This window comes from Nesterenkonia sandarakina (assembly GCF_003003175.1).
Classification (GTDB): Bacteria; Actinomycetota; Actinomycetes; order Actinomycetales; family Micrococcaceae; genus Nesterenkonia; species Nesterenkonia sandarakina_A.
In genome coordinates this window covers 56,432-164,656 of the sequence record NZ_PVTY01000009.1, presented here as the reverse complement: position 1 = coordinate 164,656, position 108,225 = coordinate 56,432, and the positions used below count along the sequence as shown (strand labels likewise).

Annotated in this window: 127 protein-coding genes, 1 tRNA gene and 2 pseudogenes (2 of these 130 only partly in view); 84 read left to right on the top strand and 46 right to left on the bottom strand. The window is 67.1% G+C overall.

Translation table 11 applies throughout. The annotated features are described in order from the left end of the window. A protein-coding gene (gene map / locus BCL67_RS09345; RefSeq protein ID WP_106123174.1) for a type I methionyl aminopeptidase crosses the window boundary here: on the top strand, positions 1–254 show its 3' portion. Its footprint begins 532 nt before the window's first position; only the last 254 of its 786 coding nucleotides appear in the window; its start codon lies off the left edge, out of view; its stop codon occupies positions 252–254. Here map (BCL67_RS09345) and BCL67_RS09340 read toward each other — a convergent pair. Both BCL67_RS09340 and BCL67_RS09335 read right to left on the bottom strand, forming a co-directional pair. Continuing rightward, complete coding sequence (locus BCL67_RS09340) at positions 251–595, bottom strand: SdpI family protein (RefSeq protein ID WP_106123173.1); 345 nt, start codon at positions 593–595, stop codon at positions 251–253. The genes map (BCL67_RS09345) and BCL67_RS09340 overlap by 4 nt on opposite strands. A gap of 162 nt (positions 596–757) precedes the next feature. Beyond that, the gene (locus tag BCL67_RS09335; RefSeq protein ID WP_258174929.1) at positions 758–1,387 is read right to left on the bottom strand and encodes a class I SAM-dependent methyltransferase; all 630 of its coding nucleotides are present in this window, start codon (positions 1,385–1,387) and stop codon (positions 758–760) included. Between the two features lie 179 nt (positions 1,388–1,566). Between BCL67_RS09335 and BCL67_RS09330 the strand changes: the two genes are divergently transcribed. Next, positions 1,567–1,986: a DUF302 domain-containing protein gene (locus tag BCL67_RS09330; RefSeq protein WP_106123171.1), complete on the top strand. Its 420-nt coding sequence runs from the start codon at positions 1,567–1,569 to the stop codon at positions 1,984–1,986. Between the two features lie 41 nt (positions 1,987–2,027). On the opposite strand, the gene BCL67_RS09325 is transcribed toward BCL67_RS09330, so the two are convergent. The 4 genes from BCL67_RS09325 to BCL67_RS09310 form a co-directional block, all read right to left on the bottom strand. Then, positions 2,028–2,855, bottom strand: a complete 828-nt coding sequence (locus BCL67_RS09325) for a cytochrome c oxidase assembly protein (protein ID WP_106123170.1) — start codon at positions 2,853–2,855, stop codon at positions 2,028–2,030. 17 nt (positions 2,856–2,872) lie between these two features. Beyond that, on the bottom strand, positions 2,873–3,337 hold the full coding sequence (locus BCL67_RS09320) for a DUF2243 domain-containing protein (RefSeq protein ID WP_308737996.1): 465 nt from the start codon (positions 3,335–3,337) through the stop codon (positions 2,873–2,875). A 281-nt stretch (positions 3,338–3,618) separates the two neighbouring features. Continuing rightward, entirely contained in the window at positions 3,619–4,533 is a 915-nt protein-coding gene (locus tag BCL67_RS09315) for an alpha/beta fold hydrolase (protein WP_106123168.1), read from the bottom strand. Between the two features lie 91 nt (positions 4,534–4,624). Then, a complete protein-coding gene (locus BCL67_RS09310) occupies positions 4,625–5,272 on the bottom strand; it encodes a GyrI-like domain-containing protein (protein WP_106123167.1) in 648 nt (215 codons plus the stop codon). Positions 5,273–5,554: 282 nt separating this feature from the next. Here BCL67_RS09310 and BCL67_RS09305 point away from each other — a divergent pair, with 282 nt between their 5' ends. The 4 genes from BCL67_RS09305 to BCL67_RS09290 all read left to right on the top strand — a co-directional run bounded on the left by BCL67_RS09305 (position 5,555) and on the right by BCL67_RS09290 (position 9,315). Next, positions 5,555–6,586: an aldo/keto reductase gene (locus tag BCL67_RS09305; protein WP_106123194.1), complete on the top strand. Its 1,032-nt coding sequence runs from the start codon at positions 5,555–5,557 to the stop codon at positions 6,584–6,586. Between the two features lie 98 nt (positions 6,587–6,684). Next, positions 6,685–7,077 carry a GNAT family N-acetyltransferase gene (locus BCL67_RS09300; protein WP_106123166.1) on the top strand — a complete coding sequence of 131 codons (393 nt, stop codon included), beginning with the start codon at positions 6,685–6,687 and terminating at the stop codon, positions 7,075–7,077. A 92-nt stretch (positions 7,078–7,169) separates the two neighbouring features. Next, positions 7,170–8,474, top strand: a complete 1,305-nt coding sequence (locus BCL67_RS09295) for a glutaminase (protein WP_106123165.1) — start codon at positions 7,170–7,172, stop codon at positions 8,472–8,474. Beyond that, a complete protein-coding gene (locus BCL67_RS09290; RefSeq protein ID WP_146131122.1) occupies positions 8,452–9,315 on the top strand; it encodes a hypothetical protein in 864 nt (287 codons plus the stop codon). The genes BCL67_RS09295 and BCL67_RS09290 overlap by 23 nt, the downstream gene beginning before the upstream one ends. Positions 9,316–9,331: 16 nt before the next feature. On the opposite strand, the gene BCL67_RS09285 is transcribed toward BCL67_RS09290, so the two are convergent. From BCL67_RS09285 to BCL67_RS09265, 5 genes are all read right to left on the bottom strand, one after another. Further along, the gene (locus BCL67_RS09285) at positions 9,332–9,718 is read right to left on the bottom strand and encodes a DoxX family protein (RefSeq protein WP_106123163.1); all 387 of its coding nucleotides are present in this window, start codon (positions 9,716–9,718) and stop codon (positions 9,332–9,334) included. 69 nt (positions 9,719–9,787) lie between these two features. Further along, a tRNA-Val gene (locus tag BCL67_RS09280) sits at positions 9,788–9,860 on the bottom strand. 67 nt (positions 9,861–9,927) lie between these two features. Next, positions 9,928–10,791: a polyphosphate--glucose phosphotransferase gene (ppgK, locus tag BCL67_RS09275; RefSeq protein ID WP_106123162.1), complete on the bottom strand. Its 864-nt coding sequence runs from the start codon at positions 10,789–10,791 to the stop codon at positions 9,928–9,930. Positions 10,792–10,832: 41 nt separating this feature from the next. Further along, positions 10,833–11,735 carry a type I methionyl aminopeptidase gene (gene map, locus BCL67_RS09270; RefSeq protein ID WP_106123161.1) on the bottom strand — a complete coding sequence of 301 codons (903 nt, stop codon included), beginning with the start codon at positions 11,733–11,735 and terminating at the stop codon, positions 10,833–10,835. A gap of 47 nt (positions 11,736–11,782) precedes the next feature. Beyond that, complete coding sequence (locus BCL67_RS09265; protein WP_106123160.1) at positions 11,783–13,009, bottom strand: MFS transporter; 1,227 nt, start codon at positions 13,007–13,009, stop codon at positions 11,783–11,785. A gap of 77 nt (positions 13,010–13,086) precedes the next feature. On the opposite strand from BCL67_RS09265, the gene BCL67_RS09260 reads away from it, so the two are divergent. Further along, positions 13,087–13,266: a hypothetical protein gene (locus BCL67_RS09260; RefSeq protein ID WP_106123159.1), complete on the top strand. Its 180-nt coding sequence runs from the start codon at positions 13,087–13,089 to the stop codon at positions 13,264–13,266. A gap of 48 nt (positions 13,267–13,314) precedes the next feature. Here BCL67_RS09260 and panB read toward each other — a convergent pair whose 3' ends face one another. Beyond that, the gene (gene panB, locus BCL67_RS09255) at positions 13,315–14,133 is read right to left on the bottom strand and encodes a 3-methyl-2-oxobutanoate hydroxymethyltransferase (protein ID WP_106123158.1); all 819 of its coding nucleotides are present in this window, start codon (positions 14,131–14,133) and stop codon (positions 13,315–13,317) included. A 137-nt stretch (positions 14,134–14,270) separates the two neighbouring features. Between panB and glnA (BCL67_RS09250) the strand changes: the two genes are divergently transcribed. Both glnA (BCL67_RS09250) and BCL67_RS09245 read left to right on the top strand, forming a co-directional pair. After that, positions 14,271–15,611 (top strand): type I glutamate--ammonia ligase, encoded by a 1,341-nt coding sequence (gene glnA / locus BCL67_RS09250; RefSeq protein ID WP_106123157.1) that lies wholly within the window; start codon positions 14,271–14,273, stop codon positions 15,609–15,611. A 2-nt stretch (positions 15,612–15,613) separates the two neighbouring features. After that, the gene (locus BCL67_RS09245) at positions 15,614–18,730 is read left to right on the top strand and encodes a bifunctional [glutamine synthetase] adenylyltransferase/[glutamine synthetase]-adenylyl-L-tyrosine phosphorylase (protein WP_258174927.1); all 3,117 of its coding nucleotides are present in this window, start codon (positions 15,614–15,616) and stop codon (positions 18,728–18,730) included. Between the two features lie 18 nt (positions 18,731–18,748). Here the strand turns inward: BCL67_RS09245 and BCL67_RS09240 are convergent, their stop codons facing one another. Further along, complete coding sequence (locus BCL67_RS09240; RefSeq protein ID WP_106123155.1) at positions 18,749–19,585, bottom strand: helix-turn-helix transcriptional regulator; 837 nt, start codon at positions 19,583–19,585, stop codon at positions 18,749–18,751. A gap of 179 nt (positions 19,586–19,764) precedes the next feature. Here BCL67_RS09240 and BCL67_RS09235 point away from each other — a divergent pair, with 179 nt between their 5' ends. Together BCL67_RS09235 and BCL67_RS09230 are read left to right on the top strand one after the other, a co-directional pair. Further along, complete coding sequence (locus BCL67_RS09235) at positions 19,765–20,721, top strand: SDR family oxidoreductase (protein WP_219886474.1); 957 nt, start codon at positions 19,765–19,767, stop codon at positions 20,719–20,721. A 113-nt stretch (positions 20,722–20,834) separates the two neighbouring features. After that, positions 20,835–21,764 (top strand): hypothetical protein, encoded by a 930-nt coding sequence (locus BCL67_RS09230; protein ID WP_106123154.1) that lies wholly within the window; start codon positions 20,835–20,837, stop codon positions 21,762–21,764. A 76-nt stretch (positions 21,765–21,840) separates the two neighbouring features. Here BCL67_RS09230 and BCL67_RS09225 read toward each other — a convergent pair whose 3' ends face one another. Next, positions 21,841–22,521, bottom strand: a complete 681-nt coding sequence (locus BCL67_RS09225) for a type 1 glutamine amidotransferase domain-containing protein (RefSeq protein ID WP_106123153.1) — start codon at positions 22,519–22,521, stop codon at positions 21,841–21,843. 53 nt (positions 22,522–22,574) lie between these two features. After that, positions 22,575–23,606 (bottom strand): LLM class flavin-dependent oxidoreductase, encoded by a 1,032-nt coding sequence (locus tag BCL67_RS09220; RefSeq protein ID WP_106123152.1) that lies wholly within the window; start codon positions 23,604–23,606, stop codon positions 22,575–22,577. A 307-nt stretch (positions 23,607–23,913) separates the two neighbouring features. On the opposite strand from BCL67_RS09220, the gene BCL67_RS15820 reads away from it, so the two are divergent. Next, on the top strand, positions 23,914–24,042 hold the full coding sequence (locus tag BCL67_RS15820; protein ID WP_258174926.1) for a hypothetical protein: 129 nt from the start codon (positions 23,914–23,916) through the stop codon (positions 24,040–24,042). Here BCL67_RS15820 and BCL67_RS09215 read toward each other — a convergent pair. Further along, positions 24,039–24,443 (bottom strand): hypothetical protein, encoded by a 405-nt coding sequence (locus BCL67_RS09215; protein ID WP_106123151.1) that lies wholly within the window; start codon positions 24,441–24,443, stop codon positions 24,039–24,041. The genes BCL67_RS15820 and BCL67_RS09215 overlap by 4 nt on opposite strands. 149 nt (positions 24,444–24,592) lie before the next feature. Between BCL67_RS09215 and BCL67_RS09210 the strand changes: the two genes are divergently transcribed. After that, positions 24,593–25,024, top strand: a complete 432-nt coding sequence (locus BCL67_RS09210) for a VOC family protein (protein ID WP_106123150.1) — start codon at positions 24,593–24,595, stop codon at positions 25,022–25,024. 141 nt (positions 25,025–25,165) lie between these two features. On the opposite strand, the gene glnA (BCL67_RS09205) is transcribed toward BCL67_RS09210, so the two are convergent. Further along, positions 25,166–26,590, bottom strand: a complete 1,425-nt coding sequence (gene glnA / locus BCL67_RS09205) for a type I glutamate--ammonia ligase (protein ID WP_106123149.1) — start codon at positions 26,588–26,590, stop codon at positions 25,166–25,168. 238 nt (positions 26,591–26,828) lie between these two features. Between glnA (BCL67_RS09205) and BCL67_RS15630 the strand changes: the two genes are divergently transcribed. The 4 genes from BCL67_RS15630 (at position 26,829) to BCL67_RS09185 (ending at position 29,335) form a co-directional block, all read left to right on the top strand. After that, a complete protein-coding gene (locus BCL67_RS15630; RefSeq protein ID WP_106123148.1) occupies positions 26,829–27,260 on the top strand; it encodes an RDD family protein in 432 nt (143 codons plus the stop codon). Positions 27,261–27,280: 20 nt separating this feature from the next. Next, positions 27,281–28,144 carry an EamA family transporter gene (locus BCL67_RS09195; RefSeq protein WP_258174924.1) on the top strand — a complete coding sequence of 288 codons (864 nt, stop codon included), beginning with the start codon at positions 27,281–27,283 and terminating at the stop codon, positions 28,142–28,144. 127 nt (positions 28,145–28,271) lie between these two features. Continuing rightward, entirely contained in the window at positions 28,272–28,964 is a 693-nt protein-coding gene (locus BCL67_RS09190) for a hypothetical protein (RefSeq protein WP_181255956.1), read from the top strand. After that, positions 28,961–29,335 carry a hypothetical protein gene (locus BCL67_RS09185; protein ID WP_106123147.1) on the top strand — a complete coding sequence of 125 codons (375 nt, stop codon included), beginning with the start codon at positions 28,961–28,963 and terminating at the stop codon, positions 29,333–29,335. Before BCL67_RS09190 ends, BCL67_RS09185 begins: the two co-directional genes overlap by 4 nt. On the opposite strand, the gene BCL67_RS09180 is transcribed toward BCL67_RS09185, so the two are convergent. Together BCL67_RS09180 and BCL67_RS09175 are read right to left on the bottom strand one after the other, a co-directional pair. Continuing rightward, positions 29,328–30,689, bottom strand: coding sequence for an ASCH domain-containing protein (locus BCL67_RS09180; RefSeq protein ID WP_106123146.1), 1,362 nt, complete (start codon positions 30,687–30,689; stop codon positions 29,328–29,330). The genes BCL67_RS09185 and BCL67_RS09180 overlap by 8 nt on opposite strands. After that, a complete protein-coding gene (locus BCL67_RS09175; protein WP_106123145.1) occupies positions 30,686–32,209 on the bottom strand; it encodes an acetyl-CoA hydrolase/transferase family protein in 1,524 nt (507 codons plus the stop codon). Before BCL67_RS09175 ends, BCL67_RS09180 begins: the two co-directional genes overlap by 4 nt. 118 nt (positions 32,210–32,327) lie before the next feature. On the opposite strand from BCL67_RS09175, the gene BCL67_RS09170 reads away from it, so the two are divergent. Both BCL67_RS09170 and BCL67_RS09165 read left to right on the top strand, forming a co-directional pair. Further along, a complete protein-coding gene (locus tag BCL67_RS09170; protein ID WP_106123144.1) occupies positions 32,328–32,885 on the top strand; it encodes a flavin reductase family protein in 558 nt (185 codons plus the stop codon). 58 nt (positions 32,886–32,943) lie between these two features. Then, positions 32,944–33,477, top strand: coding sequence for a GNAT family N-acetyltransferase (locus BCL67_RS09165; protein WP_106123191.1), 534 nt, complete (start codon positions 32,944–32,946; stop codon positions 33,475–33,477). A 707-nt stretch (positions 33,478–34,184) separates the two neighbouring features. On the opposite strand, the gene BCL67_RS09160 is transcribed toward BCL67_RS09165, so the two are convergent. The 7 genes from BCL67_RS09160 to BCL67_RS09130 form a co-directional block, all read right to left on the bottom strand. Then, a complete protein-coding gene (locus tag BCL67_RS09160; protein WP_106123143.1) occupies positions 34,185–34,928 on the bottom strand; it encodes an MBL fold metallo-hydrolase in 744 nt (247 codons plus the stop codon). Between the two features lie 152 nt (positions 34,929–35,080). Continuing rightward, complete coding sequence (locus BCL67_RS09155; protein ID WP_181255955.1) at positions 35,081–35,500, bottom strand: ATP-binding protein; 420 nt, start codon at positions 35,498–35,500, stop codon at positions 35,081–35,083. Next, positions 35,490–35,822, bottom strand: coding sequence for an STAS domain-containing protein (locus BCL67_RS09150; RefSeq protein ID WP_106123141.1), 333 nt, complete (start codon positions 35,820–35,822; stop codon positions 35,490–35,492). The genes BCL67_RS09155 and BCL67_RS09150 overlap by 11 nt, the downstream gene beginning before the upstream one ends. Next, complete coding sequence (locus BCL67_RS09145) at positions 35,819–37,777, bottom strand: glycosyltransferase family 2 protein (RefSeq protein ID WP_258174918.1); 1,959 nt, start codon at positions 37,775–37,777, stop codon at positions 35,819–35,821. Before BCL67_RS09145 ends, BCL67_RS09150 begins: the two co-directional genes overlap by 4 nt. Further along, positions 37,774–38,922, bottom strand: a complete 1,149-nt coding sequence (locus tag BCL67_RS09140; protein WP_106123140.1) for a PP2C family protein-serine/threonine phosphatase — start codon at positions 38,920–38,922, stop codon at positions 37,774–37,776. The genes BCL67_RS09145 and BCL67_RS09140 overlap by 4 nt, the downstream gene beginning before the upstream one ends. Positions 38,923–39,049: 127 nt before the next feature. Further along, entirely contained in the window at positions 39,050–40,477 is a 1,428-nt protein-coding gene (locus BCL67_RS09135) for a DEAD/DEAH box helicase (protein ID WP_258174917.1), read from the bottom strand. 213 nt (positions 40,478–40,690) lie between these two features. Then, positions 40,691–42,076: a cryptochrome/photolyase family protein gene (locus BCL67_RS09130; RefSeq protein ID WP_106123138.1), complete on the bottom strand. Its 1,386-nt coding sequence runs from the start codon at positions 42,074–42,076 to the stop codon at positions 40,691–40,693. A 100-nt stretch (positions 42,077–42,176) separates the two neighbouring features. Here BCL67_RS09130 and BCL67_RS09125 point away from each other — a divergent pair, with 100 nt between their 5' ends. The 11 genes from BCL67_RS09125 to BCL67_RS09075 all read left to right on the top strand — a co-directional run bounded on the left by BCL67_RS09125 (position 42,177) and on the right by BCL67_RS09075 (position 53,178). Then, complete coding sequence (locus BCL67_RS09125; protein ID WP_106123137.1) at positions 42,177–42,515, top strand: biopolymer transporter Tol; 339 nt, start codon at positions 42,177–42,179, stop codon at positions 42,513–42,515. Between the two features lie 40 nt (positions 42,516–42,555). Further along, on the top strand, positions 42,556–42,906 hold the full coding sequence (locus tag BCL67_RS09120; protein WP_106123136.1) for an ArsR/SmtB family transcription factor: 351 nt from the start codon (positions 42,556–42,558) through the stop codon (positions 42,904–42,906). Continuing rightward, positions 42,899–43,063: a zinc transporter permease gene (locus BCL67_RS09115; RefSeq protein ID WP_106123135.1), complete on the top strand. Its 165-nt coding sequence runs from the start codon at positions 42,899–42,901 to the stop codon at positions 43,061–43,063. Before BCL67_RS09120 ends, BCL67_RS09115 begins: the two co-directional genes overlap by 8 nt. 342 nt (positions 43,064–43,405) lie before the next feature. Next, on the top strand, positions 43,406–44,893 hold the full coding sequence (locus BCL67_RS09110) for a fumarylacetoacetate hydrolase family protein (RefSeq protein ID WP_106123134.1): 1,488 nt from the start codon (positions 43,406–43,408) through the stop codon (positions 44,891–44,893). Continuing rightward, positions 44,890–45,552, top strand: coding sequence for a GntR family transcriptional regulator (locus tag BCL67_RS09105; protein WP_258174916.1), 663 nt, complete (start codon positions 44,890–44,892; stop codon positions 45,550–45,552). Before BCL67_RS09110 ends, BCL67_RS09105 begins: the two co-directional genes overlap by 4 nt. A gap of 16 nt (positions 45,553–45,568) precedes the next feature. Then, positions 45,569–47,074, top strand: coding sequence for a 5-carboxymethyl-2-hydroxymuconate semialdehyde dehydrogenase (hpaE, locus tag BCL67_RS09100; RefSeq protein WP_106123133.1), 1,506 nt, complete (start codon positions 45,569–45,571; stop codon positions 47,072–47,074). 60 nt (positions 47,075–47,134) lie between these two features. Beyond that, positions 47,135–48,244: a 3,4-dihydroxyphenylacetate 2,3-dioxygenase gene (gene hpaD, locus BCL67_RS09095; protein ID WP_219886472.1), complete on the top strand. Its 1,110-nt coding sequence runs from the start codon at positions 47,135–47,137 to the stop codon at positions 48,242–48,244. A gap of 31 nt (positions 48,245–48,275) precedes the next feature. Then, complete coding sequence (hpaH, locus tag BCL67_RS09090; protein WP_106123131.1) at positions 48,276–49,061, top strand: 2-oxo-hept-4-ene-1,7-dioate hydratase; 786 nt, start codon at positions 48,276–48,278, stop codon at positions 49,059–49,061. Continuing rightward, a complete protein-coding gene (locus tag BCL67_RS09085) occupies positions 49,046–49,831 on the top strand; it encodes an HpcH/HpaI aldolase family protein (protein ID WP_106123130.1) in 786 nt (261 codons plus the stop codon). Before hpaH ends, BCL67_RS09085 begins: the two co-directional genes overlap by 16 nt. Positions 49,832–49,841: 10 nt before the next feature. Beyond that, positions 49,842–51,758 (top strand): FAD-binding monooxygenase, encoded by a 1,917-nt coding sequence (locus tag BCL67_RS09080; RefSeq protein ID WP_106123129.1) that lies wholly within the window; start codon positions 49,842–49,844, stop codon positions 51,756–51,758. Continuing rightward, complete coding sequence (locus tag BCL67_RS09075; protein ID WP_106123128.1) at positions 51,748–53,178, top strand: NAD-dependent succinate-semialdehyde dehydrogenase; 1,431 nt, start codon at positions 51,748–51,750, stop codon at positions 53,176–53,178. The genes BCL67_RS09080 and BCL67_RS09075 overlap by 11 nt, the downstream gene beginning before the upstream one ends. Before the next feature lie 84 nt (positions 53,179–53,262). On the opposite strand, the gene BCL67_RS09070 is transcribed toward BCL67_RS09075, so the two are convergent. Then, positions 53,263–53,613: a DUF2200 domain-containing protein gene (locus tag BCL67_RS09070; protein ID WP_106123127.1), complete on the bottom strand. Its 351-nt coding sequence runs from the start codon at positions 53,611–53,613 to the stop codon at positions 53,263–53,265. Between the two features lie 298 nt (positions 53,614–53,911). Here BCL67_RS09070 and BCL67_RS09065 point away from each other — a divergent pair, with 298 nt between their 5' ends. The 3 genes from BCL67_RS09065 (at position 53,912) to BCL67_RS09055 (ending at position 56,522) form a co-directional block, all read left to right on the top strand. Continuing rightward, complete coding sequence (locus BCL67_RS09065; protein WP_219886470.1) at positions 53,912–55,534, top strand: ATP-binding cassette domain-containing protein; 1,623 nt, start codon at positions 53,912–53,914, stop codon at positions 55,532–55,534. Positions 55,535–55,746: 212 nt separating this feature from the next. Continuing rightward, positions 55,747–56,244 carry a BON domain-containing protein gene (locus BCL67_RS09060; protein ID WP_106123126.1) on the top strand — a complete coding sequence of 166 codons (498 nt, stop codon included), beginning with the start codon at positions 55,747–55,749 and terminating at the stop codon, positions 56,242–56,244. After that, positions 56,241–56,522, top strand: coding sequence for a PLD nuclease N-terminal domain-containing protein (locus BCL67_RS09055; protein WP_106123125.1), 282 nt, complete (start codon positions 56,241–56,243; stop codon positions 56,520–56,522). Before BCL67_RS09060 ends, BCL67_RS09055 begins: the two co-directional genes overlap by 4 nt. A 22-nt stretch (positions 56,523–56,544) precedes the next feature. On the opposite strand, the gene BCL67_RS09050 is transcribed toward BCL67_RS09055, so the two are convergent. Further along, a complete protein-coding gene (locus tag BCL67_RS09050) occupies positions 56,545–57,003 on the bottom strand; it encodes a pyridoxamine 5'-phosphate oxidase family protein (RefSeq protein WP_106123124.1) in 459 nt (152 codons plus the stop codon). 13 nt (positions 57,004–57,016) lie between these two features. Continuing rightward, positions 57,017–58,063 (bottom strand): universal stress protein, encoded by a 1,047-nt coding sequence (locus BCL67_RS15815; RefSeq protein WP_106123123.1) that lies wholly within the window; start codon positions 58,061–58,063, stop codon positions 57,017–57,019. Between the two features lie 248 nt (positions 58,064–58,311). On the opposite strand from BCL67_RS15815, the gene BCL67_RS09040 reads away from it, so the two are divergent. From BCL67_RS09040 to BCL67_RS09030, 3 genes are all read left to right on the top strand, one after another. Then, a complete protein-coding gene (locus BCL67_RS09040) occupies positions 58,312–59,355 on the top strand; it encodes an NAD(P)-dependent alcohol dehydrogenase (RefSeq protein WP_106123122.1) in 1,044 nt (347 codons plus the stop codon). 99 nt (positions 59,356–59,454) lie between these two features. Continuing rightward, positions 59,455–60,462 carry a universal stress protein gene (locus BCL67_RS09035; RefSeq protein ID WP_106123121.1) on the top strand — a complete coding sequence of 336 codons (1,008 nt, stop codon included), beginning with the start codon at positions 59,455–59,457 and terminating at the stop codon, positions 60,460–60,462. Positions 60,463–60,472: 10 nt separating this feature from the next. Beyond that, the gene (locus BCL67_RS09030; protein WP_106123120.1) at positions 60,473–61,003 is read left to right on the top strand and encodes a DUF1697 domain-containing protein; all 531 of its coding nucleotides are present in this window, start codon (positions 60,473–60,475) and stop codon (positions 61,001–61,003) included. A gap of 17 nt (positions 61,004–61,020) precedes the next feature. Here the strand turns inward: BCL67_RS09030 and BCL67_RS09025 are convergent, their stop codons facing one another. The 3 genes from BCL67_RS09025 to BCL67_RS09015 form a co-directional block, all read right to left on the bottom strand. Then, on the bottom strand, positions 61,021–61,677 hold the full coding sequence (locus tag BCL67_RS09025; protein WP_106123119.1) for an NAD(P)H-binding protein: 657 nt from the start codon (positions 61,675–61,677) through the stop codon (positions 61,021–61,023). Between the two features lie 66 nt (positions 61,678–61,743). Then, positions 61,744–62,346, bottom strand: coding sequence for a response regulator transcription factor (locus tag BCL67_RS09020; protein WP_106123118.1), 603 nt, complete (start codon positions 62,344–62,346; stop codon positions 61,744–61,746). Further along, positions 62,343–63,488, bottom strand: a complete 1,146-nt coding sequence (locus tag BCL67_RS09015) for a sensor histidine kinase (RefSeq protein ID WP_106123117.1) — start codon at positions 63,486–63,488, stop codon at positions 62,343–62,345. Before BCL67_RS09015 ends, BCL67_RS09020 begins: the two co-directional genes overlap by 4 nt. 148 nt (positions 63,489–63,636) lie before the next feature. Here BCL67_RS09015 and BCL67_RS09010 point away from each other — a divergent pair, with 148 nt between their 5' ends. The 3 genes from BCL67_RS09010 to BCL67_RS09000 all read left to right on the top strand — a co-directional run bounded on the left by BCL67_RS09010 (position 63,637) and on the right by BCL67_RS09000 (position 65,744). Then, positions 63,637–64,521, top strand: a complete 885-nt coding sequence (locus BCL67_RS09010) for an ABC transporter ATP-binding protein (RefSeq protein WP_106123116.1) — start codon at positions 63,637–63,639, stop codon at positions 64,519–64,521. A gap of 32 nt (positions 64,522–64,553) precedes the next feature. After that, positions 64,554–65,276 carry an ABC transporter permease gene (locus BCL67_RS09005; protein ID WP_106123115.1) on the top strand — a complete coding sequence of 241 codons (723 nt, stop codon included), beginning with the start codon at positions 64,554–64,556 and terminating at the stop codon, positions 65,274–65,276. Positions 65,277–65,378: 102 nt separating this feature from the next. Beyond that, positions 65,379–65,744, top strand: a complete 366-nt coding sequence (locus BCL67_RS09000; protein ID WP_106123114.1) for a VOC family protein — start codon at positions 65,379–65,381, stop codon at positions 65,742–65,744. An 87-nt stretch (positions 65,745–65,831) separates the two neighbouring features. Here BCL67_RS09000 and BCL67_RS08995 read toward each other — a convergent pair whose 3' ends face one another. The 3 genes from BCL67_RS08995 to BCL67_RS08985 form a co-directional block, all read right to left on the bottom strand. Beyond that, positions 65,832–66,605: an SDR family NAD(P)-dependent oxidoreductase gene (locus BCL67_RS08995; protein WP_106123113.1), complete on the bottom strand. Its 774-nt coding sequence runs from the start codon at positions 66,603–66,605 to the stop codon at positions 65,832–65,834. A gap of 142 nt (positions 66,606–66,747) precedes the next feature. Beyond that, entirely contained in the window at positions 66,748–67,656 is a 909-nt protein-coding gene (locus tag BCL67_RS08990; RefSeq protein WP_258174915.1) for a DUF5996 family protein, read from the bottom strand. 23 nt (positions 67,657–67,679) lie between these two features. After that, the gene (locus BCL67_RS08985; RefSeq protein ID WP_106123112.1) at positions 67,680–68,420 is read right to left on the bottom strand and encodes a flavodoxin family protein; all 741 of its coding nucleotides are present in this window, start codon (positions 68,418–68,420) and stop codon (positions 67,680–67,682) included. A gap of 286 nt (positions 68,421–68,706) precedes the next feature. Here BCL67_RS08985 and BCL67_RS15810 point away from each other — a divergent pair. Then, positions 68,707–69,431, top strand: a pseudogene (locus BCL67_RS15810) (GOLPH3/VPS74 family protein). Between the two features lie 43 nt (positions 69,432–69,474). On the opposite strand, the gene BCL67_RS08975 reads toward BCL67_RS15810, so the two are convergent. From BCL67_RS08975 to BCL67_RS08965, 3 genes are all read right to left on the bottom strand, one after another. After that, on the bottom strand, positions 69,475–71,301 hold the full coding sequence (locus BCL67_RS08975) for an AMP-dependent synthetase/ligase (protein WP_106123111.1): 1,827 nt from the start codon (positions 71,299–71,301) through the stop codon (positions 69,475–69,477). Positions 71,302–71,491: 190 nt separating this feature from the next. Further along, on the bottom strand, positions 71,492–71,851 hold the full coding sequence (locus tag BCL67_RS08970; RefSeq protein ID WP_106123110.1) for a hypothetical protein: 360 nt from the start codon (positions 71,849–71,851) through the stop codon (positions 71,492–71,494). Between the two features lie 48 nt (positions 71,852–71,899). After that, positions 71,900–72,256: an MmcQ/YjbR family DNA-binding protein gene (locus BCL67_RS08965; protein ID WP_258174914.1), complete on the bottom strand. Its 357-nt coding sequence runs from the start codon at positions 72,254–72,256 to the stop codon at positions 71,900–71,902. Positions 72,257–72,498: 242 nt separating this feature from the next. On the opposite strand from BCL67_RS08965, the gene BCL67_RS08960 reads away from it, so the two are divergent. Beyond that, positions 72,499–72,717, top strand: coding sequence for a hypothetical protein (locus tag BCL67_RS08960; protein WP_106123108.1), 219 nt, complete (start codon positions 72,499–72,501; stop codon positions 72,715–72,717). A gap of 206 nt (positions 72,718–72,923) precedes the next feature. On the opposite strand, the gene BCL67_RS08955 is transcribed toward BCL67_RS08960, so the two are convergent. The 4 genes from BCL67_RS08955 to BCL67_RS08940 all read right to left on the bottom strand — a co-directional run bounded on the left by BCL67_RS08955 (position 72,924) and on the right by BCL67_RS08940 (position 75,287). Beyond that, positions 72,924–73,289 (bottom strand): ImmA/IrrE family metallo-endopeptidase, encoded by a 366-nt coding sequence (locus BCL67_RS08955; RefSeq protein ID WP_106123107.1) that lies wholly within the window; start codon positions 73,287–73,289, stop codon positions 72,924–72,926. 42 nt (positions 73,290–73,331) lie between these two features. Beyond that, positions 73,332–73,826 carry a hypothetical protein gene (locus tag BCL67_RS08950; protein ID WP_146131121.1) on the bottom strand — a complete coding sequence of 165 codons (495 nt, stop codon included), beginning with the start codon at positions 73,824–73,826 and terminating at the stop codon, positions 73,332–73,334. After that, on the bottom strand, positions 73,780–74,619 hold the full coding sequence (locus BCL67_RS08945; RefSeq protein WP_106123105.1) for a hypothetical protein: 840 nt from the start codon (positions 74,617–74,619) through the stop codon (positions 73,780–73,782). Before BCL67_RS08945 ends, BCL67_RS08950 begins: the two co-directional genes overlap by 47 nt. A 92-nt stretch (positions 74,620–74,711) precedes the next feature. Then, positions 74,712–75,287, bottom strand: a complete 576-nt coding sequence (locus tag BCL67_RS08940; protein WP_106123104.1) for a helix-turn-helix domain-containing protein — start codon at positions 75,285–75,287, stop codon at positions 74,712–74,714. Positions 75,288–75,468: 181 nt separating this feature from the next. On the opposite strand from BCL67_RS08940, the gene BCL67_RS08935 reads away from it, so the two are divergent. From BCL67_RS08935 to BCL67_RS08920, 4 genes are all read left to right on the top strand, one after another. Continuing rightward, positions 75,469–75,801 (top strand): hypothetical protein, encoded by a 333-nt coding sequence (locus tag BCL67_RS08935; RefSeq protein WP_106123103.1) that lies wholly within the window; start codon positions 75,469–75,471, stop codon positions 75,799–75,801. Beyond that, entirely contained in the window at positions 75,798–76,082 is a 285-nt protein-coding gene (locus BCL67_RS08930; protein ID WP_106123102.1) for a hypothetical protein, read from the top strand. The genes BCL67_RS08935 and BCL67_RS08930 overlap by 4 nt, the downstream gene beginning before the upstream one ends. After that, entirely contained in the window at positions 76,079–76,333 is a 255-nt protein-coding gene (locus tag BCL67_RS08925) for a helix-turn-helix domain-containing protein (protein WP_106123101.1), read from the top strand. Before BCL67_RS08930 ends, BCL67_RS08925 begins: the two co-directional genes overlap by 4 nt. An 88-nt stretch (positions 76,334–76,421) precedes the next feature. After that, positions 76,422–76,676 (top strand): hypothetical protein, encoded by a 255-nt coding sequence (locus tag BCL67_RS08920; protein WP_106123100.1) that lies wholly within the window; start codon positions 76,422–76,424, stop codon positions 76,674–76,676. Positions 76,677–76,725: 49 nt separating this feature from the next. Here BCL67_RS08920 and BCL67_RS08915 read toward each other — a convergent pair whose 3' ends face one another. Further along, entirely contained in the window at positions 76,726–77,196 is a 471-nt protein-coding gene (locus BCL67_RS08915) for a hypothetical protein (RefSeq protein ID WP_106123099.1), read from the bottom strand. Positions 77,197–77,407: 211 nt separating this feature from the next. Here BCL67_RS08915 and BCL67_RS15805 point away from each other — a divergent pair, with 211 nt between their 5' ends. The 17 genes from BCL67_RS15805 (at position 77,408) to BCL67_RS08850 (ending at position 85,072) form a co-directional block, all read left to right on the top strand. Continuing rightward, a complete protein-coding gene (locus tag BCL67_RS15805) occupies positions 77,408–77,542 on the top strand; it encodes a hypothetical protein (RefSeq protein WP_258174913.1) in 135 nt (44 codons plus the stop codon). Next, complete coding sequence (locus BCL67_RS15470) at positions 77,539–77,676, top strand: hypothetical protein (protein ID WP_181255954.1); 138 nt, start codon at positions 77,539–77,541, stop codon at positions 77,674–77,676. The genes BCL67_RS15805 and BCL67_RS15470 overlap by 4 nt, the downstream gene beginning before the upstream one ends. After that, complete coding sequence (locus BCL67_RS08910) at positions 77,673–78,143, top strand: hypothetical protein (protein WP_106123098.1); 471 nt, start codon at positions 77,673–77,675, stop codon at positions 78,141–78,143. Before BCL67_RS15470 ends, BCL67_RS08910 begins: the two co-directional genes overlap by 4 nt. Positions 78,144–78,351: 208 nt before the next feature. Beyond that, complete coding sequence (gene bet, locus BCL67_RS08905; RefSeq protein ID WP_106123097.1) at positions 78,352–79,269, top strand: phage recombination protein Bet; 918 nt, start codon at positions 78,352–78,354, stop codon at positions 79,267–79,269. Next, positions 79,266–79,847 carry a hypothetical protein gene (locus BCL67_RS08900; protein WP_106123096.1) on the top strand — a complete coding sequence of 194 codons (582 nt, stop codon included), beginning with the start codon at positions 79,266–79,268 and terminating at the stop codon, positions 79,845–79,847. The genes bet and BCL67_RS08900 overlap by 4 nt, the downstream gene beginning before the upstream one ends. After that, positions 79,844–80,176: a hypothetical protein gene (locus BCL67_RS08895; protein WP_106123095.1), complete on the top strand. Its 333-nt coding sequence runs from the start codon at positions 79,844–79,846 to the stop codon at positions 80,174–80,176. The genes BCL67_RS08900 and BCL67_RS08895 overlap by 4 nt, the downstream gene beginning before the upstream one ends. Further along, positions 80,173–80,316 (top strand): hypothetical protein, encoded by a 144-nt coding sequence (locus BCL67_RS15465; RefSeq protein WP_181255953.1) that lies wholly within the window; start codon positions 80,173–80,175, stop codon positions 80,314–80,316. The genes BCL67_RS08895 and BCL67_RS15465 overlap by 4 nt, the downstream gene beginning before the upstream one ends. A gap of 62 nt (positions 80,317–80,378) precedes the next feature. Continuing rightward, positions 80,379–80,876, top strand: a complete 498-nt coding sequence (gene ssb, locus BCL67_RS08890) for a single-stranded DNA-binding protein (RefSeq protein ID WP_106123094.1) — start codon at positions 80,379–80,381, stop codon at positions 80,874–80,876. After that, on the top strand, positions 80,876–81,049 hold the full coding sequence (locus BCL67_RS15460; protein ID WP_181255952.1) for a hypothetical protein: 174 nt from the start codon (positions 80,876–80,878) through the stop codon (positions 81,047–81,049). The genes ssb and BCL67_RS15460 overlap by 1 nt, the downstream gene beginning before the upstream one ends. Positions 81,050–81,471: 422 nt before the next feature. Then, a complete protein-coding gene (locus BCL67_RS08885; RefSeq protein ID WP_106123093.1) occupies positions 81,472–81,942 on the top strand; it encodes a hypothetical protein in 471 nt (156 codons plus the stop codon). A gap of 9 nt (positions 81,943–81,951) precedes the next feature. Further along, positions 81,952–82,242, top strand: coding sequence for a hypothetical protein (locus BCL67_RS08880; RefSeq protein WP_106123092.1), 291 nt, complete (start codon positions 81,952–81,954; stop codon positions 82,240–82,242). After that, a complete protein-coding gene (locus BCL67_RS08875) occupies positions 82,239–82,496 on the top strand; it encodes a hypothetical protein (protein WP_106123091.1) in 258 nt (85 codons plus the stop codon). The genes BCL67_RS08880 and BCL67_RS08875 overlap by 4 nt, the downstream gene beginning before the upstream one ends. Continuing rightward, positions 82,471–83,373, top strand: coding sequence for a hypothetical protein (locus BCL67_RS08870; RefSeq protein WP_106123090.1), 903 nt, complete (start codon positions 82,471–82,473; stop codon positions 83,371–83,373). Before BCL67_RS08875 ends, BCL67_RS08870 begins: the two co-directional genes overlap by 26 nt. After that, positions 83,370–83,792: a hypothetical protein gene (locus BCL67_RS08865; RefSeq protein ID WP_106123089.1), complete on the top strand. Its 423-nt coding sequence runs from the start codon at positions 83,370–83,372 to the stop codon at positions 83,790–83,792. The genes BCL67_RS08870 and BCL67_RS08865 overlap by 4 nt, the downstream gene beginning before the upstream one ends. Before the next feature lie 164 nt (positions 83,793–83,956). Further along, entirely contained in the window at positions 83,957–84,253 is a 297-nt protein-coding gene (locus BCL67_RS08860) for a hypothetical protein (RefSeq protein WP_106123088.1), read from the top strand. Next, complete coding sequence (locus tag BCL67_RS08855; RefSeq protein ID WP_106123087.1) at positions 84,253–84,618, top strand: VRR-NUC domain-containing protein; 366 nt, start codon at positions 84,253–84,255, stop codon at positions 84,616–84,618. The genes BCL67_RS08860 and BCL67_RS08855 overlap by 1 nt, the downstream gene beginning before the upstream one ends. Positions 84,619–84,694: 76 nt before the next feature. Beyond that, the gene (locus tag BCL67_RS08850; protein WP_106123086.1) at positions 84,695–85,072 is read left to right on the top strand and encodes a hypothetical protein; all 378 of its coding nucleotides are present in this window, start codon (positions 84,695–84,697) and stop codon (positions 85,070–85,072) included. Between the two features lie 100 nt (positions 85,073–85,172). Here the strand turns inward: BCL67_RS08850 and BCL67_RS08845 are convergent, their stop codons facing one another. Continuing rightward, positions 85,173–85,538, bottom strand: a complete 366-nt coding sequence (locus tag BCL67_RS08845) for a hypothetical protein (protein ID WP_146131120.1) — start codon at positions 85,536–85,538, stop codon at positions 85,173–85,175. 123 nt (positions 85,539–85,661) lie between these two features. Here BCL67_RS08845 and BCL67_RS15980 point away from each other — a divergent pair. The 4 genes and pseudogenes from BCL67_RS15980 to BCL67_RS08830 form a co-directional block, all read left to right on the top strand. Continuing rightward, positions 85,662–85,757: pseudogene (locus BCL67_RS15980) on the top strand (HGGxSTG domain-containing protein); the annotation flags it as partial. Between the two features lie 42 nt (positions 85,758–85,799). Next, the gene (locus BCL67_RS08840; RefSeq protein WP_106123084.1) at positions 85,800–86,309 is read left to right on the top strand and encodes a hypothetical protein; all 510 of its coding nucleotides are present in this window, start codon (positions 85,800–85,802) and stop codon (positions 86,307–86,309) included. Next, complete coding sequence (locus tag BCL67_RS08835) at positions 86,309–87,175, top strand: polysaccharide pyruvyl transferase family protein (RefSeq protein ID WP_106123083.1); 867 nt, start codon at positions 86,309–86,311, stop codon at positions 87,173–87,175. Before BCL67_RS08840 ends, BCL67_RS08835 begins: the two co-directional genes overlap by 1 nt. A 77-nt stretch (positions 87,176–87,252) precedes the next feature. Then, positions 87,253–87,879, top strand: coding sequence for a DUF7341 domain-containing protein (locus BCL67_RS08830; RefSeq protein WP_106123082.1), 627 nt, complete (start codon positions 87,253–87,255; stop codon positions 87,877–87,879). Between the two features lie 194 nt (positions 87,880–88,073). Here BCL67_RS08830 and BCL67_RS08825 read toward each other — a convergent pair whose 3' ends face one another. Next, a complete protein-coding gene (locus BCL67_RS08825) occupies positions 88,074–88,469 on the bottom strand; it encodes a hypothetical protein (RefSeq protein WP_106123081.1) in 396 nt (131 codons plus the stop codon). Between the two features lie 62 nt (positions 88,470–88,531). On the opposite strand from BCL67_RS08825, the gene terL reads away from it, so the two are divergent. From terL to BCL67_RS08750, 14 genes are all read left to right on the top strand, one after another. Then, positions 88,532–90,043: a phage terminase large subunit gene (gene terL / locus BCL67_RS08820; protein ID WP_106123080.1), complete on the top strand. Its 1,512-nt coding sequence runs from the start codon at positions 88,532–88,534 to the stop codon at positions 90,041–90,043. Positions 90,044–90,058: 15 nt separating this feature from the next. Continuing rightward, positions 90,059–91,615, top strand: a complete 1,557-nt coding sequence (locus BCL67_RS08815) for a hypothetical protein (protein ID WP_106123079.1) — start codon at positions 90,059–90,061, stop codon at positions 91,613–91,615. A gap of 23 nt (positions 91,616–91,638) precedes the next feature. Continuing rightward, complete coding sequence (locus BCL67_RS08810; protein WP_106123078.1) at positions 91,639–92,676, top strand: phage minor head protein; 1,038 nt, start codon at positions 91,639–91,641, stop codon at positions 92,674–92,676. A gap of 185 nt (positions 92,677–92,861) precedes the next feature. Continuing rightward, positions 92,862–94,202, top strand: a complete 1,341-nt coding sequence (locus BCL67_RS08800) for a hypothetical protein (RefSeq protein WP_106123076.1) — start codon at positions 92,862–92,864, stop codon at positions 94,200–94,202. Between the two features lies 1 nt (position 94,203). Beyond that, entirely contained in the window at positions 94,204–94,548 is a 345-nt protein-coding gene (locus BCL67_RS08795; protein ID WP_106123075.1) for a DUF2190 family protein, read from the top strand. A gap of 32 nt (positions 94,549–94,580) precedes the next feature. Beyond that, positions 94,581–95,675 (top strand): phage major capsid protein, encoded by a 1,095-nt coding sequence (locus BCL67_RS08790; protein ID WP_106123074.1) that lies wholly within the window; start codon positions 94,581–94,583, stop codon positions 95,673–95,675. A gap of 125 nt (positions 95,676–95,800) precedes the next feature. Then, positions 95,801–96,103 carry a hypothetical protein gene (locus BCL67_RS08785; protein WP_106123073.1) on the top strand — a complete coding sequence of 101 codons (303 nt, stop codon included), beginning with the start codon at positions 95,801–95,803 and terminating at the stop codon, positions 96,101–96,103. Next, a complete protein-coding gene (locus BCL67_RS08780; protein WP_106123072.1) occupies positions 96,103–96,555 on the top strand; it encodes a DUF6093 family protein in 453 nt (150 codons plus the stop codon). Before BCL67_RS08785 ends, BCL67_RS08780 begins: the two co-directional genes overlap by 1 nt. Further along, on the top strand, positions 96,555–96,899 hold the full coding sequence (locus tag BCL67_RS08775; protein WP_106123071.1) for an HK97-gp10 family putative phage morphogenesis protein: 345 nt from the start codon (positions 96,555–96,557) through the stop codon (positions 96,897–96,899). The genes BCL67_RS08780 and BCL67_RS08775 overlap by 1 nt, the downstream gene beginning before the upstream one ends. Further along, positions 96,896–97,339: a hypothetical protein gene (locus tag BCL67_RS08770; RefSeq protein WP_106123070.1), complete on the top strand. Its 444-nt coding sequence runs from the start codon at positions 96,896–96,898 to the stop codon at positions 97,337–97,339. Before BCL67_RS08775 ends, BCL67_RS08770 begins: the two co-directional genes overlap by 4 nt. Positions 97,340–97,437: 98 nt before the next feature. Continuing rightward, complete coding sequence (locus BCL67_RS08765; protein WP_106123069.1) at positions 97,438–97,632, top strand: hypothetical protein; 195 nt, start codon at positions 97,438–97,440, stop codon at positions 97,630–97,632. 2 nt (positions 97,633–97,634) lie between these two features. Continuing rightward, positions 97,635–98,183, top strand: coding sequence for a phage tail tube protein (locus BCL67_RS08760; protein ID WP_106123068.1), 549 nt, complete (start codon positions 97,635–97,637; stop codon positions 98,181–98,183). A 120-nt stretch (positions 98,184–98,303) separates the two neighbouring features. Further along, positions 98,304–98,909: a hypothetical protein gene (locus tag BCL67_RS08755; protein WP_106123067.1), complete on the top strand. Its 606-nt coding sequence runs from the start codon at positions 98,304–98,306 to the stop codon at positions 98,907–98,909. A 101-nt stretch (positions 98,910–99,010) separates the two neighbouring features. Continuing rightward, positions 99,011–99,298 (top strand): hypothetical protein, encoded by a 288-nt coding sequence (locus BCL67_RS08750; protein ID WP_106123066.1) that lies wholly within the window; start codon positions 99,011–99,013, stop codon positions 99,296–99,298. Here BCL67_RS08750 and BCL67_RS08745 read toward each other — a convergent pair. Beyond that, positions 99,295–99,948: a hypothetical protein gene (locus BCL67_RS08745; protein ID WP_106123065.1), complete on the bottom strand. Its 654-nt coding sequence runs from the start codon at positions 99,946–99,948 to the stop codon at positions 99,295–99,297. The two genes, BCL67_RS08750 and BCL67_RS08745, sit on opposite strands and share 4 nt — an antisense overlap. Before the next feature lie 29 nt (positions 99,949–99,977). On the opposite strand from BCL67_RS08745, the gene BCL67_RS08740 reads away from it, so the two are divergent. From BCL67_RS08740 to BCL67_RS08725, 4 genes are all read left to right on the top strand, one after another. After that, positions 99,978–103,703 (top strand): tape measure protein, encoded by a 3,726-nt coding sequence (locus BCL67_RS08740; protein ID WP_146131119.1) that lies wholly within the window; start codon positions 99,978–99,980, stop codon positions 103,701–103,703. A 137-nt stretch (positions 103,704–103,840) separates the two neighbouring features. Further along, positions 103,841–104,731 carry a hypothetical protein gene (locus tag BCL67_RS08735; RefSeq protein ID WP_146131118.1) on the top strand — a complete coding sequence of 297 codons (891 nt, stop codon included), beginning with the start codon at positions 103,841–103,843 and terminating at the stop codon, positions 104,729–104,731. A 16-nt stretch (positions 104,732–104,747) separates the two neighbouring features. Then, on the top strand, positions 104,748–106,613 hold the full coding sequence (locus tag BCL67_RS08730) for a hypothetical protein (protein ID WP_106123062.1): 1,866 nt from the start codon (positions 104,748–104,750) through the stop codon (positions 106,611–106,613). A gap of 14 nt (positions 106,614–106,627) precedes the next feature. Next, a protein-coding gene (locus BCL67_RS08725) for a hypothetical protein (protein WP_106123061.1) crosses the window boundary here: on the top strand, positions 106,628–108,225 show its 5' portion. Its footprint extends 775 nt past the window's final position; only the first 1,598 of its 2,373 coding nucleotides appear in the window; it begins with the start codon at positions 106,628–106,630; the stop codon falls past the right edge of the window.

Sequence of the window (108,225 nt, the reverse complement as noted above, 5' to 3'; positions counted from 1 at the left end):
GATCGACGATGCATCAGGACCCGCACATCGTCAACACGGGGCATGCCGGGCGAGGGTACAAGCTTCAGCCCGGTCTGCTGCTGGCCCTGGAGCCGTGGGTGATGGCGGATACCGACGAGCTGCGCACCGACGCCGATGGCTGGACCCTGCGCAGCGCCACCGGAGCCCGAACCGCACACAGCGAGCACACCATCGCCATCACCGAGGACGGGGCGGAGATCCTGACTCTGCCGACGCCCCGATCGGGCGATTAGGCGGCAGCGGTGTCCTCACGGGCGGCGCGCGACGCGACGACTGAGGCTGCCAGGATGAAGCCCAACAGCCAGAGCGTCCCGACGAGGACCCAGGCACTGCTTTCCTCTCCCTGAACCATGAGGAACAGGCCGGAGAACACCGGGCCGGCTCCCGCGGTCGCGATCCAGCGCCAGGCGGCGCGGTGGGCGCGAACCCAGGTCTCGGCGTTCATGGTGGTGGAGGGGATCCGAATGCCGACAAACGCGTTCAGCGGCAGCGTCCCGCGACGGCAGGCGAACGCCAGCACCGTGGTCAGCACCCCCACGCCGATGAATACCAGGCCGAAGATCAGCGCGATCACGCGTGAGGCCTCCCGGTCTCAGACTGCCGCACCACCTCGGAGGCCACCACCAGCACCAGACCGACAGCGGAGCCGATCATGAGGTCTTTCTTCCGATGCGCCATGGGTGCCTTTCTGCAGCTGCGTCCGCGGTTCTGACCTGGGCTTGGGCACCAGACTAGTTCATACGCGCAACCGCTTGGCCAGAATGACCAGGTCATCCAGGGTCGCGTCTTCACCATGCGGTCCCTTCGTCGACCGCGTGCGCAGCTCACCGACCCGCACCTCCCACGCCTCCCGCGGGACCAGGGCGGTCAGGTCGCCGTCCAGCGTGGGCATCTCCTCGGGTGCATGCTGATGCGCGGACCACGGTGGTGCGGCCGCATGAGAGACCACCAGCAGGTGTCCTCCCACAGCGACCCGCGCTGCCGCTGTCTGGAGGATCCGCTGCCGATCAAGTGCCACCGGAGACTGCAGGAAGGAGGCGCTGACCAGATCAAAGGGCCCCTCTGGCATGCCTTCAGGGAGCTCTGCAGCGAGGAATTCAGCGCTGCCACCCTGGAGATCCGCAGCCTCCGCGTGAGCCGCCCCGCGCGCCACGGCGGTGGCCGAGATGTCGACGCCGACCGCCTGCCACCCTCGTGCGGCCAGCCAGAGGACATCTCCGCCCTCTCCGCAGCCGAGGTCGAGTGCACGTCCGGGCGCAAGTTCGGCCACGAGGGAGCTCATCGTCGCGTTGACCCTCCCGGACCAGACTCGTTCTGAATCGGCGTAGCGGGTCTCCCAGAAGTCCCTCGGGTTCTCGTCACTCACGGTGGTGCCTTTCGCGTTGATGCATCCGTCTGGACCAGGGCACCTTACCGGTCGCGGCGTCAGTCCCCAGTCAGGATCAGCATCCATGATGGTCCCAGGCGACGCGGTGCAAGCACCGACGGGCGCCGAGCCGTGTCGGCACTTTCAGGTGCCATTCAAGGCTGACGAAGGAGCGCGCAATGAGCTACACCCACACGATCACCGTCCCGATGACCTATGACCAGGCGGTGGAGACCACCCGAGCTGCACTCGCCGATCAGGGTTTCGGAATCCTCACCGAGATCGACGTCAAGGCGACCTTCACCAAGAAGCTCGGCGCGGAGTCCGGCGAGGCGGTCGGGGACTACATCATCCTCGGTGCCTGCAACCCGACGTTGGCCAGCAAGGCCCTCGCCGCCGAGCCGCAGCTCGGCGCGCTGCTGCCATGCAATGTGGTGGTCCGTCGCGCCGCCGCAGAGGACCGGGCCATCGTTGAGACGATCGATCCGCAGACGATGGTCCAGCTCAGCGGGTCGGATGCGGTCCGAGAGGTAGCCGAGGACGCCGAGCAGCGCCTGCGCGCGGCGCTGGACGCGATCCGCGCCGCCGCGAAGAACTGACCGCCGGAACTGCCGGCCGGGTCGACCCCCGGCGTGCAGCGTCATCGCCCGCCGGGTCGAACCGTCTGGCCGCTGCGCGGACCGTTGGCGGAGTACCAGCCGGTGAAGAGCAGCACCAGCAGCGCGACGTCCGCGGCGTCCCCGCCGTAGTACATCAGCTGCGCTCCCGCCCGCGCGTCACCGTCTGCCGCCCCCTCCGGAGGATGCGCATAGAGCCATTTCGCGAGGATCGAATGCGCGGCGATGAACAGGACCAGCACCGTTGAGCGCAGCGCCATCGACGCCCGATGCGGATCCGGATCGACCCCGACCAACGACGCCGAGAACACGTAGCCGACCACGAAGATGTGCAGGTGGACCAGGGTGTAGGCCACTGGGGAGACATGCATGACCTGGAGCAGATCGGTGGCGTAAAGCAGCCAGAGACCGCCCGCGTTCAGCGTGCCGGCGACCACCGGGTGAGTGAGCACCCGGGCGCCGGGGCTGCGCAGAACCCGGGAGAGCACCCGTGCGGCCTGGACCGGCAGCGCGCGCAGCGCCAGAGTGACGGGCGCACTGCGCGCCAACAGCAGAGGGGAGATCATGCCCAGCAGAAGGTGACCGAGCATGTGCGCGGTGAAGCTGCTGTGCGCTGCGCTGGCCACGGGTCCGAGCAGCGCGGCCGCGGCACAGAGCAGTCCCAGATAGAACAGGATGCTGCGGTGCAGCGGCCAGGGGCTGCGGCGGCGTGCCGCCCGCAGCCCCGCGGCATGACCGACTGCGGCGAGCACCAGGATCAGCACGAGGACGACGTCGAGCGCGGCCCAGACCAGCGGATCGGCCGGTGCGATCCCGGTGAGGCCATCGAGGTGCTGCTCCTGATGTCGCATCAGCGGCTCGTCAGCACTCAGGCCCTAAGCCTGGCTGGTCGGGTGCGGCGCAGCATGAGCAGCCCAAACATCAGCAGCATCACAGCTGAGCCGATCCACGTCAGGTCATAGACGAACAGATCCACGCCGTACCGGATCTGATGGATCCCGAGCAGCTTATGGAAGACGACTCCGTCGAAGAGCTGGAAGAACCCGACGCCGGCAAGGACCGCACCGGTCCAGCGCACCCAGTGCACTTCCGTGCGGCGGCGGACGTCGGCCAGCAGGAACAGCCCCCAGACGGTGATGAACCAACCGAAGGCGTGGAAGAAGCCGTCGATGGTCAGCGCGACCTCTGTGGTCGAGAGGTCATAGAAGTGGTGCCACTGCAAGGCCAGGTGGAAGATGAACAGGTCGATCATCGAGGCTGCGATCCCCGATCCGAAGAGCACTCCGGAGAGCACCGTCCGCCGGTCAAGCTGCGACTTCAAGGGTGTGCTCACAGCACCCAGCCTAGACCTCGCTCTCCGACTGGGGGCGGTCTCAGGTCGGCATCGGAACCTGTGGAGCCCGGCATGGCCCTTGATCCGGGTGAGCGGCTCGGCTCGCGTCGAGGGGGTGGCGCTCCGCATTCCAAGGGACTGGAGAGTTGCACGTTCCTCGGGTCGAGCAGCTGAGCAACTATCACTTCGTCCCGAGCGGACGCGGCGCCGGACTGACCGGGCGGCCCGACTCGCGGGCAGGCGCTGATGATCAGTCCGGCGTCCGCCCCCGAGCCCGCCGCTCAGCCTTGCGCCGGAAGCTGCGCCGACTTGGATTCCTCCGAGCCCTCCGAGGCCTCCGACGTCGCAGACGAGGGACCGACCAGGAAGGATCGCAGCGCCGCATTGACGTCGTCCGCATGGGTCCACAGCAGCCCATGCGGGGCGCCTTCGATCTCGATGTACTCTGCGCTTGGCACCGCCTCACGGAAGCGCCTTGCGGTGGCGTCGATGGGCAGGATGTTGTCGGCCGTGCCGTGCAGGATCAGCACCGGCTTCCCGCTGGCGCGGACGGCTTCGACGTCCTGACGGAAGTCTTCGATCCAGGAAGAGACCACCGCGTACGCGGCCACCGGTGCGCTGGCGACCGCGACGTTCCAGCTGCCGGTGACGGCCTCCTGGCTGATCCGGGACCCGAGGGTTTCGTCCAGATTGTAGAAGTCGGAGAAGAACTGTGTGTACCAGGCGTATCGGTCGCCCTTCGCGGCGGCTTCGATGCCGTCGAAGACCTCCTGGGGCACACCTTCGGGATTGTCGTCGCGGGCGACCAGGAAGGGTTCCAATGAGGCCAGGAACGCGAGCTTCGCCACCCGGTCATGTCCGTAGCGGGAGACGTATCGCGCCAGCTCCCCGGTGCCCATCGAGAAGCCCACGAGAACCGCGTCACGGAGATCGAGGGTGGTCATGACGGTGTTGAGGTCAGCGGCGAAGGTGTCGTAGTCATAGCCGGACCCCACCTTGGACGAGTTGCCGAAGCCTCGCCTGTCGTAGGTGATGACCCGGTAGCCGTCGCCCAGCAGTTCGCGGGTCTGCTTCTCCCAGCTGTGTCCGTTGAGCGGGTACCCGTGGATCAGGATGATCGGCTGACCGTCACCCTGGTCCTCGTAGTAGAGGTGGATCGGTGTGGAGTTCTCGTCACCGACGTTGATGTATCCCATGACTGCTCCATTCGTGAAAGGACCTGCGATCCGGCTTGATCGCGGTGGCACAAGGGTCCCAGCGCCGAGGAGCAGCTCGCGTCGGTAGACACTACCTAAGTGGGTGATGGCCGCTGCCCAGGGCAGACCCGACGGGCTGCCGGAGGATGGTGCGCAGCTTCTCAGGGGCCGTCCTGCGCGGATCGCTGAGGTAGATCTCGTGGTGTTGGCCGGTGGGTGCAAGACCGTGTTGAGGGATGAACTCGTCGTGCATCGGTTCCAGGGTCCTGGGCTCCTCGTCAAAAGGTCCCACGTGCAGCGTCTGGACGCAGCGGCCTTCGGTGAGCGTCTCCAGCCGAACATCGTCAAGACGGGCGGGTGAGGACTTCGCACGCACCGCATCGACCGCCGCGGCGAGCATCATGGGGTCGATCCACTCGGGGACCAACATCATCAGCGTCCACTGCCACTGCGACTTGTCACGAGCGCTGGTGAACACCGTCATGTCTTCGGCCCACCACAGTCCTTCCAGCGGCGGGACCACGTAGTCGCGGTCGAGCTCCCGCTTGCTGGTGAACTTCAGCGTGTACGCCAGGGGGTAGAGCGCTTCCAGCGCGGCCGTGTATTCGGGCGAGGTGTTCGGGTCACCGTGTCCATCGATCATCAGATACTGCAATGCGGGCAGGTCGATGACCTGGTGGTGGCCGGGCTTGGCCTTGTAGCCGGGCAGCGTCTTCTTGAAGTCGATCTTCTCGGGCACAGCCTGCTCGCTTCCGAAGATGGCGAATGAACAGCAAGCTAGACGGCTTCGCTCGCCGGCTCAAGACTTCCCTGGACAGCCCCCGACTCGCAACGTGGTCGTGCGGAGACTAAAGGTCCTCAGGTGTTGGGGTTGGACTTTCAGGTTTTACCCAGCTAAAAACATGTTTCTGATAGGGAATGGTTGGTGGAGTCAGAATCTATTCTCCATCACATGGCGTCGGTCCTCATCGATTCGGCGGGACACTCTACTCCTCAAGGACGTGGCATGACTCAGGTTGATCTGACCTACCGAACACTGGGCCGCAGCGGAACTGTCGTCTCAGCTCAAGCGCTGGGCACGATGACGTTTGGTGCGGAGGCTGACGAGGCGACCTCGCATTCTCTCCTCGATGCCTACGTCGCCGGGGGTGGCAACTTCATCGACACTGCCGACGTGTACACCGCAGGTACCAGCGAGGAGATCATCGGTCGTTGGCTCGCCTCCCATCCGACCGAGGCCCGGCAGATGGTCCTCGCCAGCAAAGGCCGCTTCCCGATGGGTCAGGGCCCGAATGATCTGGGAACCTCGCGTCGGCATCTGCGGGATGCGTTGGATGCGTCCCTTCGCCGACTGGGCGTTGACCACATCGATCTGTACCAGTTGCATGCCTGGGATGCGATCACCCCGTTGGATGAGACGCTGCGCTTCCTCGACGACGCCGTCACTGCCGGGAAGATCGGCTACTACGGGTTCTCCAACTTCACCGGCTGGCAGCTCACCAAGGCCGTCCACCTGGCTGACCGGCACGGCTGGTCGCTGCCGGTGACCTTGCAGCCCCAATACAATCTTCTGGTCCGCGGAATCGAACACGAGATCGTCCCGGCAGCCCTCGACGCGGGGATCGGACTTCTGCCGTGGTCGCCGCTGGGCGGCGGGTGGTTGAGCGGGAAGTACCGCCGGGATGAGTCGCCGACGGGTTCGACGCGACTCGGGGAGAACCCCGAACGTGGTATGGAGGCCTGGGAGAAGCGCAATGCCGATGATCGCACCTGGCGGATCCTGGATGCTGTCTCCGCCGTGGCCGAGGAGCAGGGTGCTTCCGCGTCGCAGGTCTCGCTGGCCTGGCTGACGGCCCAGCCTGCCGTCACCTCCGTGATCCTCGGGGTTCGTACGTTTGAGCAGCTCCGCGACAACATGGCGGCTGATTCCCTCGAGCTGAGCACTGAACAGCTTGATCGGCTGACGCTCGCCAGCGCGCCCGAGATGGAGGACTACCCCTACGGGACGGCTGGCATCCAGCAGCGCCACCGCAAGCTCGGCGGGGGACGCTGATTCTCAGATGCGACGGCCTCTCGATGAGCTGGGCCGTTTCGTCACACCAGGTCTCAGCCTCTTGACCATGTTCCGACAACAGGGTGTTGACTCGCTGTATGACACAGGAACTGACCGACAACACTGGTGAGCCGGTCACTGTCGGACGTGAGTCGGCCGACCCCATCAGCGCGTTCACCGTGAATCTCCCCGGCGCCCCGCGCGTCGGCAGGGCCGAATTCATCGACTCTGCCGACGCGGATCGGGAACGGATCTTCTTCCACACGGAAGTCGATGAACACTACGCAGGACGCGGCCTGGCGGGGATCCTGCTGCGCGAGGCCCTCGCCGACAGCATTCGCAGTGGACACACCGTGGTCCCGGTGTGTCCACTGTTTGCTCGACATCTGAAGAAGCACGGCGATGAGTTCATTTCCGAGGGCGGCGCGTGGCGGACACCGACGCGCGCAGACGTCGCCCTGGTGTCGCGCCTCGCTCACGTTGATTCCTAGGCGGCTGTTGCGATGCAGATGAGCGTTCCCGTGAGCGGGCTGCCTCTCGCCGCAGCGCCCGCTTCGCCCGGCACCGGCGCGCAGGAGAACGGATGCGACCGCTGATCCCGGACTACCTCCACGAGGTCCTTGCCGCAGTGGCACCGAAGACCTCAGGAGAGATTGCGAGCTACATCCCTGAGCTCGCAACAGCGGACCCGGAGCGGCTCGGCGCCGTCTTCGCCACTGTCGATGGTGAGGTCTATGGCGCCGGAGACGTCGATGTGGAGTTCATCATCCAATCGATCTCGAAACCCTTCGTCTATGCATTGGCCCTCTCGGACCGTGGCTTCGGTCCGTTGCTCGACAAGGTCGGAGTCGAGCCTTCAGGGGAGGCGTTCAACGAGATCTCCCTGGAACGTGACACCGGGCGCCCTCGCAATCCGATGATCAACGCTGGAGCCATCACTGCGCACTCGCTTGCCGGCCCAGAGGGCCTCCGGGCCGAGGAACGTATGGAGCGCATCGTGCAGGGGCTTTCGGCGTTCGCGGGTCGTCGTCTGGAGGTCGACGCGAGAGTCTGCGCCTCGGAGATGGAGAATGCACACCGCAACCTCGCGATCGCGCATATGCTGCGCAACTACGGAATTCTCAGTGAGGATCCCAGGGGAGTGGTGGACGGCTACATCCGACAGTGTGCCCTGCTCGTCTCCACACGAGATCTCGCGATGATGGCAGCGACGCTTGCCAACCGAGGAGTGAATCCGCTCTCGAACGAGCAGGTGGTGGACCAGGCGGTGGTGCGCCAGGTTCTCAGTGTCATGGCCACCTGCGGAATGTACGACGCGGCCGGGGACTGGGCGACCCAGATCGGCATCCCCGCGAAGAGCGGCGTAGCCGGAGGGCTGATCGGCGCCCTCCCCGGTCAGCTCGGTATCGCCAGCTTCTCGCCTCGGTTGGACGCGCATGGGAACAGCGTCCGCGGTGTCTCTCTGTTTGAGCGATTCTCATCCGACATGGGGCTCCACGTGATGGAGGTGCCACCCACAGCCCGCGAGGTCGTCCGCTCCAACCGTGTGCGAGGAGAAGGCTCGGAGGCGACACGGATTCTCAGACTCCAGGGAGGGATCCGCTTCGCGGGCGCCGAGCGGATTGTTCGCGAAGTCCTGGACAGCGCCCCGTCGGAACCTCGGGTAGTGCTCGACATCTCGCTGGTCCACTCGATCGACGACGTGGCACGGCGCATGCTGCTGGAGGTCGCGCGTCGACTCTCCCTGGACGGCCAGCAGGTCATCCTCGTCGACCCGGAGTCGATCATCCCAGATCCGGATCCTGGCGAGGGCGGTTCGATCACCGTGGTGCGTGAGTCTGAAGAGACGCTGAATCTCATGGCGGTTGACCACGGAAGGCTCCGCTGACGTCATCGGGCGAGCTGCTTCCCGCTTTCTTGACTCAGCGCTATTGTCATCTCAGGGCACGGTGTCCTGCCATGAGGAGGCCGCACGCGCCATGAAGAACAGAAGTGTCGGGTCACGGATCCGCCGAATCTTCCTGTGGACGATGATCGGCTCGTTCTGTCTGGCGGCGGCGGCCGGGATCTTCGTCCTGATCGGCGTGAGCTTCGACGAGACCGGTGCTCGTGTGCTGGGGACGACCCTGACGGTGGGGCTGTTCAGTCTGGCGATGCTGTGCTGCGGCGCGGTCTTCAACCGGCGGACCCAGCTGGTGGGCGTCGCCGGAGTGGTCGTCTGCCTGCTCACCCTCGGTTGGAGCATCTTTCTGATCTGGTCCGATGGGTATCACGAGTGGAACGTCTACCAGGTTCTGCTCACCGGGATCACGTTCACCGTGGCCTTCAGCTTTGCGAGCCTGGTCCTGGCCTCTGCCACCCAGCGCGACAAGCTTGTGCGCAGCCTGCTCGGGTCCTTCCTGGTGTTGCTCATCGCCAGCATCTTCTTGACATTGCTGCTGATCTGGGACGAAGGGTGGGAGGGCGAACTGTTTCCCCGGGCCTACGGCATCGTCCTGATTCTGGCGGTTCTCTGCGGGGTGGTGGCTCCGCTGCTCTCGAGTCTTCGGAACCGGGGCACCCCGCACCAGGCAGCGGGCGACCGGAACCTCCCTGGCAGCACCCTGGCTGCGCCAATGGATGGCGGAGAACTTGATCCAACCCTGGTCGCCGCCCTGCAGCGGGAGGCTTCGAGCCGTGGCATCACAGTCGCGCAGCTGGTCGATCCGCTCCTGCGAGGCCCACGGTAGGGACACGCCAGCAGTGTCAGCGCGGGCGGCGCGTGGACCACACGGCGAGCCCGATGAGCGCCGGCTGGAAGAACAGCCGCACGAGCCGCTTGCGATCGGTGTCCAGCCCGAACCCATCGCGCTTGTGCACGTACTGTGCGATGTTGCCCGGGAAGACCGCGGCGAAGAACACCCCCGCGGCAGTGCCGACCAGCGGACGGTGCTCACGGGAGAACAGCAGCGCCGTGCCCAGTCCGATCTCAGCCACCCCAGATGCCAGGACGGTCGTGTCAGGGTCCAGCGGGAGCGACTTCGGGACCTGGGCGCGAAACTCCTCGCGGGCCCAGGCCAGGTGGGAGATCCCGGCAAATGTCAGTGCTGAGCCGAGGAAGATTCGGCCGGTGGTGCGTGCAAGGGAAGCCATGGTCTCAGAGTAGCGCCGGGACCAGCTGCGGGGGCTGGATGAGGGGCTTGCACTCTGCAAGCGGAACGGTGGGCCCTGCCGGGATCGAACCGACGACACCCGCGGTGTAAACGCGGTGCTCTACCAGCTGAGCTAAAGGCCCGTGCCCAGAGATCGCCGAGTCGGCGCGATCTGGTGCAGCAAGAAGTGTAACAACCCTCGCGCGCGGCTCAGGACCGTCCGCGGGCCGCGTTGAGCCTGGTCTGCTCGGCGGCATAGAGGGCCGCCCCGACGATCCCAGCATTGTTCTGCAGCGCAGCGACCTCGACGTTCGCGCGCAGATCCTTGATCTCGGGCAGGAAGTCCTCGCTGCGCTTCGAGATGCCGCCGCCGATGATGAACAGTTCGGGCGACTGCAGCCGCTCCACATGCTTGAGGAACCGGTTCAGCAGCTGGCCATACTCGTCCCAGGGCATGTCAGCCCGTTCGCGGGCTGCTGCGGAGGCCTTCTTCTCGGCCACCTCGCCCTCGAACTCCAGGTGGCCCATCTCGCTGTTGGGGACCAGCACGCCGTCGTGCACCAGGGCGGAGCCGATGCCGGTGCCCAGGGTGATCGTCATGACCGTGCCCTCGAGTCCCTTGCCGGCGCCGTAGCGCGCCTCGGCGAGACCGGCGCCGTCGGCGTCGTTGAGTGTGTGGACCTGACCCGGCAGGTGGCGCAGCAGCTTTGCGGCGTCGGTGTTGATCCAGGACTCGTCGATGTTCGCCGCGGAGAGCACGATGTTCTTGTCCACGATCGCGGGGAACAGCACACCCACCGAGAGCTCCTCCAGCGCGGGAGCCTTCTCCCGGCTCAGCAGCTCATCGAGGATCTCTCCGATCACCTCGGCCACCGCCTCCGGCGTCGCCGGCTTCGGGGTGGGGATGCGGAACCGGTCACCGGTCAGGGTGCCCTTGTGCAGGTTGACGAGCCCGCCCTTGATCCCGGTGCCGCCCACATCGATGCCGATGGCCCGCTTGGGAAGATCACTGATGGTCTCGCTGGCGGAACCGAGGGACTGGGCAGCCAGTGGCTGCTCGTGAGAAGAGCTCATAGTGGTGCAGTATCTCCGTGCTGTGGGGGAGGGGACCGGACTCAGGCGCCTGAGGGCAGCGTGAGGATCTCGGCGCCGTCATCGGTGACGACCAGAGTGTGCTCGAACTGCGCAGTGCGCTTCCGGTCGCGGGTCACGGCTGTCCAGCCGTCCTCCCACATGTCCCAGTGGCGCGTACCCAGGGTGAGCATCGGTTCGATGGTGAACACCATTCCCGGCTCCATCAGGCGCGCGTGGTTCGGTGCTGCATCGAAGTGCGGGATCACCAGGCCGGTGTGGAACGCCTTGCCCACGCCGTGGCCGATGAACTCGCGTACGACACCATAGCCGAAACGTTTCGCGTAGGACTCGATGGCGCGACCGATCACGTTGATCGGACGGCCAGGCTTCACCGCGCGGATGGCGCGCATCATGGCCTCCTCGGTGCGCTCCACCAGCAGTCGCGACTCCTCGTCGACCTCGCCGACATAGAACGTCCGGTTGTGGTCTCCGTGCACTCCATCGATGAAGGCGGTGATGTCGAGGTTCACGATGTCACCCTCGGTGAGCACCGTGGTGTCGGGGATGCCGTGGCAGATGACCTCGTTGACCGAGGTGCAGATCGCCTTCGGGAACGCGCGGTAGGACAGGCAGGACGGGTAGGCGCCACGGTCGGTGAGGTACTGGTGCGCATAGGCGTCCAGCTCCTCGGTGGTGACCCCTGGGCGGATGAGCTGGGAGGTCGCGACCATGGCGTCGGCGGCGAGCTGTGCGGCGCGTCGGATCCGCTCCACGGTGGCGGCGTCGTAGACGTCCTCGCCGGTGTACTCCGGCGGCGCCTCGAGGCCGACATAGTTGGGCCGTTCGATGTGCGCCGGGACCGGGCGCTGCGGAGACACCGTGCCCTTGGTGAGCGTGCCCATGGGGGCATGGGAAGACAGGGGAGTGGACTGCGGGGTAGCCATGGGATTCATCCTATCGGTCGGGCGTCTGGCCGCTCCGCCCGGCCGGTTCAGCTCGTCGCGGGGCTTCGCCGAGGGCGCAGCTGCAGCGCCAGCGCCACCACCGCGATGCCCACGATCACGCTGATCGCCACGGGCAGCGAGGACCCCTGGGTCATCACTCCGATGGCCGGGGATAGGCTCAGCATCACCGCGCGCATCGCCCAGCTGATCCAGGTCACTCCGCTGTGCGCCGGCAGTCCGGGCACCCGGTCGGCCCGGGCGAAGGCCACCGGCACGGTGATCGCGCAGCCCAGCCCGGCCAGCGCGAGGCCCATCAGGGTCAGCGGGACGCCGGGGGCCCAGGCGGCGCCGAGGAGTCCGATGATCACCGCGGAGAGGCTCAGGATCAGCGAGCTCCGTTCGCCGAGCCGGTCGATCACCCGGTCTCCGATCATCCGTCCGATGAACTGGGCGGAGAGCAGCACCGTGAGTCCGACGCCGGCCGAGGCGGCGTCCATGCCGCGCTCGGTGGAGAGCAGCACGGCGGACCAGTTGTTGCCCACGTCCTCCACCGAGATCCCGGCAAGCGCGATCAGCGTCAGCGGGAGCAGGATCTTGATCGCGGACCAGCCGGAGGGCCGGGCAGGGGTCTCCGCGTCCTGGGGCTCAGCCTCGGGCTCGGGCATGAAGGCCCTGGCCGAGAGCGTCATCGCCAGCACACAGATCAGGGCCCAGACCGCCATATGGGTCACCAGCGGCACTCCCAGCACTGCCGCCAAGACGCCCACGCCGCCGCCGAGCGCAGCGCCGATGCTCCAGCCGGCGTGCATCGAGTTCAACAGCGACCGCCGGTACGCGGCCTGGACGCGCAGTCCTTGAGAGTTCTGCGCCACGTCCACTGCGGCATCGCCGAAGCCGGTGATCAACAGCCCCGCGACCACCACCCAGGGATTGCCCAGCGCCACCCCGGCCGCGGCGAGGGTCAGCCCGCCACCCATCCAGAGTGTGCCGACGCTCGCGGTGCGCGCCACTCCGAGCCACCGGTTGATCACCCCGGGCATGTGCAGCGCCAGCGCGCCGCCCAGGCCGAAGCCCACCACGACCAGCCCGAAGATCGCCGGGCTCAGGCCGAGCGCATCCTTGACCTCGGCGTAGCGGGCCAGCAGCGAGGCCGGGAGGGCGCCGTTGGTGGCGAAGGCCGCCATGGTCGCCAGGCGGCTGCCTCGCAGGGAGGGGGCGCGGCGTCGTCGTCCGGTGGGGGCCGGGGTTGTCGAGGGTGGGGTGCTCGCGTGCATGAGCAGAAGTCTGACACGACACGGCCGCGCGCACCCTTCACGGGGTGAGAGTCCTGGCCGGGGCGTATTCTGAGGCCATGAGCACCGAATACTGGTTCAACGTCCGCACCGGTCAGGTCGAGGAGGGCGCGCAGTCCTCCTGGAGTCAGCTGCTGGGTCCTTATCCCACCCGCGAGGCCGCCTCCGAGGCGCTCAAGCGCGTGCAGGAGAACAACGAGGCCTGGGATGAAGAGACCGAGGAGCGCAAGAAGCGCTGACCTCCGCGCCGTCGGGGGTGGGGCGACCGGTGACGCTGGGGCCGCGGGCTAGCCCTCGAAGCTGTGTTCCGGGGCAGGGAAGGTGCCGGCGCTGACGTCCGCGTGGTACGCCGCGGCGGCCTGTCCGACCACCTCGCGCAGGTTCGCGTACTGCTTCACGAAGCGCGGGAGCCGCCCGGAGCCCAGTCCGAGCATGTCCTGCCAGACCAGCACCTGACCTGTGGTGCCGTTGCCGGCGCCGATGCCGATGGTCGGCACGCGCAGCGCCCGGTCCACCTGGGTGGCGAGCTCGGCGGGCACCATCTCCATCAGCACGCAGAACGCGCCTGCGGCCTCCAGCGCCAGGGCGTCGTCGATCAGCGCCTGCGCAGCCTCTCCGCGTCCTTGGACTCGGTAGCCGCCCAGAGCGTGCTCGGACTGCGGGGTGAAGCCGATGTGCGCGATCACTGGGATGCCGGCGGCGACCATGACGCGGACATGCTCAGCCATCGCCGCGCCGCCTTCGATCTTGACCGCCTGGGCCCCGGCCTCCTTCATGAATCGGACACCGGTGGCCACGGCCTGCGTCGGGGAGGTTTCGTAGCTGCCAAACGGCAGGTCCGCGACGACCAGCGCGCGATGCGCGCCGTTGACCACAGATTTGGTGAACACCAGCATCTCGTCCACGGTGATCGGCAGCGTGGAGGAGTGGCCCATCATCACGTTGGAGGCGGAGTCGCCGACCAGGAGCAGCTCGATCCCCGACTCGTCGAAGATCGACGCGATCTGCGCGTCGTAGGCGGTCAACATGGAGAATCTCTGGCCGGCATCCTTGAACTGCTGAAGGTGCACGGTGCGTACCCGCTTGGGGCTGATCGGCTCGGACATAGGATCAGGCTACCCAATCCTGCGGGACCCCCGGTCAGCGGGCCGCATCGGCGAAACGCGCTGCACACCGTCCACCCAGGAGTAGTTGGGTAGAGTGGTCCCGGCGACACCCACTGCATTTCAGGAGGCTTCAACGTATGGATCGACAGCAGGAATTCGTACTGCGCACCATCGAGGAGCGCGACGTCCGCTTCGTGCGCCTCTGGTTCACCGACGTGGTGGGCTCGCTGAAGTCTGTGGCACTGGCTCCGGCCGAGGTTGAAGGCGTCTTCAACGAGGGCCTGGGCTTCGACGGATCCTCGATCGAGGGCCTCTCCCGCGTCTTCGAATCCGACATGCTGCTGCGCCCGGACCCCTCGTCCTTCCAGATCCTCCCCTGGCGCGGTGAGGAAGAGCCGACCTCCCGGATGTTCTGCGACATCCTCACCCCGGACCAGGAACCCGCTGCCGGGGACCCGCGCAACGTGCTGCGCCGCCAGCTCGACGTCGCCGGGGAGATGGGCTTCACCTGCTACACCCACCCCGAGGTCGAGTTCTACGTGCTCGAGTCCCAGGACCTCAACTCCGACGGCGAGCCCGTTCCGGTGGATCAGGCCGGCTACTTCGACCACGTCACCGGCAGCGTCAGCCAGGACTTCCGCCGCCACACGGTGAACATGCTCGAAGCCGTGGGCATCTCAGTGGAGTTCAGCCACCACGAGGCTGGCCCGGGTCAGAATGAGATCGACCTGCGCTACGCCGATGCGCTGACCACTGCGGACAACATCATGACCTTCCGCACCGTGATCAAAGAGGTCGCGATCATGCAGGGCAAGTACGCCAGCTTCATGCCCAAGCCGTTCTCGCAGCACCCGGGCTCCGGCATGCACACCCATTTCGGGCTCTTCGAGGGTGACACCAACGCGTTCTTCGCCCCGAACACCGAGTACAACCTCTCGACCACCGCTCGGCAGTTCATCGCCGGCGTGCTGCGCCACGCGCCGGAGTTCACCGCGGTGACCAACCAGTTCGTGAACTCCTATAAGCGTCTGTGGGGCGGGGGAGAAGCGCCCTCACACGTCTCCTGGGGCCACAACAACCGGTCCGCGCTGGTCCGGGTGCCGCTGTACAAGCCCACCAAGGGCGGCTCTGCACGCGTGGAGTTCCGCGGCATCGACTCCGGCGCGAACCCGTACCTGGCCTATGCCGCCGTGCTCGGCGCCGGGCTCAAGGGCATCCGCGAGGGCTACGAGCTGATGGATCCGGTGGGCGAGGATGTCTGGTCGCTGACCACCTCCGAGCGCAAGGCGCTGGGCATCAAGCCGCTGCCGGGCACGCTGCACGAGGCGCTGCGCCAGATGGAAGACTCCGAGCTGATGGCTGAGATCCTCGGCGAGCAGGTCCTGGAGAACTTCCTCCGGAACAAGCAGCAGGAATGGGACGAGTACCGGGTGAACGTTTCGCCCTTCGAGATCAAACGGTACCTCGGCCTGATCTGATCGTGGCTGACTCTGCGCTGACCCGCCGGGAGCTCATCGCTGCCGGCTTCCAGGAGCTGGAGCGCGCCTCCGGGTTCCTCGCCGACGAGCATCTCGCCGGGCTGGACCCGAATGTGCTGCTCAAGACCCTGCACTATGCGCCGAACCCGGATCAGGCGCTGCTGCTGCTGATCCGGCTGGTGGAGCGCGCCCGGGACGTCTGCGACCTCTTCGAAGTGGTCACCGACGGGGTCTACCTGCGCGCGGTCCCGCTGGTCCGGCTGCTCGGCGCCTCCCAGGCGCTGGGTGAGTTCCTGGTCCGCCGTTCGGAGAACTGTGACCTGCTCTTCAGCATCGCCGACACCCTGGAGGCAGACCGGGATCAGCAGCAGCACAACCACGCCCCCGACGACGCCGCTGCCATCGCCGTCCCGGAGGTCACCGAACCCGAGGTCCTGCGCTCCCGGCTGATGGACGCCGTGCACGCCGACGCCTCGGCCGATGTGCCCACCGCCGCGCTGGACGAGGAGTTCACCGCCAAAGCCGCCGGCGTCGCGCTGCGCCGGGCCTACCGGCGAGAGCTGACCTCGCTGGCGCTGCGTGACCTCAGTGCGGGCGACCCTGCGGCCTATCAGCCGCTGGTCTCGCGCCAGCTCTCCGACCTCGCCGCCGCCGCCATCGACGCCGCACTGGCGGTCAGCCGGGCCGAGCTGACCCACCGCAACGGGCGCACCGCCGAGACCGTCGAGCTCGCCGTGATCGGGATGGGCAAATGCGGCGCCCGCGAGCTGAACTACATCTCGGATGTGGACGTCATCTTCGTCCACCGCGCCTCCGCAGACATCGACTCCGCCGCCGCGCGCAACACCGCGGTGGCCATGGCCTCTGGCATCTCCAAGGTCATCAACGGCACCGGCCCCGAGCCCGGCCTCTGGGAGGTCGACGCGAACCTGCGCCCCGAGGGGCGCGAGGGCGACCTCTCCCGCACCCTGGAATCCCACCTGGAGTACTACAAGCGCTGGGCCCACGGCTGGGAGTTCCAGGCGCTGCTCAAAGCTCGGCCCATCGCCGGCAGCCGCAGCCTGGGCCAGGACTACATCGAGGCGATCTGGCCGCAGGTGTGGACCTCCTCGGCCCAGGAGAACTTCGTGGAGAACGTCCAGCGGATGCGCCGACGGGTCTTCGACAACATCCCCGCCGACGAGGTGGACCGTGAGATCAAGCTCGGCCGCGGAGGGCTGCGCGACATCGAGTTCACCGTCCAGCTGCTTCAGCTGGTCCACGGCCGGGTCGATGAGTCCCTGCGCGTGCGGGACTCGCTGACCGCCATCGAGATGCTCGAGGCGGGGGAGTACGTGGCCCGCTCCGACCGCGACGCGATGTCGCGCTGCTACCGGATGCTGCGCCTCTACGAGCACCGGATCCAGATGAGCAACATGCGCCGGACCCACCTGATGCCGGTCAAGCCCGACGAGGTGCGCGCGCTGGCCCACGCCGTGCAGCCGCCGAACCGACGTCGTCGTCCCGCCGGGGATGAGGTGCTCCACCAGTGGCGCGAGATCGCCCGGGAGGTCGCCAGCTTCCACGAACGGATCTTCTACCGGCCGCTGCTCTCGACCACCGCGGTGCTCTCCGATGAAGAGGTCCGGCTCACCGCCAAGGCGGCCCAGGACCGACTGGCCGCGCTGGGCTACCACGATCCGGCCGGCGCGATGCGGCACATCTCGACGCTGACCTCCGGGGTGTCCCGCCGGGCGAAGCTGCAGCGCCGGATCCTGCCGATGATGCTGGGCTGGTTCGGCGAGGGCGTGGACCCCGACGGCGGTCTGCTGGCCTTCCGACGGCTCAGCGAGTCCCTGGGGCAGAGCCCCTGGTATCTGACCATGCTGCGCGACTCCTCCGTGGCCGCCGAACGGCTGTGTCTGGTGCTCTCGGGCTCCCGATTCATCTCCGACATGCTCGAACACTCCCCGGAGTCCACCAAATGGCTCGGCGACAACGCCGCCCTGGCCCCGCGCAGCTTCGACGCGCTGTGGAAGGAGATCAGCAACAAGATCACCCGCCACAAGGGGGACCTCGAGGCCGCGATGCGGCTGACCCGCCTGGTCCGCCAGCGTGAGACCCTGCGGGTCGCGATCGGCGACGCCGTCGGGCTGCTGGAGCTCTCCGAGGTCGGCACCGCGCTCTCCGACGTGGACCGGGCCGCGACCCTGGGCGCCATGCGGGTCGCTGAGTCGGAGGTCTGGCAGGCCGAGGGTCGGCATGCTGACCTCGCGGTGATCGCGATGGGCCGCCAGGGCGGACGCGAGATCGGCTACGGCTCGGACATGGACGCGATGTTCGTCCACGACGTCGCCGAGGGCGGGGACGCGAAACTCGCCGACGCCCAGGCGCAGAAGCTCGCGATGCGGGTCAGCGCCCAGCTCTCCAAGCCGTTGAAGCCGGCCATCCGCGGGGAGTTCCCGCTCAAGCTCGACGCCGACCTGCGCCCCGAGGGCAAGCAGGGTCCGCTCTCGCGGTCCCTGGAGTCCTACACCGAGTACTACCGGCGCTGGATGGACGTCTGGGAGCGTCAGGCGCTGCTGCGCGCCCGGCCGATCGGCGGCGACGATGATCTCCTCGACGGATTCATGGAGCTCGCCGACTCCGTGCGATACGGACCTCCGCCGAGTTCCTCGCAGATCCGCGAGATCCGCCGGATCAAGGCACGGGTGGAGTCGGAGCGGCTGCCCCGCGGGGCCGATCCGTCCCGGCACGTGAAGCTCGGCCGCGGTGGTCTCAGCGACGTCGAGTGGCTGGTCCAGCTCTTCCAGCTGCAGCACGCCCACGCCATGCCGCGGCTGCGCACCAGCTCCACGCTGGTCGCACTGGACGCGATGGTCGATGAGGAGCTGATCAGCCCGCTCGACGCCGAACAGCTCGCCGAGGCCTGGAAGCTGTGCACCCGGGTCCGCTCAGCGACCACCGTGTGGAGCGGCAAGACCGCCGACGTGCTGCCCTCGGCCCGCCGCGACCTCGACGCCGTCGCCCGCTGGTGCGGGTTCCCCTCCGGGGGCAGCGCGGAGTTCGAGGACCACTATCTGCGCACCACCCGCCGCTGCCGGCAGGTCTACGAGCGGCTGTTCTACGACCAGGTCTAGGCAGGTCGACGGGAGGACCTAGGTGTGCACCGCACCGATGACGGAGAGCAGCTGCAGCTTCTCGTAGCTCTCGGAGCCTGGAGATGCGGTGTAGACCAGCAGCAGATGGAGCTGGTTGCGATCCAGGAGCGTCTGGCAGTTCAGCTCCAGTGCTCCCACCTGGGGGTGGACGAAGTGCTTGACGTCGCGGGGCTGGATTCCGACTTCGTGGTTGTTCCATGCCTCCTGGAACTCCGGATTGTCCTTGAGCAGCTCGACCAGGTGTGCCGCTTCTGATCGGGGACCGCGCAGGGTGGTGACCTGACGCAGGTGAGACACCCACATCCTTGTCAGGAACGGGTGATCCTCCTTGCGGTAGAAATCCCGCGCCCCCGGCCGGGTGAACCAGCGATAGCCGATGCTCCGCTCGGGACCGGTGAATGAGGTCAGGTTCCCGCTCAGGGCGACACCGAGCGGCGTCTGTTTCAGCGTCTGTCCGAGCTCGGTGACGATCTCGGCCGGGGTGTCGTGGAGGCGATCCAGGATCCGCAGCAGACCTGGACTGATGTGCGCGCTCTCAGGCCCCCGGCTCGGAGCGTTGCGTCCGTCGAGTCGGAACAGGTGATCGCGTTCATCGAGGGAGAGGTGAAGCCTCTGGGCGATGGAGGCCAGCATCTGCTCGGAAGGCTGTGTGCCGCGCTGCTGCTCCCGCCGGGTGTAATAGTCGGTGGACATGTGGCACAGGACTGCCACCTCTTCTCGCCGCAGCCCCCCGGTGCGTCGTCGTTCGCCGCGGGGGAGCCCGACGTCCTCGGGCTGCAGCAGCTCGCGGCGGCGTCGGAGAAACTGCGCCAAGCCGGCGCGATCCGTGGTCATTGGTGTCTCCTTCGTCTGGTGTCCCTCAAGTTTTACCGGTACGCGAGGCCCGCCACCAGGGACTGACCGTCCCCCTCGCCGGCGAACCAGGGACTGCGAGTCCCAGGATGTGCCGGTACTGCCTCGTCTGCGCAATTCTCGGCACAGTGGGTGTCACCACCTCACACAAGGAGCGAATCATGAAGCAGAAGTCCAACATCTCAGTCCCGGATCTCTCGGGTCGCCGAGCGGTCGTCACCGGAGGCAGCGACGGCATGGGTCTTCAGATGGCAGCGCGTCTCGCCGAGGCAGGTGCGGACCTCACCCTGCCGGTGCGCAATCGCAGCAAGGGCCAGGCTGCGGTCTCATCGATCCTGCAGCGCAGCCCCGGAGCACGGGTCGAGCTCGGGGAGATGGATCTGTCATCTCTCGACTCGATCGCCGCGTTTGGCCGCACCATGCAGCAGGCCGGGAAGCCCATCCACATCCTGATCAACAACGCCGGGGTCATGACCCCGCCGGATCGGAGAACGACGTCGGACGGGTTCGAGCTGCAGTTCGGCACCAATCACCTCGGACACTTCGCACTGACCGCGCATCTGTTCCCCCTTCTGCGCGCCGGGGGTGCCCGGGTGACCTCGCAGTTGAGCGTCGCAGCCGCCCGAGGGTCTATCAACTGGGGCGATCTGAACTGGGAGCGCTCGTATCGCGGAATGGAGGCGTACCAGCAGTCGAAGATCGCCTTCGGACTGTTCGGGCTGGAGCTGGATCGGCGCAGTCAGGCGCATGGCTGGGGTCTCAGCAGCAACATCTCCCACCCGGGGGTCGCCCCGACATCCTTGCTCGCGGCACGGGAGGAACTTGGCCGGGCGCAGCCGACTGGCGGTCGACGGCTCATCCGGATCCTTTCCCGGCTCGGGGTGACAGGCACCGTCGAGAGTGCCGGGCTGCCGGCGCTGGCAGCGGCCACCGCGAAGGAGGCTCAGGGCGGACAGTTCTGGGGGCCGTCAGGGTTCCAGCACCTTGCGGGGGCGCCGGGTCTGCAGCGGCTCTACACCCCGTTGGAGGACCTGGATCAGGCCCGGCGCATCTGGGCGACGTCGGAGGAACTCACGGGCGTCTCATTCCCCGCTGAGTCGCAGAGCCGCGTCCAGTAGCTGCGATCTGGATCATACGGTCTGCGGCGACCGCCCGGTCAGTCGGGTGCCCCAACGGTAATATCGGGCAGATCATGCGAGCCGTCGGGAGGCTGCAGAAGGAGAGTGGGCACATGACCAGAGCCTTCAGCTGGGTGCCGGATGTGGGGCGAGGCGAATGGCTGCGCTCCATGGAGGCGGAGCCGTTCAGCAGCCTCTTCTCGGTGGTGCCTCGCGGTTTCGAGATGTACGCCCGGGTGTTTCACCCCGTGGAGCGTGACCGTCCGCGCGCGACCAGGTCCTGGCACGCCATAGAGGCGTCGACCTGCTTCGACGATGCCGCAGACATCTGGGCCCTGCTCGAGACTGAGCGCTGCACCTGGTCGGCGGCGGCCGCGTCATTCGGCACGACCATGCACGCGGAGGCGCAGTATGCGCGTCTCATCCGGTACGTCTCCGGCGAGGAGGTGGGAGCGGTCTCCGAGGACGGCTGGCGGTACGGCGAGCCATCGGAAGGAGCCCTTGATGCGAGCACGCTGACGGCGGCGTCCCAGGTGCTCGCCCGGCATACCGCGACACCACATGCTGGGATTGCGGCCATCTGGGAGGGGTGGGGCGGCCTGGTGAGTTCCGCCGGGTCGAAGCGCTACCTGGCGATGCGGTCGCTCCAGATGAGCCTGCCGCGTCTGGCGCCTCGAGCTCCGAAATCAGGCACCGGGGTGCTGGCCCCTGACATCGCGGCTGGGCCCCGATTCGACCTGCATGGGGACACCGGGCGGAGCTACGTCCTCTTCGAGGCCGGGGCGGCTGACTTCGCTGATCCCCGCTGGCCTGCCCGCGCGCCATGGACTGACGACGCCGACTGGGTGCCGTCACCGAGCATCTTCTGGCCCGAGGATCACTCCTGGGTGCTGGCCACGGAGATCGACTACGACTCCACCCTGATCGCCGGGACGGCGGCGCTGATCAGCGATCTTGTGCGGACACCGGGCCTGGAGGTCCTGGTGATCCACCCGAACGCCGACCTGACCTGGGACGGGGACTCGGTCAACCGGCCCGCGTGAGGTCTCACCGCACACACTCGTGCGCCCACCGATTCGTCCATGGACGAATCGGTGGGCGCACGAGTGATTCAGCGGATCAGGCTGCGAGCTTGGCGATCAGCGCCTCGGCGGTCTCCGCAGAGGACTGCGGGTTCTGCCCGGTGATCAGCAGACCGTCCTGAACGACGTAGGAGCTCCAGTCGTCGCTCTTGGAGTAGTCGCCGCCGAGCTTGGTCAGCTCGTCCTCGACGAGGAACGGCACGACGTCGACCAGACCGACCGCGGCCTCTTCGGTGTTGGTGAAGCCGGTGACCTTTCTGCCCTGCACCAGCGGAGTGCCGTCCTCATTGGTGGTGCGGCGCAGCACCCCGGGGGCGTGGCAGACCAGGGCGAGGGGCTTCCCGGCGCGCATCGTGGACTCGATCAGGCGGATTGAGGCTGGGTCCTCGGCGAGATCCCAGAGCGGACCATGGCCGCCGGGGTAGAAGACGGTGTCATAGTCGGCCTCGGAGACGGAGTCCAGGCGGAGGGTCTCGGCCAGCGCGGCCGTGGCCTCGGCGTCGTCCTCAAACCGGCGGGTGTCATCGGTCTTGAAGTCGGGCTCGTTGCTGGCCGGGTCCAGCGGCGGCTGGCCACCCTTGGGGGAGGCCAGGGTGATCTCGTAGCCGGCCTCCTTGAAGCGGTAGTACGGGGCGGCGAGCTCCTCGAGCCAGAACCCGGTCTTCCTGCCGGTGTCGCCGAGCTCGTCGTGGGAGGTGAGAACGATCAGGACCTTCATGGGGATCTCCTTGATGTGGATGGTCTTGGGGTGGGGTGTCGCAGGCTGAGTGCTCAGGCGACCTGGGAGGGGGAGTCCTGGGCTGCGGCCATGCTGGGCGCAAGCAGCTCCAGGGTGCGGTGCTGCACGGCTTCCTCGGGCGCGAGGTTCACCAGCATCAGTTCGTCGGCCTGGACCTCCTCGGCGAAGGCATCGAGCCAGGCGACGACCTGCTCCTGGGTGCCGACGGCGGCGCGGGAGAGCATGCTGAGCACCTGCTGTCCGGCGGGGTGATCGCGGAGCATCACCACATCGTCGTCGGTGATCTGACGGTTGCGGCCCAGGTGGTTCTTGATCCAGGCGTTCTCCGCGAGGGTCTTCTGCGCCTGCGCGGTCTCCGCGTCGTCGTGGGCGATGACATTGGCCGCGGCGATGAAGTGCGGCTGCGCGTCCGGGCCCAGCAGCGAGTTGGTCGCATCGAAATGCTCGCGGTAGATGTGCGCCGCCTGGTTGAGCATCTGCGGGGCGAAGTGCGAGGCGAACGCGTAGGGGAGACCCAGCTGGGCGGCGAGCTGGGCGCCGAAGAGCGAGGACCCGAGGATGTAGAGCGGGACGTTGGTGCCCCACCCCGGATAGGCGTTGACCCCGGGGATGCGGCTGTACCCGGTGAGGTAGCCGCTGAGCTCCATCACATCGGCCTGGAAGCGGTCGGCCTCGGTGCCGTCGCGGCGCAGGGCGCGCATGGTGGGTCCATCGGTGCCGGGTGCACGGCCCAGGCCCAGGTCGATCCGCCCGGGGTAGAGCGTCGCCAGGGTGCCGAACTGCTCGGCGATGATCAGCGGGGCATGGTTGGGAAGCATGATGCCCCCGGAGCCGACCCGCACGTTCTCGGTGGCGGCGGCCACGTGCTGGATCAGCAGGGCCGTCGCGCTGGAGGCGATGTTGGGCATGTTGTGGTGCTCGGCGAACCAGATGCGCGTGTAGCCCAGCTTGTCAGCGGTCTGGGCAAGCCGGACGCTGCGGGCGATGCCGTCGGCGACGGTCTCCGGCGGACGGACGAACGCGAGGTCAAGCAGGGATAGCGGGCGCGAGGCGGTGTTGGGCATACCTGGTGCAACAGCACGAAGGAGTGATCTCATTCCGCGACGTGGCCACCGGCACAGGATCGGGATCTGCGCACGCGGGCAGAGCGCCAGGAAATTGGTTGACACACTGAACCAAAATGATATGTTCGAATCACAATGATCACGCGCCGAGGGGCGCTGTAGTCGTGGCCATTCCGACTGCGAGGAATGCGAATCTCTTGGGTCGTTCCGGCGAGCGATCCGATCCATGAAGGGGCGTGCCGCCGTGGCGAATGCCGATCCATCACCTGCGGAGAACGAGAACCCTGCGCGGTCATTCCCCATCTCGTTGGCTATCGGATCTGTGCTGCTCACCGGATTGATCTACGGCTTCCTGATCTGGTCGAACTGCGAGTCTGACGGGATCGCCGCGTTCTTCGGCGACGTGCGCAGCTTCCACACCGCCCAGGGCTGTTAGGAGCGCTCCGCCGGGACGCCGCGGAACACTCGCCGGGTCGCCCCTCGTGCCAGCATCAGGACGATGATCAGTGCCGTGACCAGGAAGAAGCCGCCCAGCTGCACCTCACCGCGGAAGACCAGCGCGGTGAGCTCCAGGACCAGCAGCTTGCTGCCCGGCAGCACCAGGAGCAGGACCAGCGCGTTGAGCGCCCGCCGAACCCCGCTCCGGGACCGGAGCCGAGCCACCAGAGACTTCTTCGCCGCCGTGACCACCTCGAGCACCAGCTTCAGCAGCACAGCTGTGAGCAGCGTGATCGCGAAGGACTCCGAGATCACCTCTGGGAAGAACTGGACGAAGAGCCCGAGCACCACCGTATAGACGAAGACGTCGACCACATCCAACGGTCCGGGACGACTCATGCGGGCAGTCTAGTGTCCGGCTTCGACCCGGGTAAGGCCCGCCCTCAAGCTCATCCCGCTGATCGGAAGCGGCGTGCAGGCGGCTTCGCACAAGTTGTCACGTTGCGCCAGAACCCATGGGCTGACGTGATCTGCGCTACGGTGACGCCATGGCTCTCATCAACAGCAATGGTCTGGCACACGTCCGGCTCACCGTCACCGACATCGCTCGTTCCAAGGCGTTCTACGACCAGATCTTCGGCTGGCCCGCCGTGGTGGACACCTCGGCACATGCCGATGATCCCGCGGTCCGCGCCTCGCAGGAGCAGTTCTACGGCGGTGTGATCTACCAGACCCCGCAGGGTACGCTCGTCGGTCTCCGGCCGGTGGGGGAGACCTCGTTCCATCCCGACACCACCGGGCTCGATCACCTGAGCTTCGCCGTCGACTCCCGGGACGCGCTGCAGGATGCGGTTCAGGCATTGGCCGGAGCCGGCATCGAACATGGCGAGATCAATGATCTCCAGGACTCCGGGCTTGCGATCCTCTCCTTCCAGGACCCCGACGGCATCAACCTCGAGCTCACCGCGCCCCTGGGCTGATCACACGCGGTCCTGAACCACCCGGTTTTCAACCACCCGTTCCCGGACCACAGCGTCAGAGACGCCGCCCCTCCGGACACAGCTGCGGCCCCGCACCGAGTCATCGGTGCGGGGCCGCAGCTGTTCAGGCTCGGTGTGAGATCAGACCGAGTAGTACAGCTCGAACTCGTAGGGGTTCAGCCGCAGGTTCAGCGGGGCGATCTCTTCTTCGCGCTTGTACTCGATCCAGGCCTTGACCAGGTCCTCGGTGAACACGCCACCCTCGAGCAGGAACTCGTGGTCGGCCTCGAGTGCCGCCAGAGCCTCTTCCAGCGAGCCGGGGGCCTTCTGGATGCTGGCAGCCTCTTCGGCGGGCAGCTCGTAGAGGTCCTTGTCGATCGGGTCAGCGGGCTCGATCCGGTTGCGGATTCCGTCCAGGCCGGCCATGAGCTGGGCCGCGAAGGCCAGGTAGGGGTTGGAGGAGGGATCCGGTGCGCGGAACTCAAGACGCTTGGCCTTGGGGTTGGCGCCGGTGATCGGGATGCGGATCGCCGCAGAGCGGTTGCCCTGCGAGTAGACCATGTTGACTGGAGCCTCGTAGCCCTTGACCAGGCGCTTATAGGAGTTCACCGTGGGGTTGGTGAAGGCCAGCACGGCCGAGGCGTGCTTGAGCAGACCACCGATGTACCAGCGGGCGGTGTCGGAGAGGTTCGCGTAGCCCTTCTCATCGAAGAACAGCGGCTCGCCGTCGGTCCAGAGCGACTGGTGGCAGTGCATGCCGGAGCCGTTCTCACCGAAGATCGGCTTCGGCATGAAGGTCGCCGACTTGCCGAACTGATCCGCGGTGTTCTTCACGACGTACTTGAACTTCATCAGGTCATCGGCAGCGTGGGTCAACGTGTTGAACTTGTAGTTGATCTCCTGCTGACCGGGGCCACCGACCTCGTGGTGGGAGCGCTCGACCTCCAGGCCGACGGCGTCGAGGGCCACGCAGATCGCGTCACGCAGATCGGCGCTCTTGTCCTGGGGGCTGACCGGGAAGTAGCCGCCCTTGGTGGCCATCTTGTGACCGAGGTTGCCGCCGGGAATCTCCTCGGAGGACTGCCAGGAGGCCTCATCAGAGTCCAGGGAGTAGAAGGACGCGTCCGGGCTGGACTGCCACTTGACATCGTCGAAGAGGAAGAACTCGGCCTCGGCGGCGAAGAAGGCGGTGTCGGCGATGCCGGAGGCCTCGAGGTACTCCTCGGCCTTCTGGGCGACGCCGCGGGGGTCACGTGCGTAGGGCTCGCCGGTGCGCGGGTTGACGATCGAGAACGTCATCACCAGGGTCTTCTCCACGCGGTACTCATCGATGTATGCGGTGGTCACATCGGGGATGAGCTGCATGTCAGACTCGGCGATGCCCTGGAATCCACGAATGGAGGAGCCGTCGAAGAGCTGTCCGTTCTCGAAGAAGTCGAGGTCAACGGTCTTGGCCGGGAGGTTGAAGTGGTGCTGGAGGCCGGGAAGGTCGGTGAAGCGAACGTCGACGAAGACGACATCCTCTTTCTCGATGTACTTCAGAACTTCATCAGGGCTTTTGAACATACGTCCGTGCTCCTCGTCAGGTGTCTGGGCTTGCGCGCGTAACAGTGGTGAACGCTCTGCTACACGCTATGGGCCGGGCATTTCCCGGCCATCACGCAAATGTTTCCGTCATGTAACTTAAGTTGCTCATGGGCTCGTGACAAGGGCTCCCCGGTCGGGCGAATAGACTGACCGGGGCCGTCCTCGCACGGCCACATGTTCTACATCACCCTCTCATATCCGAGGCAGAAGGAGATCTGTGGCGAAGAACGACGGCGCACCCCCCGGCGGTTCCCCGGCGGAGTCTCCAGAGCCGCGATGGGCCGGCGAGCACCTGGGTCTGCCCGAGTCCGGCCCCGGCAGCATGGCGCCGTGGAGTCGGCGCATCCTGGCGCTGTTCATCGACTGGGGAATCGCCACGCTGATCTCGATGGCGTTCTTCGGCGGTGCGGAGCTGGCGACGCTGGGGATCTTTGTGGCGATCCACATCATCCTGATCGGCCTGCTCGGCGTGACCATCGGCAAGCGGCTGATGCGGATCCAGGTGGTCCGCGGTCAGAGGATCCCTGGTCCGTTGTGGTCCACGGTGCGGACGCTGCTGCTGCTGCTGATCCTGCCGGTGATCCTGATGGGCACCGACGGTCGCGGCGCCCACGATCGGGCGGCCGGCACCGTCCAGCTGCGCATGTGAGTGCCCCCGGACCCGCGCGGGTGAGCCGACTCGCCGATCGCCCCGGCCGCGGCCTGGCGGTCATCTGCGCCAGCGCGCTCAGCACCCAGTCCGGTGCCGCCGTGGGCTCGCTGGCCTTCAGCAGCCTCACCCCGGTCGGTGTGGTCGCTGCCCGGCAGCTGGTCGCCTCCACCGTGCTGCTGGTGATCGCCCGACCGAAGTTCTGGCGCTTCACTCGCAGCCAGTGGTCGCCGGTGCTGCTGCTGGCCCTCTTCTTCGCCGGGATGAACACCGCGCTCTATGCCGCCCTGGAGCGCGTGGGCCTGGGCACGGCGGTGACCATCGAGTTCCTGGGCCCGCTCGCCGTCGCGGTGCTGGCCTCCCGACGCCCGCGGGACGGACTCTGCGCGCTGATGGCACTGACCGGGGTGGTGCTGCTGACTCGGCCCGGCCCCACCAGCGACCTGCTGGGGCTGGGCTTCGCGGTGCTGGCCGCGGGCTGCTGGGCGGGGTACATCCTGACCAACCGGGTGGTGGGCCAGCGTCTGGAGGGGGTGCAGGGCGTCGCCGTCGGCACCGCGATCTCGGCACTCGGGCTGCTGCCGATCGCCGCGGTGATCGTCTGGCATCTGCAGCCGCGGTGGGAGGCGTTCCTCTTCGCGGCCGTCGCCGGAGTGCTGGCCTCGGCGGTGCCGTACTCGCTCGATCTGATCGTGCTGCGTCACATCAGTCCGGTGCTCTTCGGCCTGGGCATGTCCCTGCACCCGCTCTTCGCGGCGCTGATCGGGGCAGGATTCCTGGGGCAGCACCTCCCGCTGGCGGCTTGGGCAGGCATCGTGCTGGTGGTGCTGAGCAATGCGCTCACCCTCGGCGGACCCGCGCGCCCCCGCACCCCCTCCCGTTGAGGGGCGGGATCTCCGGGTAGTCGAGTGGGTTTCCGATGCCAGATGCCCGGAGAACCCGCCGCTCAACGCAGATTGGGTTTCAGATCAGATCCTTGAAAGTGCTGATTTAAGGTTGTAGCCTGCATCTATGTTCGTCGTTACTGCTGATCAGCATCGCAGCACCGAATCGGGGGAACGGGTGGATGAGCTCCTGGTTGAGCTCGCACCCTGGAACGCCCGGTGGGAGGCGCAGATCGTGCTGCCGTTGGAACGCACCGTGGGCGATGAGGTCCAGATCCTGCTGGCCAGCCCCGAAGCGGCGGTGGACCTCGCGCTGACCCTGTGCCGGACCGAGCAGTGGGCCGTCGGCATCGGCGCCGGGGCTGTGGAGCGCCCGCTCGGCACCAGCGCCCGCGCCAGCTCCGGCAGTGCGTTCATCCAGGCCCGCTACGCCGTAGAACGAGCCCGCAGCCGCACCGAACCCGTCCCGCTGGTGGTCCAGGGCGATCAGCCAGACGCGGCCGTCGCCGCGACTGCAGTCCTGCAGCTCCTCGGCGGGGTGGTGCGACGGCGCGCGGACACCGGCTGGGAGGTCAGCGATCTCACCGAGCAGGGACTCACCCGGTCCCAGATCGCCGCGCAGCTGGGCATCACCGTGTCAGCGGTCAGTCAGCGTGCGCGCTCTGCGATGCTGGAGGAGGAGCGGCGCAGCCGTCCCGTCGCCGCGGCTCTGACCGCCGCCGCGGCCGGCGAAGGAGCCTGGACGATCGCACCGGCCCAGGATCGGCCTCAGTCTCAGCATCAAGACCAGGCCCAGCACCAGGAGGACCCACGCTCATGACATGGCTTGCGATCACCGCGGTGGTGCTGCTCACCCTTGCCCTCTCTGCATTTCCGGGCGCGGTGCTGGTGGGCTGGCTGCTGCGCCGGGTCGAGCCCGAAGGCTACGGCCCGGGCATCCTGCGCGGAGGCACCTGGATCGGCATCCTGGAACGGCTGGCGATCATCGGGGCGGTCTTCGGCGGCTATCCGGAGGCCATCGCGGTGGTGCTCGCGGTCAAGGGCCTCGGTCGCTACCCGGAGCTGCGCTCCTGGCAGGCCGAGCACCGCGCGAAGGCCACCGAACGGTTCATCATCGGCACCCTGGCCAGCTACATCTGGTCCGGGGCACTGGGCCTGATCGGTGTGGCGGTGATCGCAGCGATCAGCTGATCGCTGGGCCCAGCCGGCGGTCGATCGCCCGAGCCAGCTCCTGCGCGGCCCACGGGGCGCGATGCAGGTTCAGCGCCGGTTCGAACAGCTCCGCCTCCAGCAGCACCGTCCCGTACTCGGCCGACTCCACCAGATCGATCCGCCCATAGAGCGGCAGCAGGGTCTCGGTGGCCAGGGCGGCGGCCTGGAGCACCTGCTCCCCGAAGCTGACCTCGCCGGCAGCGGCGTGAACCAGCTGCGGGTCCTCCAGGTAGGTGCCGCCGCGCAGACCGCCGCCGCGGGCGAGCAGCGCGCCCTTGGAGATCGAGTGCGTGTGATGCCCGTCGATGAAGTAGAGCGCCTTCTCGCGGCCCTCGCTGAGCTCGGGGATCTCGGGCTGGATCATCACGGTGAGTCCGCGGGCGAGGATCCGCTCCCCGAGGGCGAGCGCGGCGGTGGAGTCTGCGCGCAGCAGCCCGGTGTCGAAGGCGCCGGCCGAGATCGTGGGTTTGATGACCACCCAGTCATCGCCGTGCCCGGCCAGCCCGCGGCGCAGCGCGGCGACGTCGTCGGCCCAGTCGGTGGGCACGCTCGCCAGCCCTCGGGCGTCGAGCTCGCGCAGGTAGACCTTGTCCAGGTTCCAGCGGATCAGTTCGGGGCTGTTGAGCACCCGGACCTGCTCCTGCGCCCGGTCCAGCCAGATCAGGAACTCCTCCGTGCGGGAGGAGTAGTCCCAGGGGGTGCGCACGACCAACAGGTCATACTCCGGTGCCGGGTCCCAGCGGTGCCAGATCACCGGTTCCGCGGAGATGCTCAGCCGCTGGAGCTCGGCGATCAGCGGATCGGTGTCCCGGTCGGGGGCCTTCGAGTAGTCATCGGTCACCACGATCCCGACCCGGCGCGGCCGCGGCGCGGAGATCAGGCTGTGTTCCGGCAGCCAGCGGAAACGTTCGACGACGATCAGCTCGTCGTCGTCCAGGGCCGTCTCCTGCGGTCCGCCGGCGCTGCTCTCGCCAGCGTCAGGGTCTGCGGCGCCGATCTCCCCGGTGCTGTGCCAGAAATCCTCATGCACCTCTCGCCAGGCCGCCACGGACGCGTAGCCCTCACCCTCGCCGCGAGCCACCTCCTGAGTGATCTCACCCAGCGGAACCAGGGTCACCTCCAGCACCTCGACGACGCCGAGACTCTCCTCCTGCACGCCGAGCAGCCGCTGAAGCCCCGGGGTCGCCAGGGGCTCGTCCTCGGCGAGGTAGGTCCGGTGCAGGCTGGTGGTCATGGTCTTGACCCCGGCGATGACCGCGCTGGTCAGACGTGCGCGCAGCTCTCCGGAGGCGAGGTCCATCGGGGGAAGTGCGTCGATCTGTGCCGGGGTCATGGCTTCATGCTGCCGGTGCGCTGATAGTTGCCGTGCCAGCTCAGCGCCTCGCCGAGCAGGTGTGGAGTGTGCTGACCACGTGCGTTCGCGGCGACTGCCCGGTCGAAATAGTCCTGAAGCAGGTCCTGGTAGTCGGGGTGGGCGCAGTTGCGGATGATGGTCCGGGCGCGCGCCGCGGGGGAGAGGCCGCGCAGGTCTGCCAGGCCCTGTTCGGTGACCAGGATCTGGGTGTCGTGCTCGGTGTGGTCGATGTGGCTGGCGAAGGGCACGATCGAGGAGATCGCGCCACCCTTGGCCATCGAGCCGGAGACGAAGAAGTTCAGGTAGGCGTTGCGCGCGAAGTCTCCGGAGCCGCCGATGCCGTTGATGATGGAGCTGCCCATCACGTGGGTGGAGTTCACGTTGCCGTAGATGTCCGCCTCGACCATGCCGTTGATCGAGATCACGCCCAGCCGGCGGATGGCCTCCGGGTGGTTGGAGACCTCCTGGGTGCGCAGCAGGATCCGACCCTTGTACTCCTCGGCGCGGGCGTTGAACTGCTCGGCGCGTTCGGCGGAGAGCGAGAAGGAGGTGGCGGAGACCGCCGTGAGCTTGCCGGTGTCGATCAGGTCGAGCATGCCGTCCTGGATGACCTCGGTATAGGCCAGCAGATCCTCGAACTCGCTGTGTGCCAGCTCCGCCATCACGGCGTTGGCGACGTTGCCGATACCGGACTGCAGCGGCAGCAGGTTCTTCGGCAGCCGACCCTGGTCGATCTCGTAGCGCAGGAAGTCCACCACATGGGAGGCCATGGCTTTGGACTGCTCGTCGGCTGGCTTGAAGGGCAGGTTCCGGTCCGGGGCGTCGGTGTGCACCACGGCGACCACCTTCTCCGGGTCCACGCGCAGGTAGGGATCGCCGATGCGCTGGAGCGGGTCGGTGAGCTGCAGCGGACGGCGCTCCGGGGGCAGCTTCGTGCCGTAGTAGATGTCGTGGAAGCCCTCGTAGGCGCGGGGGTGCCAGTCGTTGACCTCGAGGATCACCTTGTCCGCGAGCTGCAGCCAGGTCTTGTTGTTGCCCACCGAGCTGCCCGGGACCAGCAGTCCGTTGGGCAGGATCGCGGCGACCTCGATCACCGCGACGTTGAGCTGCCCGTAGAAGCCGAACCAGGCCTGCTGGGCGGAGTGGCTCAGGTGGGTGTCGACGTACTCGGTCTCCCCGGTGTTGATGGCCTCGCGCAGCGTGGGGTCGGACTGGAAGGGCAGCCGTCGACGCACGGCGCGGGCCTCGGCGAGCACGCCGTCGAGCTCGGGCGCGGTGGAGGCGCCGGTCCAGAGATCGATGCCGAAGTCCTCGCCGCGGTCGTGGGCATCCTTGGCGCGTTCGGCCAGGGCCGCCGGGACCGCCTTCGGGTATCCGGCCCCGGTGAAGCCGCTCATCCCGACCCGGTCGCCGTCGTTGATGTAGCTGGCCGCCTCAGTGGCGGAGGTGACCTTCGTAGCCAGCGTGGGGCAGGTGATGCGACGTGAAACGGGGCTCATCCCCCCAGCCTAGGTGACCCTCGACCCTGCCGAGATCTGGGAGCCGAGCGCTACGCTGGGTGACACGACGCAGGTCATCTCTGCAGCTCAGGGAGCACCTCAAGACGGAGGACGCATCATGAACGGTTTCGTGCCTTATCCGGTCCGTGAGACCTACCGGCTGATCGAGCCGGGTCCGACGGTGCTGATCTCCACCTCTGACGGTGTTCGGGACAACATCATGACCAACGCGTTCAACATGCCGGTCCGCCATGACGGCATTCTCGCCGTGATCGTAGGGACCTGGGACGCCAGCTTCGCGACCCTGCAGTCCACCCGGCAATGCGTGATCGGCATCCCCGGGGCGGAGCTGATGCGCACCACGGTCCAGCTGGGCAACTGCTCCGGGGAGGACCTGGACAAATGGGACCATTTCGGGCTCACTCGGGTGCCGGGGATCAGTGTGGCGGCGCCGCTGATCGGGGAGTGTGTGGCCAATATCGAGTGCAAGGTCGAGGACGACTCTCTGGTGGAGGACTATTCGCTATGGCTGCTGCGCACCACCGCGGCCTGGATCAGACCCGACGCCGCGCCCGCCCCGGAGTTCCATCACCGAGGCAACGGGACCTTCAGCACCAACGGCGAGGTCCACGACTTCAGCGACGAGATGACCAAGTGGAAGTACTTCTCCGACTAGCCGAGTCTCCGAGAAGGAGCTCAGCAGGCAGATGCAGCGGATGGCAGGGGAGTGCGCCATGATCAGGGGCGCGCGGCTCGAGGACCTTCGCGTCCTGCGCGAGATCGAGCGCGCCGCCGGGGCGGCCTTTCGCCACCTCGGCATGGAGGAGATCGCCGAGGACGACCCGCCCACGGTTGCGGAACTCGCCGCCTTCCAGTCAGATGGGCGGGCGTGGGTCGCGGTTGATGCGGCCGATCATCCCGTGGCGTACCTGCTGGTGCAGGCCGTGGACGGCGGCGCGCACATCGAGCAGGTCTCGGTCCATCCCGACCACGCCCGGCAGGGGTTGGGAAAGGCTCTGCTGGACGCTGCCGCCGACTGGGCGCGGCGCCACGACCTCACCGGACTGACGCTGACCACGTTCACCCACGTCCCGTGGAACGCGCCGTACTATGCGCGCATCGGATTCCAAGCCGTGCCGGAGGAGGGCCTCACGGGCGGTCTGCGAGCGATCAGGGAGCACGAGGCCGCGCTGGGGCTCGACCGGTGGCCGCGGGTCGTCATGCGCCGCAGACTAGCCTCGGGTCAAGGGTCGTTCGCAGGGGAATGACCCGCAGGACGACTCTCCGGTTGAGTGGGCTGATCCCGTGCGCACATTGAGCTTCAGTGACCCGCTGCCGCACCGGTGCACGCGCATCATCGTTGCCGGTACTTCCGGAGCAGGGAAGACCACTTTCGCCGAGCAGCTGGCTTGCATCCAGGATCTCCCGCGCTTCGAGATGGACAACCTCCGTTGGGGCCAGCCTCGATCGGCGTTCCTCGACGAGGCCTTGGCCGCGGCGTCATCCGACTCCTGGGTCACCGAATGGCAGTACCCCGCGGCTCGACCAGGCCTGGCCCGCCGTGCCCGTGCGATGATCTGGCTGGACTATTCGTGTGCCACGACGCATGTACTGGGTCACCCGCCGAACACTCGTCAGGCGAGCAACTCGGCAGTCGATCTGGGACGCCGGCCTGACCGAGGATCCGCTGCGTACCTTCTTCACCGACAATGACCACATCATCCGCTGGGCGTGGCGCACTCGAAGACATCTGGACCACCTGTCTGGCGTCGTCGAACGAGAGTATCCCCATCTCGCGCTCTATCGGTTCACGTCACCAAGCCAGTCTCGGCGCTGGCTCCGGGCCCTGTCGGCCTAGGACAGCGCGAATCGGCGGAATTCATCGATTCGAGCGTTCACAACCGGGTCAGCAGCTGTGTCCGGACCAGCTCACGCGCGGGCGCCGCGGCCGCGGGCGAGAGAGTGAACGACGAGGTCAGTGTCGTCCCACCTCGCGGGCAGCCGTCACCGCGGCCTCTGCTCCTTCAGACCAGACCGCGCCGTGGCCTGGGAGCACGGTGTCGGCTTCGGTGAGCGCGATGGCGTCCAGCGAGCTGATCGCCTGGGCCGTGTCTTTGGTGGCCGCTCCGGCGACGATCTGGGGTCCGGTCTCCCCGGTGTAGGGGTCCAGGGTGACCAGGGCGTCACCGGTGAAGACTGCCCGGCGGTCCGGGAAGTGCAGAATGCAGTGCCCGTCGGTATGGCCCGGCGTGTGCACCGGGACGGGAAATCCTGGCACCTGGAGCGTGGATCCGGCGGTCATCAGCTGGACCCCATGCACGCCCTTGACGGTCAGTGCGCCGGCGGCCACCATCCGCCCCAGCAGCGGCAGCGATCTCGGGTGGCCCAGCGGGTAGAGCAGCCGGTTGCGTTCGGTGGCGTAGCGGTACGGCGTGGTCGCGAGCTCCGCGTCCTCGTGGTGGATGATCACCGGGATGCCCAAGCTCTTCTGAGCGCGCAGCGCGAACCCGAGGTGATCGAAGTGCCCGTGGGTCAGCACCAGCGCCTTCACCTCGTAGGGCATCCGCTGGCGCGCCTTGAGCACCTCCATGACCTCGTGCCACATCCCGGGCAGTCCGGCGTCGATGAGGGTGATCCCATCCTCTGCCTCGACGACGTAACAGTTCACGTTCGCCTGGGAGACCAGGTGGATGCCAGGGGCGACGCCATATTCGATCATGTGCTGCGGTTCCGTTCCGTGGGGGTCGCATCAATCCTGGGTGCCCGCACGGGGGTTGGTCAAGCGTGACATGGGCCCGCACAGATCACACCGGGTTGAGCGCTGTGCTCCTGCAGCAGAGCTCGTTGAGCTCAGTCTCCAGCGATTGCTGATCAGCGGCGGCGTCTGACCAGCGTCCAGATGTGACCATTGTTCACCTCGTGACTGAGCTGGTCCAGCGCCATCTTCGCGATCGCCAGACCACGACCCGACTCGGCCAGCTCCTCGGGAAGCGAGGCTCCCCGGAGATCGATGGTGATCGGCACGGCGTCATCTTGGAATCGCGCCGAGAGCGCGGCGTCGTCGACCGTCAGGTCTGCGGTGACCGTGACCCCGGCGTCGCCCACACAGGTGGAGTGGGTGACGATGTTGGTGATGATCTCACTGACGGCGAGCGAGAAGAAGGTGCGATCCTCCTCCGTGAGGTCACCGGCAGCTTCGAAGAGCTCCTCCAGGGCGGCGAGCACCCGATCCACGAAGTCCAGCTCCGCGGCCCCGGTCAGGGTGACGCGGGAGCCCCCATCAGCCGTCACCGAAGGCCTCCTCGACAGTGGGGTGGTCGCGGAGCACCCGGTCAAGGCTGGTCAGCTTCAGGACGCTCTTCACCGAGTCGCTCGCAGCGGCGAGTCGCAGATCACCCTCGGCTAGCCGGGCCGCCTTCAGGCCGCCGATCAGCGCGCCGAGCCCGGAGGAGTCGATGAACTCGGTCTGGGCCAGGTCCACCACGATGCGGGGATGTCCGTCGTCGATGAGCTTCTTGATCGCCTGCTTCAGCCGTGGGGCGCCCGAGGCGGTGAGTCGTCCTTCGGGGCGCACGACCGCATGGTGTGCATGGGTGGAGACGTTCAGATTCATGGTGCTCCTTCTGCCTCTTCGGCGTGTGCTGCGGGGCCCTTGTATCGCAGGGCTTGGATGACGATGCTCAGGGCGGCCAGCGAGTAGACCACCCAGACGGTGTTGACCAGTGTGCCGGTGCCGTCCGCGGTACCCAGCAGCACCCGGATGATGCCGGTGATCAGCGCGAGGATCAGCAGCACGATGGCGGTGAGCTGGGGCCAGACCTCGCGCAGCGGCAGCGCGCCATCCTGCCGGCCGTCCTTGCGGGTGACCACGAAGCTCAGCGGCTTCTTGAACACCACATTGGCGAAGGAGGACGTGCAGGCCCGGATCCAGACCGGGAAGAGCGCCAGCGAGTACTGCTGGCCGCGCCAGGTGCGAATGCCCCGGGCCACGATCAGGAACATCAGCTGATTGATCAGGAAGTAGGGCAGGAAGCGGGCGAAGAAGTCGCCGCTCCACGCGTTGACCGGCATCACGCCGAACATCAGGTAGATGACCGGCGCGGAGAGGTAGACGATCGCGGCGAAGCCGGCGAGGTAGCTCCACATGGTCCCGAAGTACATCAGTCGCTGCCCGGCGGAGAGTCCCCGCTTGGCCAGCGGGTTGTCGCGCAGGAGCACCTGCATCGTGCCCTGGGCCCAGCGCAGCCGCTGCTTGAGCATGGTCTGCAGGTCCTCCGGGGCGAGCCCGCGAGCGAGGATCTCGTGGTGGTAGACGCTGCGCCAGCCCATGCTGTGCAGCTGCATCGCGGTGGCCATGTCCTCGGTCACCGAGATCGTGGCCAGCGGCTGGATCGGCTGAGCCTCGTCGGGACGGTCCACGCGCAGCGCGTCGACCAGCGCCCCCACGGACTTCACCGCGGCCAGCGGCGAGAGCTCCCGGGTGGTGAGTGCATCCAGGCCGACTTGGTCGATGACGAGGGCGCCGAGTTCGGCGTCGCGCTGGACCGGAAGTGCATTGATGGCGGCGAGGTCTTCGGCCATCATGTCCATGTCGTGCTTGACCAGCCGGCTGGACGATGCGTTGATCGTGGCGTGCAGCTGGTAGGTGACATCGGCGATGGGTTCCCCGGAGGTGATCGCGGCGCGCGCCTGGGCCACCTCGATCCGCAGGTCCTTGAGCTCGGTCTGCAGCTCGGGCACCGACTGGCTGCGTCGGGCCTCGCGGGCGAGCAGCTTCTCTGCCGCGCGCAGGGTGCGTTCGGTGGAGTCCTGGAGATTGCGCACATAGCCGACGATCCCCAGCTGCATCAGCGCGTCGCGGCGCAGCACGGCGTTGGAGCCGCAGAAGAAGGCCGCGTTCCAGCCGTCCTTGCCCTGCTGGATGGGGCCGTAGAACAGCGGCGCCTGGCTGCCCAGCGGGTCTGCCTCGTCGACGTTGATGAACCACTGCGGGGTCTGCACCAGTGCGACCTGCTCGTCGTCGCCGAAATACCCCAGCGTGCGGTGCAGGATCAGCGGATCCGGGATCTGGTCGGCGTCGAGGATCAGCAGGAACTCGCCGTCGGTCTCGAACAGCGCGTTGTTGAGGTTCCCGGCCTTTGCGTGGCGCGGCTTGTCGGTCCAGTCCTCCGACCGGGTGATGTAGCCCAGACCCTCGGCGCGGGCGGCGGCGGCCATCTCGGGGCGGTTGCCGTCGTCGAGGACATAGGTCTCGTGCGGGTAGGCGATGAGCTTCGCCGCCCGCGCGGTGGCCATGACCATCTCGACCGGCTCGTTATAGGTGGTGATGAAGACATCCACGGTGCCGGCGGGAGCGGATTCTGGGCCTTCGCGCTCCTTGGCACGCCACATGGTGATGGCGAAGAGGAACGTATCGACCAGGCTGTAGGTCTCCGCGATGACCAGCGGCACGGCGATCCACCAGGCCTCCCAGTTCAGCGAGTCCATCCAGCGCCAGGTGACGTAGTTGATCCCGGTCAGCACCGCGAGCACCGCGACGACCCGGATCAGGATCAGGCGACGGCTCAAGAGTCTCTCCTGACCACGACCACAGTGACATCATCGGCGGCCTTGGCCGCGACCGCGCGGCGCAGGGCCTCTTCGACGGCACCCTCGATGCCGAACTCGGCGAGGGTCTGCTCGACCTGGCCCCAGGGGTCCTCGAGGTCCAGCAGGTCGAGCAGGCCGTCGCTGCAGCTCATCAAGGCGTCTCCCGGGTTCAGCTGCACCGTGCCGAGTCTATGGGATTCGTTCAGGCCCATGGCCAGGGGCAGTCCGGTGGAGTTCAGGTGATCCCAGGTGCCGTCGGTGCGCAGGATGAAGGTGAGGCTGTGACCGCCGTCGACGTAGCTGACCTGACCGGTGCGGGTGTCGAGGTCGGCGCAGAAGAGCGTGACGAACATGTGCAGGTCCCCGACGTCGTGCTCGAGGATCGAATCGATCTCCCTCACCGTCCGGAGCAGCGAACGCTCTGGCGCGGTGCGCATCGAGGCACGGACCGCCGAAGCGATGATGCCGGCGCCGACGCCTTTGCCCATCACATCGGCCAGGGTGATGCGCAGCTGGTCACCGAGCAGCCTCACGTCGTGGAAGTCACCGGAGACGGCGCCCGCCGGAGCCGAGCCGGCGGTGACGGTGAACCCTGCCGGTTGGGGGAGGTCGCGCGGGGCCAGGGCGCGCTGGACCACGGCCGCGTGGTCGAGCTCCTGCTGCTGGGCGAGCTCGGTCTGGACCCAGAGAGCCAGGTCCTTGAGCAGGTCGCGCTGGCTCTCATCGAGGCTGCCCGGCTTCGTGTCGAGCATGCACAGGGTGCCGATGTGTTCACCGCCGGGAGCCTGCAGCGGGTGGCCGGCGTAGAACCGGAGGTGCGGATCACCGAGGACGAAGGGGTTCGAGGCCCACTTCGCGTCCTGCGCGGCGTCCTCGATCACGAAGGTGCCGGTCTGGGCGATCGTGGCGTCGCAGAACGCGTCGGTACGGGGGACCTCGCGCACGCCGAGGCCGATCTCCGACTTGCGCCATTGACGATCCCGGTCGAGCAGGTTGACGCTGACCATCGGGACGCCGAAGATCTGCTGCGCGAGCCGGGTGATCCGGTCCACGCGTTCGTCGGGGGGAGTGTCGAGGACCCTCAGGGCGTCAAGTGCACTTTGTCTGCTCTTTTCGTCCAACATACCGGGCTCCTCAAAAAAGCTTTTGTACCGCAATTGTTAACGCTCAGAATACGCAAATAGGCGGGCCCTGAGGGCCCGCCCATCTGCGGTAATGTCCTTATGCGGTCAGTGTCATGACCTCAATGGTTCAGCGTGCTGGACGTGAGGACCGGCCTGCCGCGCCGGCGCCGCTGCGTCCGGAGGGCCGACCGCCACGGGCGGGACCGCTCGATCCGCCGCGGGACTGGCCGCCGGGGCCACCCGATCCGCCGCGACCGCCGCGTGCCGGACCGCCGCCGCGAGGCGAAGAGGTGCCGGGACGACGGCGGGGCTGCTGCTGGACGGGAGCGCGTGGGGCGGGCTTGACGAACTCGGCGGTGGCGCCGACCAGTTCGCTCACGGCCTCGGACTCGGCGTTCACCCGGATCGGGTGCACGGCGATCGCTGCCTTGCGCAGCAGCGCCTGCGTGTCGCGGCGCTGCTCGGGGAGCATCACCGTGACCACGTCACCGGCGCTGCCGGCGCGGGCGGTGCGGCCCGAGCGGTGCAGGTATGCCTTGTGCTCTGCCGGCGGATCCACGTGGACCACGAGCTCCACCGAGTCCACGTGGACGCCGCGGGCTGCGACGTCGGTGGCGACCAGGACCTTGATGTCGCCCTCGCCGAACGCGGCGAGGTTGCGGTCACGCTGGGACTGCGACAGGTTGCCGTGCAGGTCCACCGCGGGGGTGCCCTGATCGGTGAGCTGCTTGGCCAGCTTCTTGGCCTGGTGCTTGGTGCGGGTGAAGAGGATGCGGCGTCCGGTGCCGGAGGCCAGCTGCTTCACCAGGTCGCGCTTGTCGTCGTTGTGGACCTCGAAGACGTGGTGCGTCATCGCGGAGACATGGGAGGTCGCCTCATCCACGGAGTGCAGCACCTGGTTGTTCAGGAAGCGCTTGACCAGCTTGTCCACACCGTTGTCCAGGGTGGCGGAGAAGAAGAGCCGCTGACCCTTGGAGTCGGTCTTCTCCAGCAGCCGGGTGACCACAGGGAGGAAGCCGAGGTCTGCCATGTGATCGGCCTCGTCCAACACGGTGATCTCGACGGACTCGAGGCTCAGGGCGCGCTGGTTGAGCAGGTCCTCGAGGCGGCCGGGGCAGGCCACGACGATGTCCACGCCGGACTTCAGCGCGTTGATCTGGCGCGAGGCGGTGACGCCGCCGAAGATCGTGGTGGTCTTGAGGTTGTACGAGGCCGCGAGGGGCTCGAGCACCGCATTGATCTGGGTGGCCAGCTCGCGGGTGGGAGCCAGGATCAGGCCGAGCGGGCGGCCGGGGCGGCGGTTCTTGGCAGCGTTCTTCTCACCGAGGCGGGCGACCATCGGGATGGAGAAGGCGAGGGTCTTGCCGGAGCCGGTCTTGCCGCGGCCGAGGACGTCGCGTCCGCCGAGGGTGTCGGCCAGGGTCTGCTGCTGGATCGCGAAAGCGTCAATCTTGCCGTCTGCAGCGAGTGCGCGCACCAGCGGTGCGGGAACGTTGAGGTCGGCGAAGGTCTGGGTCTCAGAAATGGCGGGAGCCTTTCGGAAAGCGCCAGACACAGAGGAGGCAGGGGTATTCCTGCCTGGGACTGGTCTGGCATAGGGCGAAGGCATCGGTTGATGCACTCGGTCGCCGCGAGAAAATCACTGCTGAAACGTGGGCCGGTGGAAAACACGGCCCCGTTGATCAAGGCGTTCTTACGACGCAGGCATCCACACGTGGTGGCCACCAAGTTCCCTACTCTACCTCATGGCTGGGACCCGCGAGCCAGGTCACTTGCCGCTGATCTGGCTGTAGTGCTCCAGCGCCTCCTCGCGCGAGGCCTTCAGGTCCACGATGGGGTCGGCATACTCGGGGCTGTTGAGCTCCGGGATCCAGGCGTTGATATAGGCGCCCTTGGGGTCGAAGCGTTCCCGCTGGCGCTCCGGGTTGAAGATGCGGAAGTACGGGGCGGCGTCCATCCCGCAGCCGGCCACCCACTGCCAGTTTGCGGGGTTGGATGCGGCGTCGGCGTCGACCAGGGTGTCCCAGAACCAGGCCTCACCCTCACGCCAGTCGATGCCCAGGTTCTTGATCAACAGGCTGGCCGAGGCCATTCGGACCCGGTTGTGCATGTGCCCGGTCTCCCAGAGCTGGCGCTGGCCGGCGTCCACCCAGGGGAAACCGGTCTCGCCCCTGGTCCAGGCGCGGAAGTCCTCGGGCGCCTCGTGGCGGGACTTCCAGGGGTAGGCGTCGAACTGGGCGCGCAGATTGGTGTGCGGCAGCTGCGGGAAGTGGAAGAGCAGGTGCCAGCAGAACTCGCGCCAGCCGATCTCGGAGAGGAACTTGTGCACCGCCTCGTCGGTCTGCTGGTGGGCGGCATGCCAGACCTGGCGCGGGCTGAGTTGGCCGAAGCGCAGGTAGGGCGAGACCCGCGAGGTGCCGTCCCCGGCCGGGACGTCCCGTGCGTCGTCGTAGTCCTGGACCTGGTCCTCCAGAAACTCGCGCAGCCGCTGATGGCCTCCGGCCTCGGTGGGGGTCCAGTTCTCGCGCAGGCCGCCGGCCCAGTCCGGACGGGTGGGCAGCAGCTCCCAGTCCTGCAGGTTCCCGGAGCCCTGGTTCAGCGCGGGAAGTGCAGCCTCGGCGTCCGCGAGGGGGCCCAGCGGAGCGGGGCGCTCCAGCGGGGCGCCGGGATCCCGGACGCTGATCTGCTTCCAGAAGGGGGTGTAGACCTTGTAGGGGCCGCCGGTGTTGGTCTGCACGGTCCAGGGCTCATGCAGCAGCGAGGCGTTGAAGCTCTCCACCTCGATGCCGTGGTCAGGCAGTGCGGCCTTGATGCCGGCGTCCACCGCGCGCTCGGGGCCGCCATAGCGCCGCGACCACTGCACCTTGTCCGCGCCGAGCTCCTTGGCCAGGGCGGGAAGGATCTCTGCAGGGTCTCCTGCCCGCAGCAGCAGCGGGATGCCGAGGTCGCCGAGATCGGCGCGCAGCGACTCCAGTGCGTGGTGCAGCCACCATTTGACCGCACCGCCCAGCGGGCGGACTCCCGGGCTGACCTCATCGAGGACATAGAGTGCGACGACGTCGCCCGGATTCTGCGCGCGCTGGCAGGCGGTGAGCAGCGCTTCGTGGTCTGCGGTGCGCAGATCGTCGCGGAACCAGAGGAGCGTGCGGGTCATCAGTGCCCTTTCGGCGAAGCGTCGCCGCGCGAGCGGCCGTCCTGGCTGGCACAGTAGCAGGGGAACCCGCTCATCAACTGGGCTGGTGAAGGAGATGACGATGTCTGAGGAAACGCAGTCCGCCGAGGAGTCCGAGCGCTGGCTGGTGATCAAGGGACGCCGCTGGCGCCGGACCGACCCGGCGCTGCCCGAGGAGCTGGTCGCGGCACTGAAGTCCCACCTGGGCCGCGGCAGATCCGGGGTCGGGGCCGGGAAGAAGTCCGGCGACGCGGATCGGGTGGCCGCCTCTCGGAGACGGGTCGGCCTGGCCAAGACCGGGCTGGGGGAGCGTGGTCCCTACTGGTGGCAGCTCCCCGAGGCGGAGAGGATCGCGGCGGCGAAAGAGGTGCTGGTCGAGCTCGACGCGCTGGATGCGACAGATGAGAGTGCGTCTCAATAAATACATTGCAATACGTTTATGTGTGTGATGTGCTCTGACTGTGCGTGATGACCCGGCGCTGATCAGCGCGGCCCAACTGTTCAAGGTTCTCGGCCACGAGTCGAGGCTCCTGCTGCTCTGCCAGATGGCGTCGTCTCACAAGACCGTGACTGAGCTGGTCCAGCTCACGTCGATGTCGCAGCCGCTGGTCTCACAGCATCTGCGGACACTGAAGCAGGCGGGGCTTGTGCTGGCCGACCGTCACGGGCGAGAGGTCGAACACCGATTGGCCGACGACCACGTCTCCCATGTCATCGCCGATGCCATGGCGCACGCGCGAGAACCTCTACCCGAGCGTCTACCCCAGCAATCGGCGGTAGCGTCCGCCGGCAAGGAGCATCATCATGACTGAGAACCCGGCCGAGCACCGGACTGCCGAGCACAAGCTCGACGACCACGTCCACGGAGAGAATTGTGGCCACGAGGCTGTGGAGCACGATGATCACGTCGACTATGTCCACGACGGCCACCGCCACGCAGTCCACGAGGATCATTACGACGAGCACTGAGCGCGACCGGCATAGCCCGGCGGGGTTTCAGCCGAGTCGCAGCAAGGCACGAAGGGGAGTCCCGATGTGGGGGCTCCCCTTCGTGCGTCCGACGACCCCTGCGACGGTGGAGCCGGCCTCGATTGTGCAGTTCGACCGCCGTTTAAGGCCTCGAGACCAGAAAAAGCTGCACGAATTGAACTCTCGATGACGCGATCGAGCGGGGCAGAGCGGAACCGGAGCGCACAACCCCTCGCGGTGTGACCAGATCAACGAGTCCTCTTGTGCCCCACATCACATACCGTATACGATCTGAAATATCATCTGCCGGAGCGATCCGGGCCGGCTCGTCGAGGAGACCATATGAGCGCACAAGAACTGGGCACGCCCGGCAAGATCATCGCCGTGCACATCAGCTATGAGTCCCGAGCCGCAGAGCGTGGCCGTCGTCCCGCCACCCCGTCCTACTTCTTCAAGCCGACCAGCTCGCTGGGGCTCTCCGGGGACGCCGTGCAGCGCCCCGGCGGGACCGAGCTGCTCGCCTTCGAAGGGGAGATCGCGCTGATCATCGGGACAGAGGCTCGCCAGGTCAGCGCCGAGGACGCCTGGAGCCACGTCCGCGCCGTCACAGCGGCCAACGACTGGGGGCTCTACGATCTGCGTGCCGCAGACAAGGGCTCGAATGTGCGCAACAAGGGCCGCGACGGCTACACCACGGTCGGCCCAGACCTCATCGACGCAGCCGCAGTGGACCCGCACCGGCTGCGTGTGCGCACCTGGAAGAACGGCCACCTCGTCCAGGACGGCACCACCGGTTCGATGATCTTCCCGCTGACCCAGCTCATCGCCGACCTCTCCCAGCACCTGACCCTGCAGCCCGGAGACATCATCCTCACCGGAACCCCCGCGGGCGCCTCCGTGGCCGAACCCGGCGACACCATCGAGGTCGAGGTCGACGCCGCCGGCGGACTCACCAGCGGCCGGCTGCTCAGCCCGGTCACCGAGAGCCCAGGCGGGTTCGACCCGGCGCTCGGCTCGCTGCCCAGCGTGGACGACACTCAGCGCGAAGAGGCCTGGGGCTCCCGGGAGGCCGCCGGCCTGCCGCCGAAGCCGGTCCCCGGGGTCAACCCCGCGCTGCACGCCAGATTGGAACAGGTGCCGGTGGCCGCGCTCTCCCAGGAGATGCGCAGACGCGGGTACAACAACGTCACCATCGACGGCGTGCGCCCGACCCGCCCCGGGCACAAGCTCATCGGCACCGCGCGGACCCTGCGCTTCGTGCCCCACCGCGAGGATCTCTTCGCCTCCCACGGCGGCGGCTTCAACGCCCAGAAGCAGGTGTTCGACTCCGTGCACCCGGGCGAGGTCATCGTGATCGAGGCGCGCGGGGAGCGCGGCTCCGGAACCCTGGGCGACATCCTGGCGCTGCGTGCCCTGCACCGCGGCGCCGCCGGAGTGGTCACCGACGGCGGGGTCCGCGACTACGCGACCGTGGCCGAGATCGCACTGCCGGTCTTCAGCCAGGGCCCGCACCCGGCGGTGCTCGGCCGCAGGCACGTCCCCTGGGATGCCGACCTCACCATCGCCTGCGGGGGAGCCACCGTGCAGCCCGGAGATGTCATCGTCGGCGACGAGGACGGCGTCATCGTCCTGCCGCCGGCGATCGCGGAGGAGGTGGCCGAGGCGGCACTGGTCAAGGAGGCCGAAGACGCCTGGGTCGCCGAACAGGTCAAGGCCGGGCACCCGGTGGACGGCCTCTTCCCGATGAACTCCACCTGGCGCGCCCGCTACGAGACCGAACAGGGTCGACCCGGCGCCGAGGCGCCCGTGCGGGAGGGGGAGGGCCCGTGATCCGCATCGACGAGCGGATCAGCAAGTCCGAGCTGACCTACGACTGGATCCGCGAGCGCATCATCGGCCGCGAGTTCAATCCCGGCTACCGGCTCGTCCTGGGCGCCATCGCCAAGGAGCTGGGCATCAGCGTGGTCCCGGTCCGCGAGGCGGTGCGCCGGCTCGAGGCCGAGGGGCTGATCGAGTTCGAGCGCAATGTCGGGGCGCGGGTCGCCATGGTGAATCAGGACGAATACATCGACACCATGCAGACCCTGGGCGTGCTCGAAGGGGCCGCCACCGCGCTGGCGCTGCCGCTGATGCGCGACGCCGACCTCGCCCGGGCCCAGGCGATCAACGATTCCATGCGCGCCATGCTCGAGGACTTCGACCCGGTCGCCTTCACCTCGCTCAACGAGAAGTTCCACCGGGCGCTGTTCCAGCGCTGCCCCAACCCGCACATCTCCGAACTCGCCGACCGCGGCTGGAATCGGATGTCGGGGCTGCGCAGCTCCACCTTCGCCTTCGTCCCCGACCGGGCACCCCGCTCCGTGCAGGAACACGACGAGATCCTGCGCCTCATCCGCGAGAACGCCGAGCCGCATGCGATCGAGATGGCCGTGCGCCAGCACAAATGGCGCACCGTCGAGGCCTACCGCCAGCAGCGCACCTCTTCCTAAGGAGAACCACCTCAAGATGAACGACTACCAGAGCCCCGTTCCGGCTGACCTGCCGGAGAAGATCCAGCACTACATCGACGGCGAACTCCGCGACTCCGCCGAGGGCGGCACCTTCGAGGTGCTCAACCCGGTGACCAACGAGGTCTACCTCAGCGCGGCCGCCGGCACCAAGGCCGACGTCGACCTCGCCGTCGCCGCCGCCGGCCGGGCCTTCGAGACCGGACCGTGGCGCGAGACACTGCCCCGGGAGCGCTCCCGGGTGCTGCATCGGATCGCCGATCTCGTGGAGGCCCGCGGTGACCGGCTCGCCGAGCTGGAGTCCTTCGACTCCGGGCTGCCCATCACCCAGGCGCTCGGACAGGCCCGGCGCGCCGCGGAGAACTTCCGCTTCTTCGCCGACCTGGTCGTCGCGCAGGCCGACGACGTCTACAAGGTGCCGGGCCGGCAGATCAACTATGTCAGCCGCAAGCCGATCGGTGTCGCCGGGCTGATCACCCCCTGGAACACCCCGTTCATGCTGGAGAGCTGGAAGCTCGCCCCCGCCCTGGCCGCCGGCAACTCGGTGGTGCTCAAGCCTGCCGAGTTCACCCCGCTCTCGGCCAGCCTCTGGGCCGGGATCTTCGAAGAGGCCGGACTGCCCCAGGGTGTGTTCAACCTGGTGAACGGGCTCGGCGAACAGGCGGGGGATGCCCTGGTGAAGCACCCGGACGTTCCGCTGATCTCCTTCACCGGAGAATCCAGCACCGGGCAGACCATCTTCGCGAACGCGGCACCGGCGCTGAAGGGGCTCTCCATGGAGCTCGGCGGGAAGTCACCCGCCGTCGTCTTCGCCGACGCGGACCTCGAGGCGGCCATCAACGCCACCATCTTCGGGGTGTTCTCGCTCAACGGCGAGCGCTGCACCGCCGGCAGCCGGATCCTGGTCGAGCGCAGCATCTACGCCGAGTTCGTCGAGCGGTACGCCGCCCAGGCGGAGCGGGTCAAGGTCGGTCTGCCGCATGAGCCGGGCACCGAGGTCGGCGCCCTGGTCCACCCGGAGCACTTCGAGAAGGTGATGAGCTACATCGAGATCGGCAAGGACGAGGCCCGGCTGGTCGCCGGCGGCGGCCGACCCGAGGGATTCCCCACCGGCAACTTCGTGGCCCCCACGGTCTTCGCCGATGTCGCGCCCGAGGCCCGGATCTTCCAGGAGGAGATCTTCGGCCCGGTGGTCGCGATCACCCCCTTCGACTCCGACGCCGAGGCGCTGGCGCTGGCGAACAACACCAAGTACGGGCTGGCCGCCTATATCTGGACCAACGACCTCAAGCGGTCGCACAACTTCGCCCAGTCGGTCCAGGCCGGGATGGTCTGGCTGAACTCCAACAACGTCCGCGACCTGCGCACCCCCTTCGGCGGCGTCAAGGCCTCCGGACTGGGTCACGAGGGCGGCTACCGCTCGCTGGACTTCTACACCGACCAGCAGGCCGTGCACATCAACCTCGGAGAGGTCCACAACCCGGTCTTCGGCAAGGCCGACTGAGCCTCTCGCCTCTGCACCACCCACACCCGCACTTTCCACCATCGAGCAAGGATGCTTCTGATGACTGACACCCCCACCCAGGATCGGATCCCGACCCCCTCCTCCCCGGCGCCGGACATCCTGCGCTGCGCCTATATGGAGCTGATCGTCACCGATCTGCAGCGCTCCCGCGACTTCTATGTCGACGTCCTGGACCTCACGGTCACCGCCGAGGACGAGGACGCGATCTATCTGCGTTCCATGGAGGAGTTCATCCACCACAACCTGGTGCTGCGCCGCGGAGACCAGGCGGCCGTCGCCGCCTTCTCCTACCGGGTGCGCGCGCCTGAAGACTTGGACAAGGCCGAGGCGTTCTACCGCGAGCTCGGCTGCGAGGTCATCCGCAACAGGGAAGGCTTCACTCGCGGCATCGGGGACTCCGTGCGGGTCCAGGACCCGCTGGGCTTCCCCTACGAGTTCTTCCACGACGTGGAGCACGTCGAACGCCTGGCCTGGCGCTACGATCTCTACACCCCCGGCGCGCTGGTCCGGCTGGACCACTTCAACCAGGTCACCCCGGACGTGCCCAAGGCCGTGGCCTATATGGAGGACCTCGGCTTCCGGGTCACCGAGGACATCCAGGACGAGCACGGCACCACCTACGCGGCCTGGATGCGGCGCAAGCCCACCGTGCACGACACCGCGATGACCGGCGGCGCCGGACCTAGGATGCACCACGTGGCCTTCGCCACCCACGAGAAGCACAACGTGCTCGCGATCTGCGACAAGCTCGGCGCGCTGCGGCTCTCCGACCACATCGAGCGCGGCCCCGGCCGGCACGGCGTCTCCAACGCCTTCTACCTCTACATCCGCGACCCCGACGGGCACCGGATCGAGATCTACACCCAGGACTACTACACCGGAGACCCGGACAACCCGGTGGTGACCTGGGACGTGCACGACAACCAGCGCCGCGACTGGTGGGGCAATCCTGTGGTCCCGTCCTGGTACACCGAGGCCTCCACGGTGCTGGACCTGCACGGGCGCCCGATGCCCTCGGTGGAGCGCACCGAGCATTCCGAGATGGACGTGACCATCGGCGCCGACGGGTTCTCCTACACCCGCAAGAATGACGAGGACTCCGTGCCCTCCTGGAAACAGGGCGAGTACAAGCTGGGCCACCAGCTCTGATGCCGGGCGAGCCAGAGACCAGGAGATCACGATGCTGACCCCAGATGAGATCACCACCATCGCCGACGAGCTCGCGGAGGCGGAGGCGCAGCGCAGCATGATCCCGCTGCTGACCACCCGCCACCCCGAGATGACCATCGAGGACTCCTACGCGGTGCAGAACGAATGGCGACGCCGCGCCGTCGCCTCCGGGCGCCGGATGGTGGGCCGCAAGATCGGGCTGACCTCCAAGGTGATGCAGGTGGCCACCGGGATCACCGAACCGGACTACGGCGCGATCTTCGACGACATGGTCTTCGAGAACGGCTCGGTGATCGAGCACGGCCGGTTCTCCAACGTCCGGATCGAGGTCGAGCTCGCCTTCAAGCTCGGCAAGCCGCTCAAGGGCCCCGGGGTCACGGTCTTCGACGTGCTCGACGCCACCGACTACGTGGTGCCCGCCCTGGAGATCCTCTCCAGCCGGATCGAGATGGCCGGCCGAACCATCGTGGACACGATCAGCGACAACGCGGCCATGGGCGGCATGGTCTACGGCGGCAACCCGGTGGCCCCGGATGCGGTGGACCTGCGCTGGGTCTCCGCGCTGCTCTACCGCAACGAGACCATCGAGGAGTCCGGCGTCGCCGCCTCCGTGCTGAACCATCCCGCCATGGGTGTGGTCTGGCTGGCGAACAAGCTGGCCTCCCACGGCGACAGCCTGCAGGCCGGCGAGCTGATCCTCGCCGGCTCCTTCACCCGCCCGATGTGGGTGGAGCGGGGCGACACCGTGACCTGCGACTACGGAGAACTAGGAACCCTGACATGCCGCTTCAACTGAAACCCACCCTGCGCGAGGACCTCGCCGCCGCCGACCGTGCGCTGATCGGCGGCTGGGTCTGCTCCGGCTCCCCGGTGATGGCCGAGATCATGGCCGGCTCCGGACTGGACCTGGTGCTCATCGACATGGAGCACGCCCCCAACGGGCTGGAATCCGTGCTCGCCCAGCTGCACGCGCTCTCCGGCTACCCGGTGACCCCGCTGGTCCGGCTCTCCTCCGACGACCCGGTCACCATCAAGCAGGTGCTGGACCTCGGCGTGCAGAACCTGCTGATCCCGATGATCTCCACACCGGAACAGGCCCGGGCGGTCGCCGCCTCCACGCAGTACCCACCGGCAGGGCGGCGCGGCATCGGCAACGCGCTCGCCCGCTCGGGCCGCTGGAACCGAGTGCGGGACTACCTCGACGACGCCGCCTCGCACATCAGCATCTACCTGCAGATCGAGACCGCGGAAGGCGTGGAGAACGCCGAGGCGATCGCCGCGGTGGAGGGCATCGACGGGATCTTCGCCGGTCCCAGCGACCTCTCCGCCTCGATGGGCCTGCTCGGGCAGCAGACCCACCCCCAGGTGGTCGACGCCGTGAAGTCCACCTTCACCGCCGCCCGCCGCGCCGGCAAGACCGCCGGCGTCAACGCCTTCGATCCGGCCGCCGCCCGTGACTACCTCGACGCCGGGGCGTCCTGGGTCCTTGTGGGCGCCGACGTCTCCCTCGTGGCCCGCGGCTCGGAGCAGCTCGCCGCGGACTTCATCCCACGCACCGCTCACTGAGGAGTCACCCATGCAGTTCCACCACCACGGCTACGTCTCCAAGAACCCGCGGGTCCAGGCGCCCGCCGGCGTCGGACTCGACCGCCCGCAGGAGCTCCCGGAGCACATGGACGTGCTCATCGTGGGCACCGGCCCGGCGGGGATGATCGCGGCCGCCCAGCTGGCCCAGTTCCCGCAGGTCCACACCCGGATCATCGAGAAGCGTGCGGGTCGGCTCGAGGTCGGTCAGGCCGACGGCATCCAGGCGCGCAGCGTGGAGACCTTCCAGGCCTTCGGCTTCGCCGATGAGATCTCCAACGAGGCGTACCACATCACCGAGATGGCGTTCTGGAAGCCCGACCCGGAGACGCCGGAGAACATCACCCGCACCGCCCGACCCGCCGATGACCCGCATGGGATCAGCGAGTTCCCACACCTGATCGTCAACCAGGCCCGGGTGCTGGACTACTTCGCCGAGTCCATGGCGAACTCGCCCTCCCGGATGACCCCCGACTTCGGCTGGGAGTTCGTGGACCTGACCGTGCATGAGTCCGGGGAGCATCCGGTGGAGGTCACCCTGCGCCGCTCGGGCGGCCCGGAGCAGGGCCGGGAACGCACCGTCTGGGCCCGCTATGTCCTCGGCGCCGACGGAGCCCGCAGCGGGGTGCGCGAGGCCATCGGCTGCACCATGGAGGGCGACCGGGCCAATCACGCCTGGGGCGTGATGGACGTCCTCGCCGTGACCGACTTCCCCGACATCCGCCGCAAATGCGCGATCCAGTCCCGGTCCGGGGGCAGCATCCTGCTGATCCCGCGCGAGGGCGGACACCTGTTCCGGATGTACGTGGACCTCGGCGAGGTCCAGCCCGGGGAGGGCGCCCAGGTCCGCCAGACCACCCTCGAGGCGATCATCGAGAACGCCAACCGGATCATGCACCCCTACACGGTGGACGTGAAGCATGTGGCCTGGCACAGCGTCTACGAGGTCGGGCACCGGGTGACCGAGACGTTCGACGACGTGCCCGCCGAGCTCATCGGTCAGCGCGCGCCCAGGGTGTTCATCGCCGGGGACGCCTGTCACACGCACAGCGCCAAGGCCGGGCAGGGCATGAACGTGTCCATGCAGGACGGATTCAACCTCGGCTGGAAGCTGGGTCAGGTGCTGCAGGGTCGCAGCCCGGCCTCGCTGCTGAGCACCTACTCGGGCGAGCGGCAGGTGATCGCGCAGAACCTCATCGACTTCGACAAGCAGTGGTCCACGCTGATGGCGCAGAAGCCCGAAGAGATGGAGGATCCCTCCGCGCTGGAGGACTTCTACGTCAAGACCATCGAGTTCCCGGCCGGTTTCATGACCGAGTACACACCATCGATGATCACCGGGGAGGCCACCCATCAGGAGCTGGCCACCGGATTCCCGGTGGGGAAGCGGTTCAAGTCCGCCTATGTGTCCCGGGTCTGTGACGGGAACCCGCTGCAGCTGGGCCACCTGGCCACCGCCGACGGACGCTGGCGGCTCTACGCGTTCGCCGACGCTCCAGCCGCCGGGGAGTCCCGTTCCGGGGCCGCCTCGGCCCTGGCCGACTGGGCGCACTGGCTGCACACCGACCCGAGCTCCCCGGTGCTGCGCCACACCCCGGCCGCGCAGGACGAGGACACGCTCTTCGACATCAAGGTCATCTACCAGCAGCCACATGACCAGTTCGACGTCACCGACGCTCCGCGCGCCTTCCTGCCCACGGTGGGACCCTTCGGACTCACCGCCCGGGACCGGGTCTTCGGCACCCACCCCGAGCAGGACATCTTCGCCGAGCGCGGGATCAGCCGGGAGGGCTGCGTCGTCGTCGTCCGCCCGGACCAGTACGTCGCGCACGTGCTGCCGCTGACCGACACCGCAGCCCTTGCCGACTTCTTCGCCGGTATCTTCCTGGAGGCCGACCATGCACGCTGAACACTCCGCCACGATGCCCGCCGCAGGGAATCCCGGGCACCCCACGTTCCCGGTGCGCAACCCCGCCACCGGCGCGGTGGTGGACCTGGTCCGCGACCACTCCGCGGACGAGGCCGCCGCAATGGTCGACGCCGCCCAGGCCGGGTTCCGCACCTGGCGCGCCACCAGCCCCCGGCATCGCTCCGAGGTCCTCATGGCCGCCTACCGGGGCATGCAGGAACAGGCCGAGCGGCTGCGCGACCTGATCGTGGCCGAGAACGGCAAGTCTCAGACCGACGCCGCGGCCGAGGTGACCTATGCCAGCGAGTTCTTCCGCTGGTACGCCGAGGAGGCCGTGCGGACACCTGGTGACTACACCGAGGCGCCGGCCGGGGGAGTCCGCAACGTGGTGACCCGGCACCCGGTGGGGGTCGCGGTGCTCATCACCCCGTGGAACTTCCCCGCCGCGATGGCCACCCGCAAGATCGGCCCGGCCCTGGCCGCAGGCTGCTCGGTGCTGCTGAAGCCCGCCAGTGAGACCCCGCTGACTGCCTTCGCGATCGCGGAGATCCTCACCCAGGCCGGGGTGCCGGAGGGAGTGGTGCAGGTCGCGGCGTCCAGCTCCGCGAGCCGAGTGGTCACCGCCTGGCTCGCTGATGATCGGGTCCGCAAGCTCTCCTTCACCGGGTCCACCGGGGTCGGGCGGCGACTGCTGGCCCAGTGCGCCGAACGCGTGGTGAACACCTCCATGGAGCTCGGCGGGAACGCACCGTTCATCGTGACCTCCGGGGCGGACATCGCCGCCGCGGTGGACGGGGCGATGCTCGCGAAGTTCCGCAACGGCGGGCAGGCATGCACCGCGGCGAACCGCTTCTACGTCCACCAGGACGTGCTGGGGGAGTTCACCGAGAAGTTCGGCGCCCGGATCGCGGCGCTGCGGGTGGGTGACCCGGCGGAAGGGGCCGACATCGGTCCGGTGATCACCGAGCAGGCCGCCGAGCAGATCCGCGGGCTGATCCAGGGCGCGGTGGACCAGGGCGCGGTCATCGCCGCGCAGGCACATCTGGCGGAGGGGCTGAACCCGGCGTTCCTGGCTCCTACGCTGCTCACCGGGGTGCCGGTGGATGCGCAGATCCTCCGCGAGGAGATCTTCGGACCGGTCGCACCCGTGGTGGCCTGGACCGATCTGGACGCGGTCATCGAGCTGGCCAATGCCGCGGAGGTCGGGCTCTCCGCCTATGTCTACGCCGGGAAGCTGCAGACCGCGATGAAGATCGCCGAGCGGCTCGAGGCAGGGATGGTCGGGGTCAATCGCGGGATCGTCTCGGATCCCAGCGCTCCCTTCGGCGGGGTCAAGCAGGCCGGGATCGGCCGGGAGGGCGGGTCCTTCGGAATGGAGGAGTTCACCGAGGTCCAGTACATGAGCGTCGATTGGTCCTGACCGGCTCAGGTTCACCCGGAGGCTCGACCCTGAGGAGCCATCAGCGGCTCAGTCAGGGGCTCTGCCGGCGGATCCGCCGGATGCTCAGCCGCGCAGCACCTTCTCCATCGCCTTGCCCCGGGCCAGCTCATCGATGAGCTTGTCCAGGCAGCGGATCTCGCGCATCAGCGGCTCCTCGATCTCCTCGACCCTGATGCCGCAGATCACGCCGGTGACCAGGGAGCGGGACGGGTTCATCGCCGGGGCCTCGGCGAAGAACGTCTCGAAGTCGACCTCTTCGTCGAGGACCCGCTGCAGCTGGTCCGCGGAGTACCCGGTGAGCCACGCGATGATCTCGTCGACCTCGGCCTGGCTGTGTCCCTTGCGCTCCGCCTTGGTCACATAGTGCGGGTAGACGCTGGCGAAGCTCATCGTGTAGATCCGGTGCCTGGTCATCGCGGCTCCTCCTGCGGTTCGAAATTCTGCTAGCCTGCCAGACATGAAGATCTCGGGCATGCCTTCGGGTCGCCTGCGCCCCGTCTCCTGACGGCGCGCGGCTCCTCCCCACCTTCTCATCGATGCTGCACGCCGTCCTACGGTATCTGACCCCGCCGGGCGGCGATCTGGTGCACCCCTTGTGAGCGCACTGCCATGATCGCGGCCGCCTCTGCTCCCGTCCTCACGCCCGACGCAGCAGACGCAGCCGCTGACCTCCGCTGCCCGGCTCCGGCACGATCCTCTCGACGGAGCAGCAGTGACACCCTCACCCCTACCCTCGCGACCCTTCCACCTCGCCGCCTCGGACCTCACGGTCATCCGCGGCGGGCGACGCATCCTCGACCGCATCTCCCTCACGCTCAGCGCCGGGTCACGGCTCGCCGTCGTCGGTGAGAACGGCACCGGCAAGACCACGCTGCTGCACGCCCTGGTCGGAGACCTCCCGCTGGAGCACGGCAGCCTCTCCCGCACCGGCACCGCGGGCCTCGCCGAACAGACGCTGCAGCACCACGACGACGCCACCGTCGGGACCCTGGTGGACCGTGCGCTGGACCGCTCGCGGGCCGCCCTGGCGGAGTTCGACGACGCCGCCCAGGCCCTCGCCGCCGACCCGGCGGCGCACGCGGAGCGGTACGTCCGGGCGCTGGCCGTCGCCGAGCAGCTCGGCGCCTGGGACGCCGAGCGGCAGATGGACGTCGCGCTGGACGCCCTGGGCGCCTGCTCCGATCGCAGCCGCCGGCTCACGCAGCTCTCGGTGGGACAGCGCTACCGGGTGCGGCTGGCATGCCTGCTGGGGGCGCCGCAGGACCTTCTGCTGCTCGACGAACCGACCAATCACCTCGACGCCGCCGGGGTGGACTTCCTCACCCGGCGGGTCCGGGCCCACCCCGGAGGGGTCGCGCTGGTCAGCCACGATCGGCACCTGCTCCAGCAGGTCGCGGAGCAGTTCCTGGACCTGGACCCCAGCCGGGACGGACGGGTGCGGCTCTACGGTGGCGGGTACATCGGCTGGCAGCAGGGCCGCCGGCGGGAACGAGAGACCTGGGAGCGCGAACACGCCGAGCAGCTCGCCGAGCATTCACGCCTGCAGGAGGCGCTCTCCACCGCGCAGAACCGGCTCTCCACCGGGTGGCGACCGGAGAAGGGCGCCAATAAGCACCAACGTCAGTCTCGAGCACCCGGGGTGGTGCAGCAGGTGAAGCGGCAGGCCGAGGCACTGGAGGAGCACCGGATCACCGTGCCCCCGCCGCCGCTCCGACTGGGCTTTCCGAACCTGGACTCCCAGCCCGGGGTGACCTACCTCGAGGCGACTGGGCTGAGATGCGCAGAGCGGCTGTCCGCGCCGGTCGATCTGCGCCTGACCGGGGGCCAGAAGCTGCTGCTCACCGGACCCAACGGAGCCGGCAAATCCACGCTGCTCGGCCTGCTGGCGGGGACGCTGCCTCCCACTGCCGGAGAGCTGCACCGCCGATCGGGAGCACGCATCGCGCTGGTCGGTCAGGAGAACCCGGCATGGGACGTCTCCATGACCGCCCGCGAGCTGTTCGAGACCCATGTCGCACGCCTGGTCAGCCGCGGGACGATCCCGCGCGGCCGGGCCATCGGGCTCGGATCGCTGGGTCTGCTGCCCCGCGACGTGGTCAACACCACCCTCACCCAGCTGTCCCAGGGCCAGCAGCGTCGGCTGGAGCTGGCGCTGCGGCTCGCCGAAGCCCCCGAGGTGCTGCTGCTGGACGAGCCGAGCAACCACCTGGCGATGTCCCTGATCGAGGAGCTCACGGCGGCGCTGCAGGAGACCCCGGCGGTCGTCGTCGTCGCGACCCACGACCGGCAGATGATCAGTGACCTGCACGGATTCCGCCGGATCCAGCTCGGGTGAATTCTGCTTCCAGGCGGCCATCCGGGGTCTGCGCCATGGCATCACCTCTGCATGACCATGCCTCCTCATCTCCGCGTGACCTGCATCTTCACGCGGTGATGGGCGCGCTCACAATGGGACCTATGGCCCTAGGCGGAGGACCGATCCGCGCGCCAGAGTGGATCGTGGCGCGCGATACCGCGACCAGAACCGCGTGGAGGGACTGAAGGACGTTGTCGATCCAGACCGCATCACAGGCCCGGACCCAGGCAGAGACCAGGGTCAGCACTTCGCTCCAGGAGCTCGTGGAGTCCCACCTCAGCTGGATCTCTGGGCTGGACGAAGGCGCCGTCGCGGCCTGGATCGAGGACCATCACGTCACGCTGACCGGCGAGGTCTGCTGGACCTACCAGCGCGAGGCCGCGGAGCAGGCGGTGCGACGCCTCCCCGGGGTCGGCTCGGTGCAGAACCGGATCGTCGTGGCCGCGCGCACGTCGCTGCGGAACGCCGAGGCCCGTCTGCGAAACGCGATGTTCCGCGACCCCCAGATCGATGCGGACCTCGTGCACGTCACGATCACCGGTCCGACCGCCGTGCTGACCGGGCAGGTGAAGTCGCTGGCCGAGAAGCGCCAGGCCGGGCTCGCGGCGTGGATCTCCCCTGGAGTGATCGAGGTCGACAACCGCCTCGTCGTCCGCCCACCTGCCAGTCCACCAAGGAGCAGACAATGAAGCAGAAGACCGTGCTGAAGAAGCACGCCGGGAAGAGCCGGAAGAAGCACGCCGGGAGGAGCCCGAAGAAGCAGTGGAAGGACATGGGACCGGGCCGGCGGGCCGGGACCATGGTGTTCAGCCTGGTGCAGGTCTCGCTGGCGGTGGCCGCCTGGATCGATCTCGCCCGGCGGCCAGCGGACCAGGTCAGAGGCAAGAAGGGCATCTGGGCCGGGGTCATCGCGGTCAACTACATCGGGCCGATCGCCTACTTCCTGAAGGGTCGGCAGACGGCCTGATCACCCAGGATGCACCCTGGGTTCAGCCTGATCCAGACCCCGCACCGCGTTCTCGCTTCGGGTGCGGTGCGAGCTGGAAGTGACGTCCGCTGATCTCTTTCGGGGTCACCCGGACGTAGTTGTCCTTCATCGTGGGCACCCAGGGCTTGAGCTCCAGCTCTTCCGCTGCCGCGATCTCCGCCGCGTTCTGCAGCCAGTGCGCCTGGCCGCGGACCGTCACCGACCATGCTGTGGTGGCAGAGATCTGGTCGGCCTCGAACAGGACCGTCTCATTGATCGCGAGAGTGGCCAGTTTGGTGCCCGGGGCGGTGCGGAAGATCAGAGTCCGGTCGCTGGAGGCGGCGTAGTTGATCGGGAAGATGTCGGCGCGTTGACCCAGGACGACGACCAGACGTCCGAAGCGCCCCCGCTCCAACAGCCCCCAGATCTGGTCGGGGTTCAGCGTGAGGATCGGTTCGCCGTCTGTGTGTTCGAGAATCATGAGCGCTCCACCGTCAATGCTTATGAGTGGGCACCACCAGAACCGGGCAGACCGCCCGGTTGAGCACGGCCTGGCTGACCGAGCCCAGCAGCAGCCCGGAGAAGCCTCCGTGACCACGGGTGCCCAGCACCACCAGTGCCGCGGTCCGTGAAGCCTCCGAGAGCACCCCGGCCGGGGAGCCGTCGAAGAACTGCCAGCGCACTGCCACCTCGGGGAACTTCTCCGCGACCTGCTCGGCTGACTTCTGCAGATGCTGCGTATAGGGACGACGCAGATTGGGGATCTCAAGATTGTGTTCGATGGTGTTGGGCCACCAGTGTCCCTGCGCGTTCAGCGGAGCAGCCGAGACCAGGGTCAGCGGGTTGTCCAGCAGCGCGGCCGCCTGCGCGGCCAGGTCCACGACCAGCTCAGGGTCGGTCTCGACATCGATGCCCACGACGATCTCAGAGTCAAAGTTCAGATCCTGCGCCACGTTGGCGAAGTGCCGGCGGTCATGGGGCCGCGGGCTTGACTCCTCCACCTGGTTCAGCGGCTCGGTGGCGCCGGCCGCACCGGTCGGAAGATCCTGTGCCGGGGCGAGCAGCTCGGTCGAGGACTCGGTCTCCCACTTCTCCGGCACCACCAGAGTGGGGCAGTGCGCATGCGCGGCGAGCTTGGCCGAGACGCTGCCCAGGACCCGCCCCGCGAAGCGGTTGCGCCCGCGTTTTCCGACGACGACGAGCTGCGCCGCTCGGCTCTCGGCGATCAGCTCGGAGCCCGGATCGCCCTGAACGGCGCGGGTGCTGACCGTCACTCCGGATTTCTCCGCCTGTGCGGCATATCTGCGGAGCATCTCGTGCACATCCTGCACCACTGCCTCGAAGTACGCGTCCATCGTCGGGACGTACGAGGCATCGGTCACCACCGGTCGTGCGAAGGTCCCGACCAGGCGCAGCGGGAGGTGACGCTGCGTGGCGACTCTCAGACCCGCCTGGAAGGCGCGCTGACTGGCTGCCGAGCCGTCAAGCCCTACGAGGACGCCGGGGTCACGCTCACTGTCCTGCTCCTGTGAAGAGGTCATATGCTCACGCTACGTCCGATATCGAATAAATCTAGGGTCTTTCGACCCTGGCGAGAAACCTCTTCTCCGGGGCATGAAAGACGCAGCGACCTGCCTCGAGATTGCTGATCTTCCACCTTGCTGCGATGTTCGTGCCGACAGGCCGGGTCATCGCCTAGCATGCCCACAGGTGCTCCTCGCGGCAGACCTGCTGCGAGCTGCGTCCCCGCAGTCCCTGCGACCCCGCCCTGCAGATCCAGGAGGATCACATGAAAGCTCTGCAATACGTCGCCGTCGGCCAGCCCCCTGTGGTGCGGGAGGTCCCCACGCCGGAACCGGGCCCCGGTGAAGTCCGACTGCGCATCACCGCAGCCGGCGCGTGCCACTCGGACAGCTTCGTGATGGGACTCAGCGAAGCGGAGTACACAGCCTTCGGCTACCCGCTCCCGATGACCCTGGGGCACGAAGGCGTCGGGGTGGTCGACGCCCTCGGTGAGGGTGCCACCGGCATCGAGGTCGGTGAGGCCGTAGCCGTCTACGGTCCGCAGGGCTGCGGACGCTGCCACAGCTGTGCCCAGGGCATCGAGAACTACTGCCCGCACGCGGCGGCCCTGGGCATCAGACCTCCGGGTCTGGGCAGGGACGGGGCGATGGCCGAGTACATGATCGCCACTGATCCCCGGCTGCTGATTCCGCTGGGGGACCTGGATCCGTCAGCCACGGTGGCCCTGACCGACGCCGGCCTGACCCCGTATCACGCGATCAAAGGCTCACTGGACCTGCTGGTCCCCGGCAGCGTGGCCGTGGTGATCGGCGTGGGCGGCCTGGGACATATGGCGGTGCAGCTGCTGCGCACCCTGACCTCCGCCACGGTTGTCGCGCTGGACATCAGCCAGAGCAAGCTCGACTTCGCCCGGGAGGTCGGGGCGCACCACGCGTTCCTCTCCGACGATCAGGCAGCCGCACACATCGCCGAGGCGGTGGGACCTGGCCCGGTCGCCGCAGTGTTCGACTTCGTCACCAACCCCCCAGTGATGGACATCGTCCGCTCGCTCAGCGGGCCGCGGACTGATCTCGTGCTGGTGGGCGCCGGCGTCGTGGAGACCACGGTGGGGCTGCTGGGTCAGCCCTATGGCTCCCGCATCCGAGCACCCTACTGGGGCTCCCGGCCCGAGCTCATGGAGGTCTTCGAGCTCGCCCGCACCGGGCAGCTTGCGGTGGAGACCGAGACGTTCAGCCTCGACGAGGGCCCGGAGGCCTACCGCAGGCTCCACGACGGCGAGCTCCGCGGTCGTGCTGTGGTGGTTCCCTGAACCGGGGGCGCCGCCTAAGATCAAAAATGAGGCGGGCGAAATCCATCGGTGGGGGCGTCGCTCGCGTCGGCTGACCGCAGACCCCCGTGGAGGTTTGTCATGGACAACGACGCTCACACAGCACCCCGCTCCGTCGCCTTCGACCCCGCCACCCGGGATCTCGGTGTGCTGGTCGGCTTCGACGGCTCCAAGCAGTCTCTTCTCGCCCTGCACTACGGTGCCCTCGCCGCTCAGCGCAGCGGACGGGTGCTGACCGTTGTCAGCGCGTTCACCGTCCCGGCCAGGGTCTATACGACCCTGGCCGCAGTGCCGGAGAAGTCCGAGGCCGAAGCCGCCGTCGAAGCGGCCCGGACGGTGCTCCTGGACGCGCGGAAATACCTGCAGGACTATTCGGGCAAGGTGATCTACCGGACCGAACGCGGCGACGCCGCCGGGGTGCTGGTCGATCTCTCCACCGTGGCGGAGCTCGCCGTGGTCGGCGCCCGCGGCAGGGGAGGGTTCCTGGGCCGGGTGCTCGGGTCGGTGTCCTCGGCGCTTCCGGCGCACTCGCACTGCCCCACCGTGGTGGTGCCCCGGCAGTACAAGGTCAGCGAGGCCGAGGGCGCGGCCCGGTTCACTGCCGGCAGGGATCAGCGGCCGGTGGTGGTCGGCATCGACCGCTCTCCGCACAGCCGGGTCGCGGTGCTCCAGGCGGCGCAGTCCGCCCTGAACCGGGGCGTGACACTGCATATGCTGCTAGCCCTTCCCTCGCTGGAGGGCTGGCTGGACTGGTACCCGGAGCTCGACTCCACCGACGAGGGTGTCACCGACCGGCGCAAGACTCAGCTCGAAGAGTTCCTCGAGGCCGAGATCCGATGGGTGAAGAAGCACTTTCCCTCGCTCGATGTCACGGCCGCGGTCAAGCCGGGAGACCCGATCGCCCTGCTGGCCAAACAGACCCGGGAGGCGCAGCTCACCGTCGTGGGCACTCGTGGTCGGAGCGGATTCACCGGAGCCCTGATGGGGTCGGTGTCCCGCGGGGTGCTGGTGCGGGCCTCGGGACCGGTCATGGTGGTCCCGGACCTGCAGGACCAGCGGCTGGCTGATCAGCCCGAGTCCACCCGGTGAGGCGCATCCGGTGAGCCGCAGGATCATCCTTGTCCGCGCCGTGAACGTCGGCGGCACGGCTAAGCTGCCCATGGCGCAGTGGCGGGCCCTGGCTGAGTCGCTCGGCGCCACCCAAGTCGCCAGCTACATCGCCTCCGGGAACCTGATGTGCGTTCCGCCGGGCCCCGCGGAGGACTTCGACCGTGCTCTGGAGGCTGCTGTGCAGTCCCGCTTCGGCTTCTTCCGCGAGGTGATCAGCCGATCCCGGGAGGAGGTGCTCGCCGCCCTGGAGGCCCACCCGTTCGAGGTGTTCGACCCCCGGTTCTCGTACATCACCTTCCTGCAGGAAGCGCCGACCGCCGAGGCCGTGCAGTCCGCGGCACGGCTGGAGACCGGCGACGATCGCTGGCAGGTGATCGGTCGTGAGATGCATCTGCGCTATGCCCATGGCGCAGGCGCACCGCAGATGAAGGACGCCGCCATCTCTCGGACGCTGGGACTGACCGGGACCGCGCGGAACCTGAACACCGTGCGCAGACTCATCGAACTGGCGGGTGGCTAGAGTCCTGGTCGGTGCATTCAGCGCCAGGGCACATTGGCCTGCACGGCCGCGGGAATGGGGGTCTGCCCGTCGTCGACCTCGAGGATCTGCCGCGAGATCCGAGGTTCATGCAGGAGCTCCTTGAGGAGCTCGGCGACGTCCTCGCGGGGGATCTCTCCGTGGGCCTCCGCCGGACCCAGCGAGACGGTGCCGGCCCCTGGTGCATCGGTGAGCATCGAGGGGCGCAGGATCACCCAGTCCAGGTCGCTGCGGCTCAGCGCGATGTCGCCCTGCTTCTTCACCGCGAAGTAGTGTTCCTCCTGGTCCGAGAGCTCACGCTCCCGCCAGGCCTCCGGGAGCACCGAGACGCTGATCAGCCGACGGATGCCTGCGAGCCGACTCGCTTCGATGGTCCTGCTCAGGCCGTCCCCGTCGATGGCGGTCGTGACCTGTGCGGGCCCGCCGTTGGAGCCGGCGCTGAAGACCACGGCGTCTGCCGCGCCCAGAGCGTTCGCCAGCGCCGCGGGGGAGAGCATCGCCAGATCTCCCAGCACGGGGTGGATCCCGCGCGCGGACAGGGCGTCGTGCTGCGCTGGTGTGCGCACCAGGCCGCGCACGGTGTCACCTGCCGCCAGAAGCTTGTCGGCCAGTCGGCTGCCGATGCCTCCGGTGATGCCGATGATGAAGATCTCCATGGGGTCCTTTCGGCCGGGTCGGACGTGCGCGGGCGGGCCGTGCGATGCGAGCTGCTCGATGCGCGCTCACAGCCACTCCCGCGAGCGTGCGTAGCGGGCAGCTTCGCGCCGGTTGGGCGTCTGGGTCTTCTGCATCGCGTTGGAGAGATAATTGCGCACCGTGCCCTCCGCGAGGTAGAGCCGGCCGGCGATCTCGGCGACGGAATAGCCCTGGAGGGTCTCGCGCAGCACATCGAGCTCCCGATCGGTCAGCGGAGAGTCGTCGACCACCGCCAGCGCGGAGATGTCCGGGTCGATCCACCGCTTGCCCGCGTGCAGCGTCTCGATCACCTCAGCGATCAGCGTGGGGTGCGCAGATTTGCTCACGAATCCGCGGACCCCGAGCTTCAGCGCCCGGCGCAGCACCCCGGGACGCGCATGACGGGTCAGCATCAGCACCACCTGCTCGGGATTCTCGGCCCGGATCCGCTCCACTGCGGCGAGACCGTCCATCCCCGGCATCTCGAGGTCGATGACGACCACGTCGGGCTGGTGCTCCCGCACGACGGCGACGGCGGCCGCTCCGTCGGCGGCCTCGGCCACCACGCTGATCTCGGCCTTCAGCGGCAGCAGTGCGGCCAGCGCGGAGCGCAGCAGCGCCTCGTCGTCGACCAGCACGATCCGGATCACGGGGAGCTCCGCTGCGGTTCGGAGGCCGCCACCGGGGTGGAGGACTCGGCGCTGGGGAAGCCCGCGGAGGTGCTGAACGTCCCGGCGCTCTGCTCGACGCGGAGCTGACCCCCGGCGTCGGCCACGCGCTGGCGCAGCACCGAGAGCCCGCTGAGCGCGGGCAGCGGACCCTCCGCGGCGCCGTCGTTGGTGATCAGCACCTCGCGCTCGTTGATGCGGATCTGCACCTCGGTGGCCTCGGCGTGGCGCAGGATGTTCGTGGTGGTCTCGCGCAGCACCTGGCCCAGAAGTTCGTCCAGACCCGGCGTGATCTGCCCGTGCCGACTGATCCGCACCGTGACGCCGGCTGCATCGAGGAGGTTCTTCGCGTTCTCCAGCTCGGCGCTGAGATTGAGCTTGCGCTGGGCATAGGCGAGGTTCTTGGTCTCGCGGATCGTCTCGTCCACCTGGTCATAGACCTCGCGCAGCTCGGCCCGAGCCCGTTCAGGATCTTTCTCCAGCAGCTCCTCGGCCAGTGCCACCTTGAGGTTGACCACGTGCAGGGTGTGACCCTGGATGTCGTGGAGGTCCCCGGCGAAGCGCATCCGCTCGCGCATGATGCCCAGCTCCGCCTCCGCCTCCTGCGCCACCTCGAGGTCCTTCAAGATGCGCCAATACCCCTGCATCATCAGGATCACCGCCGCCACGAAGACGCTCAACCCGCCGGGCACCACCACGTAACGCACCATGTTGCCCCAGCTGAACGGCTCCGTCACGAGGTGCAGGCAGCCGATCGCGGCGATCAGAACCCCCAGTCCGGCGATCCAGGCCAGGTGTCGACGGCGCAGCTGCGGGATCAGCACACCGCTGAGCATCGCGGCGCCGAAGAACGCCACTGGATTGAACGCCAGCACCGCACAGACGATCCACACCACGAAGGAGAAGGCCAGCGCCAGGCTCGTGGAGAGCGGATGTTCGCTCGGGTCCCAGTCGAGCAGGACCAAGAAGGTGGCCAGCAGCCCGAGGCTCAGGCCCAGGCCCTCCCGCCACGACTCCGTGGTCATCGCGACGATCGCCAGCGCGACCGGGGCGATGGCCACCACCGTGGTGAGCACGGTGGCGCGGTGCATCCTTCGCTGGGCCGCGATGGAGGTCGAGGACATCACCGCGTTCCCCGCAGGCCGGTCTCAAGTGGTCTCATGTCCCTTCATCCTCTCGGATTCGGTGGCCGGTCGGAAGTGACAAAACGTCATAGTCGCTGCTGACAACCTATGACTGCCGCAAACCGGCACCACGGCGTGAAATGGAGGCATGAACTCAGAAACCGTCATCGACGTCGAACGTCTCAATGTCCGCTACGACGAATTCCACGCAGTCAAAGATCTCACATTCGAAGTCCGACGAGGAGAGCTCTACGCCCTGCTCGGCACCAACGGCGCCGGCAAGACCTCCACCTTGGAGGTCGTCGAAGGCCACCGCGCCTCCTCCTCCGGCAAGGTCACGATCCTCGGCGAGGACCCGCGCAACCGCAAGGCTGTGCGGCCACGCATGGGGATCATGCTCCAGGAGAGCGGATTCTCCGCAGATCTGAGCGCCCGCGAGACCGTGACCCTCATCGGGGGACTCACCGGTCGCACCGATCAGCCGAGCCGGGTGCTCGACGTCGTCGCGCTCACCCACAAGGCCGACACCCGGGTCTCCGCCCTCTCCGGCGGCGAGAAGCGTCGGCTGGACTTCGCCACCGCCATCTACGGGTCTCCAGAGCTGATCTTCCTCGACGAGCCCACCACCGGACTCGACGTGGCGTCCCGCGACGACCTCTGGGACGTGGTCGACCGGCTCCGTGAAGACGGGGCGACCATCGTGCTGACCACGCACTACCTGGAAGAGGCCCAGCAGCGGGCCGACCGGATCGGGCTGATGCACGAAGGGACCTTTCGGATGCAGGGCACCGTCTCGGAGCTGACCCAGACGCTGCCCGGCACGATCTCCTTCCACCTTCCCGAGAACGCCCCGCAGCTGCCGCTGGAGAGCTCACTCTCGGGCAACGGCAAACGGCTCATCGAGACCCACGGCCTGCAGCAGGACCTCTACACGCTGCTGGCCTGGGCGCAGGAGAACCGCACCGAGCTCCATGACCTCGACGCCGGACCCACCCGGCTCGATGACGTCTTCCGCTCGATCACCCGCAACTGACCCTCATCTCACGCTTCCTCAAGGACAGACACATGCTCACCATTGCACGCAGCGAGCTGCAGCAGATCGTTCGCAACCGGATGGTCTTCTTCAGCGCCACCATCATCCCAGTAGGCCTGAGCCTGCTGTTCATCGCCCAGCGCGACACCTTCAGCCAGCTCCCGACCGGCATGGGATTCCTCGCCGGGGTCTTCATGGTCATTCTGATCAGCATGGGCCTCTACTCCACGGCGGTGACCACGCTGGCCGCCCGACGGCAGACGCTGTTCCTCAAGCGGCTGCGCTCCACCGCGGTCAGCGACGCGTCCGCACTGGTCGGGATCCTCGGACCCCCGGCCCTGATCGGGATCATCCAGGTCACCGCGGTGCTCACCGTGCTGGCCGTGCTCACCGAACGCCCCGCGGAGATTCCGCTGCTGATCGTCTCCGGCCTGGCGCTGGTGCTGATGATGCTCGGCCTGGCGCTGGCCACTGCCGGGATCACCACCTCCCCGGAGCACGCGCAGGTCACCACGCTTCCGGTCACCCTCGGGACTTCCGCGGTCGCCTTCTGGATCGGGTTCACCGGCACCGAGGAGCTGGGCATGCTCAAGCGAGCGCTGCCCGGGGGTTCGGCGACCGAGCTGACCATCAACGCCTGGAACGGCGGCACCGACCTGGTGGACAATCTGCTGCTGCTGCCACCGACCCTGGGCTGGGTCGTCATCGGGGTCGTGCTGGCCAGGCGCTTCTTCCGCTGGGAGCCCCGGCACTGATCGGCGATCAGCGGCGCTGGTACTGAAGCCGGGAGCGGTCCCGCCGTCGTCCTCGGGCGTAGGCACTGGAGTCACAGCGACTCCGGTGCCTACGCTCATGTCATGACAGTTCGCAGTGCCTTTGCGATCCTGACCACGGCCGATCTCGACCGCCTGGTGGAGTTCTACCGGGCGGCCTTCGACGCCGAGCAGACGTATCGCTTCCCGGACGAGTTCGGACGCGACGTCTACGTCACGCTGCGCATCGGCGAGGCCGCGCTGGGCATCGGTCGGGAGACCGGTCCGCCCATCGTCACCGAAGCGATGACGCTCTGGTTCTACGTCGATGAGCTCGACCTCGCCTATCGGCGTGCGCTGACCGCCGGAGCGCACGGCGCACGCGAGCCCACCGAGATGCCGTGGGGCGAGCGGGTGGCCCAGATCCGGGACCCCGACGGCTTCATCCTCAACCTTGGTGAAGCGCGCTGATCCGGACGGGGAGGCCGCGTCCGGACTCATCCGCGCCCGCGTGTCTGCCCCAGGTGTCGGAGCAGAGCGGGAGCCTGGACCGGAGTTTCAGCGCCCGCGCTCTTCGCTGATCGAGTTCCCGCCGTCGACGGTGATGAGCTGACCCGTGATGTATGAGGCACCTTCCTCGGCGAGGGACGCGATCACATGGGCGACCTCGTGCGAGGTGCCGGAGCGGCCCACGGGCGTCGCCGCGCCCATCCGGCTTTCGCGGGGCGAGGCGGACGCGGTGTCGATCCAGCCCGGGGCCACCGCGTTGACCGTGATGCCGTCCGCGGCGGTGTCGATCGCCGTCGCCCGCGTCAGTCCGACGATGCCGGCCTTCGCCGCGTGGTAGGCGACGTCACCTGGGTAGGCGGCGACCGGTCCTGACACCGAGGACACGTTGACGATCCTGCCGTAGCCCGCGGCCTGCATCAGCCCTGCCACCGCGCGGGTCATCAGGAACGTCGTGGTCAGGTTCCGTTCCAGCGAGGCGTGCCAATGGCCGACGAAGCTTCTGCGGGTCCCGCCCGAGAAGTACGAGTCAGAGACGGCCGTCATCCCGGCGTTGTTGACCAGAATGTCCACACCGCCGAACGCCTCCAGCGCGCCTGCGACGACGGCGTCCACACCAGCCTGGTCGGTGAGGTCCGCGACCACCCCCTCGGCAGGAACACCGGCGGCGCGGAGCTCAGTGACCCGGTCGAAGATCCGATCCGTCGTGGAGGTGATCAGGAGTCGCTTTCCGCCGGCGCCGAGGAGACGGGCTGCGGCGAACCCGATTCCCTGGGCACTCCCTGCGCCGGTGACGATGGCGACGCGCGGCTGTGACGTGGTCATGGTGAATCCTTCCCTTCAGACGTCCGCCCGGACGAGGCGCCCCGTGGACGAGCACCGATCTTGCCGGCGTGTGACGCCTGGCATCCTCAGGGCCGGAGTGGACCCCGACATGTCCAGGGAAAACCGTGTGGTGGGCACAACGTCAACCCCCGCAGGCGGGTGAGCTCAGCTCAGCGGCTGCCTCGTAGGTGGTCTGCAGGAACTGGCGCAGCATGCGTTCTGGATCGTCAGCGCTGCGCACGATCTCATAGGGCAGCAGGAACTGGCCGTTCTCGACGCTGTAGAACGCCTCGGCCGGTGCCACCGGGTAGGTGGAGAAGCCGTCCGGCTCCGGGTAGGCGTAGGCGTAGAACGCGCCTTCCTCGCCGCCCCCCGGCCAGAATCCGCAGCTGCTCAATTCACGGGAGTACCCCTCCACCATGACCCAATCGCCGCAGTTTGGGGCGCCGCCGGGGTGGGAGGGGGCCGCACGGCCGGAGAACCTGGTGCAGGCCAGGTCAAAAGAACCCCAGAAGAAGTGCACCGGGCTGACCTTGCCGACGAAATGGGACCTGAACTCGCTCATGGCCCGGTCAGCCCGGAGCAGCTGCTGCCAGAACAGATTCGCCGCGTTCCCGTCGTAGGACGCGTGGTGGTGGTCTTGGGCAAACGGAATGGCCGGATCCACCTCATTGGGATGCGATTGGATCTCCGCCTCGATCCCGAGGTCAGCGAGGGCCGCCATCGTCTGGGCATAGAACTCCGCCACCGGTTTCGGCTCCAGCGCCACGGTCTTGATCGAGCCCGCACCGCTGCGGATCACCAACTGGTGATCGATGAAGTCGAACTCGATGTCGAAGGCCCCACCACGGTAAGGAATGGTGGAGGTGGTCAGTCCTCGTGGACTCACGTACAACGTGACCTGCCACCAATGGTTGAGCAGCGGCGCGTTCACCAGCCGGATCTTGCCTACGATCTGAGTCCACATGTGCAAGGTGTCCCGGGTCTCGGTCCAGTCCTGGACCCGCAGCCGTGGCCACTCCCGGGGCTGACCCATCATGTGTTCGGTCATGCTCGCTCCTCACCCTTGTGCGGCTATCGGTGCTCGGGACTGACCTGGTCGGGTGCGCAGCCGGCGTCCCACTCGCTGCGCATGTTCCCGTAGGCCGGCATGCCCCCGGCGGCCCGCAGCATCGCCGCAAGGTGCAGCAGGTTATAGGTCATGAAGGTGGTGTTGCGGTTGGTGAAGTCGTTCTCGGGTCCGCCGGAGCCCGGGTCGAGGTAGGAGGGGCCCGGACCGACCGCGCCGAGCCACCCCGCGTCGGCCTGGGGCGGGATCGTGTACCCCAGGTGCTGCAGGCTGTAGAGCACATTCATCGCGCAGTGCTTGACCCCGTCTTCGTTGCCCGTGATCAAGGTGCCGCCGACGCGGCCGTAGTACGCGTATTGGCCATGCTCATTGAGCAGGCTGGAACAGGCGTAGAGCCTTTCGATCACGCGCTTCATCACGGAGCTGTTGTCCCCGAGCCAGATCGGGCCGGCGAGCACCAGGACGTCTGCAGACATCACCTTCTGGAAGATCTCCGGCCACGCGTCGATCTGCGCGCCGTGTTCGGTCATGTCCGGCCATACCCCGGTGGCGATGTCGTGATCGATCGCGCGGATCTCCTCGACATCGGCCCCGTGGCCGCGCATGATGTCGCTGCTGAGCCGAACCAGCCCATCGGTGTTGCTCGGCTCCGGTGAAGGTTTCAGGGTCGCGTTGATGAACAGGGCACGCAACCCGTCAAACCGAGGCGCCGCACTCTGGTGGCCGGCGGTCACCGTGGTGTCCATGCGTCAGTCCTGCTCATCGGCTGGACTCCTCTCCAGGAAGACCCACCGGACCAAAGGGGCGTCCGGCAGAGCTGGCATTGCCTGGTGTCTTCCCCGCACCCGCTGCCCGGTCGAGGATCTGCAGCCAAGACTAGAGGCCCCTCTACCATCGGTCTACCCCCGCCGGGACTCAAGATGCGCGCCGAGGTGCTTGGCCGCCGGGGGGACTTGACCTGGTTCTGGGAACACGGTCCAGACTCCTCCCAAGAGCCGGGCACGAGGACGCGAAGGATTCCATGCATGGACGATGAGCACCGGGGGCCACGCGCTCCCACGACGCCGGCCGATGCTGGGGGGGTTCAGCGATCACTCCCTTGCGGAGGACCTGCTTCTCCTGCTGTTCCAACCCCGCTCCGGGACGATCGCGGGGGAGGGGACGCTCTTCTATGTGCTCGCCGGCGCGATCCTCGCCGATCTCGGCCTCGGCGGACACGTGCGCACCGGCACCGGACGCTTCCAGGGGCTGACCGTCGAAGCCGTCGCCGACAATCCCCCAGCGGACCACCTGCTGCGCGACACTGGGAGTACGTGGCGGAGAAGCCTCGGGGCATCCAGACGGTCCTGGCGGGGACAGGGCCCGCCCTGCGCGAACCGCTGCTGGATCGCCTCATCGAGCGCGGAGAACTTCATCGACGGACGCGCAGGGCTCTCGGCCTCATCAAGACCTCGGTGCTCGAAGCAGGAGACTCCGGGCGGCGCAGCATGCTGCTCGCAGACATCCACGCTGTGCTCGTCGACGGAGCCGAGCCCACTCCCCGGAGCGCGGCGCTGGCCGCCTTGCTCTACGGCAGCGGCACGCTGCCGCAGTTCGATCCCGAGATCCCGTGGACGTCACCGGTCATCGCACGAGCCGAGGAGCTCAAGGACGGGAACTGGGGCGCGGAGGGCACAGCACGGGCGGTGGCGCGCACCGTGACCGCGAGCATCGTCAGCAGCGTGGCCGTCGCCGCCGGGGTCCCGCCGCGCAGCTAGTTCGACGAAGCGCGGGAGCACGACTTGAGGAGTGCCTGGGCGGTCAGTGGCGCTTGGCGCGATGGGCCGCCTTCTCGTAGAGGTTCTCCACCACCCGCTGGAAGTCGCGCATGACCTCGGCCCGGCGGATCTTCAGCGAAGGTGTCAGGTGACCGGAATCGATGGTGAAGTCATCTTCGAGCACGGTGAAGCTGCGGATCGACTCGGCCTTCGAGACGCTGGCGTTGGTGGCATCGATGACCTGCTGCAGATGCGCCAGGACCTGCGGGTGTTCGGTGAGGTCCTTCATCTCGGTGTCCGGGTCCAGGCCCTGGCTGCGCAGCCAGGCCGGCATGACATCGCCGTCGAGGGTGATCATCGCGCTGATGAAGGGCTTGCCGTCCCCGACCACCACGGCCTGGGAGACCAGCAGGTCCGCCCGGATGGCGTCCTCGAGCTGGGCGGGGGCCACGTTCTTGCCCCCGGCAGTCACCAGGATCTCCTTCTTGCGGCCGGTGATGATCAGCCGCCCGGCCTCGTCGAGGCGGCCCAGGTCACCGGTGTAGAACCAGCCGTCGGCGGTGAAGGATTCGGCATGGAGCTCGGGACGATTGCGGTACCCGCGGAAGACGATGCTGCCCTTGACCAGCAGCTCGCCGTCGGCCTGGACGCGCACGGCGTTCCCGGGCAGCGGGATCCCGACGGTGCCGATGCGGTAGACCGAAGGGATGTTGCCGGTGACCGGGGCGGTGGTCTCGGTGAGTCCGTAGCCTTCGATGATCTGGATGCCCACGCCGTTGAAGAAGTGCCCCAGCCGCTCACCCAGCGGCGAGCCTCCGGAGAACGCGTGGGTGACGTTGCCGCCCATGCGGTGGCGCAGCTTGGAGTAGACCAGCTTGCTGAACACGGCGTGCTTGACCCGCAGGCTCAGCGGGACGCGACCCTCGGCGGTGGCCCGGGACCAGTCCACTGCGGCGTCGGCCGCGGCGGTGAAGATGCGCTTCTTCCCGTCGCCCTCGGCCTTGAGCGCGGCGGCGTTGTAGATCTTCTCGAAGACCCGCGGAACTCCGAGCAGGAAGGTCGGGCGGATCACGCCGAGGTCCTCGATGAGCTGCTTGATATCCGGAGTGTGCGCCACGCGGCCGCCGGCGGCGATGAAGAGCACCGAGATGAATCGGGCGAAGACGTGGGCCATGGGCAGGAACAGCACGGTGGAGGAGTGCCTGCCGACCACGCCTTCCATCGCAGCCACGGTCTGCCGGCTGTGGTCCACGAAGTTCCCGTGGGTCAGCTCGCAGCCTTTGGGCCGACCGGTGGCTCCCGAGGTGTAGATGATCGTGGCGAGATCCTCGCCGACGGCGGTGGCCCGGCGGATCTCCAGGTCCTGATCCGACACCCCGGCGCCGGCTTCACGCAGCTGCTCCAGGGCGCTGGACTCGATGAGCAGCACCTCGGGGCGCTGCTGCAGACCCGCCTCCTTCAGACCCTCCAGGATGGTGCTGCGATGTTCGGAGGTCTCGGCGAAGACCAGGCTGAGCCCGGAGTCCTCAGCGATCCAGGCGATCTGCGACGCGGAGGAGGTCTCGTAGACCGGTACCGAGACGGCACCGGCGTACCAGAGCGCGAAGTCCAGCAGGCTCCACTCATAGCGGGTGGCTGACATGATCCCGACCCGGTCACCGAGCGCCACGCCGCGCTGGATCAGACCCTTGGCCAGGACCGTGACGTCGGCGTGGAAGGCCGCGGCTGAGACGTCCACCCATGCGCCGGCGTCGTCACGGCGGGTGAAGAGGACGTTCTCGGGGTCTTCGGTCCGCTGCTGTTCCAGAAAATCGGTGATGTTCATATCGGACGGCACATCGATGAGCGCCGATATCGCGGTTTCCTGCACGGAGTTCCTCCCGGTGTGGTGACGCGTTCTTCGGCGAGCGCTGCTGCTGATCCCGTATGGACCACGGCACTGGTCAGAATATCGTGCCCGCGCTGGGGTGCGCGCAGAGCCGAAATCCGGGGACTCACGGTGCAGTGCGCTCAGCGGCTGCTCCGGCTGACTTCGCGAACCAGGCCGCCTGAAGCGCGAGTCAGACAGCGGGAAGGTCCACGTGCTTGATCTCACCGTCCTGAAGGCGGAGCAGGATGCTCCGCGGGCGCCTGCCGGAGGCGTCCCGGTAGCTGATGCTGAATGGTTCACCGGCCACCAGGGTGATCGGCAGGTCTGGTGGTTCTTGCGCCAGGGACTCGGCGAGGCTGTCGCGGTCATTGAGGATGGCGACGACCTTCGCATCGATGCTGCTGGTCAGCGTGATGACACCCGGCTGATGCGAGGCGGTGATCCGGGCGTCCTTGCCGGCGTGCCCTCGAGCGATGGCCGCCACGACGGCGGCCACTGCCAGGATGATGATTGCCCCGGTGGCGAGGGTGTTCGCAGAAAGAAGGTCCATGGGCCCAACCCTACTCACCGCCTCGGGGGCGCAGGACGACGACGCCGGTCAGCTGCCGCCACGATCGCGGAGGCGCTTGGGAGCCCGGGACTCCCAGGCTTCGAGCAGCAGCTCAGCGAGCTCATCGGCCTCGACGTGATCGAGTCGCACCAGCACGCTGGTGTGGTCGCGGTAGTGATCGGTGGTGAAGAACTTCTCGGGCTCGGCCTCGAGCAGCACCTCTCGCTCCTCGAGGCTGCTGCGCCAGCAGACCAGGATCCCGGGTGCCTCGTGGACCCGGGCGAAGATCTTGCCTCGCACATAGAACGCGGGGGACCCCCAGGCTGGCCTCTCGGTCACCTCCGGCAGCCCCAGGGCCAACCGCCGGACGTCGTCCTCGGTGGTCATCGCAGCCCTGGCCCGCATGGAGTCATGGGACCAGTCTAGAAATTCGCGGTCTCGCTGCGCCAGGGTTGAGCCGGTGCCTGGACCTTGGTTCCAGGCCCCGCCAGTCCGTCGGGGTGCATGCCATTCGCGCATCATTCGGACCTCCAGTCCCGGCGCCGACCAGCGCGCCCGCGGAAAACCGGCCACACGTTGAACGAAACCTGCTCTCGCGTCGTAACCCGTAGACAACTTGCAATCACCGAGTGAGGGGACGCGAGGACATGAAGACCCGGATCGAGCTGGAGGAACAGGCCCACTTCGCGCTGATGGACGTGAACCGACACTGGCTGGAAGCGCTCGCCGCGGAGGAGGAGCGTGATCTGGGCAGGTCTCACGCCGCATTCGAAGACATGATCACTGCCGCGCGCGCCGGCAGGGCCGCACTCGAAGCCGTGGAGACCATGGTCGAGGAGCACCGAACCAAAGAGCACGCCGCCTGAGGTCAACGAAAAACGGCCCTGGTCGAATGACCAGGACCGTTCCATGGGGTGAGCGACGGGGCTTGAACCAATGACTTTGAACTCTGCCGAATGCCCGTGCATCCCTGCTATGACAGGGAAGTAGGGGCGTCCACACCCGGCGCATCGCTTCGCCAGTTATGCCCTAATTCGCCAGCTTCGGCACATGATCGCACCTGAGGTGCGATTCATTGCTCGGCGTGTCTGAGGTGCTGAGCGTATACCTTGACCAGCTTCGGTAACACGCCGATTTCCATGGCAACGGCGCCCACTGTCTCGTGGATCTGGACGGCACGCTTCCAGTCCCTCCGGCGTATCAGCACGGTCGCCGCCCAGACATCGGCCTCCCACTCGTCTCGGGGACCGCACCCGGTGTGCTGATGGTAGGCGTGGCCAATCTCGTGGGCCAGCGTATAGTCCCGCTGCAGCGCGCCCAGCTCAGGGTGGAGGCGGATCTCTCGGGTGCGTTGGCACCATTCACCCCATCGGCCTTCTGCCGGGGGCCTCTGCACTACTTTGGCACCCAGGGCGGTGGCGTAGTCGATGAGATCCATACCTGCCAGAGACTAGGGCCTGGCACTGACATGGACTTAGGTCTAAAACTTGGCGTTTGGCGGCGCCGCTACTTCGCGCTCGTCTTCCGCAGCGCCTCGATCGTGCATTCCCATAACCACGTGGAGAATCCAGAGTAAGCGAAGAAGTGTAACCGTGGTCAGTGCGCCCGAGAGCACGCCGCTGCCGGTAGCCAGGGCGGGGTAGGCCGGGTATATTGCCGCGGCAAAGGTCGGGGCCAGTGCCGCGATCAGTAAGGCGAACATAGGAGCCAAGGTGGCCCGGTGCAGGACTCGTCCGTATTTGGCCATCACAGACTTCACGTATTCGCCGCCTGGCCGATGAATGAAGGCCAAGACCACGGAAACCAGCGCGAAAGATATGCCCGCGAGTGACGCAAGACCGGTAAGTGCGGGAGCCGCAACGTCCGCCTGAAGGCATGGGCCACCGATGGCTAGCCACCCAACGACAGCCATGGCCGCCACGCCGAAGTCAATCAGCGGGTGGTTCGACATCCAATCGACCAGCTGCTTCCACACGACTTTCGATCTCCTCTACTGCACTAACCATGCCTTCGGCGAGATTCGTGAAAGACACTTGATCCGGGTCTCGGCCTGCAACGGCCACTTTGATCGTCATGTGGTCACGAACGATGCGCATCAACTCTTCGCGGCCGTCGGACCCAATCAACGTTACCGAGCCCCCCTCTGGCCGGATAGTTCCCCGGGACAGTTCTTGCTCGGCGGTTTTTCGTAGAGCCTCCGACTCATCCGGGGAGTACTTAGCATCTAGCTTAACCCCGACAGTTACTGCCCCGTGAGGGAACTTCTCGCCCCTGACTGTACGGGCGATGTCTGACATGAGTGGATTCGTGTCCCGGTGATGCTCGGACAGAAGGTCGTCGTCAGCAGCGGCGGTGACGGTCACTTCGGTAACCGCTTTTGCCTCTCTGATTCTCCGAAGCTGGTCTGTCCTCAGGAGTTGGTTCACGATCCACTTACTGTCAGGGGTAGCAGGTTCCATCCACCGCTCGAGGAATGCGTGAAGGTCGTCCGGTCCCGGCGCCGATCGGTGACCCTTGAGAATTGCCACTCGTGATCCTCCGCGCAAGAACAAGACCGCGGTGGGATACGCAAGAGGCACGTCGTCGGAAGAGACATCACGCACCTCGCCGGTAGAGGACATGTAACTCAGGAAGCGCGTGTCAATTGGGGAGTACATGGCCAGTAGCCAAATACCGCCCACCTGAAGCGAGTCGTACATAACTCCGCGGTGGAACCGCTCTTCGTGGGGGAGTGCACCGAAGCGTTTGAGCTGTGCATCGGAGATCACGCTGCTCGGGGGAACCGACTTCCTTTTGATGCGATAAGCGAGTTCGTAGACGCTGCACGTGCGACTAAACCCACCTTTGGGCCTAGGCCTAATCACGGGCCATCCTCGGGCAGCTGATCCCGGTCGAGGTTCGGATCTTCCTCAAGTGCGGCGATTTTCTCGCCGTACATCTCGTCCCACTCGGGGTCGTGGCCCGCACGGCGCGGTCGGTGCGGCCTGTCGCGGCGAGCCTTGAGCTCATCTCCGTGAATCTCGTATGTGACTTCGCCGTCCGTCGATCGGACGGCCTGGGTAATGGGGGCGGAACCTTGCCCATGCTCCCCACCTTCTTTCCTGTCGCGTTCCAATGTTGCTAGGAGAAATTCAGTCAGCGCGGCCCGTTCCCGATCCGACATGCGCCGGGTCGCTTCGGGGCCGACGTAGACTTCACCGCCAGGGTTGCCGGCATACTCGAGCAGCTGGGAGCTGGTGACCCCCAGCGCGCTGGCGACTGCGTCCACGGTTTTAGGTCGGGACGCCCTGCCACCCTGAATGATGCTTTTTACGGTATCCACATGGATTCCAGAGGCCGCGGCGAGAGCGTTGACAGAGACTCCGGCGCCACGCTGCTTCACGTAGCCCTTCTGCTCCATCAGCCGCTCAATCTCGGCGGGGTAGCTGTTGTCCATGGGGCTAATCTCCTACACATTGTTGGGCGCGTCTACCCTATCGGTGTCCACCGTGTCCACAAATACCAGGCGTGTAATTTTCCGCATCCGCATGGTGGCGCGAAAAGAATCTCTCTCCGGTGTGGACACCAGCGTCCAACGGGTCTAAGCTCCAATTAGAGCCAACACGAAAGGAGGCGACATGGTGATCTCAGCACTACGGGAAGAAGCGAAGCTCGAAAACCCCGAGCTGCTCAAGAGCTACATGCGGCGCGGCTACTGGTCGGTCCGTCCACTGGCCGACGAGGTGGACTTCCGTCTGCGTCGGTCCTACAAGAAGCGGCTGCGCCTGAACCCGACCGCACCCGAGGGGTGCAAGAAGTCCACCATCGGGAACCTGCGCAGCGGGTACCGGAGCACGGTCCACCCGGACACCGCACAGGCCATCTGCGAAGTCTTCGGCATCCCCGTCGAAGGTCTTTTTTTGGTCACTAACTCCAATGTCCAACGAGAGGTAGGTGCTAGTGTGCGATGAGCACCCCCAGGGCAATCACCCTGGACCCCAAGCGGGACTGGATGCACGACGCCCACACCGCCATCGACGCCCTAGTCGTCCGCTACCACCGCACCGGCCAGACGTTCACCGCCGAGGACCTTCGCGGCATGGTCGGGAAGCCCGAGCACTGCAACTGGATCGGGTCCGCATTCCGAGCCGCCTGCAACCGAGGCTCCATCACCCAAGAGGGTTACACCTTGTCCCACACCAAGTCACGACGCGGCGGCGTCATCCGCGTCTGGAAAGCAGCCACACCATGAGCCGCCGAACCCGCAACGCCGTCGAGGTGAAGGACGCGGCCCAGATGCTCGCCAGCGAGCACAAGCCGGTCTCCACCTCCACCGTGTATCGGCTGATCCACAAGGGTGAGCTTGAGGCTTTCAAGCTCACCGATGGGCGCACCGGCAAGATCCTCATCTACGAGGACAGCATCGAGGCTTTCAAGACCCGCCGCGCAGTTGCCGTGCCATATGACCGGCGCAGGATCCTTGAGCTGCTCGCCGCCCCGTAGCGCCCCAGCCACTCGGCCATCACCCCACACCCCACGCAGCACCCCGTCTCTTGGTCCGCCGAGAGCGCAGACAGGAAAGGGCACCACTATGTCCACCATCACCCGGACCGGATTCGAGAAAGCCGCACTCGGCACCGCGCACAGCATGGGCATCATGATCAGCCGCTCCCAGCAGAAGCGGGTCGGCAGGGAATGTGTCCGCCGGATAAGCCGCATGACGGACCTCGAGAAGGAACGCCTGGTCATGCACTCCGACCCCGTCCCCTGCGAGGCACTGCACCACCTGCTCGGCACGACGCCATGCCAGCGGTGCGGCCAAGCACCCAGGGCGCTGACCGCGTGACTCGAGGCGTCTACGGCGAGCTACCGACTCGCAGATGCGACATGTGACCTCATCGCTTCTTGGGCTCCGCCGCCGGCTCGAGGCCAACAAAGATCGGGGAATCACTGCCTTCCACTCGGAATTCGAAGTGGTCAGGCATGGCGTAGCCATGGTTCATCAAGGCGTAGAAGCGGTGAAGAGACCCGACTGGGATCGTCACCGGCCACACGCCCTCCCGATCGCGGGTCATTGACCCAAACATGTGGAAGTCGCTCTCGTTTAGGAGCTCTTTCAATGTGATCTCCTGCGAGCTGGTATTGCGGACCACGATCGTCCTATCCCGGTCGCCGAGATGATGCGCGCTTAGCGGCGGTCGAGCGAGCGAGGCCGCGATCTCTTCCACGGCCTGCACTTGCCGTTCGACGCGCCGGCGATCCTCCTGTGCCTGGTCGCGTGCCTTCTTTGCTCCGTCGGCCATCCACCAGGAGAACGCCGCGAAGCCGAGCGAAGCGAGAGCGATTGTCACATTGACCCATTCCACAGCACGAGCTTATCGGGCGCATTCGCCCGAGCTCCACCTATTCCTCGCGGAGAGGCCACCCCATGATTCCCGTCTATATCACCCTAGCCCTGCTCGTCTGGCTCGCCCTCTGCGCTGGCCTCCTGGTCATCCTGGCCCGGCTGGCACGTGAGCGGGACCGGCAGGACAGCATCGCCGCACGACTCCCACACCCACGACCGAAGGACACGCCATGAGCGACGAGCAGCTGGCAGAAGATCAGGACTACTGCCGAGAATGCGACCGCGTGACCCGCTGGAGCGCCGACGAGCGCTGCGACGGTTGCGGCCGCACTTGGGGATTCGACGCAGAGGAGCAGACCTCATGACCAACCTCGACCAGGCCGCCCAGACCTACGCCGCCGAGCTCGCCGCGAAGGGCATCAAGGAACGGGAGGCATACGCCGCCACCCTCGGCTACACACGTGGCTGGCAAGACGCACAGAAGGAGAACGCATCGTGAGCACCGAGAACCCCCGCGAGATGAGCCTGCCGCAGATCCAGCAGGTGCACCGTATGTTGAGCCGCGGCATAACGGACCTGAACGTCTGCCGGATCGCCGGCCTGATCGCGCTCGGCCAGGAGGACGGCTTCACCGACTTCGAGGCCGCACTGAACGACATGCAGACCGCAGTCAACGCCATGAAGCAGGCTGCGGCCGAGATCTCCGACCACCGGGAAGCAGTCCGGCTCCGCGAGCTCGCCGCCACCTGCCAGGCGCCGCAGAACGATTGCCACTACTTCCCAGCCGCGGACGACCAGTGCCGGGTACCGGCCATGCTCCACACCGAGTTCTGCGCCAAGCACCAGGACCAGGCCGCCAACGACTGGTACGAGGCACACGAGGTCACCGACCACTGTGCATTCCACTGCGAGGGCGCCGACCACTTGGTCGACGGAGAACTCATCGAGGAGGTGAAAGTCGCATGAGACCACCATCCGCACCTGTAGCCGCTCAACGTAGGCGGCTTTTTTTGTGGGCACCTGCGCTTCTGGTCGGTGTCGCGCTCCTGTTCACCGGCCACTACGGCGCCGCAATGCTCGGCATCTTCATCGCCTCAGCAATCGGCGGCCCCGGCCTCATCCTCGACCGACCCCACCCCACCCACGCATAACCCCCACCCGAGAGAAGGACACCATGAACGACATGCAAAGGGCCGGCGCCACCGCGCTGACCATCCGAGACGACCAGACCACCTGGACACCCGACCAGGCATCCGCGTTGCAGCACCTCGGCGTGCAACGCGCCAACCGGGCCGACGTGGAGATCTTCTTCCACCAGTGCAAGCGCACCGGCCTCGACCCGTTTGCCCGCCAGATCTACATGATCGAACGCCAGGGCAAGCAGACCATCCAGACCGGCATCGACGGCTTCCGGCTCATCGCCACCCGGGCGGTGCGCGGCACCTCAGAGACCCTCGGCTACGAGGACAACCTCTGGTGCGGCGAGGACGGCGTCTGGCGTGACGTTTGGGTCGGGAGCACCCCTCCCGTCGCGGCGAAGGCCACGGTCCTGCGCAACGGCCAGCGGTTCCCCGCGATCGCGCTCTTCGATGAGTACGCGGCCCGGAAGCGCGACGGTGGCCTGAATGCCATGTGGGCGTCCCGGCCCGCCGGGCAGCTCGCGAAGTGCGCCGAGGCGCTGGCCCTGCGCAAGGCGTTCCCGCAGGACCTCTCCGGTCTGTACACCGCGGACGAGATGGATCAAGCCGGGGCACCCGAACCGGCCTCCGCACCCGCTCCGGCGACTGTCCGGGGTCCGCATCTCGCCGCCGAGAGTGCACCCAGCCCCGAGGAACCCGCCACCCAGCCGGGGTCAGACGCGGTCGACCAGGGGATCAAGGACGCGTGGGACAGCCTCGAGCGGCTCCGGCGGATCCACAACTGGTTGAAGTCGAACAACCCGCAGGATCCGCGTCTGGCGAAGATCGCGCAGCGTGGCCAGGAGCTGCAGGCCAAGGCCGACGCCGCCGCATCCGAGGTCCACGAGGGCGAGATTGTGGACGAGACCACGCAGGACGAGACCCTGCCGATCAACGAGGAGAGCAACGCATGAGCACCAACGACAAGCACCTGACCCGCGACGACCGGTTGAGTTTTTTGCTCCGGAAGACCGTGGCTGACTTCATCGCCACCGAGGTGAAGGACGAGCGCCACACCATCATGGACGACCTGCTGGTCCGGTTCCGGGAGGACGGCATCAAGCAGCTCTCCATCAACCTGCCCGACGGGGAAGCGATCGCCACCCTGACCCTGACCCAGCCGAAGCCGTTGGCGAAGGTGAAGCAGGCCGAGGCCGACGAGCTCCTCGCCTGGGTGGCCCGGCGGCACCCGGAGCTGGTGGAAGAGATCCCCGAGCAGGTGATCCCCGCACACCAGGCGCTCAAGGCCGATGCGGTGCCGTACCTGATCCGGCACACCAAGGTGGTCGAGGGGCACCACTACACCGAGGAGGGCGAGGCGGTTCCGGCGCTGTTCACCACTACCGCGGACCCGTCATCGTTCAGTGTGAAGTATTCCTCCGGGGATGACTCCCGGGCCCGCCTGCTGGACGCATGGCGGGACGGGGAACTGGCCGGACTGAACACCGGGACGACGTTGCCGGCGCTCACCTGGACGGGGGTCAGCGCATGAGTATCGAGGATGCCAAGGCACGCATAGCTGAGGTCGCGAACGGCCAAGAGCTGCTGGTCTGCACCCGAGTCTGGGAGGCGTGGAGCTACAACACCATGAGCGCCGACGACTTCCAAACCGTTGCCGACGACGGCGACATGATCGAAGAGCTCGCCACCGCTGCGTTCACCCTCACCGACGATCAGTGGGGAGCCCAACATCAGAAAGTCTGGGACGCGATCTACCGGGAGATGAACGGCAAGTACGGCGACTTCGGCGCTGGCCTGAGTGATGCCTGTGATGCCGCGATGCGGGCTCTCGGATTCCGGCGCGCAGGGGAGGACACATGATCACCCTCCCACCAGCCGAGGAGGCGCGGATCACCCTCGACAGCGTGTGGCTCGGGGTCGGTCTCGCCATCCTCCGCACCGGACCCGCCGAGGACACCAGCCGCTACCTCAACCACCTGCACGCCATCCGCACCCGCTGAACCCGCCACACCATCAGGCCAGTCCACACGGGCTGGCCTTCTTCATGCCATGAAAGGGAACCATGACTCACCAGACACTCATCGAGGGCAACCTCACCGCGGATCCGGACCAGATCCGATACGCCGGAGATGTGCCAGTCCTGAACATCAACGTGGCCGTGAACAGCCGAGAGAAGGTCAACGGCCAGTGGGGCGACGGAGAGCCCACGTTCTACCGGGTCGCCATCTGGCGCGACCAGGCAGTCAACGCTGCCGAATCCCTTCGCAAGGGAACGTCGGTGATGGTCTACGGCACCGTCAAGTCGAAGTCCTGGGAGAAGGACGGACAGCGCCGGACCAGCCTGGAGATGGAAGCCATCGTGATTGGCCCGTCGTTGCGCTGGCAGACCGCGCAGGTGGCCCGGGCTGGCAAGGCGTCCGGTGGACAGCGGGCGCAGAGCAACGGCTTCGCGCAGGCAGAACAGCCGGCACAGGACCCATGGGGCGGGCAGGACATGGGCGGTATCGGATTCAACAACTCCGCGTCGGGTGGAACCTGGGGCGAAGAAACGCCTTTCTGATGTCCCGGCGCAGGTGCCGTAAGCGCACCTACTTCACCGAGCTGCGCGCCATGATCGCGCTCATCGAGGTCCAGAAACGGCGGGGCACCGGGAAGGCCGAGCAGTCGGTCTACCGGTGCCCCACCTGTCGCAACTGGCACCTCACCAGCCAGGCCCAACGCGCCCGGCCCTGACACCTAAGACCGGCCCACCCCCTCCCTTGCGCCGAGGGGGTGGGCCTCTCCGTACCCAGAGGAACCCATGCCGTACATCCCACATATCGAAGACACGCGCTGCTGTGCGCGCTGCAAGTCCATCCCGCCAATCTGCGCGCTGCGCCACCAGTGCCCCTGCCATTCCGAGTCGCTAGCCAGGGCTCAAATGACAGCGCGGAAGGCCGCCCTCCGGCACAGCGTCCAGGACCACTGGCCGGAGGAGGCGCACTGAACGGGCCCAGCGTCCGCGGGGTCCCTTCGAGGGTACGAAAAGCCCGCTTGGGGCAACTCACCAAGCGGGCCTGCACAACCCTCAGGGGGAGGGTTGTGTGACCTAGGTTACAACATTCTGAGGGCCCTGGCCGCGCTGGGGCCCTTTCCTATACCCAAGAGAAGGTCCCATGAACACGATTCCCGGCATGTACACCCACGACGGCTACCAGTGGTCGGAGCCTCTGAGCGACGCCCTGCCGCCACCACCCGCAGACGGTCGGCCGGCGCCCTGCCAATGGGGCGCGCTCACCAACAGTGGGCCCGCCGCAGACTGGCCGCAGGACGAATACCACGTGCAAGTGCTGCAGATCGGCGTCCTCTGTACCCAACCGGTCACGAGGTACGCCACCCACCACTGCCCCGGCAAACGCTGCCCGATCGCGCACACCTTCTATTTGGTCTGCCACCACCACGCCTTGTACTCCTACCCGATCTGGGGGAGCGACGACCCGCCTGGGCTTCACGGCGTCACCTCCGGGATGCTCACGCAGGCGACGCCCGCCTGGCGCGACTGGTGGCAGGACCACGCCGCACGCACTGCGCACGCTGCCGACAACGACGACACCCGAGCGATCGTGCTGCAGCCAGCCCTGTTCTGAGAGGACCCCATGACCGACTACGACAAGATCCACCGGTGCCGAGCCGGCATCAACACGGCGGTGCTGCAGCTCCAGGAAGCGAAGGACCAGCTCAAGGGGATCAACCCCGACGGCGGCGAGCTCCCCACGGTGATCGGCCCCGTCCGGTTCGAAGACGCCTACCGGGGACTCGCACGCGCCATCGGTGGCGGCCACGACTACTACGACCAATGGACACCGGCCAGTCAGGCCAGCCACCGCGGCTACGCACGCGTCGTCCTCGAAGGCGCAGGGTTCCAAGTCCAAGAGAGGCAGCCATGACCACGAAGCATCAGCTCGACACCCTGCTCCCACCAGCCGAGCAGCAGGCCATGGTCAACCGGGCACTCGCCGCCGACGCCGTCCGGAGGGCCGCCATCCACCAGTGGGACGACCCATGCGGCACCCGCGACCGTGAGCTCTCCGTGATGATCAAGCTCGCCCGCCACCGGGGACTCGACGACGCCGACATCTGCACCATCATCCACGACACGAGAGAGGAGGCCGCGCATGAGGATCAGGAGCATCAAACCTGAGTTCTGGCGGTCCGACGACATCGCCCAGCTCCCACGCGACGACCGTCTGCTCTTCATCGGCATCTGGTCCTACGTGGACGACAACGGCGTCGGTCGGGATCAGGCGTCACTCATCGCGGCTGATCTGTTCGCACATGACCTCTCCATAGATCCTACGGAGACCCTACGGAGGGTCAATATGGGTCTACAGAGGCTCTATATGGATGGGCTTATCCACCGATATAGGGGTCCATACAACGGCAAGGACCGGGACTTCCTGCAGGTCGCCAACTGGGACTCTCACCAGCGCATCCAGAACCCAGGAAAAGCGCGTTACCCCAGGTCAGACGCACAAGGGGTCACCATTCCGGAGACTCTACATAGATCCTCCGTAGAGCCAACGGAGATCCTCGGTCCTGGAGCAGGGGAGCAGGGGAGCAGGGGAGCAGGTACTTCTTCGTCCGAAGTCGCTGCCGCGACACCGGACCCGGAGAGACCAGACCCCAACGCTCGCGAGGACATCAAAGGCATCTACGACCACCTCCACCAGCGACTCACCGAAAACGAGAACAAGACACCAGACACCCCACCGAAAGCATGGCTCGACGCGGCACGGCTCCTCCTCGACCGGGACAAGCGGCCAGAGGCAGAGATCCACCGGGTCATCGACTGGTGCCAGCAGGACGGATTCTGGAAGACCAACATCCTGTCCCTACCAAAACTCCGCGAGAAGTACGACCAGCTGCGCCTCAAGGCACAAGAGCCACAACGACCAACCGGCCCACCGCAGCAGTTCCGGTCAGCCGCCGAGCGTCGATACGCACAGGGCGCCACCCTGGTCGCAGACGAGCTCGCCCAATGGCAGGAGCAGCAACGACAGAAAGAGATCACCCGATGAGCGAACCAGCACCAATCGACATCCGCAGCATCCGGGACGACGAGCCCATGGTGCGCCCCCTGGTGTCTGCGCTCATCGCCCACCTCAACCAGTCCGCCGACGCCCGCATCCAGGTCACCCCGTCCAACGTCACCCTGTGGCACGACGTGCTCGCCCCGTCCACATTCGGGGAAGCACTCACCGCGGCACACGGGTACTACCGCAAGTACGACGCCAAGAACCCCGACCGGCCACCGCTGGGCATCGGGACACTCGGCCACCTCATCAAAGAGCGGATCGAGTACGAGGAGCGCATAGCAGCCCACCAGCTACCCCCGGCGAAGATCGACAAGCGGAAGATGCCCCGCCGGATCCTGCTCAAGTTCCAAGCGGCCGGGAAGCTCCTCGACCGCAACCCCGACGAATACCCCAACCGATGACCAACCCCCACCCGAGAGAGGCACCCATGAGCCCGTGCGTATGCGGTTGCACTTGCACCGTCGACCCAGGTTTCTTCACACCAGACCCCAGGAAACGCCGAGAGTGGCGCGGAGACATCACGATCACCGATGGATGCCCTATTCACGACACGAAGAGAGGTCCCATGACCACCGAACCAGCCACGCCCCGCGAGCGCGCCGAGGCGCTGGCGCACCAGCGCTGGCCTGACCTGCCTGGCATTGGGCCAGCAGACTTCAACGCGATGATCCTTAGGCGTGAAGCACTCGTCGCTGGCTTCCTCGCCCGTGACGCCGAGGTTGCCGCCCAGATTCGCACAGCACGCTCCATGGAGCCCGAAGCTGCCGCCGAATCCTACCGACGCGGCGACCGCCACCCCTGGGCGATGAGCGTCCGCGCTTACCTCAAGCGCCGCGCCCTGCAAGTGCGAGGAGAAAAGTGATGAGGGCCGCCGAGTATCGCGCCCGGCACATGACCGAGGGTGACCTGCAGACCGCCGTGTGTGGGCTGCTCACCGCCTGCGGTTGGCACTGGTTTCACGACACCGACAGCCGCCGAAACCGGGCCGGACTGCCCGACATCGTCGCCGTCCACCCGCGGGGCCTGTTCATCGCCGTAGAGCTCAAAGGGCCACGCACCCCAGTCAACGACAAGCAGCAGCAATGGGCCGACGCACTGGAGAGGTTCGAAGCCCGCACACACCCCGCCGCCTGCTTCACCGGGATCATCCGCCCCCACGACTGGGACACCGGACCCTTACAGAGGTTCATCAGGGAAGCGCCCAGCGTGCCCCTCACCGCCCCGTAGCCCGCCGACACACAAACTACCCACCCAGGCCCCGTGCACACGCACAGGGGCCATTCCTATGCCCAAGGAAAGCACGATGCCCGGATTCATCATCAAGCCCAAGCCCGACGAGGACTTCTACGTCCGCTACTCGACCGTGGCCGATTCCGTGACCCAATTCGGTTCCCGTGAGGAGTTGACGAAGAGCCTCCATTCCGACGAGGCCGACCCTGCGCGATTCGACCGAGCAGACGAGCACGGGACGTCAGCCCTCGGCTTCGAACCGCCGTACCTCGGATGGCACGACACCGAGATCCAGATCCGCGAAGGCGTCATCGACCCAACCGAACCCGATGGCGGGGACGTGCCCTGGTCATACATCAAGCGGGCCGACCTACGCGCACTATGTGGGACCCTGCGCGACGGCTACTTCCACCCACCAGCCGGGATGCTGCGCTGGGAGCCCCAGCCATGACCGGCCACCGCATTCACGACGTTGATTTGCGTCCCATGTGGGCCATCCTCACCGCAGCCGCCACTATCTCGGATGGAGGCCGATAGGGGTCAGCGCGCTATTACTCACCGGGCTCCAGGGGCCGCAACTGACTCTTCTCAAAGATCTCGGCCACAGAAGCGGAGCCCATGGACTCCCCAGACACCAGCTGCGTGTCGATCCTCTCGACCCAAAGTCGCAGACGCTGACCCTGATCATCAGTGGAAGACACCGGAACCCCAGCAAACTCAGCGAAATTCTTAAACGCGGAAGTAGAGATCATCGCGCTCTCCGACACCCCAGCTTTCCGCGCATCGAAAACAACAGTCAGCACGCCTCCATCCAAACGAACGTCCGAGACAGCCTGAGCAATAGTCACCCCCGAACCAGTGCTCGCCCGCTCAGTAAAGAAAGCCTTGAACTCGCCCACCACTGTGCTTGCGTCCATGATCGTGCACTCCAATCGCCAGTTTCCAGAACGTACTGCCGATTAACACCGTAGCCGCAAGACCAGTGTCGCCCCAGAGATCCCGAATAACCCTATGAATCATCGACTAAGGAGACGCACCCTATGAGCGAAGACCGGCCCCTGTGTGGGGCGAAGAAGAAGGACGGGACGCCGTGCAGGGTGTCGCCAATGAGAGGGGCGACCCGCTGTCGGTTGCACGGTGGAGCGTCCCCAAGGTCATTAGCGAAGGCGAAGGAGCGTGTGCAGATGCAGAAAGCGATGCGCGCCCTGGGGGAGGTGCCCAACGAGAATGTGGACCCTGCTGAGGCCCTGTTGGGTTTGGTGACGCAGAAGTGGGCTGAGGTGCAGTGGCTGCGCATCAAGGTCCAGGAGGTAGACGAGCAGGGCACCGTCACGTCCGGCGAGGACCGGGCCACCGACGGAGAGTCGCTGGTCTGGGGACTGACCAAACGTGATGAGGGCACTGGGCCTATGGGCCCGGTGGACGTTGAGACCCGCGAGGTGGGTCCGAACATCTGGTGGAAGTTGCTACGCGAGGCTGAGGACCAGCTCGCCAAGTACTCCACCGCCGCACTCCGGGCCGGTGTGGAGCGCCGCCAGATCGATCTGCAGGAGGCCCACGCCCTGCACCTGGCGCAGGCGATCACCCGGATCCTGGACCAGCTTGGGCTGTCGCAGGATCAGGCCCGGCTGGTGCCGACCGTGGTGCCCGCAGTGCTGAGGTCGCTGCCGGTGAAGGAGGGACAGTAGTGCGTGCCCTCAGCCCATCCCTCGTCCGTAAGGTAGAAGCCGTGCCAACCCACGAGGAGAACATGCAAATGCCGCCCGAGCTCGTCCATTGGAACCCAGAACGCCCCGCTTTCAAAGGACGGATCGGCGAGCGTTACGCACCGAAGCGTCCGCTCAACAACTTCGGGGACCTCCTGGGACCAGTCATCGCGAGAGAGCTTCTGCGTCGAGCTGACATAGAGCCCGACAACAACCAAACGTCGGGACGCGTCATCACCGTGGGTTCGATCCTCCACTTCTGCAAGACCGGGGACACAGTCTGGGGCACCGGCCGCAACGGCAAGATCGCGGACAAGCGCCACAAGTTCAAGACACTCGACGTACGTGCGGTCCGCGGGCCCGTCACCCGCGCCTTCCTCCAAAGTCGTGGCGTCGACGCCCCACCGATCTACGGCGACCCGGGCCTCCTGGTTGGTCACCTCTGGGAACGGGACCAACTTGCCACTGGTCACCGCCGCAGCGACTACCGAGTCCTCCCGAACTTTCACGACTTCCACGAAGTAACCGGACGGCTCTCTCCGCGCACCGTTGACCCACGGCACGACCTGTGGAAAGTTATCGGCCAGATCGCGGCCAGCGAACTCATCGTCGGATCATCACTCCACGGCATCATCGTGGCGGAAAGCCTTGGCATACCGGCCCGACTCGTCCAGCCCGCGACGGAGACCCTCCACAAGTACGAGGACTACTACCGCGGCACCGGTCGAGAGAAATTCACACCCGCCCCAGATAAGAAGACGGCGCTCAAGTGGGGTGGCGAACCGCTCCCTGACTACGACCCCCAGCCCCTTCTAGATGCGTTCCCCTACGACCGATGGAAGCACTAGACGTCAGTCCCCGCCCCAGAGCACCCGGCCAACACCGGGGGTTTTCTCATGCCCCCCGACATTCAGGAGCTACGCCCATGAGCCTCACCGTCAACATCTACCGCCTCACCGAACCACACAAGCTCATCCGACCAGACGGCACCCTCGCCAAGAATCGCGACGGCAACGACATCTACCAGCCGGCCCTACTCGATCAGCTTGCCAACGCCACCAAGAGCAGCCGCGGCGGCGGCCAAGACCACAACGACATGCCCATCCCGATCAACACCCGCGCCATCGACCTCTGGAAGCAGCTCGACACCGAGGTCCGCCAAGTCACCCTCGACCGCTACGGCCACGCCCGCGGCCACCTCGGCGCACTCCTCACCCGCTGGAAGAGTGAAGGCGACACCGCGTGGATCGCTCACCTCGAGCACATCACCATGGACATCATCGACCGCATCGAGACCATGTTCGACCCACCACCCAAACGCCGCACCCTCAAACAGCCCTGCCCCGCCTGCGGAGAACTCTGGACCCTCAACAGCGACGGCGAACGGGTCCACTGCCTCACCGCCGGCACCCACAACGACGACGGAACCCTCCGCAACCCCGCCGACTGCGAAGCCACCTGCGCCGCCTGTGAAGCCGCATGGCACGGCGAAGACCTCGTCTGGCTACTCAACGCCATCGACGCACCAGCACGGGAAACTACACCGGTGTAATTCGACCGTGATACGCTGAAAGCACCACACCACAGGTGTCGGAAATATCAGGAGCCTGAACCACGCTGGTTCGGGCTTTTTTGTGCGCCCACCGCTCATGGGACGTGCTCCTCTCAGGTCCGGAACCCCGACGCTGGCTACTTGCGCCGCCAGCGTCGGGGACCGACCGTCACCTCGAGCTATTCGATCAGAGATCATCCAGCGTCGAGATCGTCGACTACGGACCGCACCAAGTCCATCCAGGCTCGACCAGGAACCTCGTCCACGAGGTCGTCTGCAAATTCCTCCCACGTAGGGTCGCGGTTGTCCAGTTCCTGGTGCGCGTACACCTGGGTGCCTTCCCAAAAGAGTGGCCCGTAGGGCGAATGCTTCCGCTCCGTGTACTGAGTGACAACGTAGAACGGATCCTTTGCGCCGGGACCGTTCATCGCGGGAAAAACGTGCTTGTACTCCCACCCGCGCCAGACCCGTTCGAATACGAGCTCGAAGCTCACCTTGTCCCAAGGCAGCTCATTTCTTTCAAGATCGGCCAGTCCAAGGGCGAAGCCCAAGGAGACGGTGTTCTGCTGGGTGGACCGGGCAACAGGCATCAAATCCTCCGATGGCTAGGCGTGAGTGTCCCTGGAGCCTACATCGGCAGGAGGGGGTCGCTATGGCCACCTACGACCTCGCCACACTCTTCGACCGCGTCGCGACCCACTTCGAGCCGCCCACACAGAAGTGGGACTCGCCCGCTGACATGGCCGACGCCCTCGACCCCAAGCACCGCCGGGTGCCTGCCATCGACTACATCAACGACCGGCTTGTCGAGGCCTACAGCACCCCTGATTCCCGCATGGTGCTCTCCGTCCCGCCCCAGTCCGGCAAGAGCCAGTTGGCCGCACGCCGGTTCGCACTATGGGCCCTCACCCAGAACCCCAACTGCAGGATCGCCATCGCCTCCTACGAGATGGGAGTCGCCCGCCGGTGGGGCCGCACCATCCGTGACGACATCCGGCAGAACGCCGACCAGCTCGGCAACCTGCGTGTACGTGACGACGTGAGCTCACAGTCCGAATGGCTGCTCTCCGGGTATGACGGCGGGGTCTACTCCGTCGGCGTCGGTGGTGCCCTCACCGGTCGCCCCGTCGACCTCATGATTATCGACGACCCGGTCAAGGACGCCGAACAGGCCGCCTCGGATACCTACCAGGAACGACTCTGGGACTGGTGGCAGACCACGGCCCAGACCCGCCTCTCACCTGGCGCCCCCGTCGTGGTCATCCAGACCCGGTGGCACCAGATGGACCTCGCAGGCCGGCTCCTCTCAGAGCACCCCGACGAGTGGTCGTTCACCAACCTGCCTGCCAAGGCCGACCACCGGCCCGAGCGCGGCGAGACAGACCCGCTCGGACGCCAGCCCGGCGAATACCTCCGGATCCCCTCCGGCAGGTCACAGGCCCAGTGGGAGCAGCGCGAACGCAACACCAGCGCCCGAACCTGGGCCGCGCTCTACCAGGGTCACCCGTCGCCCGACGAGGGCGGCGTGTTCCCCCGCACCGACGACTGGGCCCGATACTCCGAGCCCATGTGGACCGAGAAGCCCAACGGGTCCCGCCACCTCCCCGGGGTAGGGGAGAGGGCAGACCACGAGCTCATCCAGTCCTGGGACCTCACCTTCAAGGACACCAAGGGCTCGGATTACGTCGTCGGCCAAGTGTGGCTGCGCATCGGGCGGACCGCATACCTGATCGACCAGGTGCGGGCGCGAATGAACTTCACCGCCACCCAACAGGCCATCAAGGACATGCACCACCGGTACCCGCAGGCCTACGCCATCCTCATCGAGGACAAAGCCAACGGGCCGGCGATCATCAACGCCCTGCAGAAGGAAGTCCCGGGGATCATCCCGGTGGAGCCACAAGGGTCCAAGTACGCCCGCGCCAACGCCATCGCCCCCTACGTGATGTCAGGCAACGTCGTCATCCCAGAATCCCAGCTGCTCCCGGGCGCTGCGGATCTGCTGGAAGAGGCGCTGAACTTCCCCAACAGCGGCCACGACGACACCGTCGACGCCCTCTCCCAAGCCATTAAGGCGCTGCTGCAGGACAACCTGGAGGACGACCGGCTCGGCGAGATCATCGAACCTGACGAGTACGACGAACCACCCATCAGCTACTGGTAGACCCTGGAGGTGACCATGCCGCACCCACTCGACGCCCTGGTCACCGAACAGGACCGGACCCGCGACCTCACCGGGGAGCTCGAGACCGCACTGTGGAAGTTGGAAACCCTCCAGGAGAACATGGCCCAGCTCGAACTCTCCCGGGAGGACGCCGGCTGGCAGCTCCTCACCTCGCAGGGCAAGCAGGACATGACCCGCGAGGGCATCATCCGGCACGCCGAGCAGCACCGGGTAATGGCGATCGCGAACCCGCTGGTCCGCCGCGGCCTCCACCTGTCCGCCGCCTACTGCTTCGGGCAGGGTGTCGGGACCGTCGCCAAGGGTGACGCGGTCAACGCGCTGGTCCAAGACTTCCTGGACGACCCGGTGGTGCGGGACGTGTTCGCCGGCGCCCAGGCCAACAGCCGCAACCAGATCGCCCTCGGCACCGACGGAAACCTGTTCTTCGCCCTGCCCACCGACCGGCTCACCGGCGCGGTCACCATCCGGGACATCCCCATGGATGAGATCGCCGAGATCATCACCGCCCCCGGCGACAAGGCCACCGTCCAGTACTACCTGCGAGTGTGGGCTGAGCGTGACCCCGCCTCGGGCAAGTACTTCAACCGTAAGGCCGCCTACCCGGCGCTGCGCTACTCCCCGGTCACCAAGCACAAGCGGATCCGGCTCTCAGCCTCTGAGACCGCACCCGTCCAGTGGGACGTGCCGGTCTACCATGTGGCCGTCAACCAGCTCAAAGGCCAGCAGTGGGGCACCGCAGACGTGTTCTCCGCCATCCCCTGGGCACGCGCCTACTCCGACTTCCTCAACGACTGGGCCAAACTGGTCAAGTCCCTGTCGAAGATCGCCTGGATGCAGACCTCCAAAGGGAAGCCGGGGCACTCCCGGCAGGCGCGGGCCGAAGCTGCACGGATGGGTGACATGCCCGCAGGGTCCACAGCCGTCATGTCGGGGGAGACCACCCTGCAGGCGGTCCCGAAGACCGGCGCGACCATCGACTCCGAGTCAGGCAGACCGTTGGCGACCATGATCGCTGCCGGTTTCGGGCTTCCCGTCACCACCCTGCTGTCCGACCCGGGCCAGACGGGCGCCAGGGCCACCGCTGAGACCCTGAACCTGCCCACCCGGCTGGTGATGGAAGCCCGCCAGGAAGTGTGGCGTGAAACCCGCCGACAGATCCTTGAATACGTGATCCTGCAGGCGATGCTCGCCCCACGGGGTGTGCTGCGTCGTCGTGGCCGGGTCAACCGGACCCAGGACACGCTGCGCCCCGTGTTCCGTGAGGCAGGGGAAGGCACCCTGACTGTGGACTTCCCGCCACTGGATGACACCCCCGTCGAGGTGCTGGTGAAGGCCCTCGTGGAGGCCGACAGCGTCGGCCTGGTGCCGCCGCTGGTGATCTTGGAGAAGCTCCTGCGAGCTATTGGGCTCAGGGACGTGGACGAGGTCATCGCATCCGTGACCGATGACCAAGGGAACTTCGTCCCGCCGCAGACCGTGGTGGCCGACGCCGCTGGGCAGAGAGCCGCTGACGCTCTGCGTGCAGGCGGCAACCCTGCCGACATTCTGTAGAGGGGTGGTGGTCGCAGGTGGCTGTGACAGACGAGACCCGCCGAATCGCCATGGCCCGCCGGGCCGAGATCGTGGAACTCTCCGACGCCGCAGTCATCGCGATCGCCACCGCGTGGGTGAACCTGTGGGACGAACTCGAGCCCCAGTATGACCAGCTGGTCCAGGACCTCGTCACCCAGTACCCGGCCGGCGCCACCCCGGCCCAGTTGGATCAGGCGGAGCGGGTCACCCAGGCGATGCAGACCACCCGGGAGCGGCTGGATGAGCTGGCAGAGTACGCCGACCAGCGGATCATCCAGGACATCGAGTCCATCGTCGCAGGCGCGCCCCCGGTGGTGCTCGACGGGCTCCGCTCGCAGCTTCCCGCCGGGCAGGCCTCAGCGGTTATCCGGTTCGGGGGAGTCAGTGACACCGCACTGGCCGCCATCGTCGCTCGCACCACCAGCCAGATCCACACGGCCACCGCCCCACTGTCTGCGGACATGGAAGCGGCGATGAAGCGGAACCTCACCAAGGGGATCATCGATGGGGCCAACCCGCGCACGACCGCCCGTCGCATCGTCCGGGACACCGAGGGAGCGTTCAACGGCGGGCTCGCCCGTGCCTCACGCATTGCCCGCACCGAGCAGATCGACGCACACCGTGCCGCGCACGCCGCCACCGTCGCAGAGAACACCGACCTCATCGCAGCCCGAGTATGGATGGCGACACCAGACGCAAGGACCTGCATGTCCTGTGTGGCGATGTCCGGCACCGAGTTCCCCGTCGACACCGTCGGCCCCGAAGACCACCCGCAAGGCCGGTGCGCGTTCATCGACAAGCTACGTCCATGGTCTGAGCTTGGCATCGACGCTGACGAGCCACCCGACATCGACACCAACCTCACCGGCTGGTTCGACGGGCTCACCGAAGACACCCAGCGGCAGATGCTCGGCCCAGGCCGCTACGAGCTGTGGCAACAGGGCTCCATCGGCTGGGACGACCTGTCGGTCCGGCGGGAGAACGACGACTGGCGTGCCGCCTACTACGAGACGCCGCTCCGGGAGCTCTCGGGCCGCTGACGCGGGGGCCGGTGAAAGAGGGTGCCGCACTCCTTGCACTCGGTCCAGATCGACGAGCCCTGCCGGGTGAGCTCAATGCCCTGGAGCTTCTTCTCGCCACCGCACTCAGTGCACCACCCGGACGAGTCATCGACCAGGTGCGAGAAGTGCCTGTCTACCATCCGCACAGCCTATAGGAGGCGACCATGACCGCTCAGCTGACTGCCGTCTCTGAGGCCACCGGCACCCTCACCCAGACCGGGAAGTCTGGCGTGATGAGGGTCCGCATCATCGATGAAGGAACAGGCTCCTCCGGCACATACCCCGCCGCGACTCTCGAGTCCGCAGCGACCGACCGAGTGTTCCACAAGGGCCTGCACCTGCACTTCGACCACCCCACCGTCTCCGAGACCTCAGAGCGCCCCGAACGGTCCGTCATGACCATCGCCGGCGCACTCGAGTCAGACGCCACGTGGAACCCCGACACCCGTGCCCTGGAGGCAGACTTCAAGCCGCTGCCGTCCACCTACGACGCCATCAAGGAGCGCGCCGACCTGATCGGGCTTTCCATCCGTGCCTCCGCCGAGGTCGAGGACGACGGGACCATCGCCCGGATCGTGGAGGCCCAGTCGGTCGACCTGGTCACCAAGGCCGGCCGGGGCGGCCGGATCCTGGACGTCATCGAGTCCGCCCGGCGGGAGATCGCCGAACGCAACGGGCTGAACTACGAGCCCCGGCATGTGGACAAGCAGACCGGGACACATTGGGACGGCCAGCCGATCACCGCTTCCCAGGATCTTCGCGAAGCCCAGTACCTACGTGAACTCACTGAGGCCACCGACAACGACGTGCGCCGGTACCTCTCCATGGCGGTCGACGCCTACGACCAGGACGGCCAGTACGCCTACCTCGAAGATTTCGACGACACCTACGTGTACTTCCGGCTCTCCCGGTACACCGATGACCGGCGCATGACGGCTGAGTTCCGGCAGACCTACACCCGCGACGGCGTCAACGTGACCCTCTCCGGCGAGCCCGAAGAGGTCAAGCCAGAGACCACATTCACCCCCACCAATCCTGAGCCTGACACCTCCACGGCAACCGCCGTGGAGTCCGCTCCTAGAGCTACCACTGGAGGAAGCATGGAGATCAAGGAAGCCGAATACCAGCGCCTCAGCAAAGCTGCGGAGCGGGTTCAGGCCCTCGAAACCGAGCGCGACACCGCCGTGCAGCGCGCCGACAAGGCAGAGGCCAGCCTGGCCGAAGCCGCGACCCGTACCGAGGCCCAGGCCATCGTTGCTGAGGCGTTCAAGGGGATCGACGCCCCCAAGACCCAGGCCCGCCTCGTCGAGTCTGCCGTCCGCGCCGAAGCCTTCGAAGCCGACGCGTTCAAGGCAGAAGCCGAAGGCCTCGCCGAGGAGATCGCCGAAGCCAAGGGCGGACCCCGCATCACCGGGTTCGGCGACACCGCCGCCCCCGACACCATCCAGGAGTCCGACAAGGTCTCCGACGAAGACATCGTCACTGCTCTGAAGGGAGACCGCTGAGATGGCAACCAACCAGCGCTACGCACGGGGCGAGTACATCGCCCTCACCGCCGACCAGGCCTACGCCTCCGGTGACCCCGTGGTCATCGGCGCTGTGGCCGGTGTCGCGAAGATCGACGCCACCGAGGGGGAGAAGGTCACCATCTGGCTGGTCGGATCCTACGACTTCACCGTCACCGGCGCCGCATCCGAGGGGGACGTCGTCTACCTGGGCGGCTCCGGGCTGACCATGACCGCCAACTCCACCCCGTTCGGTGTGGCCCTGGGCGCTAAGGGCTCCGGCTCTGGTGACCTCGAGGTCGCCCCGTTCGGATACGTGACCCCTGCCGCCCCGGCAGCGGGCTGACCAGCACACGCTGAGAAAGGAAACAGACCATCATGACTAAGGTCCTGAGCAACGTGCTGGAGTCCGCAGGCTTCCGCATCGGCAACACCTACGACCGGAAGGTCCTCGAAGCAGCCAAGCTGTTCGCTGACGGGTTCTCCGGCCGCTCCCACACCGCCACCGCCCTCCTGAAGGAAGCCTTCACCACCTCGGACTTCCCGTCCCTGCTGGGCGAGGCGTTCGAACGGGAAGCCCGTGCGGCCTACCGGGAGGTCACCGACGAGACCGCAGCCATCGCACGCCGCGAGACTGTGGTCGACTTCCGGCCCAAGAAGCTCATGGAGCTCTTCGGGGAGACCTACTTCGAGCGGGTCAACGAGGGCGAGGAGTACAAGTCCGACAACCCGTTCAAGGACACGGAGATCGAGTTCCGCGCCGAGAAGTTCGGTCGCAACTACGGGCTCACCTGGGAGCGCTGGCTCAACGGAGACTTCTCCGCCCTGGCCGACTTCCCCGGCATCCTCGGACGGGGTGGTGCGAACACCCGCAACCGCGAGGTGTACCGCCACTTCATCGGCGAGAACGGCACCCTGAACGGTGACTTCTTCGCCGAGACCGGCACCGCCGGCCTCGGGTTCGAGTCCCTCAAGGCCGCCAAGCAGGCAGCCATCGAGGCCGACAACTACCGCGGCGACGGATCGGTCGACACCTCCACTCTGGTGCTGGTCGTCCCGCCCGCCCTGGAGGACACCGCGACTGCGATCACCCAGGTGCGTACCGTCCGGGAGACCACCGTCGAGGGCGACGTCACCCGCCAGATCGAACGCTCCAACACGCTGGCCGGGATCACCGTCCAGGTGTCCCGAGAGTTCAACCGGCAGCTCGCCACCGGCATCCGCAACAGCGCCTGGGCCCTCGTCCCCGGCGCCGCCACCGAGAACCCGGCGCTCATCCTTGCGTCGCTGGCTGGTCACCCTGATGTGGATATCCGCACCAAGCGTGACCAGGGCGACCGGGTCGGCGGCGGGTCCATCGGCTACGAGGAGGGGTCGTTCGACAACGACACCATCTGGTACCGCGGCCGCTCCGTGCTGGGCACCGCTGCAGCATTCGGCCAGGGCACCTACGCCTCCACCGGCGCAGCCTGACTCCAACTGAATATCGTCTGACGAGGGCTGCGGCCCGGAAAGCGTGGTGCATAGTGCCTACCGAATCCGAGAAAGCTGTGGCCCTCGTCAGGCTCCGCATCTCCGACGTTCACGACCACCGACCAATGCGATTGCTAAGCGACGCCCAGCTCGAGCTGCTCCTGGCCGAGCACGACATGAACATCTACCGCGCCTCAGCGGACGCCCTGCGAACGATCGCCGCCTCCGAGGTCCTGGTCTCGAAGAAGATCCGCACCCAAGACCTCAGCACCGACGGGCCGGCGGTGGCTAACGCGCTGCGCGCCCTGGCCGATGACTACGACGAAAAGGCCGACGCGGCCGAGCTCGCCGCCGAGGGGTCCTTCCACCTGGTCCCGTTCGGTGGTGCTGGTGGTCGCCTGGAGGCTGAGGAGCGGAGGGTCTACTGATGCCGCTTACCAACACGTCCGTGATCCCGGATGCCTGGTCGCAGGCGCACCAGCCGGTTGCCGAGTCCGCCATGCGCTCGAGGGTCGACATCCTGGTCCCGTTGGATCAGGTGCCGTCCCCAGGGTGGGGTGAGGACCCTGGGGACCCGGTGGGTGACGCGGTGGCCGCCGGCGGGGTGCACGCCCGCATCCGGTCCCTGTCCACTGGCAACACGCTGGCCCCGTCGGGCCAGTCGAACGACACCGCCGACTACCTAATTCAGACGCCCGCGAACGCGCTTCCGAGCCTGCTTGTGGGGGAGAACGGCCACCGACTCCGTGTCACCATCAACCCCGGGTCGCCCGCCCTTGAGGGCCGCCTGTTCACCATCATGGGCATCCAACACTCCACGGAAGCTTTCGCCAGGGACCTCATCTGCCGCGAGCACGTCACCCAGACGCAGGGCACCTGATGTCCGGCGACGAACTCCGGGCACTCTCCGCAGACCTCAAAGCCGCCGGCGCCCAGGTGATCCCCAAAGCCTCCCTAGTGGTCCGCCGGTCAGCGATCGCGGTCGCCAACCACGCACGAGCCAACGCCGCCGTAGACACCGGGTTCATGCAATCCAGCATCGACACCGCCTTCGACTCCGGAGGCCTGGCAGCGATCATCAGCCCCACCGCCATGTACAGCGTGTTCGTCGAGTACGGCACGAGCAAGATGGCACCCCAACCGTTCATGGGCCCCGCCCTCGACGCGGTCGAACCCAGCTTCATCAGTGCCATAGAAGCGATAGGCGGTGAGATCTTCCGATGACCATCACCATGCGGCAGGTCTACCAGACCATAGAGGACGCGGTCGTCGGCATCCCCGAGCTGTCCGCCGCCCAGGTCCACCACGGCAACGTCCCCGACGCGCTGCCGACCTACTCGAACGGGCAGGTCATGCCCTACGTGGTCATCTGGCCCAGGGTGCCGGTCCCCACTGATGACATGGCGCTCTCCGGGGTGCAGCTGCGCGACGGGCTCGCGTTCCCATTCCAGACCACCTGTGTCGCCACCGACCTGCTCAACCAGCTGATGCCCATGACTGACGCCGTGGCTGCCGCCCTGACCGGCCTGCAGATCGGGGCGGGGAACGTCTACCACGACTCGGAGAACGTCACCGGCGGGCTCGGTGGCGGCGAATACCTCCAAGACCCTGACCTGCCGGACCGCTACTTCGTCCCCCTGCGCTGGTACCTCGAAACCCAGTAACCCCCACCCCTTTCCACACCTGAGCCTGACACGACCCCCTCCCGGTACCGGTGGGGGTTCTGCTCGTATCCACCTCCACCTGATCAGGAGAACCAATCATGGCTGAACATGCCGACGATGGCCGCGTCCTCGCGGTCGATAAGCGCACCGGGAAGAAGTACCGGGAGCACCCGCACATCGTGAAGATGGCGAAGCACCTCGAACTCGCCCCCTCCACGAAGTCCAAGACCACCAAGCAGGTCACTGAACCTGAACGTCCCTCCACTGGCGCCGCCAAGAACCAGGAGAAGTGATCATGCCGATCATCCCCACTGTGCCCCGCACCTACGCGGACGCTCACACCAAGTTCACGATCCTGCTGGGCTACACCGGCAACCTGGACGCCATCGCCGCCGAAATCCTCAACGAGGGCATCGACGGGTCCTGCCGTGTCACCAAGGAAGGCACCCGCTACTCGGCCACCGATTCGGCCACCGAGACCGGCGACGCCGCCCTGTGCGACGAGGGCGCCCCGGAGACCCTGGGCAACTCCAACTACGAGGGCCGCCTCGAGGTGTTCCGGTACTTCAACTCGGAGAACCCTGGCGCCCACGACGAGGAGGCCGACGAGATCTTCCAGGCCCTGAAGGTCAAGGGCACCACCGTGGTGATCGTGATCCGGGAGACCGGGAAGCGTTACGACCTGGACTGGGAGTCCGGCGACGAGTACTCGGCGTTCCGTGTGGACACGGATAACTGGCAGCGCCAGCAGAACATGACCGGGTACATCAAGCGGACCATCCCGACGCCGGTGCAGTCTGCCGAGCTGAACGGCGTGGTCGCTGCTGCGGCCGCCGGCGGCTGACCCCCGCCCCATTGATCGCCGGTGGCGGGGAGGGTTTGTCAGGCTCACCCCCGCCACCGGTCACCCCTTCACCATTCGAGCCTGACGCTGAGCCTGACGACACACACTTAGGAGCCTGACATGACCGAGCAGAACACCCCCACCGACGCCGACGAGACCACCGAGGACACCGAGGTCCCGGCGGCCCCCACCCCCGATGTGGATACCTTCGACCTGGCCCAGTGGCTCGCCACCGGTGAGACCGGACGCTCCTCCGAGACCGTCACCATCTACCGTGACCCGTCTCTCGAGGCTGAGGTGAAGCAGCTCCGCGCCGACGTCGCCAAGCACAACGCCGCCAACACGGGGGAGCCCGACCCGGACGCCACGTTCGGTGACGAGGACACGGCCTCTGAGCTGGAACGCCGGCAGGCCGACCTCAACGTCCGGATCCGCGCCGCGAAGGCTGACGTGGTGATCACCGCGCTCTCCGACGGTGAGGTTGAAGAGATCGCCGCCAGCTTCAAGAAGCGCTACGTCAGCGAGAAGCGCAACTGGAACGAGACCGTCAAGGGCACCTGTATGGTGCTCGCCCAGGCCGCCACCGTCAACGGGCAGCGGCTCACCGCAGACCAGTGGCAGAAGCTCTCCGAAGGCCCCCTCGCTGGCGGGCAGTGGGCCAAGATCAAACAGGCCTGGCTGGCCGCCCAGCACAAGACCCCCAGGGTCGACGCCCCTTTCTCCTAGAGTTCCTCAGCTCAGACCAGGGAGGGTGGGCGCTGCTCGCGCTGCAGGCCGCGCAGGACTGGTCCCGGTCACCGTCGGACTTCATCGTCCATCAACAGGCGGTGACCGGGGACCTGCGGAGCCGGAACCTGGACCTGATGATGGCGCACACCATGCACCAGCGGTCCCTGTGCCCGCAGTGTGGCTACCCGAAAGCGGTGTGCAGGTCTGAGGAACGATTCGAAGCGCAACGCGAGGTGTGCCACGCCTCAGCAGTCGTCGAGGCCCAACGGGCTGAGGCGCAGAAGAACGACGCCCCGGATTATGGGGTCATCTATCTGCCCGCGTACGCCGGTGCCGGCAAGGGGGAGGAGTCCCCAGTGAAGCCGCCGCCAGGCATGTTCGGCTAGTTGAGGTCGAACTCCCACTCGTAGTAGTTGCCTGTGTACATGTCTCGGTAGACCAAAATGCCCGCCTCCACCGGCGTCTCAAAGATCATGGGACCTGAGGCCGACGAGCCTGCTCGGACCGTTGACCGCGGGTAGCGATCCTCGTCCCGAAGACAGTTGTTTGCCGCGTGCGTGGTCGGCTCCTGGCCAATTACTTGTCCGTCCGCATCGATGAGTTCGAAATGCGGAGGGTTGAGCAGAAACCCGTTCTCCATGTGCTGGACCGCAGAGTCAGTCATCTCTACGGAGAAGTCGATGGCGAAGAACGTCCCGTCCGGGTCAATCGTAGAGGCGCGGTTGCAGGTGAAGTCTTGGTGGACCTCTGAAGCCGCCAGCTCCAACAGGCGCTCTCCGCTTGCCGAATCAATGAACTCCTGAGGGCTGTTCTGAGGCATCGGCAGGTTCCCTCGCTCGTTCAGGCCGAGGTCACCCGATGCGGACTCTTCAACATCGGCTTCCTCGGTCGGCTCCGGCTCAGGAGTCGCGGTCACCGTTTCCGTCGCTGTGACGGTCGCAGTCGGCTCAGGTTCCCCTTCGCCGGCGCAACCCGCCACAAGCGCTCCCGCGCAGATCAGCGCGCCCATGGAGATACCGATTCGCGTGTGAGTCATAACTCAACAGCATACCTAGGAGGTCGGACATGGCCGGTAGAAGCGTTACCGTCAGGCTCTCAGCCGAGGTTGCTGGTTACTCCAACGACATGGACCAGGCCGCGCAGGCCACCGATCGTGTGGCCGATTCTGCGGACAAGGCGGGACAGTCTGCCGAGCGCCTGGGTCAGGCCAACCAGTCGGCTGCCACCGGTGTCAGCGCCTCCTCCGAAGCACTCGCCCGCATGTCCGGTGGACTTGAGTCCGCAGCACCCGCGGCAGAGGCCACAGCCACGAGCGTAGAGCACATCGGCACAGCTGGCTCCGAGTCCAGCGGCGCACTCTTCCGCATGACGGAAGGCCTCTCCGGCGTGGAGTCCAGCGGGGACGCCGCACACCGCTCCATCCTGGCCACCGCGGGTGGTATGGACGGCCTCGTGGGCAGCTTCCAAGAAGGCCTCACCTTCGGGGGAGGCTTCCGGGACACCCTGGGCGCCGTCGGCTCCACCCTGGTCGGAACCGTCGCCGGAGGTTTCCGCCAGGCCGGAGACGCCACCCGTGACTTCCTCACCACCGCGCAGGGCCTCAGCTCAGAATTTACCCAGGTGGGCGCTGTGCTCGGCGTCGTCGGCGGCGGCCTCATCGCCCTCAGCGCGTCCGTCATCCAGACCGGCATCGCCTACAACACCCTGCAGCAGGTCGCAGGCCGCGCCATGGAGACCATGACCGGTTCTACTGAGGCGGCAGCCGTCCAGATGGAGCGGTTGCACTCCTTCGCCGACGAGTCGCCCTTCGCACGCGACACCTGGATCTCTGCACAGCAGCAGCTCATGGCGTTCGGTATGGAAGCCGAACGCGTGGTCCCCACCCTTGAAGGGGTGCAGAACGCGGTGGCCGCCATCGGTGGCGGTGACCAGGAGATCATGCAGCTGGTCGACATCCTCGGCACCGTCGAGGGCCAGGGCCGCATCACCGGACGTGAACTGCAGCGGCTCGGCCAGATGGGCATCAACGCCGCCGAGCTCATCGGGTCGTCCATGGGTGTCTCCGGCAACGAGATCCGGGAACAGATCACCGCCGGCACTCTCGACGCGTCGACCGCCATCACTGCCCTGACCGACGGAATGAACGTCCGGTTCGAAGGGGCCGCTGAGGGGCTGCGTGACACCATGACCGGTGCGCTAGACCGGATCCGTGCACGAGTCCGCGACCTGGGCTCCATTATCGCAGCGCCCCTTGTGGATCCCACAGGTGGAGGCTTCCTGGTCGAGGCCATCAACCAGGCCGCGGACTTCGGGTCCTCGTTGCTCGAGCTGAACCCCGCCCTGATCCAGTTCGCTGGACTCGGCACCCTGGCCGCAGGTGGACTCATTACCCTCGCCGCAGGCTTCTTCATGGTCGCGCCTCGACTTCTCAGCTTCTGGGACTCCATCAAGGAAACCTCCGGCCTGATACGTGACTTCGCGAGCAACCTGCCCGGGATGAGCACAGGACTGCGCAACGCCGGAATCGCGGCAGGCGTCGCCGTCGCCGCTATCGCTGGACTAGCGATCATCGGCAAGCTGACACGAGACTCCGAAGAGTTTGCCGCCTCGGTCGGCGACATGGGACGCGAGCTGCGTACCGCAGCGCAGGGCGGGGAGGCCTTCGCCTCGATCGACTGGACCATGGCTTCCAACGGGCCCACTGATCTGGCCGGAGCCTTCGAGCGGATCACCTCCGACGGCCTGATTGACCGAGTCAATGACAGCGTTAACCTGCTGCTCTATGACCTCTTCGGTATCTCAGGCGAAGCGTCGGACCTGCAGGCACAGTGGGAAAGCATGGATCAGGCCATGGCAGAGGCCTTCCAGGCCGGGCGCTTTGACGAAGTCGCTGCCGGGCTACAGCAGATGGTGGACGTGGGGATGGAAGCGGATCAGCTCACGGAGCTCTTCCCCGAGGTTTCCGAGGCTATCCGTCAGGCGGCCAACGAAGCCGGGTACGCCGCTACCAACCAGGAGATCCTGGCCGTAGCGACTGACGCTACAGCGCTGGCTGCATTGGCGGCTGGTGCCGCATGGGAAGAAGTAGAATCCGCCACCCAAGGTGCAGCGGCGACCACGCGAAACTCTTCCGAGCTGTTCACCACTCTGGCCGAGGGTGCAGAGATGGCCGCGTCGGGCATCTCTGACCTGGTCGGCAACATGAACGAGTACGCCGGCATCGCGCTTAGCGCGGAGGCCACATCCGACGCCTGGATCGAGTCTCTGCAGGAGCTGCGCGGTGAGCTCTCAGACGGAGAGTTCTCCATGAATCGCTACTCGGAGAAGGGACTGGAGAATCGAGAGATGCTCAGGGGTCTCGCTGAGGACACCTGGGAGGCCGCCGCCGCGCAGGCCGACCTGGAGGGCAACCAGCAAGCCGCCCTAGACGTCATCAACGACAGCATCAGCATCATCCGTGAGGCTGGCGAAGCAGCCAACATGTCCGCCGGCGATATCGACGACATGATCCGCCGTTATCTCGGTTTCAACGACGTCGAACCCATCGAGATTCAGGCGGAGAACCGGGCGGCGGCGATCTTCGACGAGGTTGAGCTGCAGCTGGGCGCCCTGCCGGATGACTTTGAGATCTGGATCAGCGCCCAGTCCGAGGAGGCGCAGGCCGTCATCGCTGGCCTGCTGGATCAGGACCTCGAAACTGTCATGGGCATCCTGGCTGACCCTGCGCTGGCCGAAGAGGTCATCACGGCCTTCGAAGCGGGGGACTACCAGGCCATCGTCGATCTCATGGCTCAGGCCGAGTCCGCCCAGATGGTGGTCTACGACTTCATCTCCGGCGAGTACCAGGCCCAGGTCGATATCCAGGGCAACGCGGTGCCCGCGAATGAGGCGCTGGCCGCACTGATGAACGGCGATTACACCGCGGTGGCAGACATCCTCGGAGACACCACCGAGGCCTTCCTCGCCGTCCGGGCGTTCGAGGCTGGTGACTACTCGACCGTGGCCGAGATCCTGGGCAACAACGCCCCGGCGGCCGCCGAAATGGCGGCCTTCCTTAATGGCAGCTACTCCACCACGGCGTCTATCAACGGCGACGACGGCCCGGCCCGAGGCACCATGAACAACTTCACCGGGACAGATTGGCGGACCACCGCCACCGCGCAGGCTGACACCGCCGCGGCGGAGTACGCTCTAGGCCCCAACGGGCTGACCCGCACCCGCACGGTGACGATCCGGACGGCGATCTCAGGCTCCAACCTGCTAGGGAACACCAGCTCCGGCGGTCCTACCCTGGGGGGCGGCTACACAGGTGGCCGTGTTGGGAGGATTCCCAACACTGGTTCCGGTCTGCAGGGCTACACCTCAGGTGGTCGCCCCAACAGTGGCTATCGTCTCCCGTCCACCGGCCTTGGCACCGACCAGATTCTCGGGGTCAACGGCGCAGGGATGCCGGTCGCCCGGGTGGACGACCTGGAGTGGATCGTCAATCGGCGGTCGAGCGACAAGTACAACCGCCTGCTCGGGGCGATCAACCGCGACGACCCCAGAATCCAACACCTCGCCGGGTTCACCAACGGTGGCCGCCCCGGTTACCAGGGGCAGGTGCGAGAGTTCGCCGGCAGCGGCGGGGCCGCGCCACGGATCACGGCCAACGACATCGCCCGCGCTCTCGGCGGGGGTGGTGGCCGGACGGTGCAGTTCAACATCACGAACCACAATCCGCAGGCCGAGCCCACGTCGATGAGTATCAAGCGTGGGTCTGAGTACATGGGAGCGGGGGTCTTCGAATGAGCACAGGCGCACGCTCCGGTGAACACGTGCGGGTCAGCCTGCAGGACACTCCTCTGGATGATGACCGGTGGGCGGAGCCGGGGTCTCGGTTTCACACTCACAGGCCTGGGGTGTGGGAGCTCCTCACCGGGACTGAGGTGCTTCCTCGTTACCCGGGGGCCCGGGTGACCCGGTGGGAGGTTCCCGGCGGGCAGGGTGAGCGGCGGGCCCAGCACATGCCGGTCAACGCCCGCGTCATCCCGATCAGGATCCGGTTCGAACCCATCTGCACCGACCCGGCTCACCCCATGTACCAGCGGGAAGGCCGGGACGCCGAAGAACGGTACGGGTTCTTGGCGCAGAACATGCGCGAGTTCATGTGGCGCACCCGGGTCGGGACCCACATGTCCGGCGGGAACCTGCGTATGACCCGCACCCTGACCGCTGGGGAGCACTTCCGTGACCGCCGGCTCGCGCTGGGGTCCAATGGCATGGAGTCCTGTGTGGGCTACTTCGAGTCTGACTGGGACGTGGAAGTCGCCGACGCGGCGAAGTTCGCCACCGTGACCGCGCTGTTCCGGAACCCGACCGGCACCTGGTACTCCCGGATCCAGTACGCCGGATCGGGCAACGTCACCGCACTGGAGCCGGGACGTACCTACGGGTTCGACATCCCTATGGGCGACGCACCCGTCGAGGACGCCCTCATAGGGTTGCGGATCATCGGTGACGCCGGCCCCATGTCCGACCGGTGGGCACGGTTCACCAACGACATGGGTGCAGGGTTCCGGGCGATCAACATCCCCGACAACAGGTGGTGGATCTTCCACAGCCTCCAAGCCCGGGCCGGGTCCACCGGCAGTGTTCAGCGCCGGTGGGATGTCGACTTCTCAGACGATTCCAAGATGGTCAGCGTGGGGCGCAGGCTCGGCACCTCGCTGCTGATCACCCCGGGCATCGCCGGGGTCGGTTCCCAGGTGGGTCGGATCAACGTCCGGGTGGGCAAGCCCGCCTATGTGCACTTCGCGGTGCGCTCCAAATGGTTCTAGAGGGAAGGAGGCGGCCATGACTGAGACGCTCTCCGGCAACGACGACCAGGCGATCCAGATCCTGGTGCTGCAGCCCGGTGTGAATCGGCTTACCGATGCACATCTGGGGGAGATCACTGATCTGGTCAGCGCCCAGGTGTCTTTCACCTGGCGCGGCGATCCTGGCACCCTGACGATCACCACCTACAAGGATTCGCCCTCGGTGGCGAAGCTCAACGGTGACGTGGAGCTGCAGGTGATGCTCCGGGACCCGCGCCGGGAGATCGATCACCAGTGGCGGCAGGTTGTCAACGCCCGTTTCGTGGTGGACCTGGATTCGGAGGATCGGGCCGATGAGGCGAACACGATCACGTTCACCTGCCCCAACTCGGCGACCCTGCTGAACAAGACCAAGATCCACCGCTCCACCGGTGCCGCCCGGCTGAATAACGATTATGACCGGGCGAAGTCTGACTACCAGGAAGCGCAGCGGGAGTATGAGCGCCCGTTGAAGGCCTTCGGTGAGCAGGCCCGGGCTCTCCAGCGATTGCACCGCTTCCCCCGGGTGGGCACCTATGCCTACTTTGGCGTGGCGTGGCTGAATCGCTCCCGCGAGATCCGCCGCGGCGCGCTGGCCTCCAACGCCGCCCGCAACGGCAAGCTCTACTGGTGGAACGGCGGCAAGTGGCGGGCACTGTCCGATGCTCGGTGGCCGGTAATGAAGTCCGAACTCCGTGAGCTGGGGGTCGAGGTCGCCCGGAATCGTCGGCGGATGGACGCAGCCCGGAGGCGCTACCAACGGGCCGAGCGGGCCCAGCGGGAGACCTCTCGGGACGGGGTCCGCCGGTTCTACAACGCCACCCCCGGCCGGGCACTCTCCGAGCTCTGGATCGAGGAGGTCCGTCGGCAGCGCGACGAGTACCAGGTCACCATGCACCACGACGCGATGAACCTGCTCGGTGTGCGCCGGTCCTGGACCAACACGCACGACTCCAACGGCCAGTGGTGGCCGCTCTCGACCCGCTCCGACTTCGAGGTTCCCCTGGGTGGTGGTCTGCTCGACGCCATCCTGGATCTGGAAGAGCGCGGCAAGCTGGATTGGCAGATGCGCGGCCGCACCCTGGACCTGACCCGGCCTAGGAAGCTCGAGGTGGATCAGTCCACCCGGGTGAACCTGCTGTTAGGGCGACCCATCACCGAGGCACCTGACCGGGGGTCCCGGATGGAGCACTTCTCGGTCGCCTGCGTGGTCGGCGGGGACGGCTACTCCCGCATGATCCCCTACAACGTGCCGGTAGAGACCGCCTGGGGCAGGTTCGTGGGCACCATCCGGGAACCCGAATCGGTGGACGTGGCATCGGCCCGTGACCTGACCTACGCGGCGCGCAGGGCAGGCTCCGCCCGGTTCCGCCGCGAATCCACCCTGTCGCTGACCATCGGCCAGGCGGACCCGATCCCCATGATCGACTTCCAGCCCGGCCACTGGATCGGAGTCTGGGACCACGAGGGGGAGCGGACCCGCCGCCAGGTGGATTCCATCGTGCTCTCCTGGGCCCCGGACGCTCCAATGACCGCAGTGGTCACCCTGGACACCCGGTTCCGCCGGCGCGAGATCAGCTTCGCCAAGACCATGTCCAAGACACTCGGCGGGGTCGATCACATGCAGGGACACATCCCGCTGAACCCCGCACTGGAGCCGCCAGTGCGGTTCGACGTGCCCGGCTTCGCCCCGCCCATCGTGGAGATCCAATCCACAGTCCAGTTCGACCCCCTGGAGGGCCGCCCGTGGATCGCCCTCTCCGCCCTCTGGGAAGACGTCGGGATCCCAGAGCCCACCGACCCCACGGTCGATGAGGACGAGCTGCTGGATGAGACCCCGGATGACCCGGACGGCATCGACTAGGAAGGAGGCCCCCTGTGGCCGATGAAGAAGAGTTCCCAGTCGATGACAACTACGGCCTGATCGACCAGCCAGAGCATGCGGATGTGGTGCTTGAGGGTGTCGTCACCACCGGCGACGAGGACGGACCGATCGACGAGACCAACCCGGAGCCACCCACGGTGGAGCCGATCACCCCGGTGGACTCCTGGGCCGAGGTCGACCCCGACTACGAGGAGCTCCTCGACGAGGACGCCGAGATGGAGGATGTTCCGGATGAGGACATCCCCGCCGGGGACCCAGACACCTCCGGTGACGACGAGACACCGTTCGAGGGTGTGGCCTGGGCGTTCTACGAGATCGAGGGCCGCTCCTTCGACCGTGACGGCGCATGGCAACAGCTCGCCCGGGAAGAGTTCACCGGATCCCTGGATGCCCGGATCGACGGGTTACCGGCGGGGGAGCGGTGGGAGTTCCGTGTCCGCCTGGTCGACCACGACGGGATCGCCTCGGCCTGGTCCGAGACCACCCTGGATCAGCTCCCAGTGGACGAGACACCACCCCCGGCGCCCACCGCCCCCATCGTGGACGAGAACAGCGGCTTCATCACCTACGGGACCGACGGCACCCTGACGGGACCGACCCCGGCGGACATGTCTCACATCTTGGCGTACGTCCGACAGATGCACCCAGCAGGACAGCCAGACGGCGATCAAGGTGATCCGCGCCTGCTCGGGCGCTTCACGGGTGAGGGCTACCAGTCCACCGGATCGCTCGTGAGCGAGGTGCCGCACGAGTTCTGGCTGGTCGCCGTGGACACCACCGGCAACGGTTCGCAGTGGTCCCAGATCGTCACCGCCACACCCTCTGAGCCAGTGGACGGTGCGCGCATCCGGCAGGAACTGGAGGCCATCAACGGGCCAGACGGACGCCTGCCTGCACTCGAGCAGTCCCTCTCTGATGGGTTCACCGCCCGGGACCAGGTCATCTCCGAGATCCAGCAGGCCGCCGTAGACTCTGCCGAAGCCGCGCAGCTGGAATACGACCGGCTTCAGGGACTGGCTGCCGACGCTCAGGCCAAGGCCGACGCTGTGGAGACCGACCTGGGTGCCACAGCGGCAGAGGCGCAGGCGGCCCGCAGTGAAGCCCAAGCCGCCCAGGCCGCGGCTGACGCAGCACAAACAGCAGCGGCCGCAGCACAGTCCGCCGCGGGGGACGCGCAGAGCACCGCAGACCAGGCGATGAGTTCCGCGAACGCGAAGTCTCGGATCTACTCGTCCACCCAGCCGCCTAGCGGGACCGCAGAGGATGGGGACACCTGGTATCGGTGGAGCTCCGAAGACCCGGACCGGGACCTCCGGGGGATCTGGGTGATGGAGTCCGGCACGTGGCGGAGCATGGGCACACTGTCGCGCACCCTGATCCCGTTGCTGGATATCGGGGCTGGCACGTTCGGTGAGCTCTCCGGAGATCGACTGCTCGCCGACTCGGTGGGTGCGCGTGAGGTCAACACCCTTGACCTGGCGACAGACACTGCCCGCATGAACCAGCTGTGGACCGGGCTGGCGATGATCGCAGAAGCTCAGATCGATACCCTGCTCGGCAACACCGCCAGGTTCAAGGAGATCAACGCCCC

Excerpts from the sequence above, each read along its gene's own strand:
- BCL67_RS09160 (WP_106123143.1), bottom strand. The coding sequence starts at position 34,928 with ATGATCGAATATGGCGTCGCCCCTGGCATCCACCTGGTCTCCCAGGCG.
- ssb (WP_106123094.1), top strand. The coding sequence starts at position 80,379 with ATGACTCACCAGACACTCATCGAGGGCAACCTCACCGCGGATCCGGAC.
- BCL67_RS08760 (WP_106123068.1), top strand. The coding sequence starts at position 97,635 with ATGCCGATCATCCCCACTGTGCCCCGCACCTACGCGGACGCTCACACC.
- BCL67_RS09190 (WP_181255956.1), top strand. The coding sequence starts at position 28,272 with ATGTTCGTCGTTACTGCTGATCAGCATCGCAGCACCGAATCGGGGGAA.
- BCL67_RS15815 (WP_106123123.1), bottom strand. The coding sequence starts at position 58,063 with ATGACCTCTTCACAGGAGCAGGACAGTGAGCGTGACCCCGGCGTCCTC.
- BCL67_RS09035 (WP_106123121.1), top strand. The coding sequence starts at position 59,455 with ATGGACAACGACGCTCACACAGCACCCCGCTCCGTCGCCTTCGACCCC.
- BCL67_RS09075 (WP_106123128.1), top strand. The coding sequence starts at position 51,748 with ATGCACGCTGAACACTCCGCCACGATGCCCGCCGCAGGGAATCCCGGG.
- map (WP_106123161.1), bottom strand. The coding sequence starts at position 11,735 with ATGGCTACCCCGCAGTCCACTCCCCTGTCTTCCCATGCCCCCATGGGC.
- BCL67_RS08990 (WP_258174915.1), bottom strand. The coding sequence starts at position 67,656 with ATGACCGAACACATGATGGGTCAGCCCCGGGAGTGGCCACGGCTGCGG.
- BCL67_RS09150 (WP_106123141.1), bottom strand. The coding sequence starts at position 35,822 with ATGAATCTGAACGTCTCCACCCATGCACACCATGCGGTCGTGCGCCCC.
- BCL67_RS09285 (WP_106123163.1), bottom strand. The coding sequence starts at position 9,718 with ATGGCTTCCCTTGCACGCACCACCGGCCGAATCTTCCTCGGCTCAGCA.
- BCL67_RS09175 (WP_106123145.1), bottom strand. The coding sequence starts at position 32,209 with ATGAGCCCCGTTTCACGTCGCATCACCTGCCCCACGCTGGCTACGAAG.
- BCL67_RS15460 (WP_181255952.1), top strand. The coding sequence starts at position 80,876 with ATGTCCCGGCGCAGGTGCCGTAAGCGCACCTACTTCACCGAGCTGCGC.
- hpaD (WP_219886472.1), top strand. The coding sequence starts at position 47,135 with ATGACTGACACCCCCACCCAGGATCGGATCCCGACCCCCTCCTCCCCG.
- BCL67_RS08730 (WP_106123062.1), top strand. The coding sequence starts at position 104,748 with ATGACTGAGACGCTCTCCGGCAACGACGACCAGGCGATCCAGATCCTG.
- glnA (WP_106123157.1), top strand. The coding sequence starts at position 14,271 with ATGGATCGACAGCAGGAATTCGTACTGCGCACCATCGAGGAGCGCGAC.
- BCL67_RS09330 (WP_106123171.1), top strand. The coding sequence starts at position 1,567 with ATGAGCTACACCCACACGATCACCGTCCCGATGACCTATGACCAGGCG.
- BCL67_RS08800 (WP_106123076.1), top strand. The coding sequence starts at position 92,862 with ATGACCGCTCAGCTGACTGCCGTCTCTGAGGCCACCGGCACCCTCACC.
- BCL67_RS09215 (WP_106123151.1), bottom strand. The coding sequence starts at position 24,443 with ATGAGTCGTCCCGGACCGTTGGATGTGGTCGACGTCTTCGTCTATACG.
- BCL67_RS08935 (WP_106123103.1), top strand. The coding sequence starts at position 75,469 with ATGGTGATCTCAGCACTACGGGAAGAAGCGAAGCTCGAAAACCCCGAG.
- glnA (WP_106123149.1), bottom strand. The coding sequence starts at position 26,590 with ATGTTCAAAAGCCCTGATGAAGTTCTGAAGTACATCGAGAAAGAGGAT.
- BCL67_RS08790 (WP_106123074.1), top strand. The coding sequence starts at position 94,581 with ATGACTAAGGTCCTGAGCAACGTGCTGGAGTCCGCAGGCTTCCGCATC.
- BCL67_RS08850 (WP_106123086.1), top strand. The coding sequence starts at position 84,695 with ATGCCCGGATTCATCATCAAGCCCAAGCCCGACGAGGACTTCTACGTC.
- ppgK (WP_106123162.1), bottom strand. The coding sequence starts at position 10,791 with ATGAGCTCTTCTCACGAGCAGCCACTGGCTGCCCAGTCCCTCGGTTCC.
- BCL67_RS08860 (WP_106123088.1), top strand. The coding sequence starts at position 83,957 with ATGACCACCGAACCAGCCACGCCCCGCGAGCGCGCCGAGGCGCTGGCG.
- BCL67_RS09185 (WP_106123147.1), top strand. The coding sequence starts at position 28,961 with ATGACATGGCTTGCGATCACCGCGGTGGTGCTGCTCACCCTTGCCCTC.
- BCL67_RS08885 (WP_106123093.1), top strand. The coding sequence starts at position 81,472 with ATGAACACGATTCCCGGCATGTACACCCACGACGGCTACCAGTGGTCG.
- BCL67_RS08955 (WP_106123107.1), bottom strand. The coding sequence starts at position 73,289 with ATGGATCTCATCGACTACGCCACCGCCCTGGGTGCCAAAGTAGTGCAG.
- BCL67_RS09140 (WP_106123140.1), bottom strand. The coding sequence starts at position 38,922 with ATGTTGGACGAAAAGAGCAGACAAAGTGCACTTGACGCCCTGAGGGTC.
- BCL67_RS09085 (WP_106123130.1), top strand. The coding sequence starts at position 49,046 with ATGCCGCTTCAACTGAAACCCACCCTGCGCGAGGACCTCGCCGCCGCC.
- BCL67_RS08795 (WP_106123075.1), top strand. The coding sequence starts at position 94,204 with ATGGCAACCAACCAGCGCTACGCACGGGGCGAGTACATCGCCCTCACC.
- BCL67_RS09300 (WP_106123166.1), top strand. The coding sequence starts at position 6,685 with ATGACACAGGAACTGACCGACAACACTGGTGAGCCGGTCACTGTCGGA.
- BCL67_RS09225 (WP_106123153.1), bottom strand. The coding sequence starts at position 22,521 with ATGAAGGTCCTGATCGTTCTCACCTCCCACGACGAGCTCGGCGACACC.
- BCL67_RS08825 (WP_106123081.1), bottom strand. The coding sequence starts at position 88,469 with ATGCCTGTTGCCCGGTCCACCCAGCAGAACACCGTCTCCTTGGGCTTC.
- BCL67_RS15805 (WP_258174913.1), top strand. The coding sequence starts at position 77,408 with ATGAGCGACGAGCAGCTGGCAGAAGATCAGGACTACTGCCGAGAATGC.
- BCL67_RS08920 (WP_106123100.1), top strand. The coding sequence starts at position 76,422 with ATGTCCACCATCACCCGGACCGGATTCGAGAAAGCCGCACTCGGCACC.
- BCL67_RS09000 (WP_106123114.1), top strand. The coding sequence starts at position 65,379 with ATGACAGTTCGCAGTGCCTTTGCGATCCTGACCACGGCCGATCTCGAC.
- BCL67_RS09295 (WP_106123165.1), top strand. The coding sequence starts at position 7,170 with ATGCGACCGCTGATCCCGGACTACCTCCACGAGGTCCTTGCCGCAGTG.
- BCL67_RS09010 (WP_106123116.1), top strand. The coding sequence starts at position 63,637 with ATGAACTCAGAAACCGTCATCGACGTCGAACGTCTCAATGTCCGCTAC.
- BCL67_RS09125 (WP_106123137.1), top strand. The coding sequence starts at position 42,177 with ATGTCTGAGGAAACGCAGTCCGCCGAGGAGTCCGAGCGCTGGCTGGTG.
- BCL67_RS08765 (WP_106123069.1), top strand. The coding sequence starts at position 97,438 with ATGGCTGAACATGCCGACGATGGCCGCGTCCTCGCGGTCGATAAGCGC.
- BCL67_RS09055 (WP_106123125.1), top strand. The coding sequence starts at position 56,241 with ATGAAGCAGAAGACCGTGCTGAAGAAGCACGCCGGGAAGAGCCGGAAG.
- BCL67_RS08930 (WP_106123102.1), top strand. The coding sequence starts at position 75,798 with ATGAGCACCCCCAGGGCAATCACCCTGGACCCCAAGCGGGACTGGATG.
- BCL67_RS09220 (WP_106123152.1), bottom strand. The coding sequence starts at position 23,606 with ATGCCCAACACCGCCTCGCGCCCGCTATCCCTGCTTGACCTCGCGTTC.
- BCL67_RS08875 (WP_106123091.1), top strand. The coding sequence starts at position 82,239 with ATGACCACGAAGCATCAGCTCGACACCCTGCTCCCACCAGCCGAGCAG.
- bet (WP_106123097.1), top strand. The coding sequence starts at position 78,352 with ATGAACGACATGCAAAGGGCCGGCGCCACCGCGCTGACCATCCGAGAC.
- BCL67_RS09265 (WP_106123160.1), bottom strand. The coding sequence starts at position 13,009 with ATGCACGCGAGCACCCCACCCTCGACAACCCCGGCCCCCACCGGACGA.
- BCL67_RS08965 (WP_258174914.1), bottom strand. The coding sequence starts at position 72,256 with ATGCGGGCCAGGGCTGCGATGACCACCGAGGACGACGTCCGGCGGTTG.
- BCL67_RS15465 (WP_181255953.1), top strand. The coding sequence starts at position 80,173 with ATGATCACCCTCCCACCAGCCGAGGAGGCGCGGATCACCCTCGACAGC.
- BCL67_RS09130 (WP_106123138.1), bottom strand. The coding sequence starts at position 42,076 with ATGACCCGCACGCTCCTCTGGTTCCGCGACGATCTGCGCACCGCAGAC.
- BCL67_RS08985 (WP_106123112.1), bottom strand. The coding sequence starts at position 68,420 with ATGGACACCACGGTGACCGCCGGCCACCAGAGTGCGGCGCCTCGGTTT.
- BCL67_RS09040 (WP_106123122.1), top strand. The coding sequence starts at position 58,312 with ATGAAAGCTCTGCAATACGTCGCCGTCGGCCAGCCCCCTGTGGTGCGG.
- BCL67_RS08745 (WP_106123065.1), bottom strand. The coding sequence starts at position 99,948 with ATGACTCACACGCGAATCGGTATCTCCATGGGCGCGCTGATCTGCGCG.
- BCL67_RS09325 (WP_106123170.1), bottom strand. The coding sequence starts at position 2,855 with ATGCGACATCAGGAGCAGCACCTCGATGGCCTCACCGGGATCGCACCG.
- BCL67_RS08770 (WP_106123070.1), top strand. The coding sequence starts at position 96,896 with ATGACCATCACCATGCGGCAGGTCTACCAGACCATAGAGGACGCGGTC.
- BCL67_RS15470 (WP_181255954.1), top strand. The coding sequence starts at position 77,539 with ATGACCAACCTCGACCAGGCCGCCCAGACCTACGCCGCCGAGCTCGCC.
- BCL67_RS08925 (WP_106123101.1), top strand. The coding sequence starts at position 76,079 with ATGAGCCGCCGAACCCGCAACGCCGTCGAGGTGAAGGACGCGGCCCAG.
- BCL67_RS08880 (WP_106123092.1), top strand. The coding sequence starts at position 81,952 with ATGACCGACTACGACAAGATCCACCGGTGCCGAGCCGGCATCAACACG.
- BCL67_RS09025 (WP_106123119.1), bottom strand. The coding sequence starts at position 61,677 with ATGGAGATCTTCATCATCGGCATCACCGGAGGCATCGGCAGCCGACTG.
- BCL67_RS09080 (WP_106123129.1), top strand. The coding sequence starts at position 49,842 with ATGCAGTTCCACCACCACGGCTACGTCTCCAAGAACCCGCGGGTCCAG.
- BCL67_RS08785 (WP_106123073.1), top strand. The coding sequence starts at position 95,801 with ATGCGATTGCTAAGCGACGCCCAGCTCGAGCTGCTCCTGGCCGAGCAC.
- BCL67_RS08755 (WP_106123067.1), top strand. The coding sequence starts at position 98,304 with ATGACCGAGCAGAACACCCCCACCGACGCCGACGAGACCACCGAGGAC.
- BCL67_RS08970 (WP_106123110.1), bottom strand. The coding sequence starts at position 71,851 with ATGGACCTTCTTTCTGCGAACACCCTCGCCACCGGGGCAATCATCATC.
- BCL67_RS08995 (WP_106123113.1), bottom strand. The coding sequence starts at position 66,605 with ATGACCACGTCACAGCCGCGCGTCGCCATCGTCACCGGCGCAGGGAGT.
- hpaE (WP_106123133.1), top strand. The coding sequence starts at position 45,569 with ATGAACGACTACCAGAGCCCCGTTCCGGCTGACCTGCCGGAGAAGATC.
- BCL67_RS09260 (WP_106123159.1), top strand. The coding sequence starts at position 13,087 with ATGAGCACCGAATACTGGTTCAACGTCCGCACCGGTCAGGTCGAGGAG.
- BCL67_RS09170 (WP_106123144.1), top strand. The coding sequence starts at position 32,328 with ATGAACGGTTTCGTGCCTTATCCGGTCCGTGAGACCTACCGGCTGATC.
- BCL67_RS08780 (WP_106123072.1), top strand. The coding sequence starts at position 96,103 with ATGCCGCTTACCAACACGTCCGTGATCCCGGATGCCTGGTCGCAGGCG.
- BCL67_RS09210 (WP_106123150.1), top strand. The coding sequence starts at position 24,593 with ATGGCTCTCATCAACAGCAATGGTCTGGCACACGTCCGGCTCACCGTC.
- BCL67_RS08740 (WP_146131119.1), top strand. The coding sequence starts at position 99,978 with ATGGCCGGTAGAAGCGTTACCGTCAGGCTCTCAGCCGAGGTTGCTGGT.
- BCL67_RS09165 (WP_106123191.1), top strand. The coding sequence starts at position 32,944 with ATGATCAGGGGCGCGCGGCTCGAGGACCTTCGCGTCCTGCGCGAGATC.
- BCL67_RS08830 (WP_106123082.1), top strand. The coding sequence starts at position 87,253 with ATGAGCCTCACCGTCAACATCTACCGCCTCACCGAACCACACAAGCTC.
- hpaH (WP_106123131.1), top strand. The coding sequence starts at position 48,276 with ATGCTGACCCCAGATGAGATCACCACCATCGCCGACGAGCTCGCGGAG.
- panB (WP_106123158.1), bottom strand. The coding sequence starts at position 14,133 with ATGTCCGAGCCGATCAGCCCCAAGCGGGTACGCACCGTGCACCTTCAG.
- BCL67_RS08855 (WP_106123087.1), top strand. The coding sequence starts at position 84,253 with ATGAGGGCCGCCGAGTATCGCGCCCGGCACATGACCGAGGGTGACCTG.
- BCL67_RS08815 (WP_106123079.1), top strand. The coding sequence starts at position 90,059 with ATGCCGCACCCACTCGACGCCCTGGTCACCGAACAGGACCGGACCCGC.
- BCL67_RS08845 (WP_146131120.1), bottom strand. The coding sequence starts at position 85,538 with ATGGACGCAAGCACAGTGGTGGGCGAGTTCAAGGCTTTCTTTACTGAG.
- BCL67_RS08775 (WP_106123071.1), top strand. The coding sequence starts at position 96,555 with ATGTCCGGCGACGAACTCCGGGCACTCTCCGCAGACCTCAAAGCCGCC.
- BCL67_RS08865 (WP_106123089.1), top strand. The coding sequence starts at position 83,370 with ATGAGCGAACCAGCACCAATCGACATCCGCAGCATCCGGGACGACGAG.
- terL (WP_106123080.1), top strand. The coding sequence starts at position 88,532 with ATGGCCACCTACGACCTCGCCACACTCTTCGACCGCGTCGCGACCCAC.
- BCL67_RS09070 (WP_106123127.1), bottom strand. The coding sequence starts at position 53,613 with ATGACCAGGCACCGGATCTACACGATGAGCTTCGCCAGCGTCTACCCG.
- BCL67_RS09240 (WP_106123155.1), bottom strand. The coding sequence starts at position 19,585 with ATGACCACGGATCGCGCCGGCTTGGCGCAGTTTCTCCGACGCCGCCGC.
- BCL67_RS09050 (WP_106123124.1), bottom strand. The coding sequence starts at position 57,003 with ATGATTCTCGAACACACAGACGGCGAACCGATCCTCACGCTGAACCCC.
- BCL67_RS08900 (WP_106123096.1), top strand. The coding sequence starts at position 79,266 with ATGAGCACCAACGACAAGCACCTGACCCGCGACGACCGGTTGAGTTTT.
- BCL67_RS09005 (WP_106123115.1), top strand. The coding sequence starts at position 64,554 with ATGCTCACCATTGCACGCAGCGAGCTGCAGCAGATCGTTCGCAACCGG.
- BCL67_RS09015 (WP_106123117.1), bottom strand. The coding sequence starts at position 63,488 with ATGTCCTCGACCTCCATCGCGGCCCAGCGAAGGATGCACCGCGCCACC.
- BCL67_RS08895 (WP_106123095.1), top strand. The coding sequence starts at position 79,844 with ATGAGTATCGAGGATGCCAAGGCACGCATAGCTGAGGTCGCGAACGGC.
- BCL67_RS08870 (WP_106123090.1), top strand. The coding sequence starts at position 82,471 with ATGAGGATCAGGAGCATCAAACCTGAGTTCTGGCGGTCCGACGACATC.
- BCL67_RS09230 (WP_106123154.1), top strand. The coding sequence starts at position 20,835 with ATGACCAGAGCCTTCAGCTGGGTGCCGGATGTGGGGCGAGGCGAATGG.
- BCL67_RS09115 (WP_106123135.1), top strand. The coding sequence starts at position 42,899 with ATGACTGAGAACCCGGCCGAGCACCGGACTGCCGAGCACAAGCTCGAC.
- BCL67_RS08960 (WP_106123108.1), top strand. The coding sequence starts at position 72,499 with ATGAAGACCCGGATCGAGCTGGAGGAACAGGCCCACTTCGCGCTGATG.
- BCL67_RS08940 (WP_106123104.1), bottom strand. The coding sequence starts at position 75,287 with ATGGACAACAGCTACCCCGCCGAGATTGAGCGGCTGATGGAGCAGAAG.
- BCL67_RS09315 (WP_106123168.1), bottom strand. The coding sequence starts at position 4,533 with ATGGGATACATCAACGTCGGTGACGAGAACTCCACACCGATCCACCTC.
- BCL67_RS09110 (WP_106123134.1), top strand. The coding sequence starts at position 43,406 with ATGAGCGCACAAGAACTGGGCACGCCCGGCAAGATCATCGCCGTGCAC.
- BCL67_RS09180 (WP_106123146.1), bottom strand. The coding sequence starts at position 30,689 with ATGACCCCGGCACAGATCGACGCACTTCCCCCGATGGACCTCGCCTCC.
- BCL67_RS09235 (WP_219886474.1), top strand. The coding sequence starts at position 19,765 with ATGAAGCAGAAGTCCAACATCTCAGTCCCGGATCTCTCGGGTCGCCGA.